138 protein-coding genes, 1 tRNA gene and 1 other RNA gene (1 of these 140 cut by a window edge) are annotated in these 114,895 nt (G+C 39.5%); 17 read left to right on the top strand and 123 right to left on the bottom strand.

Annotation, left to right across the window (positions count from 1 at the left end; genetic code table 11):
• The 3 genes from M3210_RS03305 to M3210_RS03295 form a co-directional block, all read right to left on the bottom strand.
• Positions 1-804: the 5' portion of an LLM class flavin-dependent oxidoreductase gene (locus tag M3210_RS03305; protein WP_251511407.1), read on the bottom strand. 192 nt of this gene lie to the left of the window's left edge; only the first 804 of its 996 coding nucleotides appear in the window; the start codon lies at positions 802-804; its stop codon lies beyond the left edge, outside the window.
• 65 nt (positions 805-869) lie between these two features.
• Entirely contained in the window at positions 870-1,889 is a 1,020-nt protein-coding gene (locus M3210_RS03300) for a M42 family metallopeptidase (RefSeq protein ID WP_379597224.1), read from the bottom strand.
• 89 nt (positions 1,890-1,978) lie between these two features.
• Positions 1,979-2,563: a DUF1836 domain-containing protein gene (locus M3210_RS03295; RefSeq protein ID WP_251511401.1), complete on the bottom strand. Its 585-nt coding sequence runs from the start codon at positions 2,561-2,563 to the stop codon at positions 1,979-1,981.
• 141 nt (positions 2,564-2,704) lie between these two features.
• On the opposite strand from M3210_RS03295, the gene trhA reads away from it, so the two are divergent.
• Complete coding sequence (gene trhA, locus M3210_RS03290; RefSeq protein WP_251511397.1) at positions 2,705-3,352, top strand: PAQR family membrane homeostasis protein TrhA; 648 nt, start codon at positions 2,705-2,707, stop codon at positions 3,350-3,352.
• Between the two features lie 62 nt (positions 3,353-3,414).
• Here the strand turns inward: trhA and M3210_RS03285 are convergent, their stop codons facing one another.
• From M3210_RS03285 to M3210_RS03250, 8 genes are all read right to left on the bottom strand, one after another.
• Positions 3,415-5,649 carry a carboxypeptidase-like regulatory domain-containing protein gene (locus M3210_RS03285; protein WP_251511379.1) on the bottom strand — a complete coding sequence of 745 codons (2,235 nt, stop codon included), beginning with the start codon at positions 5,647-5,649 and terminating at the stop codon, positions 3,415-3,417.
• On the bottom strand, positions 5,633-5,950 hold the full coding sequence (locus tag M3210_RS03280; RefSeq protein WP_251511376.1) for a hypothetical protein: 318 nt from the start codon (positions 5,948-5,950) through the stop codon (positions 5,633-5,635). The genes M3210_RS03285 and M3210_RS03280 overlap by 17 nt, the downstream gene beginning before the upstream one ends.
• The gene (locus M3210_RS03275; protein WP_251511371.1) at positions 5,916-6,410 is read right to left on the bottom strand and encodes a sigma-70 family RNA polymerase sigma factor; all 495 of its coding nucleotides are present in this window, start codon (positions 6,408-6,410) and stop codon (positions 5,916-5,918) included. The genes M3210_RS03280 and M3210_RS03275 overlap by 35 nt, the downstream gene beginning before the upstream one ends.
• A gap of 245 nt (positions 6,411-6,655) precedes the next feature.
• The gene (gene spxA / locus M3210_RS03270) at positions 6,656-7,051 is read right to left on the bottom strand and encodes a transcriptional regulator SpxA (RefSeq protein WP_251511368.1); all 396 of its coding nucleotides are present in this window, start codon (positions 7,049-7,051) and stop codon (positions 6,656-6,658) included.
• Positions 7,052-7,288: 237 nt separating this feature from the next.
• On the bottom strand, positions 7,289-8,566 hold the full coding sequence (gene aceA, locus M3210_RS03265) for an isocitrate lyase (protein WP_251511363.1): 1,278 nt from the start codon (positions 8,564-8,566) through the stop codon (positions 7,289-7,291).
• On the bottom strand, positions 8,566-10,167 hold the full coding sequence (gene aceB / locus M3210_RS03260) for a malate synthase A (protein ID WP_251511358.1): 1,602 nt from the start codon (positions 10,165-10,167) through the stop codon (positions 8,566-8,568). Before aceB ends, aceA begins: the two co-directional genes overlap by 1 nt.
• Positions 10,168-10,521: 354 nt before the next feature.
• Positions 10,522-11,340: an alpha/beta fold hydrolase gene (locus tag M3210_RS03255; RefSeq protein ID WP_251511355.1), complete on the bottom strand. Its 819-nt coding sequence runs from the start codon at positions 11,338-11,340 to the stop codon at positions 10,522-10,524.
• A 125-nt stretch (positions 11,341-11,465) separates the two neighbouring features.
• Positions 11,466-11,948 carry a ribonuclease H-like YkuK family protein gene (locus M3210_RS03250; RefSeq protein ID WP_432806974.1) on the bottom strand — a complete coding sequence of 161 codons (483 nt, stop codon included), beginning with the start codon at positions 11,946-11,948 and terminating at the stop codon, positions 11,466-11,468.
• A 346-nt stretch (positions 11,949-12,294) separates the two neighbouring features.
• On the opposite strand from M3210_RS03250, the gene yidA reads away from it, so the two are divergent.
• Both yidA and M3210_RS03240 read left to right on the top strand, forming a co-directional pair.
• On the top strand, positions 12,295-13,116 hold the full coding sequence (yidA, locus tag M3210_RS03245) for a sugar-phosphatase (RefSeq protein ID WP_251511350.1): 822 nt from the start codon (positions 12,295-12,297) through the stop codon (positions 13,114-13,116).
• A gap of 207 nt (positions 13,117-13,323) precedes the next feature.
• Positions 13,324-13,629, top strand: coding sequence for an iron-sulfur cluster assembly accessory protein (locus M3210_RS03240; protein WP_251511349.1), 306 nt, complete (start codon positions 13,324-13,326; stop codon positions 13,627-13,629).
• A 260-nt stretch (positions 13,630-13,889) separates the two neighbouring features.
• Here the strand turns inward: M3210_RS03240 and M3210_RS03235 are convergent, their stop codons facing one another.
• The 7 genes from M3210_RS03235 to secG all read right to left on the bottom strand — a co-directional run bounded on the left by M3210_RS03235 (position 13,890) and on the right by secG (position 20,203).
• Positions 13,890-14,096: a DUF4177 domain-containing protein gene (locus M3210_RS03235; protein ID WP_251511348.1), complete on the bottom strand. Its 207-nt coding sequence runs from the start codon at positions 14,094-14,096 to the stop codon at positions 13,890-13,892.
• Positions 14,097-14,907: 811 nt separating this feature from the next.
• Positions 14,908-15,268, bottom strand: a transfer-messenger RNA (tmRNA) gene (ssrA, locus tag M3210_RS03230).
• 92 nt (positions 15,269-15,360) lie between these two features.
• Entirely contained in the window at positions 15,361-15,825 is a 465-nt protein-coding gene (smpB, locus tag M3210_RS03225; RefSeq protein ID WP_251511347.1) for an SsrA-binding protein SmpB, read from the bottom strand.
• A 75-nt stretch (positions 15,826-15,900) separates the two neighbouring features.
• Complete coding sequence (gene zupT / locus M3210_RS03220; protein WP_251511346.1) at positions 15,901-16,707, bottom strand: zinc transporter ZupT; 807 nt, start codon at positions 16,705-16,707, stop codon at positions 15,901-15,903.
• A 166-nt stretch (positions 16,708-16,873) separates the two neighbouring features.
• Positions 16,874-19,102: a ribonuclease R gene (gene rnr / locus M3210_RS03215; protein ID WP_251511344.1), complete on the bottom strand. Its 2,229-nt coding sequence runs from the start codon at positions 19,100-19,102 to the stop codon at positions 16,874-16,876.
• A gap of 49 nt (positions 19,103-19,151) precedes the next feature.
• Positions 19,152-19,898 carry an alpha/beta hydrolase gene (locus tag M3210_RS03210; RefSeq protein ID WP_251511343.1) on the bottom strand — a complete coding sequence of 249 codons (747 nt, stop codon included), beginning with the start codon at positions 19,896-19,898 and terminating at the stop codon, positions 19,152-19,154.
• Positions 19,899-19,972: 74 nt separating this feature from the next.
• A complete protein-coding gene (gene secG / locus M3210_RS03205; RefSeq protein WP_251511342.1) occupies positions 19,973-20,203 on the bottom strand; it encodes a preprotein translocase subunit SecG in 231 nt (76 codons plus the stop codon).
• Between the two features lie 256 nt (positions 20,204-20,459).
• Between secG and M3210_RS03200 the strand changes: the two genes are divergently transcribed.
• Positions 20,460-21,380, top strand: coding sequence for an alpha/beta hydrolase (locus M3210_RS03200; RefSeq protein ID WP_251511341.1), 921 nt, complete (start codon positions 20,460-20,462; stop codon positions 21,378-21,380).
• A gap of 5 nt (positions 21,381-21,385) precedes the next feature.
• A complete protein-coding gene (ptsP, locus tag M3210_RS03195; RefSeq protein WP_251511340.1) occupies positions 21,386-23,101 on the top strand; it encodes a phosphoenolpyruvate--protein phosphotransferase in 1,716 nt (571 codons plus the stop codon).
• A gap of 98 nt (positions 23,102-23,199) precedes the next feature.
• Here ptsP and M3210_RS03190 read toward each other — a convergent pair whose 3' ends face one another.
• The 14 genes from M3210_RS03190 to M3210_RS03125 all read right to left on the bottom strand — a co-directional run bounded on the left by M3210_RS03190 (position 23,200) and on the right by M3210_RS03125 (position 39,560).
• Positions 23,200-23,775: a nitroreductase family protein gene (locus M3210_RS03190; RefSeq protein ID WP_251511339.1), complete on the bottom strand. Its 576-nt coding sequence runs from the start codon at positions 23,773-23,775 to the stop codon at positions 23,200-23,202.
• A gap of 1,041 nt (positions 23,776-24,816) precedes the next feature.
• Positions 24,817-26,103: a phosphopyruvate hydratase gene (gene eno / locus M3210_RS03185; protein ID WP_251511338.1), complete on the bottom strand. Its 1,287-nt coding sequence runs from the start codon at positions 26,101-26,103 to the stop codon at positions 24,817-24,819.
• 39 nt (positions 26,104-26,142) lie between these two features.
• Positions 26,143-27,687, bottom strand: coding sequence for a 2,3-bisphosphoglycerate-independent phosphoglycerate mutase (gpmI, locus tag M3210_RS03180; protein WP_251511337.1), 1,545 nt, complete (start codon positions 27,685-27,687; stop codon positions 26,143-26,145).
• The gene (tpiA, locus tag M3210_RS03175; RefSeq protein WP_251511336.1) at positions 27,684-28,442 is read right to left on the bottom strand and encodes a triose-phosphate isomerase; all 759 of its coding nucleotides are present in this window, start codon (positions 28,440-28,442) and stop codon (positions 27,684-27,686) included. The genes gpmI and tpiA overlap by 4 nt, the downstream gene beginning before the upstream one ends.
• An 18-nt stretch (positions 28,443-28,460) precedes the next feature.
• Entirely contained in the window at positions 28,461-29,642 is a 1,182-nt protein-coding gene (locus tag M3210_RS03170) for a phosphoglycerate kinase (RefSeq protein ID WP_251511335.1), read from the bottom strand.
• A gap of 233 nt (positions 29,643-29,875) precedes the next feature.
• On the bottom strand, positions 29,876-30,883 hold the full coding sequence (gap, locus tag M3210_RS03165; protein WP_251511332.1) for a type I glyceraldehyde-3-phosphate dehydrogenase: 1,008 nt from the start codon (positions 30,881-30,883) through the stop codon (positions 29,876-29,878).
• A 58-nt stretch (positions 30,884-30,941) separates the two neighbouring features.
• Complete coding sequence (locus tag M3210_RS03160; protein WP_251511328.1) at positions 30,942-31,961, bottom strand: sugar-binding transcriptional regulator; 1,020 nt, start codon at positions 31,959-31,961, stop codon at positions 30,942-30,944.
• 128 nt (positions 31,962-32,089) lie between these two features.
• On the bottom strand, positions 32,090-32,338 hold the full coding sequence (locus tag M3210_RS03155) for a glutaredoxin family protein (RefSeq protein WP_251511327.1): 249 nt from the start codon (positions 32,336-32,338) through the stop codon (positions 32,090-32,092).
• 8 nt (positions 32,339-32,346) lie between these two features.
• Complete coding sequence (gene rpoN / locus M3210_RS03150) at positions 32,347-33,621, bottom strand: RNA polymerase factor sigma-54 (protein WP_251511326.1); 1,275 nt, start codon at positions 33,619-33,621, stop codon at positions 32,347-32,349.
• Positions 33,622-33,737: 116 nt separating this feature from the next.
• Complete coding sequence (nikC, locus tag M3210_RS03145; protein WP_251511717.1) at positions 33,738-34,601, bottom strand: nickel transporter permease; 864 nt, start codon at positions 34,599-34,601, stop codon at positions 33,738-33,740.
• A 75-nt stretch (positions 34,602-34,676) separates the two neighbouring features.
• On the bottom strand, positions 34,677-35,678 hold the full coding sequence (locus M3210_RS03140) for an ABC transporter permease (protein ID WP_251511325.1): 1,002 nt from the start codon (positions 35,676-35,678) through the stop codon (positions 34,677-34,679).
• Between the two features lie 182 nt (positions 35,679-35,860).
• Positions 35,861-37,555: an ABC transporter substrate-binding protein gene (locus M3210_RS03135; RefSeq protein ID WP_251511324.1), complete on the bottom strand. Its 1,695-nt coding sequence runs from the start codon at positions 37,553-37,555 to the stop codon at positions 35,861-35,863.
• A gap of 36 nt (positions 37,556-37,591) precedes the next feature.
• A complete protein-coding gene (locus M3210_RS03130; RefSeq protein WP_251511323.1) occupies positions 37,592-38,569 on the bottom strand; it encodes an ABC transporter ATP-binding protein in 978 nt (325 codons plus the stop codon).
• Positions 38,550-39,560 (bottom strand): ABC transporter ATP-binding protein, encoded by a 1,011-nt coding sequence (locus M3210_RS03125; RefSeq protein ID WP_251511321.1) that lies wholly within the window; start codon positions 39,558-39,560, stop codon positions 38,550-38,552. The genes M3210_RS03130 and M3210_RS03125 overlap by 20 nt, the downstream gene beginning before the upstream one ends.
• A 248-nt stretch (positions 39,561-39,808) precedes the next feature.
• Here M3210_RS03125 and M3210_RS03120 point away from each other — a divergent pair, with 248 nt between their 5' ends.
• Both M3210_RS03120 and M3210_RS03115 read left to right on the top strand, forming a co-directional pair.
• Positions 39,809-40,201 carry a ribonuclease HI family protein gene (locus M3210_RS03120; RefSeq protein WP_251511320.1) on the top strand — a complete coding sequence of 131 codons (393 nt, stop codon included), beginning with the start codon at positions 39,809-39,811 and terminating at the stop codon, positions 40,199-40,201.
• Positions 40,202-40,209: 8 nt separating this feature from the next.
• Entirely contained in the window at positions 40,210-40,728 is a 519-nt protein-coding gene (locus M3210_RS03115; protein ID WP_251511319.1) for a shikimate kinase, read from the top strand.
• Positions 40,729-40,945: 217 nt separating this feature from the next.
• Here M3210_RS03115 and M3210_RS03110 read toward each other — a convergent pair whose 3' ends face one another.
• From M3210_RS03110 to M3210_RS03060, 11 genes are all read right to left on the bottom strand, one after another.
• On the bottom strand, positions 40,946-41,785 hold the full coding sequence (locus M3210_RS03110) for an N-acetylmuramoyl-L-alanine amidase (protein WP_251511318.1): 840 nt from the start codon (positions 41,783-41,785) through the stop codon (positions 40,946-40,948).
• Between the two features lie 776 nt (positions 41,786-42,561).
• Positions 42,562-42,873 (bottom strand): hypothetical protein, encoded by a 312-nt coding sequence (locus tag M3210_RS03105; protein ID WP_251511310.1) that lies wholly within the window; start codon positions 42,871-42,873, stop codon positions 42,562-42,564.
• A gap of 159 nt (positions 42,874-43,032) precedes the next feature.
• A complete protein-coding gene (locus M3210_RS03100; RefSeq protein ID WP_251511308.1) occupies positions 43,033-43,500 on the bottom strand; it encodes a hypothetical protein in 468 nt (155 codons plus the stop codon).
• Positions 43,501-43,525: 25 nt separating this feature from the next.
• Positions 43,526-44,002, bottom strand: a complete 477-nt coding sequence (locus tag M3210_RS03095) for a Panacea domain-containing protein (RefSeq protein ID WP_251511306.1) — start codon at positions 44,000-44,002, stop codon at positions 43,526-43,528.
• Positions 44,003-44,442: 440 nt separating this feature from the next.
• Positions 44,443-45,279, bottom strand: a complete 837-nt coding sequence (locus tag M3210_RS03090; protein WP_251511304.1) for an N-acetylmuramoyl-L-alanine amidase — start codon at positions 45,277-45,279, stop codon at positions 44,443-44,445.
• Positions 45,279-45,707: a phage holin family protein gene (locus M3210_RS03085; protein ID WP_251511302.1), complete on the bottom strand. Its 429-nt coding sequence runs from the start codon at positions 45,705-45,707 to the stop codon at positions 45,279-45,281. The genes M3210_RS03090 and M3210_RS03085 overlap by 1 nt, the downstream gene beginning before the upstream one ends.
• A gap of 83 nt (positions 45,708-45,790) precedes the next feature.
• Positions 45,791-46,015 carry a hypothetical protein gene (locus M3210_RS03080; RefSeq protein ID WP_251511292.1) on the bottom strand — a complete coding sequence of 75 codons (225 nt, stop codon included), beginning with the start codon at positions 46,013-46,015 and terminating at the stop codon, positions 45,791-45,793.
• A gap of 68 nt (positions 46,016-46,083) precedes the next feature.
• Positions 46,084-46,398, bottom strand: coding sequence for a hypothetical protein (locus M3210_RS03075; protein ID WP_251511291.1), 315 nt, complete (start codon positions 46,396-46,398; stop codon positions 46,084-46,086).
• Positions 46,399-46,463: 65 nt separating this feature from the next.
• Positions 46,464-46,688, bottom strand: a complete 225-nt coding sequence (locus tag M3210_RS03070) for a hypothetical protein (protein WP_251511289.1) — start codon at positions 46,686-46,688, stop codon at positions 46,464-46,466.
• Entirely contained in the window at positions 46,688-47,047 is a 360-nt protein-coding gene (locus M3210_RS03065) for a hypothetical protein (RefSeq protein ID WP_251511287.1), read from the bottom strand. The genes M3210_RS03070 and M3210_RS03065 overlap by 1 nt, the downstream gene beginning before the upstream one ends.
• Positions 47,044-50,715: a phage tail spike protein gene (locus M3210_RS03060; protein ID WP_251511284.1), complete on the bottom strand. Its 3,672-nt coding sequence runs from the start codon at positions 50,713-50,715 to the stop codon at positions 47,044-47,046. The genes M3210_RS03065 and M3210_RS03060 overlap by 4 nt, the downstream gene beginning before the upstream one ends.
• A gap of 69 nt (positions 50,716-50,784) precedes the next feature.
• Here M3210_RS03060 and M3210_RS03055 point away from each other — a divergent pair, with 69 nt between their 5' ends.
• The gene (locus tag M3210_RS03055) at positions 50,785-50,973 is read left to right on the top strand and encodes a serine acetyltransferase domain-containing protein (protein WP_251511282.1); all 189 of its coding nucleotides are present in this window, start codon (positions 50,785-50,787) and stop codon (positions 50,971-50,973) included.
• On the opposite strand, the gene M3210_RS03050 is transcribed toward M3210_RS03055, so the two are convergent.
• The 53 genes from M3210_RS03050 to M3210_RS02790 form a co-directional block, all read right to left on the bottom strand.
• Complete coding sequence (locus tag M3210_RS03050; RefSeq protein ID WP_251511279.1) at positions 50,966-51,178, bottom strand: hypothetical protein; 213 nt, start codon at positions 51,176-51,178, stop codon at positions 50,966-50,968. The two genes, M3210_RS03055 and M3210_RS03050, sit on opposite strands and share 8 nt — an antisense overlap.
• A gap of 13 nt (positions 51,179-51,191) precedes the next feature.
• Entirely contained in the window at positions 51,192-52,685 is a 1,494-nt protein-coding gene (locus M3210_RS03045; protein WP_251511276.1) for a distal tail protein Dit, read from the bottom strand.
• A 14-nt stretch (positions 52,686-52,699) separates the two neighbouring features.
• Positions 52,700-54,919: a phage tail protein gene (locus M3210_RS03040; protein WP_251511274.1), complete on the bottom strand. Its 2,220-nt coding sequence runs from the start codon at positions 54,917-54,919 to the stop codon at positions 52,700-52,702.
• Between the two features lie 41 nt (positions 54,920-54,960).
• Positions 54,961-55,209 (bottom strand): hypothetical protein, encoded by a 249-nt coding sequence (locus M3210_RS03035; RefSeq protein WP_251511272.1) that lies wholly within the window; start codon positions 55,207-55,209, stop codon positions 54,961-54,963.
• A gap of 44 nt (positions 55,210-55,253) precedes the next feature.
• On the bottom strand, positions 55,254-55,592 hold the full coding sequence (locus tag M3210_RS03030) for a hypothetical protein (protein WP_251511270.1): 339 nt from the start codon (positions 55,590-55,592) through the stop codon (positions 55,254-55,256).
• A gap of 43 nt (positions 55,593-55,635) precedes the next feature.
• Entirely contained in the window at positions 55,636-56,283 is a 648-nt protein-coding gene (locus M3210_RS03025; protein WP_251511269.1) for a hypothetical protein, read from the bottom strand.
• 4 nt (positions 56,284-56,287) lie between these two features.
• Positions 56,288-56,659 (bottom strand): tail completion protein gp17, encoded by a 372-nt coding sequence (gene gp17, locus M3210_RS03020; protein ID WP_251511267.1) that lies wholly within the window; start codon positions 56,657-56,659, stop codon positions 56,288-56,290.
• Positions 56,656-56,979, bottom strand: a complete 324-nt coding sequence (locus M3210_RS03015; protein WP_251511265.1) for an HK97-gp10 family putative phage morphogenesis protein — start codon at positions 56,977-56,979, stop codon at positions 56,656-56,658. The genes gp17 and M3210_RS03015 overlap by 4 nt, the downstream gene beginning before the upstream one ends.
• Positions 56,972-57,289, bottom strand: a complete 318-nt coding sequence (locus tag M3210_RS03010) for a phage head closure protein (protein ID WP_251511263.1) — start codon at positions 57,287-57,289, stop codon at positions 56,972-56,974. Before M3210_RS03010 ends, M3210_RS03015 begins: the two co-directional genes overlap by 8 nt.
• Positions 57,283-57,561, bottom strand: a complete 279-nt coding sequence (locus M3210_RS03005) for a phage head-tail connector protein (RefSeq protein WP_251511261.1) — start codon at positions 57,559-57,561, stop codon at positions 57,283-57,285. Before M3210_RS03005 ends, M3210_RS03010 begins: the two co-directional genes overlap by 7 nt.
• 50 nt (positions 57,562-57,611) lie before the next feature.
• Positions 57,612-58,613, bottom strand: coding sequence for a major capsid protein (locus tag M3210_RS03000; RefSeq protein WP_251511259.1), 1,002 nt, complete (start codon positions 58,611-58,613; stop codon positions 57,612-57,614).
• A gap of 23 nt (positions 58,614-58,636) precedes the next feature.
• On the bottom strand, positions 58,637-59,266 hold the full coding sequence (locus tag M3210_RS02995; protein WP_251511256.1) for a phage scaffolding protein: 630 nt from the start codon (positions 59,264-59,266) through the stop codon (positions 58,637-58,639).
• 119 nt (positions 59,267-59,385) lie between these two features.
• On the bottom strand, positions 59,386-59,604 hold the full coding sequence (locus M3210_RS02990) for a hypothetical protein (RefSeq protein WP_251511254.1): 219 nt from the start codon (positions 59,602-59,604) through the stop codon (positions 59,386-59,388).
• A gap of 68 nt (positions 59,605-59,672) precedes the next feature.
• Positions 59,673-59,834 carry a hypothetical protein gene (locus M3210_RS02985; RefSeq protein WP_251511252.1) on the bottom strand — a complete coding sequence of 54 codons (162 nt, stop codon included), beginning with the start codon at positions 59,832-59,834 and terminating at the stop codon, positions 59,673-59,675.
• A 38-nt stretch (positions 59,835-59,872) separates the two neighbouring features.
• Positions 59,873-60,067: a hypothetical protein gene (locus M3210_RS02980; RefSeq protein ID WP_251511250.1), complete on the bottom strand. Its 195-nt coding sequence runs from the start codon at positions 60,065-60,067 to the stop codon at positions 59,873-59,875.
• 59 nt (positions 60,068-60,126) lie between these two features.
• The gene (locus M3210_RS02975) at positions 60,127-61,047 is read right to left on the bottom strand and encodes a phage head morphogenesis protein (RefSeq protein WP_251511248.1); all 921 of its coding nucleotides are present in this window, start codon (positions 61,045-61,047) and stop codon (positions 60,127-60,129) included.
• On the bottom strand, positions 61,031-62,473 hold the full coding sequence (locus M3210_RS02970; RefSeq protein WP_251511245.1) for a phage portal protein: 1,443 nt from the start codon (positions 62,471-62,473) through the stop codon (positions 61,031-61,033). Before M3210_RS02970 ends, M3210_RS02975 begins: the two co-directional genes overlap by 17 nt.
• 17 nt (positions 62,474-62,490) lie before the next feature.
• Entirely contained in the window at positions 62,491-63,891 is a 1,401-nt protein-coding gene (locus tag M3210_RS02965; protein ID WP_251511243.1) for a DEAD/DEAH box helicase family protein, read from the bottom strand.
• A complete protein-coding gene (terS, locus tag M3210_RS02960) occupies positions 63,884-64,663 on the bottom strand; it encodes a phage terminase small subunit (protein ID WP_251511242.1) in 780 nt (259 codons plus the stop codon). The genes M3210_RS02965 and terS overlap by 8 nt, the downstream gene beginning before the upstream one ends.
• A 61-nt stretch (positions 64,664-64,724) precedes the next feature.
• Positions 64,725-65,234, bottom strand: coding sequence for a hypothetical protein (locus M3210_RS02955; RefSeq protein ID WP_251511241.1), 510 nt, complete (start codon positions 65,232-65,234; stop codon positions 64,725-64,727).
• A gap of 235 nt (positions 65,235-65,469) precedes the next feature.
• Positions 65,470-65,973, bottom strand: coding sequence for a sigma-70 family RNA polymerase sigma factor (locus M3210_RS02950; protein ID WP_251511240.1), 504 nt, complete (start codon positions 65,971-65,973; stop codon positions 65,470-65,472).
• A 101-nt stretch (positions 65,974-66,074) separates the two neighbouring features.
• The gene (locus M3210_RS02945) at positions 66,075-66,329 is read right to left on the bottom strand and encodes a Lar family restriction alleviation protein (RefSeq protein WP_251511239.1); all 255 of its coding nucleotides are present in this window, start codon (positions 66,327-66,329) and stop codon (positions 66,075-66,077) included.
• A 206-nt stretch (positions 66,330-66,535) separates the two neighbouring features.
• Positions 66,536-66,985 carry a DUF1064 domain-containing protein gene (locus M3210_RS02940; RefSeq protein WP_251511238.1) on the bottom strand — a complete coding sequence of 150 codons (450 nt, stop codon included), beginning with the start codon at positions 66,983-66,985 and terminating at the stop codon, positions 66,536-66,538.
• The gene (locus tag M3210_RS02935; protein WP_251511237.1) at positions 66,957-67,136 is read right to left on the bottom strand and encodes a hypothetical protein; all 180 of its coding nucleotides are present in this window, start codon (positions 67,134-67,136) and stop codon (positions 66,957-66,959) included. Before M3210_RS02935 ends, M3210_RS02940 begins: the two co-directional genes overlap by 29 nt.
• Before the next feature lie 90 nt (positions 67,137-67,226).
• Positions 67,227-67,385, bottom strand: coding sequence for a hypothetical protein (locus M3210_RS02930; protein WP_251511235.1), 159 nt, complete (start codon positions 67,383-67,385; stop codon positions 67,227-67,229).
• Positions 67,385-68,032 (bottom strand): dUTP diphosphatase, encoded by a 648-nt coding sequence (locus tag M3210_RS02925; protein WP_251511233.1) that lies wholly within the window; start codon positions 68,030-68,032, stop codon positions 67,385-67,387. Before M3210_RS02925 ends, M3210_RS02930 begins: the two co-directional genes overlap by 1 nt.
• Positions 68,019-68,378: an HNH endonuclease gene (locus tag M3210_RS02920; protein WP_251511231.1), complete on the bottom strand. Its 360-nt coding sequence runs from the start codon at positions 68,376-68,378 to the stop codon at positions 68,019-68,021. Before M3210_RS02920 ends, M3210_RS02925 begins: the two co-directional genes overlap by 14 nt.
• A gap of 45 nt (positions 68,379-68,423) precedes the next feature.
• Positions 68,424-68,813 (bottom strand): hypothetical protein, encoded by a 390-nt coding sequence (locus M3210_RS02915; protein ID WP_251511229.1) that lies wholly within the window; start codon positions 68,811-68,813, stop codon positions 68,424-68,426.
• Between the two features lie 28 nt (positions 68,814-68,841).
• Positions 68,842-69,000, bottom strand: coding sequence for a hypothetical protein (locus M3210_RS02910; RefSeq protein WP_251511227.1), 159 nt, complete (start codon positions 68,998-69,000; stop codon positions 68,842-68,844).
• Positions 68,997-69,200, bottom strand: coding sequence for a hypothetical protein (locus M3210_RS02905; RefSeq protein ID WP_251511225.1), 204 nt, complete (start codon positions 69,198-69,200; stop codon positions 68,997-68,999). The genes M3210_RS02910 and M3210_RS02905 overlap by 4 nt, the downstream gene beginning before the upstream one ends.
• A 142-nt stretch (positions 69,201-69,342) precedes the next feature.
• Positions 69,343-69,978 carry a hypothetical protein gene (locus M3210_RS02900; RefSeq protein ID WP_251511223.1) on the bottom strand — a complete coding sequence of 212 codons (636 nt, stop codon included), beginning with the start codon at positions 69,976-69,978 and terminating at the stop codon, positions 69,343-69,345.
• Positions 69,975-70,187, bottom strand: a complete 213-nt coding sequence (locus M3210_RS02895) for a hypothetical protein (RefSeq protein WP_251511221.1) — start codon at positions 70,185-70,187, stop codon at positions 69,975-69,977. The genes M3210_RS02900 and M3210_RS02895 overlap by 4 nt, the downstream gene beginning before the upstream one ends.
• Positions 70,184-70,501 carry a hypothetical protein gene (locus tag M3210_RS02890; protein ID WP_251511220.1) on the bottom strand — a complete coding sequence of 106 codons (318 nt, stop codon included), beginning with the start codon at positions 70,499-70,501 and terminating at the stop codon, positions 70,184-70,186. The genes M3210_RS02895 and M3210_RS02890 overlap by 4 nt, the downstream gene beginning before the upstream one ends.
• A 1-nt stretch (position 70,502) precedes the next feature.
• Positions 70,503-70,781, bottom strand: a complete 279-nt coding sequence (locus M3210_RS02885) for a hypothetical protein (protein WP_251511218.1) — start codon at positions 70,779-70,781, stop codon at positions 70,503-70,505.
• 11 nt (positions 70,782-70,792) lie between these two features.
• Positions 70,793-72,037 carry a DNA cytosine methyltransferase gene (locus M3210_RS02880; protein ID WP_251511216.1) on the bottom strand — a complete coding sequence of 415 codons (1,245 nt, stop codon included), beginning with the start codon at positions 72,035-72,037 and terminating at the stop codon, positions 70,793-70,795.
• Positions 72,028-72,330: a hypothetical protein gene (locus M3210_RS02875; RefSeq protein ID WP_251511213.1), complete on the bottom strand. Its 303-nt coding sequence runs from the start codon at positions 72,328-72,330 to the stop codon at positions 72,028-72,030. The genes M3210_RS02880 and M3210_RS02875 overlap by 10 nt, the downstream gene beginning before the upstream one ends.
• Positions 72,331-72,489: 159 nt before the next feature.
• Complete coding sequence (locus tag M3210_RS02870) at positions 72,490-73,044, bottom strand: hypothetical protein (protein ID WP_251511211.1); 555 nt, start codon at positions 73,042-73,044, stop codon at positions 72,490-72,492.
• Positions 73,016-73,417: a YopX family protein gene (locus M3210_RS02865; protein WP_251511209.1), complete on the bottom strand. Its 402-nt coding sequence runs from the start codon at positions 73,415-73,417 to the stop codon at positions 73,016-73,018. Before M3210_RS02865 ends, M3210_RS02870 begins: the two co-directional genes overlap by 29 nt.
• Positions 73,414-73,578 (bottom strand): DUF6011 domain-containing protein, encoded by a 165-nt coding sequence (locus M3210_RS02860; RefSeq protein ID WP_251511207.1) that lies wholly within the window; start codon positions 73,576-73,578, stop codon positions 73,414-73,416. The genes M3210_RS02865 and M3210_RS02860 overlap by 4 nt, the downstream gene beginning before the upstream one ends.
• Positions 73,579-74,463: an ATP-binding protein gene (locus M3210_RS02855; protein ID WP_251511714.1), complete on the bottom strand. Its 885-nt coding sequence runs from the start codon at positions 74,461-74,463 to the stop codon at positions 73,579-73,581. It abuts the gene before it with no gap.
• Positions 74,411-75,325 carry a replication protein gene (locus M3210_RS02850; protein ID WP_251511206.1) on the bottom strand — a complete coding sequence of 305 codons (915 nt, stop codon included), beginning with the start codon at positions 75,323-75,325 and terminating at the stop codon, positions 74,411-74,413. Before M3210_RS02850 ends, M3210_RS02855 begins: the two co-directional genes overlap by 53 nt.
• A 17-nt stretch (positions 75,326-75,342) precedes the next feature.
• Positions 75,343-75,507, bottom strand: a complete 165-nt coding sequence (locus tag M3210_RS02845) for a hypothetical protein (protein ID WP_251511204.1) — start codon at positions 75,505-75,507, stop codon at positions 75,343-75,345.
• The gene (locus M3210_RS02840) at positions 75,500-76,309 is read right to left on the bottom strand and encodes a PD-(D/E)XK nuclease-like domain-containing protein (protein ID WP_251511202.1); all 810 of its coding nucleotides are present in this window, start codon (positions 76,307-76,309) and stop codon (positions 75,500-75,502) included. The genes M3210_RS02845 and M3210_RS02840 overlap by 8 nt, the downstream gene beginning before the upstream one ends.
• Complete coding sequence (locus M3210_RS02835) at positions 76,248-77,192, bottom strand: hypothetical protein (RefSeq protein ID WP_251511200.1); 945 nt, start codon at positions 77,190-77,192, stop codon at positions 76,248-76,250. Before M3210_RS02835 ends, M3210_RS02840 begins: the two co-directional genes overlap by 62 nt.
• Complete coding sequence (locus tag M3210_RS02830) at positions 77,152-77,364, bottom strand: hypothetical protein (protein ID WP_251511198.1); 213 nt, start codon at positions 77,362-77,364, stop codon at positions 77,152-77,154. The genes M3210_RS02835 and M3210_RS02830 overlap by 41 nt, the downstream gene beginning before the upstream one ends.
• A 101-nt stretch (positions 77,365-77,465) precedes the next feature.
• Positions 77,466-77,684 (bottom strand): YqaI family protein, encoded by a 219-nt coding sequence (locus tag M3210_RS02825; RefSeq protein ID WP_251511196.1) that lies wholly within the window; start codon positions 77,682-77,684, stop codon positions 77,466-77,468.
• A gap of 305 nt (positions 77,685-77,989) precedes the next feature.
• Positions 77,990-78,214, bottom strand: coding sequence for a hypothetical protein (locus tag M3210_RS02820; protein ID WP_251511195.1), 225 nt, complete (start codon positions 78,212-78,214; stop codon positions 77,990-77,992).
• A gap of 197 nt (positions 78,215-78,411) precedes the next feature.
• Positions 78,412-78,663, bottom strand: a complete 252-nt coding sequence (locus M3210_RS02815) for a hypothetical protein (protein ID WP_251511194.1) — start codon at positions 78,661-78,663, stop codon at positions 78,412-78,414.
• A complete protein-coding gene (locus M3210_RS02810) occupies positions 78,660-78,944 on the bottom strand; it encodes a helix-turn-helix domain-containing protein (protein ID WP_251511192.1) in 285 nt (94 codons plus the stop codon). Before M3210_RS02810 ends, M3210_RS02815 begins: the two co-directional genes overlap by 4 nt.
• A gap of 108 nt (positions 78,945-79,052) precedes the next feature.
• Complete coding sequence (locus tag M3210_RS02805; RefSeq protein WP_251511191.1) at positions 79,053-79,337, bottom strand: helix-turn-helix domain-containing protein; 285 nt, start codon at positions 79,335-79,337, stop codon at positions 79,053-79,055.
• Positions 79,338-79,586: a hypothetical protein gene (locus M3210_RS02800; RefSeq protein WP_251511190.1), complete on the bottom strand. Its 249-nt coding sequence runs from the start codon at positions 79,584-79,586 to the stop codon at positions 79,338-79,340.
• Entirely contained in the window at positions 79,587-80,360 is a 774-nt protein-coding gene (locus tag M3210_RS02795; RefSeq protein WP_251511189.1) for a phage antirepressor KilAC domain-containing protein, read from the bottom strand.
• Entirely contained in the window at positions 80,360-80,593 is a 234-nt protein-coding gene (locus M3210_RS02790; RefSeq protein WP_251511183.1) for a helix-turn-helix transcriptional regulator, read from the bottom strand. Before M3210_RS02790 ends, M3210_RS02795 begins: the two co-directional genes overlap by 1 nt.
• A gap of 155 nt (positions 80,594-80,748) precedes the next feature.
• Between M3210_RS02790 and M3210_RS02785 the strand changes: the two genes are divergently transcribed.
• The 5 genes from M3210_RS02785 (at position 80,749) to M3210_RS02765 (ending at position 84,316) form a co-directional block, all read left to right on the top strand.
• On the top strand, positions 80,749-81,198 hold the full coding sequence (locus M3210_RS02785; protein ID WP_251511710.1) for a helix-turn-helix domain-containing protein: 450 nt from the start codon (positions 80,749-80,751) through the stop codon (positions 81,196-81,198).
• Between the two features lie 81 nt (positions 81,199-81,279).
• Positions 81,280-81,966 (top strand): hypothetical protein, encoded by a 687-nt coding sequence (locus M3210_RS02780; protein ID WP_251511181.1) that lies wholly within the window; start codon positions 81,280-81,282, stop codon positions 81,964-81,966.
• A gap of 12 nt (positions 81,967-81,978) precedes the next feature.
• Positions 81,979-82,140, top strand: a complete 162-nt coding sequence (locus M3210_RS02775; RefSeq protein WP_251511179.1) for a hypothetical protein — start codon at positions 81,979-81,981, stop codon at positions 82,138-82,140.
• A 588-nt stretch (positions 82,141-82,728) separates the two neighbouring features.
• On the top strand, positions 82,729-83,172 hold the full coding sequence (locus M3210_RS02770) for an ImmA/IrrE family metallo-endopeptidase (protein ID WP_251511177.1): 444 nt from the start codon (positions 82,729-82,731) through the stop codon (positions 83,170-83,172).
• Entirely contained in the window at positions 83,153-84,316 is a 1,164-nt protein-coding gene (locus M3210_RS02765) for a site-specific integrase (RefSeq protein ID WP_251511174.1), read from the top strand. Before M3210_RS02770 ends, M3210_RS02765 begins: the two co-directional genes overlap by 20 nt.
• Positions 84,317-84,418: 102 nt before the next feature.
• Here the strand turns inward: M3210_RS02765 and M3210_RS02760 are convergent.
• Positions 84,419-84,494: transfer RNA gene (locus M3210_RS02760), tRNA-Arg, on the bottom strand.
• Positions 84,495-84,840: 346 nt separating this feature from the next.
• On the opposite strand from M3210_RS02760, the gene clpP reads away from it, so the two are divergent.
• Positions 84,841-85,437 (top strand): ATP-dependent Clp endopeptidase proteolytic subunit ClpP, encoded by a 597-nt coding sequence (gene clpP, locus M3210_RS02755; protein ID WP_251511172.1) that lies wholly within the window; start codon positions 84,841-84,843, stop codon positions 85,435-85,437.
• 47 nt (positions 85,438-85,484) lie between these two features.
• Here the strand turns inward: clpP and M3210_RS02750 are convergent, their stop codons facing one another.
• The 19 genes from M3210_RS02750 to M3210_RS02660 form a co-directional block, all read right to left on the bottom strand.
• Entirely contained in the window at positions 85,485-85,739 is a 255-nt protein-coding gene (locus M3210_RS02750; RefSeq protein ID WP_251511170.1) for an HPr family phosphocarrier protein, read from the bottom strand.
• A gap of 262 nt (positions 85,740-86,001) precedes the next feature.
• Positions 86,002-86,952 carry a DNA-binding protein WhiA gene (gene whiA / locus M3210_RS02745; RefSeq protein WP_251511167.1) on the bottom strand — a complete coding sequence of 317 codons (951 nt, stop codon included), beginning with the start codon at positions 86,950-86,952 and terminating at the stop codon, positions 86,002-86,004.
• 16 nt (positions 86,953-86,968) lie between these two features.
• Positions 86,969-87,928: a gluconeogenesis factor YvcK family protein gene (locus tag M3210_RS02740; protein ID WP_251511165.1), complete on the bottom strand. Its 960-nt coding sequence runs from the start codon at positions 87,926-87,928 to the stop codon at positions 86,969-86,971.
• Positions 87,929-87,931: 3 nt separating this feature from the next.
• Positions 87,932-88,819, bottom strand: coding sequence for an RNase adapter RapZ (gene rapZ / locus M3210_RS02735; RefSeq protein ID WP_251511707.1), 888 nt, complete (start codon positions 88,817-88,819; stop codon positions 87,932-87,934).
• 408 nt (positions 88,820-89,227) lie between these two features.
• Positions 89,228-90,181, bottom strand: a complete 954-nt coding sequence (gene trxB, locus M3210_RS02730) for a thioredoxin-disulfide reductase (protein ID WP_251511163.1) — start codon at positions 90,179-90,181, stop codon at positions 89,228-89,230.
• Positions 90,182-90,323: 142 nt separating this feature from the next.
• On the bottom strand, positions 90,324-91,319 hold the full coding sequence (locus tag M3210_RS02725; RefSeq protein WP_251511160.1) for a tetratricopeptide repeat protein: 996 nt from the start codon (positions 91,317-91,319) through the stop codon (positions 90,324-90,326).
• Positions 91,320-91,890: 571 nt separating this feature from the next.
• Entirely contained in the window at positions 91,891-92,421 is a 531-nt protein-coding gene (locus tag M3210_RS02720) for an acyltransferase (RefSeq protein ID WP_251511158.1), read from the bottom strand.
• Positions 92,422-92,424: 3 nt separating this feature from the next.
• Positions 92,425-93,060 (bottom strand): pyrophosphatase PpaX, encoded by a 636-nt coding sequence (ppaX, locus tag M3210_RS02715; RefSeq protein ID WP_251511157.1) that lies wholly within the window; start codon positions 93,058-93,060, stop codon positions 92,425-92,427.
• Entirely contained in the window at positions 93,035-93,991 is a 957-nt protein-coding gene (locus M3210_RS02710; RefSeq protein WP_251511156.1) for a nucleoside recognition domain-containing protein, read from the bottom strand. Before M3210_RS02710 ends, ppaX begins: the two co-directional genes overlap by 26 nt.
• 15 nt (positions 93,992-94,006) lie before the next feature.
• The gene (gene lgt / locus M3210_RS02705) at positions 94,007-94,864 is read right to left on the bottom strand and encodes a prolipoprotein diacylglyceryl transferase (RefSeq protein ID WP_251511155.1); all 858 of its coding nucleotides are present in this window, start codon (positions 94,862-94,864) and stop codon (positions 94,007-94,009) included.
• A 10-nt stretch (positions 94,865-94,874) separates the two neighbouring features.
• Complete coding sequence (gene hprK, locus M3210_RS02700) at positions 94,875-95,810, bottom strand: HPr(Ser) kinase/phosphatase (RefSeq protein ID WP_251511154.1); 936 nt, start codon at positions 95,808-95,810, stop codon at positions 94,875-94,877.
• A 176-nt stretch (positions 95,811-95,986) separates the two neighbouring features.
• Positions 95,987-96,331 carry a phage holin family protein gene (locus tag M3210_RS02695; RefSeq protein ID WP_285853536.1) on the bottom strand — a complete coding sequence of 115 codons (345 nt, stop codon included), beginning with the start codon at positions 96,329-96,331 and terminating at the stop codon, positions 95,987-95,989.
• 1 nt (position 96,332) lies between these two features.
• Positions 96,333-96,527, bottom strand: coding sequence for a PspC domain-containing protein (locus M3210_RS02690; RefSeq protein WP_251511153.1), 195 nt, complete (start codon positions 96,525-96,527; stop codon positions 96,333-96,335).
• A 73-nt stretch (positions 96,528-96,600) separates the two neighbouring features.
• Positions 96,601-97,272 carry a bacillithiol biosynthesis deacetylase BshB2 gene (gene bshB2, locus M3210_RS02685; protein WP_251511152.1) on the bottom strand — a complete coding sequence of 224 codons (672 nt, stop codon included), beginning with the start codon at positions 97,270-97,272 and terminating at the stop codon, positions 96,601-96,603.
• A gap of 220 nt (positions 97,273-97,492) precedes the next feature.
• On the bottom strand, positions 97,493-97,846 hold the full coding sequence (locus tag M3210_RS02680; protein WP_251511151.1) for a YojF family protein: 354 nt from the start codon (positions 97,844-97,846) through the stop codon (positions 97,493-97,495).
• Positions 97,847-98,639: 793 nt separating this feature from the next.
• Positions 98,640-101,519: an excinuclease ABC subunit UvrA gene (uvrA, locus tag M3210_RS02675; protein ID WP_251511150.1), complete on the bottom strand. Its 2,880-nt coding sequence runs from the start codon at positions 101,517-101,519 to the stop codon at positions 98,640-98,642.
• 8 nt (positions 101,520-101,527) lie between these two features.
• A complete protein-coding gene (gene uvrB / locus M3210_RS02670; protein ID WP_251511149.1) occupies positions 101,528-103,510 on the bottom strand; it encodes an excinuclease ABC subunit UvrB in 1,983 nt (660 codons plus the stop codon).
• 161 nt (positions 103,511-103,671) lie between these two features.
• On the bottom strand, positions 103,672-105,084 hold the full coding sequence (locus M3210_RS02665) for a YfcC family protein (RefSeq protein WP_251511148.1): 1,413 nt from the start codon (positions 105,082-105,084) through the stop codon (positions 103,672-103,674).
• Between the two features lie 88 nt (positions 105,085-105,172).
• On the bottom strand, positions 105,173-106,324 hold the full coding sequence (locus tag M3210_RS02660; protein WP_251511147.1) for a M20 family metallopeptidase: 1,152 nt from the start codon (positions 106,322-106,324) through the stop codon (positions 105,173-105,175).
• A gap of 309 nt (positions 106,325-106,633) precedes the next feature.
• Between M3210_RS02660 and moaC the strand changes: the two genes are divergently transcribed.
• Positions 106,634-107,119, top strand: a complete 486-nt coding sequence (gene moaC, locus M3210_RS02655; protein ID WP_251511145.1) for a cyclic pyranopterin monophosphate synthase MoaC — start codon at positions 106,634-106,636, stop codon at positions 107,117-107,119.
• A 63-nt stretch (positions 107,120-107,182) separates the two neighbouring features.
• Here the strand turns inward: moaC and M3210_RS02650 are convergent, their stop codons facing one another.
• The 6 genes from M3210_RS02650 to M3210_RS02625 all read right to left on the bottom strand — a co-directional run bounded on the left by M3210_RS02650 (position 107,183) and on the right by M3210_RS02625 (position 112,376).
• Positions 107,183-107,695 (bottom strand): MogA/MoaB family molybdenum cofactor biosynthesis protein, encoded by a 513-nt coding sequence (locus M3210_RS02650; RefSeq protein ID WP_251511144.1) that lies wholly within the window; start codon positions 107,693-107,695, stop codon positions 107,183-107,185.
• Positions 107,696-107,705: 10 nt separating this feature from the next.
• Positions 107,706-108,293: a molybdenum cofactor guanylyltransferase gene (locus tag M3210_RS02645; protein WP_251511143.1), complete on the bottom strand. Its 588-nt coding sequence runs from the start codon at positions 108,291-108,293 to the stop codon at positions 107,706-107,708.
• 22 nt (positions 108,294-108,315) lie between these two features.
• Positions 108,316-108,549, bottom strand: a complete 234-nt coding sequence (moaD, locus tag M3210_RS02640) for a molybdopterin converting factor subunit 1 (RefSeq protein ID WP_251511142.1) — start codon at positions 108,547-108,549, stop codon at positions 108,316-108,318.
• A gap of 58 nt (positions 108,550-108,607) precedes the next feature.
• On the bottom strand, positions 108,608-109,420 hold the full coding sequence (gene fdhD / locus M3210_RS02635) for a formate dehydrogenase accessory sulfurtransferase FdhD (protein WP_251511141.1): 813 nt from the start codon (positions 109,418-109,420) through the stop codon (positions 108,608-108,610).
• Between the two features lie 11 nt (positions 109,421-109,431).
• The gene (locus M3210_RS02630; RefSeq protein WP_251511140.1) at positions 109,432-111,783 is read right to left on the bottom strand and encodes an FdhF/YdeP family oxidoreductase; all 2,352 of its coding nucleotides are present in this window, start codon (positions 111,781-111,783) and stop codon (positions 109,432-109,434) included.
• Positions 111,784-111,902: 119 nt separating this feature from the next.
• Entirely contained in the window at positions 111,903-112,376 is a 474-nt protein-coding gene (locus M3210_RS02625; protein ID WP_251511139.1) for a hypothetical protein, read from the bottom strand.
• A gap of 40 nt (positions 112,377-112,416) precedes the next feature.
• On the opposite strand from M3210_RS02625, the gene M3210_RS02620 reads away from it, so the two are divergent.
• Together M3210_RS02620 and M3210_RS02615 are read left to right on the top strand one after the other, a co-directional pair.
• Positions 112,417-112,803, top strand: coding sequence for a HesB/YadR/YfhF family protein (locus tag M3210_RS02620; protein WP_251511138.1), 387 nt, complete (start codon positions 112,417-112,419; stop codon positions 112,801-112,803).
• A 122-nt stretch (positions 112,804-112,925) separates the two neighbouring features.
• A complete protein-coding gene (locus M3210_RS02615; RefSeq protein WP_251511137.1) occupies positions 112,926-113,132 on the top strand; it encodes a hypothetical protein in 207 nt (68 codons plus the stop codon).
• A gap of 337 nt (positions 113,133-113,469) precedes the next feature.
• Here M3210_RS02615 and M3210_RS02610 read toward each other — a convergent pair whose 3' ends face one another.
• Complete coding sequence (locus tag M3210_RS02610; protein WP_251511134.1) at positions 113,470-114,642, bottom strand: hydroxymethylglutaryl-CoA synthase; 1,173 nt, start codon at positions 114,640-114,642, stop codon at positions 113,470-113,472.
• Positions 114,643-114,895 lie beyond the last annotated feature (253 nt).

Below are 114,895 nucleotides of genomic sequence, written 5' to 3'. Positions count from 1 at the left end.
ATCTTCATCACTAAAATTATATTCCAATACTTCTTTAACGGTGGGCACCTTACCGTTTCCTTCTCCTTTTGACTGCATCAACTTCCATACTTGATTACTCTTTGCCAACTCCATAGCCTCTTCCGTAGTCTCAGCACAAATCACATTAACAGTTACCATTACCTTTGGCTCTGCATTTCGGAAACGATCACGATATTCCTTCACAATGGATGGTCCATCTTCTCCACTCATAAAATCTCCGAACACATAAGGCAACCTTTTTTCTGATGCTAAAACCGCGCTCTTCATACTTGTACCAAGCAACCACGGAACTGGTTTCTCCTTTGGAACAGGTTGTGCCTTTACTTTATGGAAGATGTTGTCTTCAGGAAAATCTCCATTTAGAAAATGCAGCAACTCCTCCAATTTCTGCTCATACATTTTCACTTGCTCAAGAAAATTATCGACCAATGCTATAGAAGCTTCAGCTGAACCACCAGGTGCTCGGCCCAAGCCAAGATCAACCCTTCCAGGATATAATGTTGCCAATAAATGATAACGCTCTGCAATATTATATGGTTTATAGTTTGGCAGTAAAACTGCACCTGAGCCGATTCGAATCCGTTTTGTTTTATGTCCAATAATTCCAAGCAGAATATCGGGAGCTGGGCTCGCTAAACCATCGAAGTCATGATGTTCAGCAATCCAATAGCGATGGTAGCCCAGCTTATCTGCAAGTTCGGCTAACTCAATCGTGGCTTCTAGTGCATCTTGCGCTGATTTACCATTCGGAATGGGGACTTGATCCAAAATACTTAATTTCATGTAGAAACCTGCTTTCCTTTTGGAACATTGCTAATTCCAATCAAGCTATCTGTACAAGTATTTTTTCATAATTCCACTAGGCTTGATTGGATATAGTGATATAGTAATTCTTCCGTGTTTCGCAATGCATCTTCGTGGGTCCGTTCGTAAGCATGGGATGAATCGATTCCTGGTCCTATCAGACCATGGACAATATCATGTCCACTCCGGATTGCTGCTGATGCATCAGAGCCGTAATATGGATAGATATCTAGCTTATAGCCGATTTCATGTTTCTGAGCTAACTCCACCAATTTTTTCCTTAGTCCATAGTGATACGGGCCGCTCGCATCCTTGACACAAATGGAAACTGTATATTCATCTGTAGACTGGCCATCACCCATTGCCCCCATATCGACAGCTAAATACTCTACAGTTTCTGGAGTGATATTCGAATTCCCCCCATAACCTATCTCCTCATTATTTGAAATTAAAAAATGAGTGGTATAAGGAAGCTTGATATTTTCTGCTTTTATTCTTTTTATCAGCTGGATCAACATCGCAACACTTGCCTTATCATCCAAATGACGGGATTTAATAAAACCATTATCGGTAATTTCCACTCGAGGATCGAATGAAACAAAATCACCAACCTCTATACCGAGCTTTCGCACGTCTTCCGCATTTTCTACCCGTGCGTCAATTCTCACTTCCATATTCTCCTGACTGCGCTTTGCACTGCCTGCATCTTTATATACATGGACAGAGGTCTGATGAAGTAAAATTGTCCCAGTAACAATCTGGCCTGTGGAGGTTTCAATCTCACAGTATTCACCTTCGATGGAGTTATATGTGAAACCGCCAATTAAATCTAAACGTAAACGGCCATTACTCTTAATCTCTTTCACCATCGCCCCTAATGTATCAACATGTGCAGTGAGCATGCGGTGATCTTTATCATTCTCGCCTGGAATTGTTGCAATCAGTCCGCCTTTGCGGTTTCTTCTATTGCTTATACCTAGTTTATTTAATTCCGTTTCAATAAAAGAAATTACTTTTGTCGTATTACCCGATGGACTAGGGATGGAAACCAGTTCTTTAATCATATTTAGTGTTTCGTTTATTTTAGGGTATGCCGTCAATGTCATTCTCCCTCTCTAATTTTTTTCCTTTAGTTTATCATATGAAACACATGTTAGTCTTTTTTCAATTCCTTACTTTCCATTTCATCAACGAGAGCCTCTGCAACTCGGCAATAATAATTACTCATGTTTACAAATGAGAGAATAAGGAAAAATTTATTCCAGTAATCATCGTCTTCTTGTAACGCATCACTAGATTTTTTTACTTCATTGATTATCTCATTACTGTCATTGGAAAAGCGTTCCAAATTTTTTTCAGTTAGTTCTAAGAAGAACTCGTAAATTGGATTCAACTCAAATTCTTCCTTCATCATACGGTTATTGAGTGGGTCCAATGTTTGCTTGATATCACGAATAGATAGACTTGTTTTCATTTCATAGATCATATTAATGAGCATGACATGCTCTGGTGAATATTTTTTATTTTTTATCGGGAAGAATAATTTTCCTTTCGAGTAATTGTTGATCATCGTTTTTGTTAATATTTTTTCTTCCTCATTTCGCTTTGCTGCTGCGTACTTGTTCTCGAATAGTTGAATGACTTGGTCCATGTATAAATCAAGATTGGGTATATCATCCATCGTTAACTTTGAATCCAAATGCAAATTCTCCATCATTTCTTTTATATTATCTTCCATTATTCTTCTCCTCTTTACAAATAGCCAAGTATTATGCTATCAATTTTATAGTTGACGACTTATCGCGAACTATGATATAAATCATTATAACACGATGATATAGTTTTTAAAACTACATTATGTAGAGGAAGGGGTATATTAATGAATCAATATGTAAGGGAACCGATTAATAGCTTTACCCACTTAGCCGGAGCCATTTTTGCTCTAATCGGACTTATTGCGCTGATTGTTAAGGCAGTATCTGAGGGGCATTCCATGTTGGGACTTTTGGCAGTGATTATTTTTGGAGTCAGTATGATATTGCTTTACTCTGCTTCAGCAACTTATCATATGGTGATTGCAAAGGATAAAGTGATTTCTTGGTTACGAAGAATTGACCATTCCATGATATTTGTATTAATCGCTGGGACATACACCCCTTTTTGTTTAATTACGTTAAATAACACTTTAGGTTGGATATTATTCTGTGTAATTAATGGTCTTGCATTACTTGGTGTCATATTCAAATTAACTTGGTTTTCATCTCCTAGATGGTTGTCCACATCCATCTACCTGGTGATGGGCTGGCTCGTTATCTTTTTCACCGGTGAATTGGCACCTTCCCTTGGTACGGGCGGGATGGCTTACCTTATCCTCGGTGGGATTGCCTACACGGTTGGTGGAATCATTTATGGATTTAAACCGAAATTCCTCCAAATAAAAAATTGGGGTTTCCATGAGATTTTTCATATCTTTATTCTTTTCGGCAGTTTTTTTCATTTCATTTGTGTGTACTGGTATGTCTTGTAGTATCGCTCATTTTCATATAGTAAAGCAGCGTGTGGATTCATTTGCTTCACGCTGCTTTGTTATTAATTCATAACTTCTAATAAATTTATTAACTTCACGAAATTGTTCTTCGAAGTTTTTTGTTTCCAATTTTCCAGCTCAGCTTGCTCATCCGTAAAGTAGAGTTTCAGCCCTTGCTTCAGCATTTTCAGTGCCTCCTCATCCGCTTCCACGTCTTTCTTCACAGATTGAAGGAGGCTTGCCCAGTGTACGAAACCTTCCGAACCAGCAATGTGCTCATGGTAAGGATAGACATTTGCCAGCTCGATTACCTTTTCAAAATCAGCTCCAAGATAAATCTCTAAAGCTAACAAGTTACCTATATACCGATGGTCACCACCAGCTTCAATTGCTTCTTTGTGGAGTTCCGCTGCTTTTTTATATTCACCTTGAAACATTAAAGCATTTGCATGATAGCTTTTGACAAAAGGATCAATATCCCCTTCAGACGCTGCTTTATACTTTTCAAACCAGATTTGATAGTTTCTCCAATCTCTTTCTGTGTAATAGTGATCCAACACCCAGAATATATAGTTAGGATCACCTGTTAGTTCTATCAATTGTTTATAGTACGGAAGCTGAAGTTCCAATAATTTACTATAATCACCATCTGCTTGTATGCCAATGATTCTCGTAATCATCCGCAAGCTGTGTGTATCTTTTGGATTCACTTCAATATCTTCTTTGTATTGTCGAAGTGCTTCTTCCAGTTTGCCTTCAATAAGCCATTCATCAGCCTTTGTTAATTCTCTCTGCTGCAAATACAATATTGGGAGGTTGCCGATACTGTCTCCAGCTAGGCGGTAACCATCACTGCGAGTAATTAGATTGCCTTTTTCATCAAAAGCTTGAACGCTCCATGAATATACTCCATGAGAGTTTTCGAACCCTAAATAGTAGGCTGGATTAAAATATTCCCATTCTGTATCATCTACACCCATAATAGAACTTGACGCGAGATTATAAATGCTTTCTACAGGAATAGTGATGGTGCTTTCTCTCGCTTCCATGTCAAGTCCTAAACTGTAAGTAAGACCGTCATCAATAATGCTAAACTGGAGGGTATAATATGCAGCTCCAGACACAGGTTCCCAACTGAACTCAATTTCATCATCCTTTAGTACAGTTCCATTTACTGGTTCATAAACTTCCATCAGTGGGGCAAGCGTAATATCATAAGCGATTTCTCCACCATCTGCATAGATCCAATCATTTAAATCAACTGGCCAAGTATATCCATCAATTTGGTCGTAATGGAATCCTACGAATATTTGATAGCTCCCAGCTACAACATTTTGAAATTCAAAGTTGCCCGAGTCATCCGTCGTCACTTGATAAAATTCATCTGGGCCCACTGAACGATTAACCATGGATGACTCACGTAAAAATACACCCGCTTGAGCAATCGGTGTTCCATCTTTCCGGCTGATGTTTCCTGACACGGTGGTTAACTCTCCGGTGGAGCTATCTATTGTGTAGTTTAAACGCTCCAAATCTTCATATACTTTGCTATATTCAATTGAGTCTTCATTTCCTTCCGCGTCCCAAGCCTTTTCAAAATCTGTCATTCCTTCTTTTACTTTAGTGAGAGCTGCGTGATTCTCACCTTTGTGTAACAGAATCAACGCCTCGTATTTTACTTTTTCAGCCTGATAATAGAAATCTCCTCTATGGATATCAATTGTTTCAAGAAAGTTCTCCGCCTTGTCTGGATTGCCCGATTGAATATAAAGTTTGACAAAAGAAAGTTCCAATTCAGATATTAAATATGAATAATCAGGATGGTTCAATCGTTCTTTAGCAAGTTTATATATTCCCTCGGCCCTTGCTTCATCACCGTTCCTTACAGCTTCAGCAGCTAGTTGCACCGCAGCATTTATTAAAGGATAATCGACGGGCCCATTCTCTAAGTAATCATTGAGATATGGCTTCTTCTCTTCCCAACTGAATAACTGGGATTCCTCCTCGATGATACTTGTCGACATGGTCGGTCCGACGTAAATATCGTAATCTCCCAGCCATTCCCCACCTAACAAATGGTTTTGAATTAAGCTGTACTTTTGAGAAGGAAAGATATTACTTTCCAAGAGTTCAATTACTTGTTCCCTTGCTACTGTGATTCCGGTTGAGTGTTTGTATTTCACCAAACCCAGTTCTATTTGGGGAATCAGGAATATCATAGCCAAAGGAAAGATCAAGAATACAGTGAAGGCTATCATTACTAAATGTTTAACTTTCAGCTTAACGCTGCTCTTCATTCTTCATCCTCCCCTCGATATCTTCTTGCCAATATCTGTTGCCTCCTATGTTAATCAACTCATTCTGTTCATATTCCACGTTTATATCTTGAATGACGAAAATCCCATAACTGAAAAGGAGAATGACAAGAACTGAACTTACAGGGAGGATTGGTATCGTGACTTCCTTATTCCAAAGCTGACTCAGTTTTTCTTTCCTGGTTGGTTGTTTTATCTTATTCAGAACGTCAACGTGTTTGGTGAAGTGTAAGTCTTTCAACTCCTGGTCAAGATGTTTCTTGATTTGCGTTTTTTCTTCCATCCGTACCGTCCTCCTTTTCTATTAAACTTGCTTTCAGCATCTCCTTTGCTCGTTTCAAGCGTGATTTCACGGTATTTTCCTTCGTATTTGTCAGAGCTGAGATTTCAGCAATTTTCAATTCATTAAAGTAAAATAAAGTAATTACCTCTCGATACTTATAATCTAGTGCGTGAATAGCAGCTGTCAGATGATGATTCCATTCCAACTCCAGCAGTTCTGCTTCTGGACTTGTCGCAGCATCCTTGTCCCTCAAGCGTTCTACTGCTTCTAAGTTGGGTATGATATGTTTATAGTTCCACGTCCTCAACTGCTGACGGCAGTGATTGATCGTAATGGTAGTCAACCAGCTCTTGATAAGTGCGTCTTTCTCCAGTTGGTTTATTTTTTTGAAAGCTGTAATAAAAGCATCTTGTACGGCTTCTTCTGCCCGTTGATGGTCTTTTACCAACAGATAAGCCATTCAGAGCAAATAGTTCCCATAAAGATTCATCACTTCAACCAATGCTTCCTCTTCTTTTTTTCTTAACCTATCGACTAGGTTCACCACTTGCTCCCTCCCCCCCTACACTTAAGATGCTGGCAAACTATATAAAGTTGCATGTTTTCAAAAAATATTATCAGATTTAATTGTACAACAAAAAACGTGCTATTCTTCGTTTAGCCGAAAAATAGCACGTTAAAATATATATTGAAACCATTACATGATTAGTTGATAGCCTTTTGCATTTCCTGTAAATTGAACTCGCGAACAGAGCGAGGCAAGAAACTGCGGATTTCGTCTGCATTATATCCAACTTGCAGACGCTTGTCGTCCAACATGATGGGACGTTTTAAAATTCCAGGATTTTCTTCGATTAATGAAAGTAATTCCTGTAGGGATAACTTTTCTAAATCAGGTTTTAACTGTTGAAATGCTTTAGAACGAGTAGAAATTATTTCCTCCGTTCCGTTATCAGTCAGACGGAGTATTTCTTTGATTTCGTCTCTTTGTAGAGGTTCTGACATGATATTTCTTTCTCTGTAAGCAATATCATGTTCTTGAAACCACTTCCGAGCCTTTCTGCAGGAAGTACAACTAGGTGTAACATAAAGCGTAACCATTCATCTACCCCCATATATTATTGAAAATAAAAAAGTTAAATTCAAATATATTTAATTACATATATCATAACGCAAATAAGCAGTTTCGTCAAGTCGGATGAGTTAAGAAACCCTACTAATTCTGAGTTTGCTTCAAATCAAGGAATCATAATGAGATGATAATTGAAGGACCTAATATTTTACTCTGTACCAAAAATAAGAGCGAGCTTCCCGAATCGGGTTACTCGCTCTGATACGTTAACTTGTGAACTGCTCTTCTTCTGTTGATCCAGTTAATGCGGTAGTAGAAGATTCTCCTCCAGAAATAACTTGTGCCACTTCATCGAAGTAACCTGTACCAACTTCACGTTGATGTCTTGTAGCTGTGTATCCATGCTGCTCACTCGCAAATTCAGCCTGCTGCAACTCAGAATAAGCTGCCATACCTTCATCTTTATATTTTCTTGCAAGTTCAAACATGCTATGGTTCAATGCATGGAAGCCAGCCAATGTAACGAACTGGAATTTATATCCCATTTTTCCTAGCTCACGTTGAAAATTAGCAATCTCAGCGTCCGACAATTTCCGTTTCCAATTAAAGGATGGTGAACAATTGTATGCCAACAATTTATCTGGATATTTTTCATGGATTGCCTCGGCAAAGCGACGTGCCTCCTCCAGATCCGGTTCTGATGTTTCACACCAGATCAAGTCTGCATATGGTGCATAAGCTAAACCTCGGGCAATCGCCTGATCAAGGCCCGCTTTTGTTCGGAAGAATCCTTCGGAAGTCCTCTCACCAGTGATGAACGGTGAGTCATACGGATCAACATCACTTGTGATCATATCTGCAGCATTCGCATCCGTCCGCGCGATAATTACCGTTGGAGTACCCATCACATCTGCTGCAAAACGAGCGGCAATCAAGTTTTTCACAGCTGTTTGTGTCGGCAGAAGTACTTTCCCGCCTAGATGGCCGCACTTCTTCTCAGAAGATAATTGATCTTCGAAGTGGACCCCAGCCGCACCCGATTCAATCATCCCTTTCATCAGTTCGAATACGTTCAACTGTCCGCCGAAACCCGCTTCTGCATCCGCAACAATAGGTGCAAACCAATCGATATCATTTTCCCCTTCTGAATAATGAATCTGATCTGCCCGCTGTAACGCCTGATTGATGCGTTTTACGACATGAGGAACACTATTAGCAGGATATAAACTTTGATCCGGATACATATGACCTGATAGATTCGCATCCGCAGCAACTTGCCACCCACTCAAGTAAATTGCTTTTAATCCTGCCTTCACTTGCTGAACCGCCTGATTTCCAGTAAGTGCACCTAATGCATTGATAAAATCTTCTTCATTAATAAGCTTCCATAGCTTTTCTGACCCTCGTTTTGCCAACGTGTGCTCAATATCCAGTGAACCCCTTAAGCGAATCACATCTTCCGCGGAATAATCTCGTACAATACCTTCCCAACGTTGATCGTTCTCCCATTCTTTCTGCAATTGCTCTGCTCTTTCTTGATACATTAATTATTTCCCCCTTTGGTTAGTTGTTCATAAGCCGGTAACGTCAGAAACTCAGCAAATGAATCCTTTTTGATTAATTCCAGAAAAATCTCAGCCGCTTTTTCATAGTTTCCTTGTTTAAAAGCCTCTGCCCCAATCCGATCTTTTATCTTCAATAATTCCTCCTGAGTGATCGTTTCCACAAGCGTAAGCGTCACCTTTCTTCCATCCGACAGCACACCCTTTGGATACCTTACCCATTGCCAAACTTGTGCACGTGAAATTTCTGCAGTTGCTGCATCTTCCATCAAATTATTTATTGGTACAGCACCTCTACCTGATAACCAAGCTGCTGTATATTGAATACCGACACTCACATTTGTCCTTAGTCCTTCTTCTGTAATATCGCCTTCTGGCAACTGGATGAGATTATCTTCCGTCACCTCCACATCTTCTCGTTTTCTGTGTACTTGATTCGGTGTCGGCATTGCTTGATTAAATACATCTGTAACAAGCTCAACCATCCCCGGGTGGGCTACCCATGTGCCATCATGCCCGTCATTCGCTTCTCGTTCTTTATCCTTTCTTACTTTTTCAAATGCGATTTTATTTTTTTCATCATCATTTTTCACTGGTATATGTGCTGCCATCCCGCCCATGGCAAATGCATTTCGTTTATGACAAGTCTTAATGGCAAGTAAGGAATAAGCACGCATGAAAGGGACTTCCATCGTAACGGCTGCACGATCAGGCAATATCCTCTCTGGATCTTTGTGGAACTTCTTAATATAACTGAAAATATAATCCCAGCGTCCACAATTCAAACCAGCAGCATGCTCACGAAGTTCAAACAGTATTTCATCCATTTCAAACGCTGCGGTGATTGTTTCAATTAATACCGTTGCCTTAATAGTGCCTTGCGGAATACCGAGCTCATTTTGTGAAAAAACAAAGATATCATTCCAAAGTCTTGCTTCTAAATGGTTTTCTATTTTTGGCAAATAAAAATATGGACCGCTACCTTGAGCCAATAATTCTGAAGCGTTATGGTACAGGTAAAGCCCGAAATCTACTAAACTTCCAGACATTGGTTTTCCATTCACCATTAAATGATTTTCTTCCAAATGCCATCCTCTTGGACGGACGATTAGTACAGCCGGATTTTCGTTCAGCACATATTTTTTACCATTTGGTCCTGTAAAATCAATTGTTCTTCTCACAGCATCTTTTAAATTGATTTGACCATTCATCATATTTTCCCAAGTTGGAGAGGTAGCGTCTTCAAAGTCTGCCATAAATGCTTTTGCACCGGAGTTCAAAGCATTTATAATCATCTTCCTCTCTACGGGTCCAGTAATTTCTACCCTGCGATCTCGCAGGTCTTTTGGTATTTGTCCAACGGTCCATTCACTTTCGCGAATATGCTTCGTCTCTTCCAGAAATTTTAAGTGTTTTCCTTCATTAAGCTTTTTTTGGATCTGTTGCCTAATCTCTAATAAATTTCTTCGTCGTTCATCGAAGTTCGTGTGAAGCTTTTCCAGAAACTCCAACGCTTGAGGCGTCAGAATTTCCGGAAAGGTTTCCCTGTGCTCGATTTCCACGGCAGATTGATTGGTAAGCATCTTGATTCATCACCCCTTGTTGTACTATAGAAACAATAACCCCTCATTGTTATATAACAATAAAATCAAAAAAATTAATCACCCTCTTTTTTCGATAAACAATAATCACACTCCATCGTATAGCTTTTAGCATCCACTTCTTGACCGCACTCAGGACACGACACGTGACCATACTTTATCATGTTGTTTTCCTCCTTTTATATAACAATCTAATTAATTGTTATCTTGTTATAATACAGTCTATTCGAAATCAAATTATATTGCAACCCCTTTTTCTGAAAAAATAGAAGAATAATTATTCTTGTAAATTTCGTTATTTGAAAAGTGCTGATATACGAAGGTTTACCTGGTGATTCAACCGTCCAAAAAGGATAAAATATTTCGAGAAACTTCCTGCGATTTCTCCTCGGTAATTAAATGTCCAGCTTTCTCGTAGGTAAATAAATGACTATTTGGAAGGTCTTCTGATAAACGAACACCAATCTGTACTGGTACAACTCGATCCTCCAATCCCCAAATCAACAATACTGGTTGATGTATCTCCTTTAACTGTTCACTGCTTAGATCACCTTCACGGAAACGCAAAAGACGTATTAAAGTTTTATAGAAGTTCTTTTCTTGTAAAGGCTGACTATATGCTTCAATCAAGTCTCTCGATACAAAGGTTGTATCATATAACACATTCTCCAAATATTGTTGGACAGTCTTCTTATGCACGAACCGCTTGGCCACTTGTGCACTAAATGGAAGATAGGAAGCGTATCTTTGCCAAGCCCTTGCTTTATCCAAATAGCCAGAGCTCGCGATCAATACAAGTTTATCAATCCTTTCCGGCACCAGGATTGTCGAATGGAGAGCAACTTGACCACCCATGGAATGTCCTACAATTGAGGCCTTGTCCAAATTGAAATAATCCATGCAAGCAGTAATCAGCCTTCCATAATTCTCATATGTATACGTGAAAGTAGTGCTCTTCTCACTTTTTCCGAATCCCGGCAAATCAATAGCAATTATCGAATGGCTATCAGACAACTTTGGAATAACCCGTCGAAACGTAGAAACAGAGGATACAAATCCATGGATAAAAATGATCGGGGGTTTATCTTGAAGTAAATGTTCACAATAAATATTCATGTTTGACAAGCGAATGATTTCTTTTGTTAGCGACTTCATGATGATCATCTCTCCAGCTGTGTCATTTTCATTTTATTATATAAATCTCCATCAAAATTAAACATGCAGACAAACCCACATGTTTAATTAGTACTATACCCGTTTTTTATTAAATATATGGAGGATTACTTTGTATATCGATTTGCATAGGAACTGGCTACAAAAGCTTCTGGTTTGATTTTCGGCTCTATACCCAACGCTTCCATTCTTGCAAGCATTTCATTTACAAATATTCTAGTTTTATTTTTATCGCCAGAACCGATGTCAATATGACCTTCTATTGTAAAGGAACCACCGCGATATATATTAGGTAAAACAATCTCAATCAACTCTTCTTTTCTTTCTTCTGTAAACATACTGACAACTTCTTCTGTCAAACTCGTTTCAAAAGAAATTCGTTCATGCAGCTGGTTCATTTTCCTTGGTACGATAACTTTACGAATACATGCCCAGGCTCCTTTTGTTTCACATTGAATAACGATTCCGGTAATAAAACGAGTATACGTGGAATGAACTTGAGAATCTGTTCCGAACATCAATTTATAACTGCCGTACGGATCCTTTTCCATAAACCTTTTTATGTTCTGAAACACCTGTTGAAAAGACATGTTTTTTTCGCTTAAGTTTTCGAACGTGTAGTTGTATAAGTGGAATCTAGCCAAGAACATGACCTCCTCTTATGATTAAGATATGATGGACACCTTTTCATCGTTCAATTATAAGCTACATTCAAACCGAAAATTATAAAGATTATGTAAAATTAATGGTACGAAACTTCATATCCTATCTTTCTCCAGTGGCAGAAGCTTACTATTCATAGATTTCCCATATATTCCATTTTTATTTCAGAAAATCAGAGCCTTCTCGAAAATAGTATGGAAGTCAAACAAATCAATGAATAAAATGAGGAAATATCGTATAATGGACCTATCAGAAATTATAAGGAGCGTATTCATGTTTAAGTTAATTGCGATTGATATGGATGGAACATTATTAAATGATTATCATGAAGTTCCTCAAGAGGTAAAAGATACGTTAGTCGAAGCAAAAAAACTTGGAATCAAGATTGTGCTTTGTTCGGGGCGGCCAATTGTCGGCATGCGGGAATATGTAAAAGAATTGAATTTGAATGAAGCAGAAGACTATGCTATCGCCTTTAATGGTGCCTATATCGAGAATTCAAACACCGGTGAAGTAGTGAATGAGTTCTCTATGGAAAATAAGCATTTACTTCAATTGTATGAGCTGAGCCTTGAGTTGAATACACCGATGCATTTCTTTGATGTAGAACAACTATATACTCCCAATCAAAAGATCAGTAAATATACGATATTAGAATCCTACTTGAACGATATCCCTTTAAACTTCTGTCCGGTCAATGAATTTCCGAAAGAGCGCACTATCCCGAATATCATGTATATCAATGAGCCGAGTAAGATATCTAAAATAATGGAAAAACTACCTGAGGGATTAAGTGAAGAATACGCTATTGTAAAAAGTGCCCCACATTTCCTTGAATTTACTCATCCGGACGCAACGAAAGGTAATGCGGTCAAGTTACTGGCAACGAAGCTTGGAATTAAACAACATGAAATAATGGCCATCGGGGATAATGGAAATGATATCTCCATGATTCAATTTGCAGGTTGTGGAGTAGCGATGAAGAACGCGATTCCAGAAGTTAAAGCGGTCGCTGACTACGAAACCCTTACGAACAATGAAGGTGGAGTAGCTCATGCCATCCAAAAATTCATATTAGATCAAATGAAAGTGTAAAGTTTGGCAATCAAACTTCATACAAAAAATCGAACCAACCAACTGTGGTTCGATTTTTTTATTACTTTTCTTCAAAAATATGTACACAAAAGAGAAATGACCAGTAATATCGTTTTTACACAATGAAAAGTAGAATCTTTAAAAATGACTAATCGGATTATTTCATGAGATAATAAAAATAGAACCTTATAGATTGGAGACTTTAACATGAAATGTAAAATCAATCGTAATGCTGCAAAGGAATTAAAGAAAATGCTGGAAACCGATGAAGCGGAAGGCAAAATGATTCGAGTTTATATCGATCATATCCACGGGGACCATGCACATTACGGCTTAAGTCTGGATACTCCACAAGAACATGACGAAATTGTACAGACGGACAAAGATATCGAAATTTTACTGGATAGCCGCGAAGATTTTCTGGACGGAATCTGGATCCAATATTTCTATGTCGGGGACAATCCTGGATTTATGATTACGAACCCATCTAAAGGTGGACATGTACATCATTAAAAGGTAAATCCCATCTTTAAATTATTTACACCAAATTCGTTATGAAATGGGACATTAGGTCGGTTTGCCCTTCCTCTTGTCCCATTTTTATTGCCAATATCATTACTTTTTTAATCTAAAATTTTCTCGACGGATTGACGGGAATCTAAGATGTTATCCTAACTTATGCCTCCGCCCTAATTTTAAACACGAACGTTGTACTATGATATATGAAATAGAAAAATCCCTAAACATTATATATGCCAGGGATTTTTAAAGCTTTAACCAATATCTTTCTCCATTTTTTCTTTTTTTCTTTTAAATATTACCCTAAATAAAGCGGGAATCCCATATCCACTTATACCTGAATCAATTCGCATTAACTCCCAGCCTTCTTTTTCATGAGAATCAACGACGGATTGGTAGTCTTCTTCTGGCGAAAGTTTGAAAGCTGACAACTTGACCTCTACAACTTTATGTTCATACACCCAAATCCCCCCCCTATCCCCTACAATACATGTAACATACTATGTTAGTATGTATTATTAATATATCATTTTATACTATATTTTCAAAATAATCAGTGCTTATTGGATTTATAACTCTTAAAGAAAATATTAAATAACTGTAAAATACAATGACTATTAAAAGGAGATTTGAATACATAAGATTTACTGGGGAACATAAAGGTATCCTTTTTCTCGATTTTAATACAGCAAATTCACCTGAATTTCCACAGTCTGTTCTTGGTTGGTTTAAAAGTGTTATTGAAGAAAATGTTATAGTACCTCACGTAATGACCTTATCAACTGTCGACCAAATTGGAACTCATAATGCATGAGTATTAATTATATAAGTTTTGATATTTTGCAACATCAGCTACAAGTGGAAAAGGTGAATAATTAGAAAGCAATAAAACCTTTTATTGGCCGGAAGAAGTGAGACAAAGATACGGGGGATAACTTCTAAATTTCCAGCTAAAGTGAGCGTACTTGACTTCTCAGAAAGGTCAATAGGAGCAAAAATATTAACGTTAATCGAAAAGCAATGTAAGAGGTTAACACAGCGGAAAAAAATTAGTATAAACGTTGGATGTACTTAAGAATAAACCTAATACAGTTAGTGCTGATTGGATATTATTATATGCAGTTGATGCAAACGAGCTTTAATTTCTTACAGAGGAAATCCAGAAACAAAGCACATCCGGGTGACATACTTCATAAAGGAGATAGTTGGAATCTTCATTTTTATGGCCGTGATAGATTAGCTAGAAATAAAAAAACCACCAACATTATGTATTGGTGGAGACGGTGGGAATCGAACCCACGTCCAGAGATATTGCCACTCAGGCTTCTACACGTGTAGTTGGTATATTAGTATTTCGCTATCCACTCAGCCTACCAACAGGCTTTGTGAAAGCTAGTCTGGTTAATCTCGACTGACGATCCTCAGACGGTGGAAGTCAGTCCAGCCTGCTAGAGTTTGAGACCCTTCAATCTGCAACACAGGCAATTGCAGGAAGGATCCTTTAGTCAGTGCTTATGCAGCTGCTAAAGAGTAGTTTTCGTTTTTGCCAGTTATAGGCGTTTACGTTTTACGAGCCGTAACCTCGACGCGCAACCTGAGCTCAACCTACCCCTGTCGAATCCGTAACGTCCCCATAAAATGAGAACTGCTAGGGCTGTTTTCAAGCTCTGTGTTCATTATAGCATAAAGTGAACAAAATGAAAAGGGGGAGCGGGCAGTTGCCTCTTATTGGTTGTGCTCCTTCATCGCCCGGTCCGCATCCCGTTTCATTTGTTTCCGTTTCATATCTTCACGCTTATCAAATTTCTTTTTACCTTTACCTAAGCCGAACAGCACTTTTGCATAACCATTTTTAATATAAATTTTCAGTGGTACAAGCGTATATCCTTCTTGTTTCGTCAAACCGATCAATTTATCAATTTGCTTCCGGTGCAGCAACAGTTTCCTGGAGCGGGTCGGGTCATGATTGTATCGGTTGCCTTGTTCATACTCAGCAATATGAAGATTAACCAGATATACCTCTCCGTTTACAATCCGAGCGTGAGCATCTTTGATATTCACCCGACCGAGCCTTAGGGATTTAATTTCTGTTCCTTGAAGGACTATCCCTGCTTCATACGTATCTTCAATAAAATAATCATGTCGTGCTTTTCTGTTTTCTGCGATTGATTTTCCTAATCCTTTAGGCATGATTACACCTCCCACGAAAACCTTGCATAGAATATAATTCTATCAAATTCCAGCGAATATGCCAACAATCAAGGCCTATTGTAAATAAATGAGGCTGATTGCCATAATTGCCATACCTGCTATCACACCGTAGATCGATAAATGTGTTTGGTCGTAACGCTTTGCTGCCGGTAAAAGTTCATCCAACGAGATGAACACCATTATTCCAGCAACCATGGCAAAAATTATCCCAAACAATGCCTCACTTAAGAAAGGCATCAAAACAAGGAATGCAATGACGGCTCCTATCGGTTCAGCTAAGCCCGACAGAAAAGAATACTTAAAAGCTTTCTTCTTGTTCCCTGTAGCATAGTAAATCGGCACAGATACTGCAATCCCTTCAGGAATATTATGAATCGCTACTGCGACCGCGATGGCAAACCCAATCGAGGGATCTTGCAATGTCGAGACGAAAGTGGCAATCCCCTCCGGAAAGTTGTGGATAGCAATAGCCAACGCAGTGAACATTCCCATTTTCATCAATTCCGGATCGTTAATTGCATTTCCTGGTTTCTTCATATCCTCAACTTTTTTAACTTCATGGGGATTAGAGTACGTGGGAATGAATCGATCAATAATCCCAATAACTAACATTCCACCGAAAAATGCAACGACAGTTATCCAATACCCTTCTGTATCTCCAAAGGAAGAAACTAGTGCATCTTTTGCTTTGAAAAATATCTCAATCATTGATACGTAAATCATTACACCTGCAGAAAGACCAAGTGCAAATGAAAGGAATTTCGTATTCGTAGTTTTTGTAAAGAACGCGAGTAAACTTCCAACGCCGGTAGCAAGACCAGCAAAAAGCGTAAAAAGTAATGCTAGACCTACATGTTCCAATTTTTCACCCCCGCCATTACAGCGAATCAAAATGATATAAATTTACTTCTAGAATAAGTATATGTGAAACCCAACTTAGCTGTCAACAAATATTTTTACCATGCGCAACTTTTATTATAATTGAGAGTAAATAAAAACAGCGAGACCTCTCTCCCGCTGTTTATTTCTACTTTCTTCTTTTCCGTTTCTTCTTCATTCCATTCGCTTTTCCTTTGGAATTACTCTGTCGTTTTGCACCGACTTCTTGTTTCACTGGTTTACGACGTTTTTTTGGCTTGGCTTCCACAAGTTCAAAATCAACCACTCGTTCTTCAAGATTGACTTGAACCACCCTTACCTTCACAGCATCACCGACTCGATACATTTTTGCCGTATGCTCACCGATAAGAGCATGAGCCCGATCATTGTAATGATAATAATCATCCACTAAATAACTGACGTGGACAAGCCCTTCCACCGTGTTCTCCAGCTCCACAAAAAGCCCGAAGTTTGTTACAGAACTAATGACACCCTCATATTCTTCACCGACTTTATCAAGCATAAATTCGGCTTTCTTCAAATCATCCGTTTCTCGTTCTGCATCAACTGCACGCCGTTCCATCTCAGACGTATGTCTAGCAATTTCCGGAAGTGATTCTCTCCAGGTGGCAAGTGTTTTTCTATCCATTTCTTTATCAAAAAGATACGTACGGATCAATCGATGGACAATCAAGTCCGGGTACCTACGGATTGGAGAAGTGAAATGGGTATAAAACTCTGTTGCGAGTCCAAAGTGACCGACGCTCTCAGGTGCATATTTCGCTTGTTTCATAGAACGCAGCATCAATCGGGAAACAATCATTTCCTCTGGCTCATCTTTTAATTTTTCCAACACTTTTTGCAAAGCTTGAGGATGAACATCATTCGCCTTCCCCTTCACCGGAACACCTAAACTTGCTAGAAATTCGAAAAAGCTTTCTAATTTTCCTGAGTCTGGTTCTTCATGTATCCGATGGATAAATGGTACATCTAGCCAGTGAAAATGCTCTGCAATCGTTTCATTGGCAGCAAGCATGAATTCTTCGATTAAACGTTCTCCAACAGAACGCTCACGTAAAACTACGTCCGTAGCTTTACCATCATCATCCACGAGAACTTTTGCCTCTTTGAAATCAAAATCAATCGCTCCACGGCCTTTCCGCTTTCCACGTAAAATTTCCGCAAGCTTTTCCATATGTTCAAACATTGGTACCAAATCGGCGTACTTTTCCCGTAGCTCCTCATCAAGATCGACCAGAATTTTATTTACATCTGAATAAGTCATACGTTCCGTCGTATTGATCACACTTGGGAAAATTTCATGTTTCACTACTTCCCCACTGGAATTGAATTCCATTTCACAGCCAATTGTCAGACGGTCTACTTGGGGGTTGAGTGAACAAATACCATTGGATAATCGATGAGGAATCATCGGGATAACTCTATCGACCAAATATACACTCGTCCCTCTCTCAAATGCTTCTTTGTCAATTGGAGAGTCCTTTTCCACATAGTGTGTCACATCTGCAATATAAACACCAAGCAAGTAATTGCCATTATCCAACTTTTTTACTGAAACAGCATCATCCAAGTCTTTCGCATCCGCTCCATCGATCGTGACAATCACTTCATCGCGTCGGTCCTTACGTCCTTCCAACTCTTCCGGGGCTATTACCTCAGGAGTTTCAGCCGCCTGCTTTAACACTTCGTCAGGGAAATCGATGGATATGCCATGTTTATAGATGATGGAAATGATATCAATTCCCGGGTCATTTTTATGCCCAAGAATCTGAGTAATCTCCGCTTCTGCACTACTCCACGCTTCAGGGTATTTCGTAATCCGGGCAATGACTTTGTGACCGTCTACCGCACCGTTCGCTTTACTCTTCGGTATAAAGATATCATTAGGAATCCGCTTATCATCTGGTATGACAAATCCAAAATTCTGGTTATCATCATACGTTCCCACGACTTCTGTAACTGCACGTTCCAGTATACGGAGAACAACTCCTTCTGCCCGTTCGCCAGCATTAGAAGGCTTATCCCGTCGGACTAAGACCTTATCTCCGTTCATCGCAGAGGCTAAGTCCGATGGATTAATATATATATCCTCCTGCCCCTCCTCTTCCGGCAGCAGAAAAGCGAATCCTTTTTTATGCATTTGGATTTTTCCCAATACAAGGTTCATTTTTTCCGGTAGACCATAACGATTTTTTCTAGTACGGACGAGCTCACCAGTTTCCTCCAAGTGATTAAGTGTTTTGATTAATTCTTTAAATTCTTCTGCATCCGTAATCTCCATACTTTCTTCTATTTCATCCACACTTAATGGTCTCGAATCTCTTTCATTAAAAAATGTAAGAATTCTATCTTTCATCATCTCACCTACTTTCATTATATTTATTACCTTTCACAGCTTTTTTTAATCATTCTTTCCAATCGAGCTTATTCAAGAAGTCGAGGATGTCATTATGTAGTTCATCTTTTTGTTTATCTATCGTGATGACATGCCCTGATTCTTCGTACCATTTGATGTCTTTTAAGTCTGCCTCTACATTTTCATAAATGTAATTGGCACTTTCTGTGTTAATCATTTTATCTTGGCGGGCTTGTACTACAAATGTTGGTGTATAGATCGTATCGATATTTTCCCTAACCTCATCAATCTTTTCTTTAATCATTGGAAACAGCTTCGGTGCAGAAGTCATTAATTCCTGGACTTCTTTTTCTATCGTTCCTTTTTCCTTTCCTTCAAGCTGTTTATACTCTTTAGAAAACCACTCAAATCCTTGGGTCAACTGCTTTTCATTATCAAAAAACATTGGTGCGCACATGGAGATGATTCCTTTGATTTCTGTTGTGTAGGCAAGTTTCAATCCAAACACCCCACCCAACGAAAGACCGGCAACAGCAATTTCTTCGTATCCTAGTTCTTTTAAATGCTGGAAAGCTTGCTGAACATCTGCCCACCATTCATCAGCATTTGTTTTGACCAATTCCTCTGGCGGAAGTCCATGGCCTCGGTATATTGGTGCATGCGAAGTGTACCCTTCTTTCTCCAAATATCTCCCGAGCATTCTTACATCTGCTGTATGTCCTGTAAATCCGTGCAATAACAGTACAGCCCGAGGTCCAGCTTCAAAAGTAAATGGCATTGGCTGCTTAATTTTCATCCTAATCTGCTCCTTTACCAGCTATTTCAAAATTTTAAAAACCCTTACCACATGCGTGATAAGGGTAGACTTTACTATAAAACATATGCACTTAAAAATGCTAAGAGGAAAAAGATAACTCCTGTAACAATCGTACCACGATGTAAAATCAAGTCAATTCCTCTTGCTTTTTGCTTACCAAATAATTGTTCAGCACCACCGGAAATCGCTCCAGAAAGTCCTGCACTTTTCCCAGATTGTAATAGTACAAATACGATAAGAATAATTGCATCGATTACAAGTAGAATATTAACTGCCATCACCATGTTATAATGACACCTCCCGTGCGACTATAAGTGAAACTTCACTAAGATCTGAGGAATTCCATTCCCTTTCTCTACAGCAATTAGCTGAACAGATTCGGAGATTTACCCAGTTCAATGTGTATTAACTATTATATACTTTATCACAAGTATATTTTACATAGCAAGACTATTATTACATTTTCATTGATGGACGTTCAAACTTTTCCATTTTCTATTAAAGCACGTTATAATAGATAGTATAGGAGGATGAGGGTACATGAATGAAAGTTTTTGGTTTACTGCAAGCGACGATTGTGAATTATATATTCAAAAATGGGAAATAGGGCTTGCAGAAGCAAAAGCTGTAATTCTCATCTCCCACGGCATGACCGAGCATATCGGCCGCTATGATCATCTTGCATCCCACTTCAATAAACAAGGTTTCATCGTCTATGGTGACGACCACCGAGGCCACGGTAAAACCGGTGAAAAACAAGGCCAACTTGGTTTCATTGCTGAAAGCAATGGTTTTGATCGGATGGTAGAGGATACTCATGATCTAATTCAGTATATTAAAAAAGAACATCCCAGCTTGCCTATTTTCATTTATGGCCACAGCATGGGCTCTTTTATTGCAAGGAATTATATTCAAAAATATTCTCATGAAGTGGCGGGAGTAATACTATCAGGCTCTGGATTCTTCCCTGAAAAGAGCAGTAGATTAGGTCTAGAAATAGCCACACTTCAGGAACCGAGAAAAGAATCGACCTTGATGAACAATCTCGTATTCGGTAATTATAATAATAAGATAGTAGAGCGTTTGACCAGTTTCGACTGGTTGACTAGAGACAGCAAAGTCGTAGAGGAGTATGTTACTGACCCTCTTTCAGGATACGTCCCTTCTGCAGGTTTTTTCGTCGATTTATTGACAGGTATCTTAACGATGCAGGATGAAGAGAAAAATAAAGGAATCAGAAAAGATTTACCGATACTTTTTATTAGTGGTGATGCAGACCCTGTAGGAAATTATAGCAAAGGGGTATTTAAGGCAGCGGAAAGTTATGCAAAAGCCGATATAGAAAATATTCTTGTTGCCGTCTACCCAGAAGCCCGGCATGAATTGCATAACGAATTGAATAAGCAAGAAGTATTTCGATTTATCAACCAATGGATAAGTAAGCAACTTCATAAGGAGTGATTGACTTGAAGAAAATTAATGGTGTAGCTGCAGCAGCAGGTATTGCAATTTCAAAAGTTTACGAATTGGAGACTCCAGATTTATCTTATGAAAAAACGAAAGCAACAGATCCTGAACACGAAATAAATCGTCTGGACAATGCGTTACATGCATCCATCGAAGAATTGGAAAAAATTAAAGAACATACGAGAAATACAATTGGCGAAGATCATGCTGAGATTTTCTCCGCACATTTACTTATACTGAATGACCCGGAACTGATCGATCCGATGAAAGAGAAAATAAAAGAAGAAAGCTTTATAGCTGAAGCGGCCTTAGAAGAAGTTTCAACAAGCTTTATTAATCTATTCGAAAATATGGATAATGAATATATGCGTGAACGGGCTGCAGATATCCGTGATGTAACCCAACGTGTACTTGCTCACCTGCTTGAGGTGCAATTCCCAGATCCAGCACTAATCGACGAAGAGGTTATCGTTATTGCTAATGACCTGACCCCTTCTGATACTGCACAACTAAATCGGGAATTTGTAAAGGGATTCGCAACGGATATCGGAGGTAGAACTTCACACTCAGCTATCATGGCCCGTTCTCTGGAGATCCCAGCAGTTGTTGGGACAAGTGTGATCACCGAAACAGTACAAGCTGGTGATATCGTCATCGTCGACGGCCTAGAGGGTAATGTCATCATAAACCCAGATGAAGCGACATTATCAGAGTATCGTGAAAAACAAGCAAAATACGAACAACAAAAACAGGAATGGGCAAAGTTAAAAAATGAAAAAACTTATTCTGCTGATGGAGTACAAGTTGAACTCGCTGCCAATATTGGTACGCCGGATGATATCGAAGGTGTACTTAACAATGGTGGAGAAGCAGTAGGCTTATATCGGACAGAATTCTTATATATGGGCAAGTCTTCCCTGCCTAGTGAAGAGGAACAATACGAAGCATATAAATCCGTTCTAGAACAAATGGACGGAAAAGCAGTTGTCGTTCGAACGCTTGATATCGGAGGAGATAAAGAACTAAGTTATCTCGATTTGCCTAAAGAAATGAACCCGTTTCTCGGTTTCCGTGCCATTCGTTTCTGTTTAGAAAATGAAGATGTGTTCCGTCCTCAGCTTCGAGCTCTTTTAAGAGCAAGCGTTCATGGAAACTTGAAAATCATGTTCCCAATGATAGCTACGCTTGAAGAGTTCCGAGCAGCTAAGGCGTTGCTCTTGGAGGAAAAAGAGTCACTTAAAAATGAAGGAATAGCTGTATCAGATGATATTGAAGTTGGTATCATGGTGGAAATCCCTTCCACGGCTGTGCTTGCACGCCAGTTTGCCAAAGAAGTTGATTTCTTCAGTATTGGTACGAACGATTTAATTCAATACACGATGGCAGCAGATCGGATGAACGAGCAAGTTTCCTACTTATACCAGCCGTACCATCCTGCAATTCTTAATTTAGTCAATAACGTTATTGAAGCTGCTCATAGCGAAGGTAAGTGGGTTGGCATGTGTGGTGAAATGGCAGGCGATCCAATCGCCATTCCAATATTGCTTGGTCTTGGACTAGATGAATTTAGTATGAGTGCCACATCCATTCTACCAGCAAGAACACAAATCAAAAATCTTTCTAAAGAAGAGATGGCATCCTATAAAGAGCAATTGCTGAATATGGGTACAGACGAAGAAGTGGTCGAGTTTATTAAAGAAAAAACAAATATGTAATATTATGGGTCAATCAAGATAATCCTTGATTGACCCATTTTTATTAAGAAGAATAATATGATTGTTTTGCTTTTACCGTAAATATCCATATTTACTCTTTATTCGATTACCTCAAGAAACTCCTTAACAGGTTTTCTCCCCTTATCCCTCGTCACTTTTTCTGGATAACCAATTTGCAAGACAGCTGAAATTTTATGTTTATCTGGGTCCAGCCCAATTTCTTTGATGAACTGTTCATCATGCATATAAGGCGTTATCGTCCAAAGCATTCCAATATCATATTCCCAAGCTGCAAGCTGACAATTTTGGATAAATGCAGCAATCGATGAGTACTCTTCTTCATTACGGATTCGGTCTTGCGGTTTTTCATAATAAATCAGTGCATGATGTGGAATCGTCAAGAGAAAATTACCGATAGACTCCCTGGAACGAACTGCTTTTGGTGAATCACCTTTGGGGAGCATCCCAACACGCTGATAACTGTTTAAAATGGCTTGGACTAGTATTTGTTTTCCTTTTCCTTGATAAAGCTTAATTCGCCATGCTTCTGACATATAGTGGGTTGGTGCATAGGAACCATATGTAAATATCTCCTTTAAGGTCGCAATATCGATCTCTTCATTTTTAAATGCAAGCGTGGAACGCCTTTCTTTTATCGTTCGTAATATATCCATGTACATCCCCCATTCAAATTGATTATAACGATACTGTAACCTCACTACAATAAGAACAATGAGTAGGAGGGTATTCTTTGCTGTAAGGACAGGAAGTGGACATTTGAGGTATTCCAGTCTTTACGAGGGTTATAAGTACAAGTAACCATGTATTCTCCTGTCCATTCATGTCCTTGTAAAGCTATAAGAACAGGAATTAACTCATCGTCGTTCCTATTCATGTACTTACAAGAGGTCTAAGTACAAGTAATCCTGCATTCTCATGTCCATTCTTGTCCTTATAAAGACTATAAGAACACGAATAAGTCCATCCCCATGCCTATTCATGCACTTACAAAGCATATAAGAACAAGTATCGCTGCATTCTCATGTCCATTCGTGTCCTTATAAAGGCTATAAGAACACGAATAAGTCCATCCCCATCCCTATTCATGCACTTACAAAGCATATAAGAACAAGTATCAATACATTCTTATGTCCATTCGTGTCCTTATAAAGACTATAAGAACACGAATAAGTCCATCCCAATGCCTATCCATGCGCTTACAAAGCATATAAGAACAAGTATTAATGCATTCTCATGTCCATTCGTGTCCTTATAAAGGGTATAAGGACACGAATGAGTCCATCCCCATGCCTATTCATGCACTTACAAAGCATATAGGAACAAGTATCGCTGCATTCTCATGTCCATTCGTGTCCTTATAAAGACTATAAGATCACGAATAAGTCCATCCCCATGCCTATTCATGCACTTACAAAGCATATAAGAACAAGTATCAATGCATTCTTATGTCCATTCGTGTCCTTATAAAGGCTATAAGAACACGAATCAAGCCATCCCCATGCCTATTCATGTACTTACAAGGGTTATAACTACAAGTAACAGGGCATTCCCCTCTCCATTCGCGTCCTTAGAAAGCATCTAAGGACGCATAAGGAGAACTTCCGTTGTTCTAGCAATTTTAGAACATGACAACCTAGAAAGTTAAGCATAAAAATACCCTAGACTAAATTCAGCCTAGGGTATTTTCTATAGATTTATTTTTTTAAGTTGTAAAATGCTGTTTCGCCTGCGTACTCACCTAAGCCAGCGAGTTCATCTTCAATGCGTAACAATTGGTTGTATTTCGCAACACGGTCTGTACGGGATGGTGCACCAGTTTTGATTTGACCTGCGTTCGTTGCTACTGCAATATCTGCAATTGTCGCGTCTTCTGTTTCCCCAGAACGGTGAGAAATTACTGCTGTGTATCCAGCACGTTTCGCCATTTCAATTGCTTCAAACGTTTCAGTAAGTGTACCAATTTGGTTCACTTTGATGAGGATGGAATTTCCTACACCTTTTTCAATTCCTTCAGAAAGCTTAGCAGTATTAGTAACGAACAAGTCATCACCAACTAGTTGAACTCGGTCGCCGATACGGTCCGTCAACAACTTGAAGCCTTCCCAGTCATTTTCATCAAGACCATCTTCAATCGAAACGATAGGGTATTTATTGATCATCTCTTCATACCAGTCAACCATTTCTTCAGAAGTACGAACGACACCTTCACCTTTAAGGTTGTATTTACCATCTTCGTAAATCTCAGAAGCGGCTACGTCCATTGCAAGTTTAATTTCTTCACCTGGTTTGTAACCAGCAGCTTCAATCGCTTCAATGATTGTCTGTAATGCTTCTTCGTTTGAAGAAAGGTTAGGAGCAAATCCACCTTCATCACCAACAGCGGTGTTTAGGCCTTTGTCAGATAGAACTTTCTTCAAGGAATGGAAGATTTCCGTACCGATGCGTAACGCTTCTTTAAATGTTGGAGCAGCAACCGGCATAATCATGAATTCTTGAATATCCACGTTATTATCCGCATGTTCTCCACCGTTCAAGATATTCATCATCGGAGTCGGCAATACTTTTGCGTTAAATCCACCAAGATAATTGTAAAGTGGAAGATCTAGATAGCTGGATGCAGCATGAGCAGCAGCCATAGATACGCCTAAAATAGCGTTGGCACCTAATTTACCCTTGTTTTCTGTGCCATCCAACTCTATCAATAGAGCATCAATCACGTTTTGTCTTGTAACATCAAGACCGATTAATTCTGGAGCGATAATCTCATTAACATTTTTAACTGCTTTTTCAACACCTTTTCCAAGGTAACGGCTTTTATCTCCATCACGAAGTTCAACTGCTTCATATTCACCAGTTGAAGCACCACTTGGAACTAGTGAAGATCCGAAACCACCGGATTCTGTTGAAATTTCAACCTCAACTGTCGGGTTCCCACGGGAGTCTAATACTTCTCTTGCATAAACATCAGTAATGTATGGCATGTTAACATCTCTCCTTTTTTCATCTAGCTTAAGTAAAGCTTAATTTTTATCAATTAGCAAGGAATTACCTGTCATCTCATCTGGTTTCTCTATCCCCAGCACATCAAGTAAAGTAGGTGCCAAGTCAGCCAAGATACCACCATCTCTTAAGGCAACACCTTGTTTTGTTACAATGACCGGTACCGGATTAGTCGTATGAGCCGTCATTGGATTACCATCTAATGTAGTAACTTCATCTGAGTTACCGTGGTCTGCCGTAATAATCGCAGTACCACCAAGTTCGATAATTTTATCGACAATCTTGCCTAAACATTCATCCACTGCTTCAATTGCCTTAATTGTCGGTTCTAACTTTCCAGAATGTCCAACCATATCTGGGTTGGCGAAGTTAAGGATAATTGCATTCTGATTCCCTTCTTCCAATTCCTTCATCAAGGCATCCGTCACTTCATAGGCACTCATTTCCGGTTTTAGATCATACGTCGCAACTTTTGGTGAATCAATTAAAATACGTTTTTCTCCTGGAAATTCTTCATGACGACCACCACTCATAAAGTAAGTGACATGCGGATACTTTTCCGTTTCAGCAATGCGGAGCTGATTCAATCCGTTATCCGAGATCACTTCTCCTACAGTTTTACGTAGATTAGTCGGTCCAAAAGCTACTGAACTATTGATATCATCACTATAATTTGTAAAAGTTACAAAATCGATATCTTGCGGAACATTATCCCCACGTTCAAAATCGCGGAAGTCTGCATCAGTAAAGGTCCTTGAGATTTGAATCGCGCGATCTGGACGGAAGTTATAGAAAATGATGGAATCATTATCTTCAATCTTTCCGATAGGTTCACCGTTATCATCTACAATGACAGATGGAAGGATAAATTCATCGACAACACCTTGCTCATAGGAATCATAAACTACATCAATTGGCTTATGATATTTTGGTCCTTTTCCATGTACCATGGCTTCATAGGCTTTTTTCACACGATCCCAGCGACGGTCGCGGTCCATGGAATAGTAGCGTCCAGAAATCGTCGCAAACTGTCCAACTCCAAGCTCAGCCATTTTTTCTTCCGTTTGACGGATATAATCTCCCGCTGTCTTCGGACCAACGTCACGGCCGTCTAGAAATGCATGGACATATACTTTTTCCAAATCATTCGCTTTAGCAAGTTCAAGCAATGCAAACAAATGATTAATATGACTATGGACACCGCCATCTGATAATAATCCAAATAGATGGAGCGCTTTTTCACTTGTTTTTGCCTTATGGATAGTTTGAAGGAAGGCATCGATTTGGAAAAAATCACCTTCACGAATTGCCAAATTCACTCGAGTCAGGCTCTGATAAACGATTCGGCCAGCGCCGATATTCAGATGCCCCACTTCAGAGTTTCCCATTTGTCCATCTGGTAATCCAACCGCTTCTCCACTTGCCGTTAATCGGTTGTGTGGATAGTTGTTCCAATAGCGATCAAAGTTAGGCGTATGCGCTAGTTTAACAGCATTTCCCTTCGTTTCGTCCCGTAATGCAAATCCATCTAAGATGATTAGTGCTGCTAACTTATCCTGACTCATTTTGTACCTGCCTCCACAAGGGATAGGAAGGAATCCGCCTCGAGACTTGCTCCACCAACTAAAGCTCCGTCTACATCAGACTGACTCAATAGCTCATCGATTGTTGCAGGCTTTACGCTGCCGCCATATTGGATAATTACCTTTTCTGCTGCATCTTCAGAAGTCAATTCTTTTACGACTTGACGAATTTCACGGCATACTTCATTTGCATCTTCACTTGATGCTGTCTTTCCTGTTCCAATTGCCCAAATCGGTTCATATGCAATGATGGTTTGAGATACTTCCTCTTCTGATAAGCCTTTTAATGCTTCTGTCACTTGGTTGCGGACATGCTGTACAGTTTCATCCGCTTCCCGTTGTTCTAAGCTTTCACCAACACAAACGATTGGGACTAAACCGTGATGATGAGCAGCTTTTGTTTTTTGATTTACAGTATTGTCTGTTTCCGCAAAAAACTCTCTTCTTTCGGAATGACCAATAATGACGTGGGTAACACCGATATCTTTCAACATAACCGGGCTTACCTCACCTGTGAAAGCTCCACTATCTTCAAAATGCATATTCTGTGCCGCAACTTTAATGTTTGTGTTCGCAGTATCCTCAACTAGTTTTGCTAAATATGGGAATGGCGCACAGACAATAGCTTCCACTTTTTCAGAAGCTGGAACTTTTTCTCGAATAGATTCAACAAATTCTTTTACTTCATTCGCTGTTTTATTCATTTTCCAATTTCCTGCAATTACTCTCTTACGCATGATTTCATCCTCCCCTTATTATTTATCATTTAAAGCAGCTAAACCTGGCAATACTTTTCCTTCCATGAATTCAAGGGAAGCACCGCCACCAGTTGATACGTGATCCATTTGTTCCGCCAAGCCAAACTTCTCAACCGCAGCAGCCGAATCCCCTCCACCGATGATGGAGAATCCTTCTGTATCTGCTAGTGCTTGGGCAACTTCTCGGGTACCTCCGGCGAATGAGTTCATTTCAAACACACCCATCGGTCCGTTCCATAAAATTAAAGCAGATTCAAGAATTGTTTTACGATAAAGCTCTCTTGTATCAGGACCGATATCCAGTCCTTCCCAATCAGCCGGAATCTCATCTACAGGTACAATTTTCGTATCTGCACTATCTGAAAAATCACTTGCAACTACAGTATCAATCGGCATCAAGAAGTTTACATTCTTTTCTTTTGCTTTTGCGATGAATTCATTCGCTAAATCTAACTTGTCTTCTTCAAGAAGTGACTTTCCAATCTCATGGCCTTGCGCTTTAATAAATGTATAAGCCAGCCCTCCACCGATTATCAAGTTATCCACTTTATCAAGAAGATTATCAATCACGTTTATTTTATCTTTTACTTTTGCTCCGCCTATAATTGCTGTAAACGGGCGCTTCGGATCTGATAAAGCATTACCGAGAGCTTCAATTTCCTTTTCCATTAAAAAGCCTGCCGCTGCCGGTAACTTCTCAGCAACACCAACGGTTGAAGCATGAGCACGGTGAGCAGCTCCAAAAGCATCATTAACGTACAAATCAGCAATCTTCGCGAATTCCTCTGCAAGTGCCGGATCGTTCGCTTCTTCACCCGCTTCAAAGCGGACATTTTCAATCAATAGAATGTCACCGTCATTTAAGTTAGACACAGCTTCACTCACTTCTTCACCGTACACTGTATCTGTTTTTGTCACTTCTTTACCGGTTAAATTGCTCAATCGTTCTGCGACAGGATCCAATCTTAATTCCTCTACCACTTTACCTTTTGGTCGGCCTAAGTGACTTGCTAAAATTACTTTCGCACCATTTTCTGTTAAATATTCAATTGTTGGGATTGCCGCTTTGATTCGAGTATCATCAGTGACTTGCCCATCTTTCATTGGTACGTTGAAATCTACTCGGCAGAACACTCTTTTCCCTTTTACATCAAAGTCTTTCATCGTTTTCTTCTGCATCTTACTAACCTCCCAAATGGTAATAGAAAAAATCTACTAGTGTTTAGGTTTCCCTAGCATACTAACCATTAATCATTATATAACAGGTCCACATGAAACGCTTGTTATTAAGAGGGAATACATGGAATGATTATTAGTTTTTTATTTATGTATTGTAATAGATAAATGAAAAAGCGGAGGAGGATGTTTCTTCCTCCTCCGCTTCCAGAATCTATACAATTCGTCGGGTTAGATTATAGACCTTTATTATTCATGAACACTACAAGATCGATACAACGTGCTGCATATGCATATTCGTTGTCATACCATGAAACAACTTTAACTAAGTTGTCTTCCATTACCATTGTTGAAAGTCCGTCAACAATAGAAGAATGTTTGTTTCCGATAATATCAGAAGAAACAATTGGGTCTTCTGTATATTCCAAGATACCTTTCATAGGACCTTCAGCTGCTTCTCTGAACGCATTGTTTACTTCTTCAGCAGTTACATTTTTCTCTAATTCCACTACAAGATCAGTTAGAGATCCGTCTGCAGTCGGTACACGAACAGCCATACCGTTAAGCTTACCATTAAGTTCAGGTAATACTTTACCAACCGCTTTTGCAGCACCAGTAGTTGTAGGAATAATGTTTTCTGCAGCTGCACGTGCACGGCGATAATCTTTATGCGGTGAATCTAGAGTATGCTGGTCATTTGTATAAGAGTGGATTGTTGTCATCAACCCGCGTTTTACACCAAAGCTGTCATTTAATACTTTTGTGAATGGTGCGATACAGTTTGTTGTACAAGATGCGTTTGAAATAACATGATGTTGTGCAGGATCATATTTATCATCATTTACACCCATTACAATAGTAAGGTCCTCTTCTTGAGCAGGTGCAGAAATAATAACTTTTTTAGCACCAGCATCAATATGTTTTTGAGCTGCATCGCGTTTTGTGAATCGACCTGTAGATTCAATTACAACTTCTACGCCTAGTTCAGTCCAAGGGATATTCGCTGGATCACTTTCAGAATAAACTTTGATTTCCTTCTCTCCAACAAAAATGCTGGATCCTTCTGCTTTAACTTCCTCGTTCATACGACCATGAACAGAGTCATATTTCAAAAGATGTGCAAGCATGTTAGCATCTGTCAAGTCATTGACTGCTACTACATCTACTTCTTTATTCTCAAGTGCGTTACGAAGTGCAAGACGACCAATTCTACCAAACCCATTAATACCAACTTTTACTGCCATGATATTGCCTCCCTAATTTATAAAAATATAGTAATTGATATATTTATTTAAAAGGCTTTTACCCTTTTAAAATCTCTTCTGCACAAGCTTCATCCGTGATAAGAAGCTCACTTTTACCCGTTTTGAAATAGGATGCAAGTGCTTTTCCTTTAGATTTCCCACCAGCAATGGTGATGACATGGGGGATTGTCTTCAAGTCTTCCAAGTGCAATCCGACTGTACGAACTCTATGGACAATATTTCCCGACTGGTCGAAATAATAACCAAATGCTTCACTCACAGCTTGCTTCTCTTTTAACCTGCCAATAATTTCAGCTGAAGTTTTCCGTCGATATGCCATTTTCAGAGCATCTCCGACTCCGTGCAGAACAATATCCGCCTGCTTTATTTTACCTACAATATCTTGGATGGAAGGCTCTTCCATCAAACTTTGATAGGCTGCTTCACTTAAAGGATCTGGCACATAAAGCAAACTGTAATTCCCACGGGATTTTTTCGCCATTTCTTCAGCTATTCTTGTGGACTGGTTTTCCACTTTTTCACCAAGTGCTCCTCTAGCAGGAACGAAAAGATAATCTTCTTCCTTATTTAAAGGGGTCATCACATTGGCTACTGCTGCTATCGAACTTCCACCGGTGACTGCTATTGTATTATTCGTTGAGATGATGGATTTCAAATACGTGACACATGCTTTCCCCATCTCTTGTTTGACCCATTCCTGTTCATCACTATCACCAGGTACAATAATCACATTGGCTATAGATAGCTTTTCCTTAATTCGATTTTCTAAAACATGAAGACCTCTTAATTCACTCATGTAATCTGCGAGGTTTTCTAACAGGAGGGCGCCTTCTTTTGTAACAAACATCCCTTTACTTGTGATGTCCAGAAGACCCTGTGCTTGCAAGAAATCAACCTCACTGCGGACTTGTCGCTCTGTCAGATCCACATTCTCGCTGAGGGCCCGCCTCCCGATTGGCTGGTATAATCGAACAGACTGTAAAATCGTAAACCGTTCAATCATGACTTGCAACAAATCTGGGACGAGCTGCTTTTGAAGGTTGACGATTCCTTTCATGTTCATACCCCTCCTTCTGGACAACTATTGTCCAAGGATAGACGTTTTGTGTCCCTCTTCATGATTTCATTATAACATAGTCATTTTTTTTTACAAAGAAAATGAACATAAAAAAAGAGATTGATTTTTCAATCTCTCTTCTGGTGCTTATGTAACAAGGCTTTTAACGAATCATAATTGATCTGCTCACAATTTAGTTGTTCACCATTTACCTCTACTACTGGAATCAAAAGCTGGTATTCTTCCAACCATTCGTCTTTTGTATAAATATCCCTCTTTTCAATCGTATGTGGATATTCTGATTCCAATGCGGAAAGCAAACCTTCTGCATCATCACATAAAGAACATACTTCTTTGGTGTAAAAAATAATATGCAAGTCCCGTCCTACTCCTTTCTTTTATATGAAGCTGGGATATTCAATTCCTGGCGATATTTCATCACGGTTCGCCGTGCGATTTCCAAAGAATACTGCTCGCTCAATATTTCTTTGATTTTCTCATCCGATAATGGATGATTTTTATCTTCACCATCTATCACATTCTTTATCATATGTTTTATTACAATAGCTGCTATCTTCTCTCCATTTTGTTTAATGCCCGTCTGAAAAAAGAACTTAATAGCAAAAACACCATGAGGCGTCTCCACATATTTATTGCTGATTGTACGACTGATTGTCGATGGATGTAAATCCAATTCATCGGCCACGTCTTTCAAGGTCATCGGCTCAAGATGCAATAAACCTTGTTCAAAAAATTGCAACTGCTTTTCGACTACTTTGCGGATGACTAGCTCTATGGTAGCTGTCCGATACTTTATGGCTCCCTCCAGCCAATTCAATTGCTCACGTTTCCTTTTCAGGAATTCAGCAGCCTGCTTATCTTCGATGTTTTCATAAAGTGGATTAATGACCAGCTTCGGAACACTCCAATTATAGAATGAAATTTTCCATGTATCATCTTCTTTATAAATTTTTGCTTCAGGAACGATGTATTCCACTTCTGATGTATCCAGTAACTTTCCAGGTTTTGGATTACATGCTTGAATCATTTTCATCAGCTCTGTAATCTCATCTGATTCAATATGATATTCTTTTTTGATTGCATCATAATTAAAATCGGCGATCCAATCCAAGTGGTTATGAAGCAAGTCTTCCATATAAGATTGGTAGTCTTCCATATGACGTAATTGTAAATGGATACACTCACCTAGGTTACGAGCACCAACCCCATTCGGTTCAAGTTGTTGGATTACTTGTAATGCTTCTTCAACAACCGTCAGCGGAGTTGAACAGTTTTCTGCCCATTCTTCTAAGGTGATTTCTAAATAACCATTTTCATTTAATGAATATATACCAAATTCAACGATAGGAAGCAAATCCTCGGGAATATGTATCGTAAATAGTTGTTCTTTTAAACGGTCATATAGTGTCTTTTCAGCAGCATTCATTCCTTCCATGGATACGGTTTCAGAGGAACGGAACGAGTGGGACTGCATATCCGAGTCATAAACGACTTCTTCAATCAAAGGATTTTCCTTTACAATTTCTTCGATATATTCATACAGCTCTATGGAAGTGAACTGTAGTAATTGTATCGATTGAATGAGGGACTGATTTAGTTTTCGCTGGATTGTTTGCTGTTGAACTAAATGTTGTTTCATTTTGTTACAGCTCCTTCCCGCACTTTGCTTCATCTCTAATTCTACTATATATACAATCTTTCTTATTATCAAAGTAAAATACACTTGCTAAAAAAGCAAAGTGTATTTTACAACTGTCAATTCTTCATTTTCGGGTCCAACGCATCTCGCAATCCGTCGCCAATCAGGTTGAATCCTAACACAACAAGCATGATTGCCACACCAGGAACAATAACCGTCCAAGGGGCCAACTGAATGAAGTCTCGGGAATCTGCCAACATCTGTCCCCATTCTGGTGTTGGTGGCTGCGCTCCCAGACCTAAAAAACCTAAAGCGGCTGCTTCTAAAATTGCAGTTCCAAATCCTAGCGTTGACTGGACGATGATTGGCGCAATACTGTTCGGCAAAATATGCTGAAAGATAATTCTACCATTCTTCATCCCTTGTGCCTTGGCAGCCATGATATATTCTTCCTCCCGTAAGCTGATGACTCGGGAACGGACAAGTCTACCGAATATCGGTATATTGATAATCGCAATCGCCAAAAGGGCATTTTCCAAAGAAGGTCCCAAAATCGCGACAATGGCAATCGCTAATAGAATACTCGGAAAAGCTAGCAGTATATCAAAAATACGAGAAATGATCATATCAACCCAACGGCCGAAATAACCCGCGGTTACGCCTAGCAGTGTCCCAAACACCAACGCTCCAGTTACGGCTATAAACCCAACCATCAAAGAAACTCTCGCACCATAAACGAGCCTTGTAAAAATATCTCTCCCTAAATGATCCGTACCGAGCCAGAATTCTGCTGATGGTGGCTGCAATCGATTCACCAGGTCTTGTTGGTGATATGTATAGCTCGTAAATAACGGAGCAAAGATTGCTACCAAAATAAAGAAAATAATGATCGTAAAGCCAATAATTGCAAATCGATTTTTCCTTAATTGCCTGAATGTATCCTTCCACGGAGAAATCGCTTCGATTTCGTCAGCTTCCATAGCTTGACCCGGATCAACAGGATTTGGAACGATTTGCTGAGCATTTTTTTCATCCAGCTTCACTTGTCCCACCTCCTAATATTTAATCCTTGGGTCTAATTTTTTGTATAAAATATCAACGAATAAATTAATCATCACAAAGATGAAGGCGATGACGAGGATTCCTGACTGTATGACAGGATAATCACGATAGTTGATCGCCTCATATACATACCTGCCGACCCCCGGCCAGCTGAAAATCGTTTCGGTAAGAATCGCTCCCCCTAACAGCACACCAGTCTGTAAACCAATAACAGTGACTACTGGTATCATCGCGTTTTTAAGTGCGTGCTTGTAAATCACCAGAAATTGGCCAGAGCCTTTTGCACGGACTGTACGGATATAATCAGATTTCATCACTTCAAGCATGCTTGATCTGGTCATCCGCGCTATGATCGCCATTGGAATGGTACCAAGAGCGATACTCGGCAATATTAGATGCTTTAGTATCGTGAATGCACGTGCAAAATCAAGATGAATCAATGAATCAAGTACATAAAGATGCGTGATTGCGGCTATCGGATCTCTACTATCTTGCCTGCCGTACGCCGGTAGCCAACCAAGCTCCTGAGCGAATATCCACTGCTCCATTAATGCTAGCCAGAATACAGGCATAGATACACCAACTAATGCAAAAAGCATCGCCAAAAAGTCAAACCAGGAATTTTGTTTCCAAGCACTAATAATCCCAGCATTGACTCCTACAATAATGGCAAATAGCATTGCAAAAAACGTCAGCTCAAAAGTTGCTGCTATGTACGGTAATATTTCACTAGAAATTTCCGCTTTTGATCGTAATGAAGTTCCTAAATCACCTTGCAATAAATCTAAAAGATAGTTCCAGTATTGAACAAAATATGGTTCATTTAATCCCATCGTTTCTTCTAAATTTGCAATCGCCTCGCCGGTAGCTGTTTCCCCCAAAATCACCTGCGCTGGGTTACCAGGTATGAGATGGACAATGGAAAATGTGATGAGCGTCATCCCAATCAAGACAGGGATAAGCATCAGTAAGCGGCGAATGATATAAGTGACCATCTTTCAGCCTCCCCTACATTAAGTCATTACAGGTTAATTTATAAATGTGTAGTATGTTAAAATTCTTTCCTCTTATTGGAGCGTAAATAGATAAGCATTAGGGATTTACGGGCTGTTTAACCCCTGATAAATATAGGGATAGCAGCAATAGACTACTATCCCTATCATTCCTTACATTAGATTTACTCGACTAATTCTACTTCTGCCAGGGACTCACTTGTTGATGGGTGTGGCACATAGTTCTTCACCTTGCTTGTTGTAGCCATTACAGGTGTAGAGTGCACAAGTGTCACCATTGGCGAGTCTTGGGAGATCAACTCTTGAGCTTTGGCATATAATTCAGCGCGCTCGTCTTGATCGATAGCACGTTTAGCGCCGTCCAACAACTCATCAACCTCTTCGTTTACGTAGAATGTACGGTTACTGCTTCCTACGTTTGAACCATGTAACAGACTGCTTAAGAAGTAATCCGGGTCACCGTTTGTTCCAGACCAACCAAGAATGAAGAGCTGATGCTCACCCTGTAACGTCTTTTCTAAATATGGTGCCCACTCTTCACGGACGATTGTAACGTTTATGCCAACATCCGCTAGATTATTTTGCACAATCTGGGATACCGTTTCAGGGTCTGGCATATACGGTCTTGCTACAGGCATGGTCCATAATTCAATATCCAAACCATCTTCAAACCCTGCTTCTGCTAACAGTTCACGCGCCTTATCTGGGTCATATCCATAAGCTTCTACATCATCGTTGTATCCAAGATATCCTGGTGGCAACGGATTTTTCGCCGTTGTGGCATATCCGGCATACAATGCATCTGCAATAGCTTGTTTATCAATCGCATAGTTGATCGCTTGACGGACCTCCACCTTATCCAGAGGTTCCTTTTGAGTGTTAAAACCTACATACCCAAAGTTATTTTCAGATCTTGTCAGAAGCTCTAAACCATCTTCTGCTTCAACACCTGCCGCATCATCCGGGTTCAATCCATCCATAATATCAATTTCACCAGAACGAAGAGCAATGAGTCGAGCAGCATTATCAGGAATCACTTCAAAAATAACCCGATCCAGTTTCGGTAGACCTTCTACTCGATAGTCCTCGAACTTATCAAGAATAATCGAGTCATCTTTCGTCCAGCTCACAAATTTGAATGGTCCAGTACCCACCGGATTCTCATTGATTTCCGGCCCATACTCTTCCAGTGCTGCTGGAGATGTGATTGCAAAATAGCTCATCCCAAGATTTTGAAGGAAGAACCCTAAAGGTTGGTTCAGGACAAACTCAATCTCATAGTCATTAACAACATTGATTTCTTCAATGACATGTCCCTCTTCTCCTTTATATCCACCAAACATGGTGCCATACATGGAATAAACATAACCTTCATCAGCAAAAGCATACTCATGCTCTGGATCAGCCCAACGTTCAAAATTCACTTTCACGGCTTCAGCATTAAACGGAGTGCCATCATGGAAGGTAACCCCTTCTTCCAGATAGAAAGTGTATTTCAAACCATCTTCTGAAACCTCCCAATCATGGGCAAGCGCAGGTTTCAATTCAAAGGAATCTTTTTCAAACGTTAATAACCCCTCTAATACTTGCTGTGTAACCCGTGAAGATTCCCCATCTGTCGTACTTCCAGGATCAAGGCTTTCAGAATCTCCACCTCTAGCAAATACTAATACTCCATCACCTGATGCACTTGCTTCTTCAGCTTCTCCTTCAGATTCTCCATCTGCTGTTTCATCCGTTTCGGCTGCTGCATCATCAGATGATTCATCCGGATTTGCGCCACCATCCCCGCTACATGCTGCGAGAAATAGCACAAAGGCTAAGAATAAAGCAGCCAGTAAAGATAATCGTAACCTCATAGTTATCCCCCTTTTGTTTTTTTATAAATATATATTTTATTGCCTGCCATCATATAAATGACATGCAACAAAATGCTGATTATCGACAGGTTGAAATTCTGGTCTTATTTGGGAGCAGATATCCATTGCAAATGGACATCTCGTATGAAAAGCACAACCAGCAGGTGGATTCGCTGGACTAGGCACATCACCTTCCAAAATGATCCTCTCTTTAACGATGTCTGGATCTGGTTCAGGCACCGCTGACAATAATGCCTGGGTATACGGATGTTTCGGCTCTTCATACAATTTCTCTTTATCGGTAAGTTCCACCATCCTCCCTAAATACATGACTCCAACCCGGTCACTTATATGTTTAACAACGCTTAAATCATGCGCAATGAATATGTACGTCAAATTAAACTCATCACGTAACTCTTCCATCAAATTCAAAATTTGTGATTGCACGGAGACATCAAGTGCAGAAACTGGTTCATCACAAATAATTAATTTTGGATTATTCGCCAATGCCCTGGCAATTCCAATACGCTGCCTTTGTCCTCCACTGAATTGATGGGGATATCTTGATGCATGATAAGCACTTAAACCAACGACCTCCAATAATTCCTGAACCCGTTTTTTCCTTTCGCTTTTCGATTTCATTCCGTGTACGAGTAAAGGTTCACCTATAATTTTTTCTACCGTATGTCTAGGGTTCAATGACGCGTACGGATCTTGGAAAATGATTTGCATATCCTTTCTAAGTTTACGCATTTCTTCCGAACCAAATGTTGTGATATCTTGTCCTTCAAATTTCACTTCACCTTCACTAGGTTCAATCAGTCGTAGAATAGATTTTCCAGTTGTTGATTTACCACAGCCTGATTCTCCAACTATCCCGAGAATTTCTCCTGGACGAACTTGAAAGGAGACATCATCAACAGCCTTCACTTCCCCAACTTTTTTTCCAAGCACTCCACCATGGATAGGAAAGTATTTCTTCAATCCGTTTACTTCAAGTATTGGTTGTTGCATCCTCTAATCGCTCCCCTTTCTTTTCTGTATGTAAAAAGCAGCGACTTTCCCTACCATCCCCTAATTGGTACAATTCGGGATTTTCTTTAAAGCAACGTTCAAACGCAAACTCGCATCGAGGAGCAAAACGGCAACCAACACGATCTTTCTTCGGTCTAGCAACTGTTCCCGGAATCGAATAGAGTTTTTCTTCCCTTCCGTGCAGCTTCGGCAACGATCGAATCAGCCCCTGAGTATATGGATGTTGTGGGTCCTTTAATATTTCACGCGTCGTCCCTTTTTCGACTACTTGACCAGCGTACATGACAACGACACGGTCACAAATATCCGCTACTACTCCTAAATCATGAGTTATCAGCAGGATACTCGTATGCTCTTCTTTATTGATTTTTTTCATCAAGTCAAGTATTTGCGCCTGAATCGTTACATCAAGTGCAGTTGTCGGCTCATCCGCAATCAGCAGACTAGGATCACTTGACATGGCCATAGCAATCATTACCCGTTGTCGCATACCTCCAGATAATTGATGCGGATATTCATTGACAATATCTTCCGCCCGAGGAATGCCGACAAGCTTTAACATCTGGATTGCTTTTTCAGTAGCCGCCTTTTTACTTATTTTTTGATGGATCCGGATAGCTTCCCGCATTTGATTACCAATAGTAAATACCGGATTCAACGAGGTCATTGGCTCTTGGAATATCATCGAAATTTCATTGCCTCGGATCCGCTTCATCCGTTTTTCTGTTGCTTTAGCCAAGTCCTCTCCTTTATAGCGTATGGAACCGCTAACAATTTTTCCGGGAGGGCTTGGGATAAGTTGTAAGATAGATAAGGAAGTGACACTTTTTCCACTGCCGGATTCTCCAACTACACCGACTACTTCTCCTTTATGTACGCGAAAACTAACTTTATCAACAGCAGGAATTTCTCCTTGGTCGGTAAAAAAATGCGTGCTAAGCCCGCTTAATTCCAAAATTACATCTTCCATTTTTCCCCCTCCATTTTTATATAGGGACATCGCTTTTATATTAATATACTGAAAATTATCTAAAATAGCAAGAACGGTAATATTATTTATTTAGATTATATAAGAAATAATCAACGATAAATCATACAATTGACGGTTAAATACCCGTTAATAACTATAATTTTTCTATTGTGAATTATGTACAAAATAATATTTTTACATCGATAGAAAAATAGCTTATACTACTAATCATAAGGAGAGTGAACTGATTGATAGAAGTCTATACTGACGGTGCTTCCAAAGGAAATCCAGGAAAAAGCGGAATTGGGATTGTATTCAAATCCAGCACGATTTACGAGGAACACTCCTTTCAAATCGGCATCTATTCCAATCATGAAGCAGAGTTTCATGCCGTCATTAAAGCTTTAGAGTTATGCAAGGAAAAATATCCGAATGAGGTACTCTCATTTCGTTCCGATTCAAAAGTAGTAGTAGATACAATTGAGAAAGAATTTACGAAGAACAAAGACTATCTTCCATTGCTTGAGCAGATTCAGCAATTAAGTAGTCATTTCCCATTATTTTTCATTAAGTGGATACCAGAGAAGCAGAACCAACAAGCTGATCGCTTAGCAAGAGAGATCATTCGTGAAGAAAACTAATAAGCAGGGTGAAGAGATTGAGAAAAAGTATAATTTTAATAGGCTTTATGGGGGTTGGCAAAACGACTATCGGACAAGAACTGGCCCGCAAGTTGCAATACGGTTTTATCGATAGCGATGCTGAAATTGAAGAAAGATATAATATGAAAACAGTGGATATCTTTAGCGTCTACGGAGAAAATGATTTCCGGAAAACTGAAAGAGAGATTGTGATGGAGACTTGTCAAATGGAAGGTAAAGTGATTTCTCTTGGTGGTGGTGCTTTCAAGCAGGAAGAAATTCGCCAAGCCTGTTTGGAGCATGGCATTGTTGTGTTTCTAGACATGACATGGGAATTCTGGAAAGAGAGAATTAGTATCCTCAGCCCTACGCGGCCGTTGTTGCAGGAAAAAAGCTTAGATGATATCGAGAAATTATTTAACGATCGTCAAGCAATCTATCAAGACCATCATATTCGTGTCCAAATTGATAACCTCGGAGTCGACCAGGCCGTTGAGGCAATTTATGATGAATTGAAACTGAGATAAAGTAATATACATAATTCAAGAAAAACTAATTTCCTTAACATTCATATTTCGCTTGTGAAAGTATTTTAGTATTTAACTTCAATCGCTGCATCATCTTTAAGAACCAACTGCAGTTTAGGGTTTATACTTCATTGCTTTTCTTTCCATTTTCTCGGTTCTACATTTCTATCAATAAGTAAAAAACTTAAGCTAGGGTTTTCTACACCCTAGCTTTTAGTTATTTTACCCTTAGTCGTTGCCCCGGTTGAATAGTATCACCTGTTAAACCGTTGAAATTCTTAATTGCGTCTACAGTTGTACCATAAAGTTGGGCAATTCCCCATAGTGTTTCACCGGATTGAACGGTATGGTAAACCGCACCAGTAACAATTAGTACTTGCCCGGGATATATTATATCATTAGTTAAATTGTTCAAGCTCTTTAGTTCAGAAACAGTAATATTATGGGCTTGAGCAATGCTCCATAATGTATCTCCTTCTTTAACGATGTACGTGTTTCCACCGCCTCCACCAGTTTTACGTCTTAAACCTAATGCTGACGCAATACCATTCGCATGCCCCAGCGCAATTCTGTTAAGGTAATCATCAGATTTTAATTTAGCTGCATCCCCAGCATTATCAATGAATCCATTTTCGGTTAATATCGCTGGCATTCTGCTTTCGCGAAGCACATGGAAGTTGGCCCGCTTTTTCCCCCTATTGTTAAAGTCCACCTGCTTCATGATCTCGGCATGAACACGATCTCGGTAGGTGATTGTTTGGCTGGATATACTTCCATTATAAATATAATCCTCATAACCAACGCCACCGCCAGCATTGATATGAATAGAAACAAAGTAATTTGCGCCCCAGCTGTTTGCATCATTTGTCCGATAGTTTAGAGAGCGTGTTTGATCACCGGTACGACTTAATCGAACGGAATGCCCTTCATAGTCTCTATAAAGGAAATCACGCGTTTTTAAGGCAATTGCTAATGTAACATTTTTTTCTTGTAGACCATTACCTTGAGCTCCTGAATCTGTTCCACCATGTCCTGGGTCTAGATAAATCTTTGCCATAAAAATCTCCTCCTACTAATATTCTTATTTAAAAAGTAGCTTGCCCGCTTGGACTAGCCACCTATTTAATCCGTTGATTTCGTGGTAAAACATCTCTTTAATGCTCACCGACCATGTTACATAGTTATTTATTATCCATGTCCAAGTACTGTGCTAATTTGGAGACACGTATTCTATATCATCAAAGAAACTTCTGATTTTTGTCATTGAATCATTGATGCCAAAATAAATAGCACCTCGTATGAGATGCTTTTCTTACTACCTATAGCTAAAATATGTAGCTCATCGGTTCCATCTATAGAGTTACAATCAATTGTATACACATCTAGAGAATGACAACAGTGGCCTAACGTAATTACATAAGAATTATAGTTCCCCAGACTTATCGAATGATAATGCAGCAAGAACGTTCCAATATGGAAATTTTTTTAAAGCAGAAGAAGGATTTGCACGAAGAAGGATAGAACTGTAAGAATAGAAGATATTACTTACGTGGTTAGTTGCTAAAAGAAAAAAGACAAGGGATGAAATTAGCTCCATGCCCTTGTCAATATCAATTTTATAAGCGCGCCCAGAGGGATTCGAACCCCCGACAAACCTGGTACCGGAAACCAACGGAGCCTGTTTCACTGGTTTTCAAAACCTATTAAACTATCTATTCGAAGCTGTTTCTTCTATTAAATATGATAGATTGTTTGAACTGTGTTAGATGGTTCGTTAGAGAATAAGTTAGAATTGGATAAACAAAAAGCAGGAGCCTTAATCTCCTGCTTTAATCATTTCTTATTTAAAATTTCCTCAATATACTTTGTAGCTTTTCCAGGTTCCTTTTCATTTCCACTTTTATTGCTGTCTTTATAAATGCCCATTTTGATTTTATCCAATAAATTAATAATCTCAGCAAATCCAAACATCATGATTCCACTGATTAAACCCACCCCGATCCATGTAAACAAAACACTATAATTTTCTTCTGTAATATAAGTGTATCCTGGTAGTGGTTCTTGATAGCTAGAAAAACCTACAATTATTCCTCCAAGTATAGCTAATGCCCCTACAACATTTAACGCAAGCGCCACTTTATTCACTATAGTACCCTCCCCCACTTTTTACCTATATAATATCACTTATGATGAATATGAGCACCCAATATATTATCCAAAGGGATTTCTTTATCTTACAAACGTACATAGTTACGAATATTCGTTCTATTTCAAGGCATAAAAAAGGCCTACAACGAGGCTCAATTAAAACGATAAATCATCTATGTATTCTTCTTCACTAATTTCAACTTTTATCTTTTTTGAGACAACCCTATTTGTTCTACTTAGGACCCACTCATGGTTTTTAAGTATAATTTCATCAAACTTCTCTGGAAAAGTGGACTTTAGGTCACCGATTGGATCTTCTACTCTCATGTGTCTGCAATGATTCCATGTGGTCTTATGCGTTCTTATGTATGACACCTGATGTAAACTAAGTTCTTGAATGTCTTCTTCGTCGAGTAAAACATCAAAATCTTCATCTGGTTCAAAATTATCTATCTTAGAAATTGGTAGTATCTCGTAATCTACGTCAGACGGAGATGTATAATTTTGTTCACAACCGATGATGAGGACAGGTCTAGATTTAACTCGTACACGCCCTGCCCCAGCATCGAAATACTTTTCTAGGGACTTACAGATTTTCCCTATGTTGTTTTGTGGATCTGACACCTCAAACTCTCTCCTCCCCGAACATTCACTGGTAAATTATTTCATTTTGTTCTACTGCTTGTTCTTCTGCGATATCTGATACAATATTTTCTTTAGTTATTATTTCTTCCCCTCTTTCGTTTGGGGACAATCCTCGTCGAGATGCCTTATAGGCTTCGTCTTGATGACTTAGTTCACGTAAATGATATGCGGAATACTTACCGTAATTATGAAGCACTTCTCGAATTGTGTATTCCTCTTCTAAAGTTAATTCGTCAGCTTGTATGGTTGGCAAACACTCGAAAAATCTTCTGACTTCTTTGTTTACAGGACCGTGAACCCATCCCTCGAATTCGTTTTCAAACAACCACTCACCGAAGTTTTGATAATGCTGTTTTTGAGCAAAATACAACAACTTATGCATTTTCATCTCGGTCATATCATTTTCTTCTCGATCGTACGCATAAATTTTTTCATACATGGTATTTATTGCTCCTGCTATTTCAATAATACTTCTTGGCATTATTTCACCCCCAAAAAATGTTTAATAAAAACCACCAAAGAAGCAATAGTTTAAAAAATAAAACATGCAGTCCCGGTGGAGTTTAGTGTGTTTATAATAAGTATTACCTTGTATATACAAATAATAACACTAAACAGAACATTTTTCTATTAATATTTAATAATTGTTACTAATTATTAATAAATCAATTAAACTTTTTTGGAGGTTTGAACGGAAATATCAAGGTGATTATTTGAATCCTAAGCTGACAGTGAGGGGATAATAATGGAGTAAAATAAATAAAAAAAGACCAGGAAGTTTCTCCACACTTCCCGGTCGGCATACGTATATTTGCTTACTATTATATCACAAAGTAGGCCAAAGCTTTCCACACCTTGGCCTAAAACGTGGTACTACATACATAACCAACTACCTACATATTGTTACTTTAATTATAACATTTATCTTACTCTAAGTCTTTGCCCCGGCTGAATGATATCGCCAGTCAAACTATTTAGGTTCTTGATCACATTTACAGTAGTATTATACTGCCGCGCAATTCCCCACAGTGTTTCTCCAGACTTAACTGTATGGTAAACAGCTCCAGAAACGATTAGTACTTGCCCTGGATAAATTGTATCATCAGTTAAATTGTTCAGGCTCTTCAGTTGAGAAACAGTTGTGTTGTAAGCTTTAGCGATGCTCCAAAGTGTATCTCCAGCTTTAACGGTGTATGTGTTACCACCGCCACTGGATTTACGTCTTAATCCTAGAGCTTTTGCGATACCATTCGCATGTCCAAGTGCAATTCGGTTTAAATATGCATCAGACTTAAGCTTAGCAGCATCACTAGCGTTATCAATAAACCCATTTTCAGTTAATACTGCTGGCATACGAGTTTCACGAAGCACATGGAAGTTAGCGCGTTTTTTACCGCGGTTGTTAAAGTCCACTTGCTTCGTAATTTCTGCATGAACTCGATCTCGGTATGTTACAGTTTGACTTGATACGCTACCATTATAAATAAAGTCCTCATAGCCAGTTCCGCCACCAGCATTAATATGAATAGAGACAAAGTAATCAGCGCCCCAGCTGTTCGCATCATTCGTACGTTGTGTAAGGCTTCTCGTTTGATCTCCAGTTCGGCTCATTCGAATGGAATGGCCCTCATAATCACGGTTTAGAATATCGCGTGTTTTTAGTGCAATTGCTAAGTTAACATTTTTCTCCTGTAGTCCATTTCCTTGTGCTCCCGGGTCTGTTCCACCGTGTCCTGGGTCTAGATAGATTTTTGCCATTATTCATCTCCGCCTTTCGTAGTAAATTCCTTTGCAACTTCTTCTGGAAGCGTTTGGCCGCTATTGTCTATTGTCTTCAATCGTTCAGCCAAGCTTGTCGGCACTAATACACCTACTTGTGCTAGATTCTCCAAAATCGATAAACCTTCATTGGCAATATAAAAAAGGACTGTTGCATAAGTAACAGCGCCTTGTAATCCTAAAATCTGATCTATAACATTCGCCAAAATTATTACTACCAACACAAGTATTTTTCTTGCATAACCAAAGAGTGATTTTCGACTCCATAAGTTTTGGTTTTTCCAAGCCTTAAATACACCTGTAACGATATCCAATGCCATTAGTAATAACAATAAGTGTAGAAACTTAACATCACCAAATAAATATAAACGTGCCGCCTCTAAATGTTCCAAATTAACAGCTCCCATCTTGTCATCTCCTTTAAAATTTCAATGACCCCCTTTTTTTGACATGAAAAAAGCACCCCGCTGTTGGGATGCTTTAAAATTAACTATTTAATTTCTGTGGTGACTCCTCTAGAAAAATTATATTTTCTATTACACTCCTGACAATCGCAATAAATATCCTTACTTCTAAAACCTGGTATATTATCTTTCTCGTAAGTGACAGTCCCTTTTCCACAAGGACAAAAATACTCCTCGCGATCTACGGTACCTTCGCCCGCACCCCAACCAGGATGATATTCTGAATGCGAGTCTTTAAATTTTAGATTCATTTTATCCCCTCCCAAGTCATTATTCGACAGAGAAGAAGGAACTCCTGTTTATTTCCTAATTCTTTTAATTATTTATACTGATTGTATGCATCTTTGCTCCATATAAACTTATATTCCCGTTCTTCTTTGACTAGACTTACTCGATATAAGTCTAAAGGTGCCTTTAAATCAACCAAATCAAATGAAACTTCATCACTATTTTCCGATTTAATTCCTTGAGATAGCACTTTGTCTTGAAAAAACCTCTGAAGTGACGAAGTGATATCTTGTACAGAGATGTCGCTCAGTTCTTCCTTTGATTTTGTTGAAAGAAAGTCATAGACTTTTTCGTCTCCATTTTTCGCATAAGCAAATACATATTCCATTGACTTCTCTGGATTCATACTATCCCCTCCTATCTACTTATTCGACAAGAGGGGACAAAGTCCTGCTTTACATATAAAAATGCTTATTCAGCGTTTTCTGGTTCCATTATTTTTGTTGATACCCGTTCCCTTACGATAACTTCCAAAGCTGTCACAGCTTCATTCCCTGCGTATTCCTCTGCTGTTAATGGGATATATCCGCTTACTTTTATTGTCCTTACATCGTCATGTCCACTGAAATGAACCTGTACGTTTTCTAATCCCTCAGCATTGTAGCGCATGTTTACGTTTGTGATATTTACCCTCATTATTCATCCTCCTCAATAATCTTTTCAATCAAGCCTAAAGTACGCGGTTTAATATAATCGCCTAGATCAGAGAGTTTTAAAATATTTAACTCCACTTCAATTTCTTGCCGCATTAACTCATTCAATTCCTTGTTGTATTCGGATTTCTTCTTATCATCCGTAAAGTATCCATCATCGTCAGTGAATTCCTTATATTTCTTCGCTAATTTATTACGGACTTCGTTGGCATTACCGACCTCCTCCCCAATCTTTTTAAAGTTACGCTGAATAGAAAAAGCCACCGATGTTGGCAGCTCTTTATCTAACAGTCCTTTTAATCCTTGGGTAATGTCGTATGCGTCTTGTATTGTCAATTTCATGCTACTTCCTCCTCTTCGGTATCTAGCCAGAATGTACCTTCATATCCGGTACGTTCGCCGTAAATCATAAAATCTACTGTTAAATCCTTGTCCGCCGTGACAGTAAATCTTCCACTGCCTTTCTTGATTTTTACAGGTTGACTTGGAAAAACTGCCAAATTCGCGATTGCCTTTGCGAATTTTTCATTCAATTGTATTTCAGTCGTTTTTCCTGCCTTCACATCCACATTCGGCAATAACACAGACAGCAATATTTGAGGGCTATCAATCGGGGACATTCCCAGCCTTTCGCCATCAATGTCAATGGTACCACCGATTTTTGTTCCGTCGGTACGAAATGCGTGAGTTACATTCCCATCTACTAGAATCGCAACATAACCAGAACCGTTGGTAAATCTAATAGAATGGTCGTTGTTGCCTGCTGGTCGGAGATAGGTGTATAGTCCGGTTTCTCCGTAACTTGCTCCGCCTGTCGTCCTTAATACATCCGCTGTTAAATCTCCATCGACAATCAATTCATCTGCGAGCATTTGGACATAACCTTCTGTGAATAATCGCATATTCATTCGAGCGCCCGAATATATCGATAGGATACCTGTATTGACGGTACTCCCTATTCCGTTAAAACTAATGAGCTTACCGGCTGTGCTTCTACTCTGTCCGAGATAGATATTATCTCCAACTTTTAGATCCGTGGTAACATCTATAGACGTGTTAGACAGGATTCTCCCAGCTGTCATATCTCCAGTGAAAGTCCCGTTGACCCCATCAAGCTGTCCGGTGAAACGACCACCAACCCCATTTAAGGTACCTGTAATATTCGCATTTTGAATAGTGGCATCCACGATTGTAGCTGAATTAAATCTGCCACTTTGGAAAGTGGCATTGTTTGCGTTAAGGTTTCCGGTTACGGTACTGTCTCGGATTGTTGCTCTAATAGCTGTCATATCTTCGGTTGTTAGACTTAGGAAAGTAGCATTTGGGGCACTGATTCTTCCGTAAATAGCTGTGTCTCCGGTAATTTCAACGTTGGCGCCGTTAATTGGATTCGGGTCGCCGATTCGGACCCCTGCAATAAGCTCGTTATTTTTTGCATAGGTTAAGTCAATTTCATCTGCAAGCTGTCGAATTTGCGTATAAGTGAACTCTTGATGGTCCTCTGGTGCAGGGGTCCAGTCGGTAGCTTTATTTCCCCTTTCTAACTTCTTATGACTTATTCCAGCCGTTCCACTAGCATTAGTAACACCTCTTACAGCCACATTCATCCTACTCAAATTATTCAAATCAGCCTGAACAACTTTAATAGTTAAAGTAGACCAACCGCTTTGCCCAGCCTTAATAGTATTTCCATAGTTTTGACGGTAAGCTGGCGCCGTAGATGTAAACTGAATAAAGGCACGTGCATCCATTGTAGGCTTATCAATGTAAACTCTTAATGTTAATTCGGTACCTACTCCTATACCGAACTGCTCTAATTGTGCAGGTGTTAGATTCTGATTGTTCCAGTCCCAACTGCTTTTCGTATAAGTCTTTAAAACTTCACTGGTATTGACTAAAAGGTTCCTTCCCCCAATCTCCAAATTATCAAAATCAGTCTGCAATCTACTTACGGACTGATTAAATCCATCCGCAGTGCGTTCCCATTCTGTCAAACGCTCTTCTAATCTCCCTTGGTCGGCGTTATAATCTATCTGCTTGACCATTCCACCTATAGCTTGCTCATTTTGATAGATTCGAGATTCTGCGCTTTCAAAACGCTCTACAATCCCTTGTTGGTCTGTTTGATATGCAGTAATAGATACTACGTTATCAAACATTCCATCTATCTCGGATTTTATATATACACTCTCCACATCAGCCTTCGCCCTTAACCTACCATCCACCCACTCACCATCAACTTTAGAAGCAATATCGTTCGTAATTTCACCGATTTTCTGGTTATAGTCAACGACGTTTACTTTATCAGCAAGACTATTATTAACATCTCTCAACGCTCTATCTAAATCTTCGAGTTGGACTAGTGCATTGTCAATCTTCCCGCTTGCAGTTTGTAAATCCAATTCTGCAGTTTCTAACCTATCTTTGGCATCACCAATCTCGATTTTTGCATCATCTATTTCCCTGTTAGCTCGGTCAATTTCCTGTTGCGCCCGTTCTAGTTCCTCATTGATGTTCACTAAACTGTTATCAGTGTACCGATTCGCGCCCTCTTCTGCATCATTCGCTTTCTTTTGGGCGATATCATCTGTAGCAAGTTCCATATTTTGCTTTAATGCAGATAGATCGATTTCGTAATTCTGATATAAATTATGGACTTCTTCCAAATCTATCTCGGATAACGATTCTGCACTTTCTTTAGTATTTATCGTACTTATTATCGCATTATACGAAGCATCATAATTTAATTTCGCTGCGTTCAGATTCCCACGGACGGTAGGGTTTAAGTCGGAATTGTTATAAAGCGCATTGAATTCACTATCATAACCGGACTTCTCCGCCTTTAACGGCTCCCGATAGGAGACAATAGTGAAACGAATATCACCAATGCCGCCTTTTATATCCAACCACCTTATTTTCTTCTCCAGCTCTTCTCGGATAGATTCCCAGTTTTCCCGGATTTGTTCGACGGTGTATTCGGTGAAATCTCCGAGTTCAACACGTTTAGAAGATGGATTGAATATGTCCCTGTTTTGCTTGTAGATACGGGCATCCACAAATAACGGCGGGTTGAAGGTTTCGTCCTTTGTTCGGATGGTATCGCCAAACCGGATTTTCTTGTTCTCCATTCCAGGGACATGCTCTAGGTCTACAATGTTGGCTTCGAAGGAGATAACTGCATTGATGCGTTTATCTAGCTCGGTACGGCCAAGAGTACGTAACCTTTCCTCTGTGATATCCTCATTTTCGGTCTGCGGTTCGTAAACAGCGACAATATGCTGCCCTCGTCTCCCCCAGCGATTCCGGGCATCCTCATCCTCAACAAAGACTTCCATACGTGTACCATCTTCTCTTTCTGGACCGATTACCAAAAGGGCAGTGACCGGGTCTGTTTCTTCTTTCCGGCGGATGCTTTGCAGGTCTTTTCCAAAAGTTACATATCGGCCGTTCCAATTTCCTACACGTTTAACCAAATCAGCATAACGAGTGATATTATTACCGTCGATTTCAACGCGGAAGTCTAGCTCTAAGTCGAATTCATTTGCCAGTGACTTTAATGCACTGAATGGATCTGTATGATTTTCTCGGGTGATTGTACGTAATCCAGTGTGCGCTACTTCTCCGACTTGGACCTCTGTTCCTGCTAAGATTTCTCTGGCATGCGCTTCAGCCGATTGTGATGCAGTTCTGCCGGAACGGATAATTTTGGAGCCTACTAATTCTTGATAGGATCCATACGCAATAACGTCAATCAAAACTGTTTCATCATCCCGATATTTGTCTGTAAACCGAATAACAAACTCTCGCCATTCACCATCTTCACCAGGAATAATAATTCGATTTTTATCGGTCAAGTATTGGGCATATCGCTTGTTTCCGAGTGCCGTGAAAGTAAAGGTTTCGAGATATGCAGACAAATCCCGTTCATGATCATTTTCGATAACATCTTTTCTGCCGATGCGTTCAAGTATTTCGTCTGTTTGTCCATCTGTAATGATTATTTTTGACAATGGATTTCCTCCTTTCTAAAGGATAAAACCTCCCAAATGTCGAATATTGACAACGAGGGAGGTGAGTGTATGAATAATTATGATGAATTAGTAAAAAGCGCTTTTGAAAAGCACGGGGTTAATCACCCGGAATTAGAAAAGGCGATTGCCGAGATTATTTCCCAATCGCTTAATTCTAGAAATCTATCCAAGAAAATATGGAAAGATGTCTACGAACGCATAGAAAGAGATAAAAAGATTAGAAACAGTTTCAAATAAGTTGATTCAGTTTGTCTAATTCTTCACTGAAAAAACTTACAGCTTCGTTAAATTCTTTTTTAGATGCTACTCGTTTTTCCTCATCGAGTGCATCTATTTTTTTCTCTAACCTCTCTACTCTATTAGATAGCATGATGATTAAACCTTTGACATGCTCCATTTCTGGAGCATTGATATCTACAGCCTTTACTGTAAAATTATCCATTATTAACCTCTCCTTATCTAAATTTCTCCCGATACTTAACAACCCGCCTACTAAAACTGCTCGGATGAAAAATCAATCGATTATCCCCTTTTACTAGATTTATAAAATCAGTTCCAAAGTCTAATAGATCATTTCTAGGCTCACCATTGATGAACACATCTTCTGTTTTGGAATCAAACGTAATAATATCCCCTGCGTGGGCAATATACGGCACTCCCTCGGGTTCTTTTACAATTTCTTGGAGAATTATACTAGATACTCCTGAATTAGCGTGCACCGGCGTATGATTGCCGACTGTACCGATATGAACAACGATTTGAGCAACTGTACGGCTGTATTTACCGCCGTCTCTCCATTCACTGACCATCCTTCTTCCATGGTGTCTTCCTGTGGAAGTATCGACCAAAGCGACATAGGCACTCCAAGCATTCTCCTTCATGCGTTCGTCCCATTCTCGGGAGATTCTTAGTTGACCACTAAAGTTATTCCAGCCAGTCTCTCGATTCGGAAAACCGGAGAGGATCATATCATTACTATTTCGGTCGCCTGCCCGCATCTCCGCAAAAACTGCAGCACGATTTGCAGACGTGTCTTTTAACGCCATCTTAGCGACTGCGTTGCCGTTTATGTCCAATAGGTATATTTCCAACCGACCGACCATATTGCCCTGGGATTCGTTTAAAAATCCGACAAATGCGGATAAACGGAAATCACGGATAGGTCTTGGAACGCTTGTCTTAATTGCCGGTCCGTGCCAGTTAGAGCCTTCGCCGTAAGAATCTGCCACGAATCTGTTATTCCGAGAAACAATATTACCCGCAACGACTCCGCCATCGATGTCACTATTAGCTGCAGTAGTCCATCCTACCAAGTCATTCGCGTTCGTATAGTAAACTCGTTGGTACTTTTCAAATGGTGTTTGTTCGACATCATGCGGCCGTCCCACCATCATAAATTTCGGATAGGTTTCTTCGCCTAATTGAATAAGGTCGTCTTGATTTTGGACCATAGCATAGGTGATTGATTCGTTTACTTCAAGTTCAATAATTGGTTCGGTTTCGGCTGTTCCTTCGTTTTTGATGGTTGCTGTGTCAGTGATTGGCATGCGGGTGCGTTCGGGACCGTACCCATACCCATCCAAAACCAAAAATTGAATGGTTCCTTGTCTAAATTCTGCAAACTTATCAAAGTCTTCGAGCGTGTTTTGTACTACAGCAAAGTAAGTTCTCCCTGGCTCATCATCGAATTCCAGTTCTGCGGGTCTGTCTGTGAATAGCCATGTTGCTAATTCGTCCTTCAACCGCAAAGCGTGCTCATCGTCATACACGATGAAACCCACCGGCTGATTAATCAGCAAAGGTTGTACATTAGTAGATTGTAAATACGCACCATCCATGCCTGATGTCGTTAATAAATTTCTTCTAACAGAAGCGAAAGGAGGCTTGCTTCTGCCTTTTAACAGAAAAAGCCAATCTTTTTTAATTCCGTTAAATGTTAATGATTTCATAGCACTCCTCCTTTCTATGCAAATGCATCTCTAGTTTGTTTTTTTCTGTTTTGTCTTTCGGTAACATGTGGTTCAACGATTCGGCCTACTTCTCGATCATTCATTATAATGTTTTTCCCTTCTCTTACTGCTTGGATTAGCTCTTGCAATAGGGTAGCAACCACACCAGTTTCGCTTGCTTGTGACCCAGCCGCGCTTTGTGTAGTCCTTCCGGTTATTACACGTCCACCAACATTTACATTTGCAGACGGATGGATAGAACCGAGCATATCTGCCATTTTCTTTTTAATTGTGTTTTCACCTTTTTGGATGGAGTCACCAATCGGCCCTTCAAAGTCCAGTTTGTCTAAATCTTCGAGTGGTCCCTCTTTTGCAGGTGAGAACGGAAGGAAGTCACGTACTTTTGAAGCTACCCCGCTTATGGCATCTGTAACAAACCTTGTCGCTTCTTTGATTCCGTCTGCGATTGATGTGACGATGTTTTTCCCTGCATTGAAGAAGTCTTTAACTTTATTCTTAACCACGTTATAAGCGTTGTTTATACCAGTTCTGACAGCGCTTGTTACTCGACTGAAAGCACTAGATACAATACCTCTTAGGGAATTGAAAATATTAGAAACCGTGTTCCTGATGCTGTTTAGGATATTAGTGATAATCTGGCGAATAAAATTAAATCCGGTATTCACTACATTGCTAGCTGTGTTTACTCCGCTAGTAAAAATTGATTTTACTGCATTCCAGAGATTTGTAATGATACCTCTCAGACCAGTAAATAACGCTTTACCTGCCTTTAATATTCGACCTACAAACCATAATTGAATGAAGTTCCAAACGAATTGAACAGCTCCACTCACGATTTGCTTAATAGCATTCCACATTTCAGACCAGTTTCCAGTGAATAAGGCTGCGAAAAACTGAATAATGCCCGTTATTACTGCAATTGCTCCTTGGATAGCACCCTTAATTGCATTCCAGGTGTCTATAACCAAGAACTGAATGACTGGCCATATCGCCTGCATAATGTTCCAAACAACATTCATGAAATTTTGGGTGGCTTCCATGATCATCTGACCATGCTGTTGCCAAAATGTTGTTAACGTGGACCATATTGATATAACAAAGTTAACTACTTCCTGAATGACAGTGCTGACTACTGAAACGACGGTATTCCATATTGTTTGTGCTGTTGTGAGTATTTGAGTGTTGTTTTCCTGCCACCAGGAAACCAGCATTCCCCAGAAGGTCATAACATAACTCACTATGTTTTGCACAGTGATGACTATAAAATCATGCACCGCTTGAAAGGCTGGATTAAATCGCTCTATGAATGAAATAGCAACTGGAATGGCAGTCATAAGCCAAGCAAAAAAGACTTGAATACCGCCTTTCATGCTGTCAAAAACACCGGATATTCCGCCGAAACTATCAAGTGATTCATCAACCACCCCGATTACATCAGCAACACCTTTAACAATTGCAGTCTGCATATTTTGCCATGAAGTACGAATACCGCTACTGCCTTCCCTAGCCATCTCAGCAAAGCCACCAGTAGCATTACTCAACTCAACCAATTTGTCGTTGAATTGGTCAAATGTGATGTTTCCATCTTTTAACGCATCATAAAGGTCGTTTTGAGCCGATGCACCTGTAAACCCAAACGCTTCGGCTGTCTTATTTAATCCAATAGGCATCGTTTCTTGTAATGAACGCCATGATTGTAAGTCAACTTCTCCTTTAGAGAGCATTTGGACATATTGCTCTAAACCTCTCGATGCATCTGCAGTAGAAGCTCCACTGGCTAAGAATGCATTATTTAGTGCTATGGTTGTGTCCACGGCGCCATCCAAGTCGCCAGTCATAGTTGCTATTCGCTGTGTAGTACTTGCCACACTATCTAGCGTGGTTGGTAGTCCGTCTATTCCATCAGATAGCTTATCGATGGCTTTTTCCGATTGTTCTGCATCAAATCCCATTAATTGAAGCACTCTCGGAAAACTGTTTAATGTATCATAACGTGAGATAGCTCCGTCAATAGAATTTCTAACCATATCAACCGCTGCACTGAATACTTTAAAAACACCGATACCAGCCGCGACTTTGCCAACGCCAGCAACGAAGTTCTTTATTCCCTTTGTGGCTCTTCTTGCTCCACCATCGATGTTATCTATGCTTCGGTTGGCTTCATCTCCACCTTGCAAGTCAATCTTTCCGTAAATGCGGAATAACTCTAACATTTATTCACCCGCCTTTCTATCAAGGCCTTAAAAAACAAGCCTTATTTTGGCTTGTTCATCATTTTCAATATTTCTTCTGCATCTTTAAGTATTTCGTCATCATCTTTTTCGGCTTCTTGAGGTTGGAAGTGTTCTTCCTTGTACTTTTCAAATGGAACAAATGTCTCCTCGCTCATGTTTGGCAGTTCTGCCAGCCATTTATCCCAGATTTTTTCCTCTACATCCATTTCAATCGCCTTAAAAACCAAATCGATGAACATGTCTGTATCTAGCTGCATTAAAAAAGACATGTCGCTATACCTTTTTAGCAACACGTCATATATATCAACCTCAGTTAATTCGCCGATTTGAAGGCTTGTTCTAAAAAAGCTACTAACTTTTCCTGACCTTTCAAGTGTTCAATTACTTGTAATAGTAGGTCAAACTCATCTTCCTTCATTTTCTTGGCAGAAACACCAGCAATATCTCCTAGGAATTTGAAAATCTCTTCTTCTGCCTCTGGCGCACCTTCGATGACTTCCATCAAAAGCACGATATAATATTCCATATCCGATAACAATACATTTCCTTTTTCGTCTTTCGGGAGATCTAAGTTTTTAATTTTATTTTTGAATCCTGTCTTGCGAATAATTTTCATGACTCTAAATAAATCCGAATTATTTAAGTTTCTCATTGTTTTACCTCCAAATTAAAAAGAGGACCGAGTAGGCCCTCTCTTAGTTTCCTGTTTCTGTTACGTCTTCCGTTTGAATGGATTGAGTACCTGCATCCTGACCTTCAACCGTTCCCTCTTTTGGCCAGTAAATGGTGTAAGCAGTCTTCCCTGCTTGAGCATCTTCAAAGTCAGCATGAGCATTAAATGTAATAGGAATAACAGCCTCGTTGCTGTCCTCGCTGGTCATTGTAAAACCTTCTGCAGATATTACGTTCTTCAACACGATAATTACAGGCTTTTGAGTACCACTCAAGCGTCCTACATATGCGATGTTTTCAAGATAATCCTCATCTTTAATGCTTGTTCGACCAGTGATAATGTCAAAATTTGTATCCGATGTATCTATATCAGCTGGACCAATTGCATTTTTAATATTTTGGGCAGTCAATTCTTTCAAGTTGACGACCAAATGAGCCTCGTGAGTATCGACAAAACTTAATCCCTTAATACGAGATTTCACGCCATCGATTTCCGGTTGTCTTTGTTCGATTTCAACCACAAACTCATTACCACCAGATGTAGCCCCTAAAGCTTCACCAGTCCATTCACCGGACGTTTCATCCCTTGTTAAATTCTTATAAATTGCACCTGCATCTAAAAGCATTCTTTCTGCTGTTTGTTTGGTAACACCTACTGTTGATACAGCCATTTTATTACCTCCTGTACGTTTTAATTAAAGCCGTCACGTCATATCGCTTAATCTGTTCATCTGGATCAGGTATTTCTCCAACGCTTGGACGACTAACAATAATCAAATTGTTTTCGTCTAAATGTCTAAAATCGATTAAAGCGCTTCTTACTTCTTCTGCCAATCTAACGGCGGTAGCATGCGAAGGCGATTCTCTTTTATCCCAGCAACTAACCGTAAGCGAGTAATCGTCACGGTCTTTTTCAGTGTTTGCTATTGGATTGAGTTTAATCACGACATATGGGTAAGGTGCGTTGTCTTCTGCTTGTCCGTTATAGACATCGTGATTTGTGAATGCTCGTACCCGATTAATTAACGTTAGATAAACATTGTTCATGGCTTGTAATTCCTTTCAGCTACCGTCCGTAAGTTTCCTGCATTCAGTTTGATTCCAGGCTCTATATATGGTTGTGCTGCCATTTTACTTGTCCCTTTTTCCACATAAACAGGATAATCTTCTGATGTTAGAGTAGAGCCAACATAAACGCTCTTATCATCGTTTTTATGCTCTATAGAACCTTGTAAAGTACCAATATCAACAGGTGTAACTAATTTAACGTGAGCAACTGCTGCCTTACCAACTGCATCAAGCATGTTTCTGTTGGCTCTTTCCATGCGCTGTTTAACTTCTCTTTTATTCGATTTGAAATTAACCATAGCGTTCACCTGTATATTTCAACTTGATTTCCAAGTGTCTATCCATGTTGTTGGGATTGTCGACGTTTGTGACGTTGTAGATATCCTTATTATCTCCAACAAGGAAGCGATCGCCTCGCTTCACATCTACAATCTCAAAAATAATGAAAATGTGGCTCGATAATTCACCAAGTTTATCGGATGCGAGAACCTCGTCACCGCTTAACTGATCAAGAGTACCTTCGATTTCAAGATGATTATCCCAATCGTAATCTTTGCCACCCATGCCATCATCTATTTCCATGTAACGTTGAATAATTACATTTACCATCGCAAGCGCCTCCTGAGCCCTTTTAATAAGTCTGGAGGGTAATCGTTCGAATAAGTGACAGAATGCCTGGAGAGTGACTCAGATTGGACTCCTGAGCGCTTATTTAATTGATATTCAATCATTCGGATAGCGTTTATAGCGTATTCGTCTGGAACTTCTTGAATGTTGCAGTAACCCTTTATATGTTCCTCTACAATAGGAATTAAGGCTGTTATTTGTTCATCTTTGTTTTTGATTCCTGTAGAGTCTTTAAATTCGCTTAATGTGATCATTAACGGACCACTCCTTCATAAAAAGAAGTAGGGGCAATAATGCCCCTACATTATACTCCCACTTCAGTTGGTGTTTGTTCGATTGTATTGAAACGGAACTTAACAATACGGACAGCTTTTGGCTCGTACACTCGAGTCCAGCGTGCCGCTGTATCAAGTTCACTGTTTGTAGGGAATTCGTTAGTCACTCCACCTTCATTCCACTTAACTCCACGAGGATGTAGAATGAAAATCTTACGGTTGACTAGTGCTTCTTCACCAGAATAAGCTAATGCGTTTCGGCTCACTTCTGTTTGAATAATACGCGGATGAGACCCATTTCCAAGACCAATTGCGCCTTGCCCGAAAATGTACATTTCAGCTTGTCCAGTTTCTGTATTGTAGAACATAGAGTCATCCACAATTACACGCTTACCGTTAAAGTAAGAGATTGGTTTACCTTGCTCAGACTGTGGTACATCTTCAATTAAATCTTGCTTACGTAATGCAGTTTCGACGGCAGAATGCATCATAACTCCCGTCAATGCTTCTTTCGCATCTCCCATCAACTGAGTAGCATCAAGGAACGTGTTTAAGTTGACAGTTCCAGCATCTGCATCACGATTAGTAATATCATAGACTTTTTGAGACATCGTAGAACTTTTGAAAACTCCGCTAAGTGTAGCAAGTAAAGTGCGCTGTAAGTCACGAGCCCAGTAAGAGGAAACTAATTGACCAATTGCAGCCATTGGGTCATCGCCAGCTAGCAACGCAGAAAGACCGTTCGCTCCCCAAGCATTTACACGAGCGTGTTTTCGCGCAACGTCTTCACTAGATGTGATTTTATTGACATTCATATCGCCTGAATCGCGCATTACTTGGGATTCATCATTACCTAAATCATTCCAGAAAGGCATGTGAATGAGCTTACTTGGTCCGCCTGCTAAAGTATCGAATTCCGAATTATTAGCAATAATTCCGCTTTGTACTAATTCCGATAGTTCCATTGTTCGTTGAATTGTATATGGAGTGAAAATCTCCGGTTGAATAACATCTGCTAAACGTGTAGTCATTTAAACATCATCCTTTTCTTTTATTATTGTCCGGCTTGCGCCTTTAATTGTTTGTAAAGCTCTGGGTCGTCTCGTAATAAGCGACCCTGTTCCGTTAAATTGAAATGTTCTTTACTGAATGGGTTTTTAATACCTGGGTCAGCACCACCAGCTCCGTCTCTTGGTTTTCTTCCTTTCAATCCAGCCGGCTCATCTTCACCAAACAAATAAGCATCTGATTCCTTTAATTGCTTGAGTTGGTCATCCAGGCCTAGAAGCGTTTCACCATCTAATTTAATGTTTTCGGTATTTAGCAATGCTTTAACCGCCTTAGGGTTCTTTGCTCCGGCATTGGATAGTGACTTTTCAAGCGCAAAGTCAAATGCTTGTTGATCTAGCTTGTTTTGAAGTTCTTCTGTTGCCGTCTTGTTCTCTTCTTTCAATCGGTCAATCTCAGCTGTCAATTCCTCGTTATCCTTCACTTGCTTGGACAGATCATCAAGCTGTTTGTCTCGGTCTTTGATTTGTTGTTTATAATCTGCAATTTGACCTTCTAGACCTTCGACTTTATCAGCTTTTTCCTTGATGGAATTGATTGACTTGCCGTATTCCGCCATTACCTTGTCAATCGCTTCTTTTTCAAGCCCTAATCCTTCTAAAAACTCTCTATTCATCTTTCATTTCTCCCTTACGTTTATTTACGTGTTTACGAACACGACAGGTTGTACATTTACGTTGTACGAACGAATGATTGCATAATAAAAGCACTCAACGCTTGTCTGCCGAGTGCAACCTATAAATCTTGTAATTCATTTAATAACTGTTGTTTACCTATTTCCAATAATCCAAGATGAGCTGCTGAATCAGCTGCAGTCGCTCCCAAGGCGACAATATTGTCTTTCTTTCTATAAACACATATTAAGGTTTCTAATCCGTCAGATTCGTGTAGCTCCTTAATTTCATTTATGAGCCAGTCGATTTCTTTATCTTTATTCAATTCAATAACCTTCATTATGCACCACCTTTGCGATTTACAAACGGCTACCGCACCTGGTAGCTAGGAGATATGGACCACCTCCGTTATTTGATTGTCACTCTATCGCCCGCAGAAGGCTCCAATGCTTCAACAACCTTATGACCATCGATGTGCATCTCTTGTGGTTCCGGTTGTTTGTTCATTTTCTGCAATTCAATCCGAATCAAACGCAATTCCTTGGCGATTTCTTTTAGGTGTTTCTCCATATTCTCACCCCAAACAAAAAAGCCGCCTAAGCGACTTGTTATAGTGGTTCATCATCTTTCAGGAAACCGACAATATCAGTATCCCTTCCAAATATCTTTTGCAGTTCAAACCTAATTAAATGTTTTGTATGCTCATTTGTTTTTTCATGATTGTAAATGCTTCGGACCATTTCCATCAGCTGTTTCGGAAAATGAGCGTTAATGATGTCTATTTTCACACTACCATCATCCATTTCTATCACTCCTTTTTTAATAGAATGATAGATTAGTAGAGTTAATGCAAGTGATTGTTCTAATTATGCACTTTTTGATACTTTAACCCTGTCCTTTTGAATTCCTCATAGGTAGAGTACCTTACAATTCCAACACCTTTAACACGTCGGTACCTTGGCTCAAACCCATCGACTACTTCTAAAACATCGCAACGACATTGGATATCCATTTCAGCAACACCAAAAAGTCCGGGGCCTTCTGCTTTAAAACCATCGATTTCAAATTGCTCATCAAGATCTACTTGAACTCCGTCAAGTTTACCGTGTCTATCCCTTGTCCTATTGTCAATCGTTGCTAACCAATGCTTTTTTAGAAGAATTCCTCTTTCAGCACCTTCTTTCATACCTTCTAATTTGGAGCGTTGCCTTGTTTGGTGCATTTCAGTACGTGTAATTCTTAATATGTTAGTTGCGCCAACATCCATTCGATTTTTAATACGCTTAGCTGCAGTTCTATATGCTTCACCTTGAATAAGAGACTGCGTTAATTGCTCCCGTAATTGCCGGGTTAATCTCGCTTGGTTGTCACGGTTCCGTTGTAAGAAGCCTACACGATCTAAAGGGTTTTCTATGGCTTTTCTAACTAATTCCCTATCCAGTAGCACAAAACCTAAATCAGAGTTAACCGCATTGGTTAGTACATATGCAGTTCTATAATAAGACTCTTCGAAAAGGTCCATCATGCCCCTAATCAACGTTTGTGCATTCTTTCCGGTTAGTTTCCTTATTTCCTCAGCTATTTCCTTCTCAAGCTTTGTTAAGCGGTTATAGCGATTCATTTCAATCCAATTACCGTCGTATTTTTCATAAGAGAAGGCTATTCTTGCACGGATTTCTTTCAATGCGACCTGGTAATTGTGGATTAACTCTTTTTCGAATTGCTTTTCCAGTTTATCAAGTGCAGCTGCGCGCTCTTTTTGTTCTTTATTCGGCTTGGTCATTGCCGTCACCCTCTATTTCGTCGTCCGATTCATCGTCAAGGTCAACAAGTGAATCACGTTCTTGCTTCTCTTTTTTCAAGCGTTCCATTTCCCTCTCGACATTATCCACCCAAGGGTGATGGTTAACAATGGTCTCATCACTGATGATTCCTTTACTCTTTTGAGCGATATCAGCGTTTTCAAGGTCATTGGTTATCATGGAGCGCTTAAATGTGTAGTCAACTGACTTATAATCATGCTCTCCAAGGTTGGACATTGACAGATATTCACATAGGAACCATATCAACTCTTGAATTCCGACCCTAAACTTTCTTTCTAGCGTATCACTCTTTAAATCTAGTAAAGAATAAAGAAATTTTAGCGCGATTCCCGATGGAGCATTCCCAAACTTATCAGTTTGAACGTCTACTCCTTGTCCAAACGTATAAATAGACTCTCTTAATCGGTCTAGATGGCTGTCAATGCTTGTCATAGGGATTTCCCCTTGAATGGTATCAACTCCACCATCACCATCTACATTTACCGCTTTATAATACTTAAGATTCTGCATGAATTCGGAAAGAGACTGACCTTCATATCCTTTCAACACATAAATCAATTCTTGAATCTCTTCAAATGAGTTTTGGTTGTCAGATACCTTTAAATCAAACGCATCAATAAGTTGTTTATAATAATGGAGATCACTTTTCTCTTGCTCGTTATTCCTGAATGGGATAAACGGAACCTTTCCCCAGCCGTAACCAGTTTCTTGTTGGTTTTTCACAAAATAGAAGTGCGATGCCGGATTGACAAGTTCTGATGTATCAAATAAGAGTGTGCTATCTTCCAGGATAAAATAAGTTACATCTTCTTTACTCCATAGTTCAACCTGGATAACCTCTTTTTCTCCCAGAACAACTGGATAATAACGAATCATGTATTCTAGTTTCGTTTGTCTTTTATCCTCATAAATTGGGATACATTGTTCAGCCGGCGTTATGGTGTAATCAAATTCTCCATTTTCGTCAATATACGGATGGAGCCATTCTTTTCCTTTGTTTGATGCATTCTTAACTAATTCATTTGCTATATCGTCGAATTTTTCGCCTAGATATTGGTTGATATATTTAAGTAAATCCTCATCATCAGTCGAAAAGTTTATCGGCTGTCCTACCAAATAAGCAACCTTTTGGTCTACCAACAATTTATGCCATCCATGAGGGATTCTGTTGTTTGGTTTTTCGTGGTCAATCATTTTAACACCATCGATAACAGCATATTGATTACGCTGGAGAACATCATTTTCATTCTCATAGTAACGGATGCCTTCTCGCATTTTTGTTGTATCGTGGCGTTCAATTAATTTCTCAATCATCTTAATGTCCGGCTTTTGTGCCTGCAGCTGTTTTCCTATTCTTTCTGTTTCGGTTTCTGTCATTGGGTACATGAATAGACCTCCCTCCTTTACATAAGAATGCTTATTTTATCTTTTGGTCTATAAAACGCCAAAACGACCGCATCTGCCCTATCCGGGGATTGCAGTCCACGCTTTTTCATTTCTTCTTTCCGTTCTAGTGCTATTTTTCCACGGCTTGTTATTCGGTATTTCCTTGTGGTCAACTGTGATATTAGTTTTTCGTCTTGCGGAAGATATATTTCAACTGGATCTCCTTGCATGTGCTTTGAGAAGTTATCGTTTAACACATCTCTAAGCACTCCCCATTGTTCCGTGCCGACGTTTTCGTAGTGTTCATGATCATCAGCCTTACCGTTGTTTATGACTGGATAAACCTTATAAGGTAAACGTTGCTCTCTGATTTTTTCTTTTAATTGGTCCGTAACACCGCCACCAACACCGCTGTCGTCCACTTTGATATATATTTGCTTCAAATGTTTGTTGGCTTTCATCATTTCCCTTGCAGCCTTTAATACATATCCCGTAGTTACTGTAGTGTCTTGCTTACGATATGTCCTGATAGGATAAACATAATTATCGATTCGTTTAACAATAGCTGTTTCATCATCTCCGAACCGTGCCACGTCAACACCCAAATCACCGATAGTTGTTTCTTGACTATGCTTATAATCCAATTTTGTTGCTAACTCTACGATTTCTAGCGGGATAAATGTGTCAGCTTCCGCTCTCGGGAAATCACCATAAATACGAATCCTGGCAACATCACTATCTTTTCCATACTTTTCAAGTAGCATATCAATGTTCTTTTTGCTTGTCCTGGAACTGTCCATGCTAGAAACTTTATGCGTTCGATAATGGTGCCTGTCTCGGTTATGAGAATCATAAAAAACCCCACTTGTTTTCGTAGGGTTTCCACACATTAATAGTTTGTTATTTTCACCGGATAATGTACCAAGAATCGCTTCCATGATATTATCAGCAACCCCGGAAGCTTCATCCACGATAAAAAGCATGTTGTCCTCGTGAAACCCTTGCATATTTTCCGGTTTGGTAGCTGTTCTGGCTGTAGCGAACCATCTTTCTTCGTGTTTTCGCATATATATCTTTGTTTTAGTCCACTTTAAGAGACTTTCAAGCAATGGTGACTGCGATTGCCACTTTGCTATTTCAGCCCATAATATATCATGCAGCTGTTGTCTTGTTGGCGCAGTTGCTATTACTTTCGGAAATGGATAAACGGTCAAGAACCATAAAGCGACCACTGCCTCAAGCCCTGTTTTACCGACTCCTTGACCTGATCTAACGGAAACGTGAGTATGGTTTACTAAATCCTTCAATACATCTAGTTGCCATTCATCCGGGTCAAAATTCAATACTTCTCTGGCAAACGTCCAAGGCTCTTTGCGATAAACGGGTATCTTCTTTTTAAATAATGCTATTCTATTCATCTACTTCACCCATTGCAGCCACCCAATCATCAACGGCATTCGATTCACCTGAGCCCGTTAGGCTTTCGATTTCTGCTTTAGTCTTATCGATGTTACCTTGCATTTGTTCCAGCTTTAATTTACGTTCATCTTCATCAGATGCCATTTCAATGAATTGCTTTATAGAAGAACGTAATTCTGCTATAGCTCTAGACTGAGCATTTAAGAAAGTTGCTTGCCTATCCCAAGCGAATTGGAATTCGAACTCTTCTTCGATTAAGTTCTTCTCAAGCTTAATACCACCGTCACCATCCGGCATCTCGTGGTATTCATACTTTGCTTTTTTCAATTCCTTAATCATTTCATTCTTATCAGTAACAAACATGATTTCCTGCGCTCGAATAATAGCAGCATACTGTATTTGTATTTGGTCCCAGATTAAATCAGCCGGATCATCCTTATCTAGCATTCCCATAATCTCTAGAGTTTCCTGTGGAATGTATCTACTGAACAGCCCATGTTTCAATGCTTTTGTGTTCCGTTCTGTAAACTGATTCTCTGGGTTAGGATTACCCTTATTTCCCTTAGCGTTTTTGTTGCCTTTCGGAGCTCCCCTTTTTGGTTGCATCCTTTCTGTTTGGGTTGCATCCTTTTTAGTTGCATCCCTTGACCATTTTTCACGGCTCTTTCTGCTTTTTAAAGTTCCTAACTTTACGTCATGTTTTTCAGCCAAAGCCTTTAATGTAGTCTTGCTCGTTTCCCATTCTTTCTGTATTTCTTCCCAGTTTGGCATTTACATCAACTCCACCTCCGATTTTGGGCATGAAAAAAAGCACCCGGTTAGGAGTGCCTCGCTAATCTTTTAAATCACTCAATGTTAATGTCATCTTTTCTTCAATATCCTTAGGCTTCTTAACAGTATAATTAAAAACCTTACTATACGCAGCGCCCTCGGTATCTCTAAATACATAGATTAGTTTTATCTTTTTTTCATTTGGAATTTCATACTCTTCAAGTTTTTTATCCACCGTGTACGAATCAATGTATATAGTTCTACTTTTTGACTGCTCTAGCATCATGGGTTTCTCGTCAGAGAAATGAATTACCCTTTCATCTTTTTTACTCCACCACGGTTCGTGTATAGAAAGCCTTGAAGTAGAAACCTCAATTGGTATTATACCGGTATTCACAATTCTAAAAAGGAGTTTATCACTTAAAACTGTTTTTCGATTACTTATGATAACTTTCGCCTTTTTTCTAGATCTATTATAAGAGAAATATAATGAAACAATAACCGCCCCGATTGTTCCGAAAGCTGTTAACCAATCAGCAATATTCCCAAGATTATATACCACTGTATACAAAAGCATTCCCTCCTTACCAATATCATAGCCGATATATACGAATGATTGTAGTAAGGAAGTGTGAATATGTTGATAACTTTAAAACATAGACTGTAAAGGAGGTTTTCACCTCCGTTATTTTGTAGTTATCTTTTTAAAAGACCGTAAGGTCTAGAAAGAGAACCTTCTACCCTTAATTAGTGCTCTATCCCCTTCAACAGTTAGAACTTCGTAAGACAAAACGTAAGACATAAAACTAAGAAGCGACAGATTCCACTTTTTCCCTAGCTCGTTTTATATACATCTGAACTGTACCCTTACTTATTCCTAATCTGTCAGCAATCTGCTGCATACTTAACCCCTCTGCTTCATACATGATATAACATTGCCTTTCCCTGTCTGAAAAACTATGGATAACACGCATTAAAGCTACTCGTTGTTCCTGGGTCATATACAACGGCTCTCGCTCTTTCCTCAATTCCTTAGTTATATCTGGAATAATATCCATATCGTCATAGAATTTAACACGATACTTATCTCGTTTATCAACACCACGGAAACTATCCGGTTGCCTTCCTGTTTTCATCCAATCGATGGAGTAAGTCATGCTGTCAATCATGCTGTTTATTTGCGTTTTATCCTGTTGATCTGGAAGGTAATCATCGCTGAGATTGCTTTTCATTCTTCCTAAGTCTTTTCTTCCCTCTTCATATTCGGCTAGTAATCTATCTGCCCAACTCTCTAATTGTTTGCTATTCATGCTACCAACCCCTCAGTATGGTATAATAATATAGGTTAGGATTGGTATTGGTTGCCGGGGAGATGCGCCCCGGCTATTTTTATGTCTATTTTGCTACATTGCTAGATACGTGTATTCCATGCTTTAATAGCTTCTTCTCTACTATCGTAAAGGTAGACACCCATCATGCCGCCATCTTCTTCATACTTCGCAATCGGGCAACCTTCATTATTTTCGTGAGCGTGTCCAATCTTGAATGATAATCCTGACCACGGGTCACTCTCATATTCTTCGTTTCGGTCATTCCCTTCATCATCACTGACTAAAATAGTTGCTTCTCCATTGCAAAATGGGCATCTTTTAAGAGTTGCGCTCATTCAGCTACCTCCCCATATATATCAATCTCCTGGAGCCTGATTTCAACCCTTGGATTATCTACAGCAGTTAATAACACCTTCAGTATTTGAATGTTTGAACCCGCATTTTTTGCACGTATATTCTTGTTGAATTATTTCCAAAGCGCGTTTCAGTCCGTATTTATGATAATTGATTTGGTCTTGTATCAATTTATTTTGGAAGAGCATTATTTCACTTCCCACCCATTCTTCGTTTTCTTAGCAATAATTAACTCTTTACCGGCAGCAATCTCAAATAACTTTCTCCGTAATGGGAAATCCTTCGATACGGGCCCGCCTTTTACATCAATAATTTCCTCAAGACCATCAACGTAAGTGACTTTAAAGTCTGCTGTATACTTTGCTCCGGCCTTCTCTCTAGTCCCATATCCACGGCATAGAGTGCATTTGTTGAAGTTACCAGTCCTTTTATTGAATGTCCTACCTCTACCATCACAGCGCCCGCATTCGACCTTGTACGGCTCGATTATGGTGTATTCTGGATGCAATTCTATATCCTTAACCAGCTTGTCATTCTTGAGTAGCATGTAAAATTCCCATTCTGCCTTAGAATCAAATTCCATCCCCTGAAACTCTACTTTTCTAGCGTTATATTTGTTTCTTCTCCGTCTCTTCATCCTCTGCACTAAACCACCTCATCCATTCTCTTCCTGTAAATCGCTTCCCAAAACTCACTTTCACTAGCCCCTGTGTATTCTGCGTAACCACCATTAATCCTGAAATTCTTGTGATAGTGAGATACGTGCTCAATCCCTCTAATGCATTCAAATCCTTGGCGTTCCTTCTCGATGCATAACAACACACACTGATACTTGTCCGTATGCCTTACCCTGCTTATTGCCTGCATGATTTCTCCCCCTATTGTTCATTCAATACTTCGATATGCAGCCATTCCAATTCGTAAAGCGATAAATAGTCTATATTTCTGTTATCCTTTGAGAGATGGACTCCCATTCCTCTAAGCCTTGTTTTAAGGTAACTCTTGCGCTGATCAACAGCAGTAAGTGTAGCTAGCATCAATACCCCTCCGTTTGCCTTTCGTGGTTAATCTTGTTTTTATCAAGATAGGCTTGTTCGATTTGTTCCCAGGTGAAGCCAAGCTTCTTCCCTAGTCCTAAAAAGTGGTCAACACCATTTGCGTAAATATCTCTCACTTCTTGCGGTTCAGCCTCCATCAGATTTATTTCCATCCCCATGTGCAAAAACACATACTTAACTTCCAAGAAATAATTTGTTATTGTTGCAGCTTTATTGATTGCCGTTCTCTCAAAATATCTTGAAAGCCATGTTTCAGCTCCTAACTCCAACCCAACACTCAAAATAAAATGCAGGCAATCAACGTATTCTTCTAGGAGTGGGTTTCTATTCTCTTGAATTCCAGTTCCTTCACAGTATCCGCATTCTTCTGTAAAATGCTCATTACTAAACGGTGTAGAAAAGTCAAAGAATCCCTTTCCTTCACAAGCATGGCATTGAGTTTCTGTCCTTGCCTTCTGGTCCTTACTCCAAAACTTAAACCCTCGCCAATTTTGCGCTAACTCACCTAATTCAACCTGTAGAGCAAGTATCTTTTTATCGATTAGATCCTCGCCTTGCAATCCGTGTTCTTCCACAATCCTTTCATCCAGTTTTGCTTGTATGCTGAATAATTCATTTAGATTCATCGTTAGTCTCCTTTTCGAACCAAAATTCTACTTCTTTTCCCGTTTCCTTTATCAATCCGTAACGCTTTGCATGTCTATATATCGTCACGTCTCGATTCAACCTTGTTACAAAGTTTCCGATTAGCCAACGAAATGTTTCGATACCCATATTGGATTTCATAATATTGCAACTCGGACAAGAAGGTACTAAATTATCAAATTCATCTCGTTCGGGATTCATTACATCACCCGCTACCCGATTTACAGGCAGGAAATGATCTACATGCCAACCGTTCTTTAAAACTTCTCCACAGTACCAGCAATGACCGTTTGATTTATCCCAGATGGCTTTTCTCTTAGGGTTCATTGGTTATCCCCCTTTAATTAGTCAGTATTTTGTTCGGACTACTGATTACTTTGGATAAGAGGAATAGGTGATTTCAATATTCCTTATATAAACAAAATCCTCTCCACAAGTGCCACAATACGTTTCATTTTCTTCTCCATCACTGCCGTCTAATTCCCAACTATCACTCTGTTCTGAGCCGCAATAAGGACACACAACTTCCCTTTCGAACTCAAACTCTGTGCCCTTCTCTAAAATCTTTATTTCCTGAGCAAAAGATAATTTTTTACTATCGTTTATCATGCTCACGACATATGTTTTTCCGTTAAAACTCACTTTCTCATAAATGTCAGGACGATTATTTACTTCACCTAAATAAGTCGCATTCGCAACTTTTCCACTTTTCATAAAGTCGTGTAAATCTCTAACTTTATAATTCGTATAAATTGAATACATTTCATCACTCCCTAGTCCACAATTTGTTTCAACTCTCAACAAACAACAACTCCCTCTCATACGTCCACTGCTTATTCTCTTCTCTCACCAGCTCCTTGTTTTCACCTGGAGCATAAATTTCAATGACCATTAAATCTTCCCGTTCAAAGTTTGTTGCTTTCCGTTCGATCATCCAGCGTGGAGTCAATCAATCACACCCCACTCCCTTTGTATAGTTTCTACTTGCTTATCGTAAAACTCTTTATCGTAGGAGATAACGCTACATTCCTTTATTTCTATATTCTGAAAGCCATTCGCTTCAAATAGGTTCTTTTCCCATGCAGCAGTCTGTTCATCTTTGCAAACCGATAAGATTCCATCTACTTCTGTCTGAACTATATAAACCATTTGTTTCCCCTCCATATCCCCACAAGAGAGCGTCTCCCCCCCTGTATGTATAAATCTATTAATCTGTCACGAAACGCTCTCCAATGATTTCATCATCATTCAAAACCAACTGTTATGCAGTTCCTCAATCACATTTTGCCTTTCAAGAGATTCTCTCATTTGAATTTACCTCCCCGTTTATGATCATTAGATATTTTAGAAGTGCATCATGCTTTTGTTTCTCGCGCTCAAATTCCTGTTTATAAATATCAGTGACTGCTTTAGGTTCTTTCATCTCTTTCAACTTAGCGTTTGCTTCCAATTCAAGATTTCTTGCTTCTGCATCTTCCAGTGCTCTTATGTGCTCCTTGATTCTAGATTGCAATTCTTGCTCTCTAGTTTTATGTCTTGATCGTTCCTCTTCCAACTGTTTATGCAAGTCTTCAATTTCCTTTTGATAATCCATCCCCCTAGCCTCCTGGTTAACTTTAGAATTGATTTCAACCATTTCCTTTACCCGCCTTTTTCCACTTATCCCTAACTGAGAGCGATATGTGTAAACCGTTTGTGGAGTTACTTTAAGTTCTTTTGCAATTTCTTTCGGTTTTAATCCTTTGTTGGATAATTCTAGAATTCTATCTTTTAATTCCACCCATCTTTCATCTCCTTTTACCTTCATGCTCAAGTATTTAAAGTAAGCATCATGGCAACCTTTACATAGAAAGCTTCCAGTCCGTGTGACCTCTGAATCACTACGTTTTATCCCACAGTGCCAGCAAATATCGGTGGGCTGTCTCACTTCAACCCCTCCCTCGCTTTATCTCCACAGTCTTTGAGTATGGCCATGCCGTGACGGGAATCGTAGATAGTTGGGTCTGCGTAGAATTGACGTATTTTTTCTAGTTCACTAATCCGATTGATAAGTGAATCAATTGCCACAATCATTTCAGGAGTTAAATTACATTCTTCAAATTCATAAACTAATTTAGCATCCTTGACGCTATTCATTTTTCTTGCTCCAATGCTTCAGATGCCTTAGTAACTATTCGGTCTATATAATCTTGGGGATCTTCGAATTCATCTGTAATCAAGACTTCTTCCAATGCTTGTTTGTAGCGTTCATTTTCCTCTAAAACACTTTCCATCTTGTCAACGTTATCTTGTACTTCTTTCAACCAATCTTTTGCTTCTTTATAAGCCTTTACCGCTTCTTCCAATTCCTCCACACGATCTTTCATGAGGTAATAGTCATTAATGAACTCAGCTAACTCTAATTTGTTACTGGATAAATCTTGAACCAATTCTTCCAACCGTTCACTCATCCTAACCCCTCCGTTTATTTCCGTTTATATAATCACCATGCACTAGAGCATAAACATTGCCGTCATACTTAATTTTCGTTGGAACACCCTTCTTCTCTCGGAGCACTTTCAATTGATTTAGCTTTTTAATTTCTGCCCGCAGATACTTCACTTCTTTACTCTTGTTATCCTCAAAGCTAAAATTCATCGATTGCAGGATTTCTTGTAGCTTAGGAATACTAATCGTTTTCTGATTTCTTAGAGCGTATCTGAGCTGACTCTTGGCTTGATCAAGTTTCATGTAATCACTCCTTAAACCACTTCTTTATACTTGGACTTTTCAGAACATAATTCAGGCAGGTTTGCTCTTACAAGCGCTTCTGCAAATGGTGGTGGAACTGAATTCCCTACCCTTGCCACTTGCTGAGTTTTCGGGTATCGCTTGCCTTCATAGTCACGATCAATGATGTATTCTTCCGGAAATCCTTGGGCCGCAAATAATTCATGCGGTTGCAACATTCTCATTCCAATATCTGTTATTCTGTAGTTCTTGCTTCCAACCGTTACGAGTCCGAATCTATCTTTTGTCGGTATGGTGTGAATTGGTTCGTTTAGCGACTGTCCAACACCCTGACCGTAATATTTTGTAAGGAAAGCACTGACTAATCCGAATCGGTTTGCAGTAGGTATAGTTGCCAGTGGTTCGTCCAGTCCACTACCCCTAACCTCATCACCTTGGTGCGTATAGTAATGCTGAATAAAGTGCGCTTTATCATTCACAATGTAAGGTTCTTGCTCGATAATGAATTTCTGTATTCCTCGCTTGATGCGTATCATGGTGTTTTCAACTAATGGCTTCTTACGAGTAAAAATACTCGGCGCTGGAATGGACCAATCAATGATTTCTCCGGCTGTTCGGTATGGCTTCTTTAACCCCAGCTGCACATTTACTTCATCCGGTGCGCCGTGTGTAGGTTCAGGCCATTCAATCTGTTTTCCGTCATTCCTTGCAATCATGAACAATCGCTGTCTTGTAGTTGGTGCGCCATAATCACAAGCTTTTAGCACTTTCCATTCGATTTCATAACCTTGGTCTTTCAGTTGCTTATTAAACGATTTGAATGTGTAACCTATTCGGTTTGGGTCCGGTCTACCGTCCTTCAATGGTCCCCATGTCTTAAATTCTTCGACGTTTTCCAGTATGATCACTCTGGGGCGCACAGTTGCCGCCCACCTTAATGCCACCCAAGCAAGTCCCCGTACTTCTTTCTTGACTGGTTTACCGCCCTTGGCTTTAGAAAAGTGTGTACAGTCAGGAGAAAACCATGCAAGCCCTACTCTCCGGTTTCTGACGACTTCCACGGGGTCAATATCCCAAACCGATTCAAGGTAGTGCTCTGTATCAGGATGGTTAGCCTTATGCATTGCAATTGCATCTGGGTCATGGTTAATTGCAATATCGACATTTAAACCCGTCGCCATTTCAATCCCAGTAGATGCACCACCGCCGCCTGCAAAGTTGTCTACTATGATTTCTCTGAATAAATCTAGTTGCACTTTTTCCGCCTCTCCCTCTCCAACTGCACTTTCCCAGGCACAAGCAACGTCGATTTTCGGTATGTCCTCCGTTTGACTTTGCCTCCTCTTGCTTGGTGGAAAAGCGCCAGAAACACTTCATCTTGATGCCTTTTATGCAGCTTGGCGATTTCTTCAACCTCCAAGCCTTCGTTGAATGCGTTAGTGATTGCTTCCAGCTGTTCCTTTGGAAATACAAACTCTAAATCGTCTAGGATAATAACGTTGTCTCGTGCTCTTGTTTTCTTCAGTAATGTTGGATAAGTGGTTATCATGCAGACTCACGCCCCCTTAATTCCGTTAACATCTGCTGTACGTAAGCGATCGATTCTTCTCTTAATCTGTCATTCACGTTGCAATTGGTGCTGGGGCAAGGTTGAATCTGTAAGCCCCAGCTGTGTTCTGTATGGATGCCGCCTGTTCCGTTGCAGGTTTTACACATTGGATTCACCTTCTAACAGCTCTGGATTTTCGTTAATCCTATTTTTTATAGTTGACCAGTCTACGCTATAGTGTTTTGCTATCCAGTTGATGCTTTTTCCGCTTTGTAAGTGTGTTCTTAATTCTTCAACAGGAATATTGTGTTGTTTTTTCATTTTCAATCCTTTTCGCTTTTTGTTCGCTATTCCTATCTTTTTCCTGTGTTCATCTGTAAATTTTCTGCCTTTATTATGAAGCGACTGATGTTCACCCTCGTAAATGACTTCTAAATTTTCTCGGAGAGCGTTCAGTTTGTTTTCGTCTTTATGATGCACTTGCTCTTCCCTTGGTAAAATTCTGTTTTCCCAGTACATCATGAGCAATCGGTGTACGTGTAATTTTTCTTCATGTATCGAAACAGCAGGGTATCTTCCATGCATATAAATTGTTTTTAACCTTGTTACCGGCTTCTCTGAATACCATAAAATCGCTTTTTCTAATTCATCATAGTCAACTATGCAACCGCACTTATTCACAAATTCAATCGGCTTTTGATAGGACACAATCATTTAGCAACTCACCGTCCTCAAATATATTTCCTATAATTTCGAATTGTTCATAGCTTATTTGAAGTGTTGTATAACGAGTTACACCGAAAGGATCAAACTTATCGACGAATACAAATGCTGCATGTTCATTTGAATATTCAACATACAGAGGACCTTCTTCTCCGTGGTCAGTCAAGATATCCCCCTCATAAATACCTGTTCCATTTTTATCTGTTAGGCCTGTCCACTGCATGAGTTCAATAGGTTCGTAGTCACTCATTGGCATAGGAGACAAATAGAAATATGATGTATTTCCAGGGTAAACATTGTGCATTGCTACAAATTTCATTTGTTTTTTATCAGTGAACCACGCTCTAAACTTAATCTCCCTCACACCGCATCCCCCTCAATCACTTCATCAATCACCATTTGATTATCTGGAGTACCGATTTCTTCCAGTTCTTTTTTATATTTTTCATAGCACTTCGGCCCGAATTTACGCTCGATGCTTTTCTTGTCTTTGAGTTCACGGCCGCATCTGATGCAGGTTTTCATTTAATGGCTCCCCTTCCGTAATCTGTAATCTTCACCTTCAACCCGATACAATCTATCTCCACACATCCCTAGCAATCTACTGGATGCTGCATAACCGATTTTGTCACTCAACGTTCCAGCATCTTCATTGGAGCTAAAGAGAATCGGACGTTTATGCAAGTACCGCTCATTGATGATTTGGTAATATAGACCTTCTTTTGATTCGGACCATTTGGCTTTTCCTAGATCATCCCAAACGAGCACATCTGCATTTATTGCACTATCAAGAAGGTTTCTAAGTGTTTCACCGCCATCGCCAGCCATTCGAGCATTAGTTAAATCGTCCATGAAAGTGATATCCGATACACAAAGCACTCTGGCTCCTCTATCAAATCTTGAAAATTGTCCTGGAGCAATTTCATCACGTACCCGAATCCGGTTTAATATCCATTTTGCAGCCGCCATTTGCAGGTGAGTCTTTCCAAGACCAAAGTTGTTATGCTCTGATTTCGCTTTGTATTTCGCCTCACCGGATAGCAAGCGAATACGACTTTCTCCGAATACTGCGATAAATCCCAAACTGTTGTGTTCTGGCTTGTCCTTGATGATGGATGGAAATCCTTTCAAATACTCTTGTATGGCTTTATACAGAGTTTTTTGTGCTTCACTGTTTTGTTCGTAGTTATCGAATCTTGCTTCTTTGAATTCATCAGGAATTAAAGCGTTTTTAAATCTGTTTTTTAAGCTTTTTGTTTTTTGGCAATGGCACGGTCTGTAAATATCCACTTCTCGTCCGTAATCCTCATCGTAGACTTTATCAATAATGCCTCCGGTATCATTACAAGCTTCACACTCAACGTCCGAAGGCTTGGTTTGCGAGTTCGAGTTCTCGTATTTGTTGCTCATAGCTTGAGCTCTTGCCAGAATTTCTTGAATATCCCTGCTTTTCATAACCTCTGCTATACTTTGAAACCCCTTCGCCATTTATTTCACTCTCCTTGCTATCGTGATAGCGATCTAATATATAACCAACGCAGTAGCTTAAAGCGTTTATCTTATCCCTGCTATGACGTTTGTTTTTCTCATAATCTTGGAATTTTTCCTCAAGGTACTGAATAGCATCTTTAGCAGGAATGCCAGAGAGAGCAATTTCTTTAGCAGCCATTTCGTCTTTTGGACTAAACACATATTGTCCTCTTAGTTCCATGTACCGATTTAAAATATTTTCAGAAACAACTTCCGGCGATTTCTTAGTAGTAATATCTTTAATATTATCTTTAGAAGTATCTTTAATAATATCTATCTTAGGGGGGCAAACCGCCCCCTGTAGAGGGGGCGAATCCCCACCCTGTAGAGTAGGGGTTTCCACCCCCTGTGAGGGTGTGTTTTGCCCCCCTGTATGAGGGTGAGGTTTATCCCCCTCTGTACTTTTGACACCCTGTGTGGTTCTCTGTATTTTCCATTCAGGATAATTCTTGTTAAATGCTAACTTTCTAGGTTTATTAAATGAAGCTTCTTCAACTACTTGGAGAACTTTGTCATCGATCAAGTTAGTTAATTGTTTTTTTATAGTAGACTTGTCTGCGCCTGTAGCATCCGTGAGGAAGGAGAGAGAAAAATCATGGCTTTTCCTGTGAAACCCATAAGTGTATCTCCAAACAACCATAATAATTTTAAATTGAGTTCCGTTGAATTTGTACTTAGGAATCTCCTCTAGTAGCTCGTGTGCTATAGGCGTATATCCGTTTTCCTTCTGAACATCAGCCATGATTTTTACCTCCTGAATTATCTATTAATCTCACAAACCGCAATCCTATTTCTAACCTTCAAAACCGTATAACCTGGATACCGTACATTGATGTAAGCTCTGATTAATTCTTTTAAGTGCGCTGTATCTTTGGCGGTCTCCCACATCCATTCGGGAAGTCTGACGTTCGATGTGTTATTCATAAATCAACGCTCCTACTTCAATTGTTCCACTCAACTTCTTCACTCCTCGGCAGTAATCACACTTGCCGCAAGATACTGGATCCATTTCTCCGTGCTTCACTTCCAAAATGCGCTGCATCTTCATTTCCGTATACTCATATTCAAATTCGAACCTTGATTCATCAAAATGAACAACTGCTTTATTTGGTGGGTTTTCCTTGCTGACCGCAATAATATAAGGTGTGTACAACTGACCTGTATTTGCTTCAATTATTTTGCGGTAAATCGCCATCTGGAGAACGTAATCCCACTTCTCGATGAAAGATACCCAGCCATCATATTTCTCGCTCCAGTACCGCTTATGAATGTCCTGCGTTGTCTTTATATCCGTGAATATATTCCTTTCGTAATTGATGGAGTCCACTTTCATTTTCCAAGGCATTCCGAACAATTCAGCCGTCATGATCTGTTCCTTTTCACCTTCCATAGCGAACATGGCAAAATCGTCACTTTTCAACGCTTCAATCATCCGGTCAGCTGTTTCGTAATCTGCATATTTACCGCCACGAGCTTTGAATATTGCGCTGTTATTCTCTTCAATGAATTGGTTAAATGCTTCATCACTTTCAAACGCTGCGTGAACATAAGAGCCGACTAGCATGGCGCTAGTGGTTGGCTCTTCATATTCACCTTTCAATGTTGCTAAAGTTCTCGCTTCACATTCATTCCAGTTCTTAAATTGACTTACAGACATGTATTCATTATTTGATTTCGTCGAATAATAGTTCTTGTGTGTTAGGGTCATCAAGGCTTGGTCCGTCATCTGCTTTCACATCCTCTTTCTTAGGCTTGTCCGCTTGTTTTGAAGGCTTTTCTTGCTTCTTGGTGTCTTTCTCTTTATCTTGTTCAAAAGCTTCTGTGAGCTTTGATTCTTGCTTAGGTTTGACTTCTTTCGAGAACCAGTCATCAACTTTACTCATTCCGTCTTTAAGTGAGTTGAAAATCTTGATTAAATCGAGTAGATCTCTTTCCGTGAAAGCATCAACGTTATAACCGAATCTTTCTTCTATCTGTTCTTGAGTAACTCGATGTTGCTCCTTGAATGCAACAAGAGCATTGCTTATTCTGTCCTTGAGTGGTCCTTGGCCATTTCCGCTTAATGTGCGGTTACATTCTTCTACAGCTTTATCAACCACGTCTCCAGGAATGATTCCAAGGATGCAAGCTCTTAACCTACGAGCTCCGTTATTAGCAACCATTTCATATATATCTCTTGGATCAGTCAGTTTTTTTACCCCGTTTTTGGTGTATCTAATGTGAGGAACATAAAAAACTTTTTCTTGTCTAACGTTGGTTTCCAAATCCCACGCATAAGCCATAGCTACCGATTCACCGTTCTTTTGCTCCAATTCCTTAATACCGAATGAAACGTTACCCCAGTTTTGAGCGAGTACTTCAGCTAATCGAATGGATGGACCTTCAACCTTCGTCCCTCCTCTTGGATAGCTGTATACTGCAGATTGAGCTAAGGAAGGTCGTTTGCAGTTATCTAAGATACGTTGCTCCGACTGGAATACATTCCTTGGAAACTGACGAGCCATGAAAATTTGACCTTTGACTTCTTCCATTTCACGGCTGGACTGTGCTTGAGCAATTGCACCGCCGTTAGATTGCTGTTGCTGATATTGATTTTGTAGTTGATTCATTATTTAATCCCTCCGATTTGTATAAGTCTTTTTGAAAATGCCTGTCCAATTCTTGTAAGTCCTCTAATGTTCCACCGATTGCAATACCAGAAGCGATGATTCCAAACGCTTCTAACTTGCTAAAACCTTCTTTCTTTTCACGTTCATAACGACGGATATATTGAGAAGCCACTCCGATTCCTCCTATACGCTTTCATTAAATTTGTGGTATAATAAAAGCACCGTAAGATTATTAAACTGTTTGCGAGGATTCTCTGGAAAAGGGTCCTCGTTTTATTTTGCAATCTTATAGATCGCTCCATGCTGTTCCAAAATCTCCCTAGCATCAGACGACAACTCTTCAACTACATAAACTTCTTCCATGAATTCTAGAATTTCATCACCGGACAAGATTTCATTTCCTAATCCATCCGTGCCCCAATCTTCACGTTTGGCGCTGTATGGATAACCTGTACGTTCAATCTGCGTAATTGCTGGATGTTCTAATCCCATGTTTACACCTCCTAAAAACAAATAAATGTAATTGATACAACTGAAACTGAAATGATAATAGCTCCCAAGGCACTGCCTGGAACTAAATCAGTATCCAACAAGTTAATCCTCCTTTCCTATGTAGTGGATTAATCATCCCTTTTGCGAGCAAGAGCCGGGGGAATGGAGAGTGAGAGAGGTATGAAACTCCTGCCCGCAAAAGGAAGGACTAAGCCTTCCAAATGATATTTAGTTGTGGTAAAATAGAATCAAACGTAATTGTTTTAATCCAATAATTTTTTGTGACTCACGTGGCCAAACGTGGGTCATTTTTCTTTCCAAAAGATACATTTGTCTAAATCTGCGTATGTTAAATCATTTTTATAACGTTCTTCAAAACTCGTTTCCTCTTTACGTGAATCCACTGGAAATACTGTGAATAATATTCGTTCCTCATCCCTAAAAGAAACGTTTGATAAACCTCCATCTTCATACCAACTAATCATCAGTAAGGGATACTCCCTGCCCCACAACTTGATATAAGCTCTCATCGTTTAACCTCCCTTCCACACACAATGCATCTATTCGTATAAAAGCTATAACGATGTTTCTTCCTAAACCTACAATCAAACCAATGCTTGAATCTCTTCATTACTGACCTCCTAACCGTTATTAATCACTAGAAAATTTAAAACGATCACTGTAACGATAAACAATCCAATGAAAAACCAATCCTCAAATTTTTCACTCACATCGGATACCACCCTTGCGGCTTAGTTAATAAATGGTGTAAATACAATTCTGTTGTTTCATCCTTGCGTACAGCTAGAGCGTTTATATCAGTTAGTGCATTCAATAGATTGTTGCTTATTCGTTTAACGTTAGCCTTGTCGCCTTTCCTTTCATACGACTCAATCAGTTTCAAACTCGTAACGATGTTATAGAACGCTAGCTTTGCAGCTGGTATATCCCCTGGTAAAAAGTGCTCTTCGAAATTCATAGAATCCCTCCTAAAAATGCGATTGTTCCTGTTATTAGTGCTGTTGCACCAGATGTGACTAGTGTGGCTGTAACATCAATCCCTGCATAAAGCGCCATCAAGACGTCTGGATTGTTGGTAGCTCGACACCACTTGATTAGATCTACTGCTTTTAATTCCATTCTGTTATTTTCTAGGCGGGACACGTTGCTTCTCGACATATGTAATTTCTCTGCCATTTCTTCTTGACTTATGTCCGCAACGACCCGCATTTTCCGTAAGACTGACCCGAATTCCACCATTTCACCCCCCTTATGTGCAGATTCTGCACGTGTGTTCCAAGGGTTGGGCAGTAAGTTCATGCTGTCCGTCATATAATGTAAGTACCAACCCCTCAGTTGGTTGTTTTGCTAGATTGCTTGATTGGTTTGTTGCTCTATCCAGTTCATCAGAGCATTGTATGGTATTCGGATTTTCTGACCATCTTTTATTGCAGGAAATCCGTTATGCTCTGACTGGCGACATAGTTCATATGCGGATGTTCTACCAATTCTCAGGATTTCCGCAGCTTCCGGTACAGTTAAGAATCTTGGAGTTTCTTTATATCCGTGAGACTCGAGTAAGCGCTCAATATCCCTCAAATGCTTCTCGTTCTCTTCTCGGATGATTTGGCGGAGTGCTTCTTCCATGGACATTTATTCCACCTCCGGCTGCACTCTGATGTATTCTAGTGCTTCCATTAATGAATCAATTTCGTTGCCACTTAAATAAATTTCAGTGACACTAGACGGTTTTAACTTAGTTTCATGTTCAGTAGATTTCTCTTGATCAATCTCGTATTCTGTTACAGCAAGTGCGTACATTTCAGTGTCGTGGTGATATTCAATGTCAACAGATGAATGACAATCCCAAAATAATAGTTCCAATTTTTTATGAGTGTTCATTTAAACAACCTCCTGTTGATTTAAGAATTTATTAATAAAATATATTTGGCCCTTTCCAGTAACTTTAGGTGTACGAGTTTTTTTCATTTCGCCATTGGATCCTGTTCTTAATCCATGTTTGGTAACCATCACACCTAAATCGAGACTTCTTTGAGTTGGAGTGTTCCATAATTCACCTTTCTGTTTACACAAATAACCGTTATTTCGTAGCCATTCGAAAAGTCTGTTCGTTCCGATATCAACACCTTTTTGTTTTAAAACTGTAGCTAAATCTTTTACCAGTACGGTATCTTCTGAAACAGCAACCGCATCAGCGTAAACAACTTTCGGTTTTTGTAATTGAATTGTTTTTTCAGCTTCAATACGTTTTTGTTGTTCTTCTTTAAGGTTGGTTGCTAGTTGAATTATTGTGTCGGGATTCAATAGAGCTTGTTCGATTGTTTCCGGTGTCATGTATGCGCCGTGTTTTCGGATCGACGGAATGACTTCGATTGCTAGCCAATCTTGAAATTTTTCAGCTAACTCGTTTGAGGCTTTGAAAGCTAGCTTGTAAACAAGTGGTTCTGGGATAAAATCGCCTTTCCCAACTTGTTGGGAAATGTATTTTTCTAAATACCGATTGACAGTTTCCCACCTGATGTATTCTTTGTTGTTTTTAACTTGAGTGAATCCTAAGCTTTTTGCTACATGATCAATTTCAAATAACACCTGGCCATCTTTTAATTTTGCTGAAACTTTAAATAAATCATTTTGAAAAACCTGCAATTGGTTCATTAGATTGCCTCCTTCGTGTCATTGCTTGACACAGATTTATTAAAAAAAATATCACCTATAGACAAATCGAAGAACTCGCATACTTTTAACATTGTTTTGGCACTCGGGTTATACTCCATATTCTCTATCTTCGAAAGAGAAGTACGCTCAATGCCAAGGAAATCTGCAAGCTCTTGTTGATTTATTTTTCTTTCTTTTCTAAGTTGTTTTATCTTGTTGTGAAGTACTGTCATATCACTACCTCCTTCTACCATATACTTAGAACAATGTGTTGTGTTGTGTCTTAACACTATAATACCATCTTTGTGTCACTTGTCAACACTTATCTTAAATTAATTTATTTTTGTGTCGTTATGCGCTACAATGGGAGGTGAATAGAGTGGTGATAATGATGGAAGAAAAGAAAACCTCAAATAAATTCGGGGAATTTTTAAAAGCGTACAGAACAGAAGAAAAGAACATGAGTCTTCGTGACTTTGCAGACTTGATAGGAATTAGTTTCTCTCACCTCAGTAAAATCGAACGTGGAGAACATGTTCCTTCAAAAACTACAGTATCAATGATTGCAAATGCTCTAGGACTAGAAAAAGACAAATTGTTTTTATTAGCTGGTTATGTGAGTGAAAATTATTCTTCTGGATTAGATGCCTTCTTTCCTTACATTGAAGATGAAGACGAAGACGCTAAAAGAAAAGCAGCAATTATAGATAAAATAAAAAAAGAGTTCCCGGATGCTGACCTTATGTTTAACGATCTAGCAAGCTTTACTGCGGATGACATGCAAGATGTTTATGATTATATTAAGTTTAAAAAGAGTCAAAAGGAAATTGATAAGTAATGAAGGGAGTGATGCTTGGGGGTAGCATCAAAAATACATAGGAGCAACGTCAATCTAGCCAAATTTAAGGGGGAAGTTGTAATGAAAAAACTATTACTTATATTTGTTTTGTTTCTTTCTTTGGTTATAGCCGCTTGTGGAGATAGCGAGGATAATGCAGATTCAAACGATGCATCTGGTGCATCAGATGAAACGACAGAGGAAGTTGAAGAGACAGCTGATAAAAGTGAAGATGCAACAGAAGAAGAGAATGAAGAGGAAGATACAAACGAAAATAAAACTGCAGAAGGTCACAAAATTGGCGATGTTATTACTAACGAAGCCGGGGAGTCTACTCTAGTGAGCCTCACTAATGATGTTGGAACATTTGAGTCAGGCCCAATTGTATTAACGATTGAAAAAGCTAACGGCGTTTCGATGAATGTGAGTGATGAATTTGTTGATATGTTCGGCGGTGAGGAATTAGAATATATCCAAGTTGATATGACGGTAGAAAACACATCCGAAGATCATATTACTTTTTATGCATCACAAGCAGTAATGACAACTAGCACCGGAGAACAAATAGAACCAGACATGCTAATGAGCGACCATATTGATGGTGAATATCTAGGGTCTGTAACAAAATCCGGAACATCGTTTTATATCCTAGAGAACTCAAAAGCAGAAGATGTAGAATCAATCAAACTGTTTTATGATGCAGCAATTGATGAAGAGTGGGAAAATGTTGGCGAAAAAATAGAAGTCGAAATACCTTTAAATAAGTGAGGAATTAGCTAAGTGAAAATAATATCAATCATCTTACTTATAGTTGGTGTTGTAGGACTTTTTCTTTCAATGTTAATGTATGGCGATATCGGTATAGCAGCAGGAATCGGTTCCGTTACTGCTATTTTAAGTGGAATAGGATTCATATTAATAAATAAACAAATCAACAACTAATTATTAGGGTGTGCAAATAAATGTACGCCTAATACATAAGAAAGAGACTGCCCCACTATAAAGTAATTTATAGTCGCAAACCGGATGAATTCATGGAAAACCTAAGTCGTAAGATACGGCAACCATGAGCCAAGCCAGATGAAATCCCTTGTTGTAGTCTGGAAGGTGCAACGCATAGGTGGTGAGGATGGATAACCGATAATCTGCCCACGAGCGTCCGGCATCCTAATAGGATGATGAGATATGCTGGACTTTATGGAAACATAAAGAGGCCCCGGATAAAAAGCCAGGGCGATAACAAGTCGAACTTCGATAAACTCGTAAATACGGACTTAACCGATAGAATTGCACCACTCACAACGATTGCAGAGCAAGTTTCAACAATCGTTGAACCGCTGAGCAGCTTACCAAAACTAAACATCGATCTAGGAGTTGATGCAGAAATCGGAAAAGCAATGAGTAATCTGGGTAAATTCTCTTTCTTTTATTATACCACTTTAACTATTAATTATGACAGGTGTGCATTTATTTGTACGCCTTATCTTTTACACTTGAACAGAACATACATTCTACAAATAGGAGGTTGTCATGTACACGCACCTAGAGGATTATATCAGAGAACTTTTAAGCACCATTAAAGTCCACAGTCCTCCTGACCTTACAATTGAAAATGTGGCTTCAAAACTCAAATTAGAAGTCGTGTATAGGAGAAAGTCTTATCGTTTTGGTAATGAAATTATTCTGCAACCGGGGACTGAACAGCAGGAATGGCAATTGTTTGGCCATGAGTTGTGTCACTATCTCAGACATGCAGGAACGCAATTATTGATGCATCCCCTATTCATCGACTTACAGGAGTATCAAGCAAATTATTTCGCTTACCATTTCTGCGTACCGACATTCATGCTAGAACAATTTAAGGAGGTGAATCACTATGAAATAATGGAAAATTTTAATGTAGAAGAAGGATTTGCACTACGAAGGCTAGAAATGTATGAAAGGAAGATGTTACTTGCGTGGTCACGTTGCTAAAAAAGGTGACAGGTATTATGTAGTTGTGGATTTAGGGAGGGATCACCGGAATAAACGTAAACAAAAATGGTTTTCTGGTTACTCCAGAAAGAAAGATGCAGAAAAAGATTTACCTCGAATTTTAAATGAATTAGAAAAAGGCTATAAAGAGCCAGAGAATATAACTTTAGAGGAATACTTCAACCAATGGCTCTCTCGTAAGAAAAGAAACGTCCAGCCGGGGACATATGAGCATTATGAATCGTATATGCGTACTCACATCATTCCGGGACTAGGACACCTAAAAATAAGTAAATTGGAGCCATATCACGTGGAATCCTTTATGGATGAAGTACATGATAAAGATTTATCTCAGCGTAGCAAAAAACATATATTCCGAATATTGTCATCTGCCTTAAAAAGTGGTAAAAGATACGGCATCAAAGAAGTAATTATGGAAGATATCGAAGCCCCTAAAGTAAACAGAAAGCAAATTGAATATTGGACCCATGAAGAAGTTAATAAATTTATGGGCAGTCTAAAAAGTAAGAATCATGCGATGCCTATTATTTTAGCTTTAGCTACTGGAATGCGACGTGGGGAAATTCTTGGTTTGAAATGGTCTCATGTTGATCTAGAAAATAAAAAAATATCCGTCTTTAATCAGTTGAAAAAAGATGATGATGGTAAGTGGACCATATCCCCTCAATTAAAGACAAGTACAAGCTACAGGACAATTGATATTGATGATGATACCATAGAGCTTCTGAAAGCACATCAACGCCAACAGACGAAAGATAAAATGAAAATCGGGTCAGATTACATTGATTTAGATTTAGTCTGTGCAACATCGACTGGCGACACTATCAAACCAACTTATCTAAGGACCGTTTTTAATCGGACAATCAAAAAGAGTGGAGTTAGAAAAATAAGCTTTCACGGATTAAGACATACTCACGCTACTCTATTATTACAAAATGGTGTGCATCCGAAAGTTGTTCAGGAAAGATTAGGGCACCGATCTATTCAAACAACATTAGATACGTACTCACATATTATTCCTGGCATCCAAGAAATAGCTGCAACAAGTATTCAACAATCACTATACGGAAAGAAAAATACGGAGCCGGAAAACGTTGTTCCGATAGCCAAAAATAATGACTAAAAAAGTATTTCGGAACCCGAAGGTTAGAAGATTGTTAGAAGAAAAGAAAAAAGACAAGGGATGAAAGTGACTTCAAACCCTTGTCAATACTGACTTTATAAGCGCGCCCAGAGGGATTCGAACCCCCGACAAACCTGGTACCGGAAACCAGTGCTCTATCCAGCTGAGCTATGGGCACATGTATAAATTTCGAACGCAAATTATATTATAACGTTTATTTTGTAGACTTTCAAGCTTTTTTCCAAGTATACTAATATTAAAGGGAAACTTTTCATTAAATATGGATCGTTCCCTGTGAATTCCCGAACTACAGAATAAGGGTTTTGCTGATTGATTATCTCTCCCCTATTCAGTGGTGTGGGCGTTAACATAAGATACATTCCTTGTTTATAAAATTTAAAAACGGGAATGCTAGCATTTAGTCTGTTTTTTTTGGAACGCTTTCGTTTGACCTTTTTTGACCAATGTTATATGATGAATTTAGAAAGCGAACGATAACTATCTAAAACAAGGAGGATATGTTTATGAATTTAGTACCTACAGTAATTGAACAAACAAACCGTGGTGAACGCGCATATGATATTTATTCCAGATTATTAAAGGACCGTATCATTTTACTCGGAAGCGCTATCGACGATAACGTAGCAAACTCTATTGTTGCCCAGCTTCTATTCTTGGAGGCGGAGGATCCAGGTAAGGATATCTCCCTATACATCAACTCTCCTGGTGGATCCATCACTGCTGGAATGGCAATCTATGATACAATGAACTTCATTAAATCAGATGTATCCACTATTTGTATCGGTATGGCTGCTTCAATGGGTGCATTCCTGCTTGCAGCTGGAGAAAAAGGCAAACGCTTTGCACTTCCAAACAGTGAAATCATGATTCATCAACCGTTAGGTGGAGCTCAAGGTCAAGCAACTGATATTGAGATTCATGCAAAACGTATTATTGAAATCAAGAGACGCATGAATGAAATCTTAGCGGACAAAACAGGTCAACCACTTGAAGTAATTGAACGTGATACCGAGCGTGATAACTTCATGACAGCAGAACGCTCTGTAGAATATGGTTTGATTGATAAAATTCTTGAACGTAAAGCAGATGAAAGTAAATAATTTAGCAAATGAAAATCCCTTTCAATAGAAAGGGATTTTTTTATCTTTTATTTTTTTGTGACGAAGGATACTAAATGATTTAATGCAACCTCTTCATCTGGCCCATCAGCAATTATTTTGATTTCTTCTCCGTTCGCGATGGCTAGACTCATAAGTCCCATAATACTTTTCGCATTTACCTTCTTCCCATCTTTTTCTAAAAATAAATGCGAAGAATAACGGTTTGCCTCCTGTACAAATTGTGCAGCAGGTCTGGCCTGTAGACCTGAATCTAAGCCCACCTTCACTGAATTCTCTACCAACTCGACTCATCCTCCCTGAAGTTTAGAAAACGCTACCAATTTCTCTCTTTCCGTAAAAAAGTTAAGATTCATATAAGCCAATAGCTACATTTGTGGTTTGGATTCAACGGGAATCCAAACCACAGTTGCCTTAACGACTTACATGGCTGTAGCTTTTCATATTTATCTTTTATTGCTTAATATTATAATACAACGACTGATGTCATTTAAATTTTTTAATTATCTGTATTATATCATGAAATTCCGAGAAAGAGAATAGGATTTATTTATTTACAATAACTTCACCTTGGCGAATCTTATCCGCGAATTCATCGATTTTCTTTAATCGGTGATTCACACCGGATTTTGATATCTTTCCGCTTTTGACAAGTTCACCTAGTTCTTTTAACGAAACATCCTCATTCTCCAACCGTAATACCGCGATTTCTTGCAGTTTTTCTGGTAATTGATCCAGTCCAACCGTCCTTTCAATCAATTTGATATTCTCAATCTGTCTAAAAGCCGCACCAATTGTTTTGTTTAGATTGGCAGTTTCGCAATTGACCAAGCGGTTCACAGAATTGCGCATATCCCGGACAATACGGACATCTTCAAACTTAAATAACGCATTATGGGCACCAATAACACCGAGAAACTCAGTTATCTTTTCCGCTTCTTTAATATATACGATATGCCCATGCTTTCTTTCCAATGTTTTTGATTTCAACCCAAATGTATTTAATAGTTCGCAGAGCGAAGTATTATGCTCCTCATGAAAGTTATAAATCTCAAGATGGTAAGAGGAGGTTTCTGGATTATTGACTGATCCACCAGCTAAAAACGCTCCTCGTAAATAAGCACGTTTCAATTGCTCATCTTCAAAGATTGCCGGCGAAATGGTTCGATTTATCTCCAGGTGCTCCTTCATGATCCCTAAATCCTTCAGTGTATTCCGCACCTGTTCTTTCAGTCTGACGATATAGATATTATTCTTTTTCAGTTTCATTTTCTTCCGTACAAGTACTTCAATTGGAACCTGATAATTATTTTTGACCAGCGTGTAAATTCTTCTCGCAATCGCTGCATTTTCTGTTTGTACATCAAGGGAATAGCGTTGTCTCGAAATGGAAATTACACCATTCATACGGATTAATGCGGCAAGCTCCGCCTTCTGGATTGGTTCATCTGTTTCAATTGTCGTCAGTTCTTTTTTTATTTGTGCAGCAAAGGACATCGCGTTTCCCCCTCCTTTACTTTGTTAATAAGGAATAAAGCAGCTTTGCTATTTTATCCGTATCGTGGCGGACAGTCGGATACTGTTTATCAACAATATCTTCCTCCACGACATCCAGACCTAGTGAAACTAGTTTTTCAATGTCATAAATTACTGGCTCTGCATTTTCTTCCGCATATTTTTCCAGAACATTTCCTTTAATCGGTTCATTATGTACGATTATTGTCTGAACAATGCCTCGACCTATATGCCGAATGATTGCTTCAACATGATCGCTAGCTGTAAAACCAGTCGTCTCACCGGGTTGAGTCATCAGATTACAGACGTACACAATTTTTGCACTGGTCATCTCCAAGGCTTCTTGGACGCTTGGTACAATCAGATTTGGCATGATACTAGTATAAAGGCTTCCTGGTCCAATAACGACCAAATCCGCATCTATGATCGCCTGCACAGCATGGCTGAATGGCTTAGCTGGTTCTGGACTTAAAAATACGCGATCAATTTTCTTACGTGAAAGGGGAATATTGGATTCTCCGGAAATGATTGTGCCATCTTCCATTTTAGCATGAAGAGAAAGATTTTCAGTGGAAATAGGATAAATCGTACCTTTTACGTTTAAAACACGGGAAATCTCTTTTACACCATCATAAAAGTCCCCTGTTACGGATGTCATTGCAGCAAGCAACAGATTTCCAAGGGAGTGCCCCGACAATCCATTCCCTACTTCAAATCGGTGTTGAAACAGTTCAATCAGCATTGGTTCGGCATCAGACAACGCGGCGATTACATTACGGATATCTCCAGGCGCAGGTATGGCCATTTCATTCCGTAATCTACCGGTGCTCCCTCCGTCATCTGCCACAGTCACAACTGCAATTAAATCGATTGGTAAGTTTTTAAGGCCACGGAGAAGGACAGGCATTCCTGTCCCCCCTCCAATGGCGACCACTTTAGGTAGCTTCTTTTTACTCATCCATTAACTTCCCTTTCTCTTATCAATATCGCGATGGCTGATATGGGTAATATAATTTGTAGATAATTCCTTGGCAAAGTGTTCAGCTAGAGCAACGGAGCGATGTTGTCCCCCAGTACATCCAATCGCAATAACGAGTTGAGATTTTCCTTCTTTCTTATATTGAGGAAGCATGAATTCTAATAAATCCATCACCTTATCTATGAATTTTTGTGTGTCCGACCATTTAAATACATAAGAAGAGACTTCTTGATTCAGTCCTGTCAATGGTTGAAGATGACCAACATAATGAGGGTTAGGCAGGAAACGCACATCAAAAACCAAATCCGCATCAATTGGTATTCCATATTTAAATCCGAAAGAAACCATATTAACCGAAAATATTTCTTGATCGTCTTCTGAATATATTTTTAAGATTTTATCTCGGAGTTCCCTTGGTTTGAGGTCTGTAGTATCAATAATCCGTTGCGCTCTTCCTCTTAACTCATCCAAAATTTCCCGTTCTTGTTTGATGCCGGTAAGGGGAAGTCCACCAACAGCTAATGGATGTGAACGTCTGGTTTCTTTGTAACGGCTGACAAGTGAGGTATCTTTGGCATCCAAAAACAGAATGTGTTCTTTGATCCAGTCTTCTTCACCTAATTTATCCAACGCTTCGAACAACGTATCAAAGAATTCTCGTCCGCGTAGATCCATCACTAAAGCAACTTTTGTAATGTTATTAGTGGAGTCCTTCATCAATTCGAGAAATTTAGGAAGCAGAGTCGGCGGCAGGTTATCTACACAATAAAACCCTAGATCCTCAAAGCTCTGAACGGCTACTGTTTTACCTGCTCCAGACATTCCCGTAATAATGACCAAACTCGTCTCCTTATTCAGTTCTTGTTCCATCTCTGTCATTTGTATCGCTCTCCTTTAGAGGAACTGTATTGTATCTATTCTACTCCTTATCATTACTATGCAGCATGAAAAGAGTTTTAACTATATTTATTAAATTTTACTGGAGATATAACAATATTATATGCAGTAAAATTGTTGCAGCGAAAAAGTTATCTTTGCTTTACTCTATTATACAACGAATCTCCATGATTCAACAATATTTCTTGATTTTCTCGATGATTACCCAAGATATGATGAGGAGGGGTCGAAAACGAAAAAAATGCACAGGTATCACAACCTGTGCACAAAAACTAATTTATTTATTAAAAGGGGGTCAATTAGTTATTTATAGTGTACCCAATTAATGTTGCGAACTCATTACAACAGCGTTAAGAAGTAATGACTTTTCGTAAATAATTATCAGGATTTAGTCGTATCGATTGTTTCAGGCAAACTTTCAACATAACTTATTGCCTCTTCTGCTGCGATACTGCCGTCTCCTGTAGCTGTCACTATTTGTCGTAATTTCTTATCACGAATATCCCCAGCCGCGAAAACTCCCGGAACTTTTGTTGCCATATTCTCATCTGTAAGGATATATCCCTCGTCGTTTGTGATGCCAAGTGATTGGAAAGGCTCGCTTAATGGTACAGTTCCGATGTAAATGAACACACCATCTGCCGAAAAGTCAGACTCTTCACCCGTTTTGCGATTTTCCAATGTAACACTCGACACTTTTCCGTCTGTCCCGTTGATTTCTTTTACAACCGTATCCCAAATAAAGTCGATCTTATCATTTTTGAATGCTCGATCCTGAAGAATCTTTTGTGCTCTTAATTCATCACGACGGTGAATGATTGTCACTTTGCTCGCAAACTTCGTAAGGTACATTCCTTCTTCAACCGCTGAATCCCCACCACCGACTACGACAAGATGTCTTTCTTTAAAGAAAGCTCCGTCACATACAGCACAGTAAGAAACTCCACGTCCAGATAATTCTTCCTCACCTGGGATGCCGATTTTTTTATATTCCGCACCCGTTGCAATGATCAATGCTTTTGTTTTGTATTCTTTGTTACTCGTTACAATCGTTTTGTAGTCACCATTGTCGATGACTTCTTTAATATCGCCATAAGCATATTCTGCTCCGAACTTTTTTGCATGTTCAAACATTTTATTGGATAAATCCGGACCTAGAACATGATCAAATCCCGGATAGTTTTCCACGTCTTCTGTGTTTGCCATCTGCCCACCGGGTATTCCCCGTTCAATCATCAATGTATTCAGGTTTGCACGTGATGCATATACAGCTGCGGTCATTCCAGCCGGTCCAGCTCCAGCTATAATCACATCATACAGTTGTTCTTCAGACATATTTATCGCCTCTTTTTAATATTATTGTTCTCATTTTCATGATATCTATCAATAAAATACCACGTTCAGCAATATGCTCCAACGCGGCATCATACTCATATTCAGCTTATAATAATTTAATATTCGTCGTCTATTTATCTGCTCACGATTCCTGCCAAGGGGCTGAATGATTGTTGAGAGCACGATGCTTCATACACCCTTCCTCCCACGTATTCTTAGCAAGCTCTATTTTTTCTAGCTTGTAGGCAGAAATGCTGAACCATTTGAAGTAAGATAAATGACCCCGAGCCATACTTCGATTTATCCTTCTGAAGCGCTGATAAGCTGCTTGGTAATTTCCTGTTTTTGCGAAAAGTACTGCAAGCCTAATCTGCTGATCCGTATGCAATGGATAAACATTTAATAGCTCGTTGATCTTCGCTTGACAAGCTTCGTGTTCATCCATCTCAAAATAAAATAGCGCCAAGTTAATTGTACTATGCAAGGTCTGATCTGTTTCTTCCAATGTTTTCTGTTCTAATGCAATCGCCTTTTGTTTGTTGCCTGTATAAAATAAAGCTTGGGCATAATCATGTTTGACAAGGAGATGGTCTGGAAATAGGACTAGCATTTCTTCAATTAACGGCATAGCCTTTTCCCATTCTTCATTTTCAATCAGATAGAAGAGTGTTTCTTGGTATTTTAATAAATCGTCTTCTTCCTCAAATAACCAATCGTCCTCATCATCTTCTTCCATCTCGAAACTGACCATTTCCAGAAGCATATATGCCTCTTCACTAAAATCTCCATCTGGTTCTTTATCCAAATAAAGTTCTGCATACTTCAAGGAATCGTTTAAAAGACCGAGATGAGCATAGTTGTTCGCCAATAAATAATAACAATCATTATAATCATCAGTCTGCAGTACATTATTCAACAATTGGTTTGCAGCATGATATTTGCCGATCTCCGTATACACAATAGAAAGTTGGCAATTATATAAAGGATTTTTCGGATCTGATTCGATTGCTTTTTTCAACCATCTTAAAGAGAGTTCAAATTTTTGCTTTTGAAACGCCTCTACACCTTTTGTGAAATAAAATTCGCCATCCGGGATGAATGGAAGCAGATTATTCACATTCTTTCTCTGTTTATTCATAAGTTTACTCCTAAAATTGACATATGTTCCTAGTATAACATATTTCCCGGTATAGGCGAATGCAGCATATTAAATTGCTGGAAAAAGGGTTGAAGAATCAATTTGCTTGTTTAAATCTTGGCAAATGTATTTTTCATGCTTCAGACATATTCAATTTCTCTGCCATAAAATCGACCACGGCATCTTTCTCTGCTTTGACCTTATCGATTTCGAAAAACCACATACCTGTCCTGCGTTATTCCTCCACCAATTATAACGAGATCGAATTCATTTGTTTCCATTTCAGTTCGAATATGCTCTCTTGAAAAGCTGGATAATTGTTTCAATCCCCCTACTACCCCTTCTATAAGTTCATTATTATAAAACTGTACCCGTATAAAGCAAGATTTAGACTAGAGAATACGGTGTCGTTATAATAAGGAATAGAATGCAAAAAAAGCAGGGCATGACGCTGCCCTGCTTTGATGTTGTTCCCATATTAATGTTTTTGACCGTTGCCCTACCATCTTCATACTAATAAAGTTGTCTGTATACCGGAATTTGCATAGTCTAGTCTTGGTAAACATCGATTTTAATCTTTTTCGAAATCTATATGATTCTCTTTCCGCTTCTCTATTTCCTCTTTCGTATAAATGATTCGCATCGGATTTCCGCCTACAAATGCACCGGCGGGAACGTTCTTGTGTACAAGAGTTCCGGCGGATACGGTTGCGCCATCGCCGATTGTGACTCCAGGTAAAATGGTAGAATTCGCACCAATCAGCACTTCATCGCCAATAATCACTTCTCCAAGCCGATACTCTTTAATTAAGTATTCATGGGCAAGAATGGTTGTATTGTATCCGATAATGCTATTCGCACCTACTTTTATTCTTTCCGGAAACATCACATCCGGCATGACCATCAGTGCAAAAGCGGCTTCTTTCCCGACTTCCATCCGCAGAAATGTGCGATACATCCAATTTTTCATGGAAAGAAAAGGGGTATAACGCGCCAACTGAATGACAATAAAATTTTTGACAACCTTTAGGAATGGAACTGTTTTATATATTTGCCAAAGTGAATTGGAATTTTCAACAAAGTATCGCTTTGTTTTCCGCATGTATTATTCACCTACAATACGTAAAAGGTCTGTCATTTCTTCCAGCATATAAGTTGGTTTATAAGCGAGTAATCTTTCTTTCCCCTTTTGTGACCAGCTAACTGCAGCCGTTCTTACTCCAGCATGGTTACCTGCTTCAATATCATGGGAATTGTCGCCAACCATAATTGTCGAAGAACCTTCAGCTCCAAGCAGCTCCATTGCTTTTAATACCGGTTCTGGATGTGGTTTCGGATGTGTAACATCATCTAGTGATATGATGGCATCAAAGTAATCCACAAGGCCTGTTTTTTCCAGACCCTTTCGAACACCTGAAGCCATTTTCGTTGAAACGATACCAAGCTTTATATCCATATCTTTCAATGCCTCAAGTGTTTCAGCCACTTTCGGAAAGGCTGTTACATATTGATCATGCACTTCAAAATTATGAGTTCTGTATGTAGCAACCATCTCTTCTACCCGTGCTGGGTCAATCTTTCTGAATGTCTCAATGAGAGGCGGCCCATTGAATTCAATAATTTCTTCATCGGTAAAATCCAATTGAAATCGTTCGAAGGTATGTTTGAATGATGCGACGATCAATGCATTCGTATCAATTAACGTTCCATCTAAATCAAAGAGTATGGTATGAGTGTTCATGTTGTTTTCTTTCCTTTCTAAGCTCTAGTTGATTCCATATAAAAGCAATCACCATCGTTAATATTATTGCTGTAACCAATCGGATGACCAAGAGTGGCAATACTGATATACCGAGCGGAATAAATACTAAAGTATCTTCGACTACCGCGTGACAGGCAACAAGAAAAATCAATGCTAGATGCATGTCTTTATTTGAAACCCCATCATCTTTTTTCGCCTGGATCATCAATCCTGCTCCAAAAGCAAGCCCGATCGTCAGACCAGCAGTCATCGTCATGGAAGTGTTGCGATGCATTCCAAGCAACTTCAAAAATGGTGCAAGCCAGCCCGAGAACACTTCAAGCCAACCTTTTTCCCGCAAATATTGCATAACGATCATTAGCGGAATGACAATGAGTGCAAGCTGAATAATGGCAACCACAGCTGTCTGCATGGCCAACATTGCTATTTCCAACATCCCGTTCGGTTCGACTGATTGTGCCGTTGCAAGGCCATATTGCGCCATCTCACCACCGCCTTGCCATACAAGATTAATGACGATTGCACTTAAGATAGCAAGGCCGATCCGTACAGCTACAATTAGAAACCAATTCACTCCAACTCGAGATGCAACAGCTGATTCGATGAATATATTATGCGAGAAAGAAAGCATCATCGCCATGATGAATACTTCTTTAACTGTAAAATCAAAAGATAAAATTGCGCCAATACCTGCATATAGATTCAATGTATTTCCCAACACAAGTGGCACCGCAGCTTCACCTGGAAGACCGAGTAAATACATTACAGGCTCAACAACTTCAATTAGCCATGGCAATACAGGAGTATATTGCAGAATCGTCACGATTAAAGTAATAGGAAAAATTACTTTACCTAAGATCCAAACTGTACTTAACCCCTGCTTGAAACCCCGTTTAAAAATCCCCGACATTGCTGTCCCTCCAAGTTACTTCCTTTTCTTCTTTTTCTTTTGTTTATTTTTATTTTCCGGCTGATCCAAATACTTTACTGTCACAGTTTTTCTTCTGTAAATGATTAAAATGATCGCAATGATAATCAATGATATAGATACTACTTGTGCTGTTCGTAAACCTTCTATTATGTAGAGACTATCTGTGCGCAGCCCTTCAATAAAGAACCGGCCGATCGAATAAAATATGAGATAGCTTAAAAACACTTCTCCCCGAATTGGATTGTATTTCCTTATCAAGATGAGCAAAGCAAATACTACGATGTTCCAAAGCGACTCATAGAGGAATGTCGGATGATACATGACACCACCGATTGTCATTTGGTTCATAATGAAATCAGGCAAATATTGAAGGTAGTTCTCATAAGCCGCTTCAGATACTGGACCACCATGGGCCTCTTGATTCATAAAGTTGCCCCAACGTCCAATTGCCTGCCCAAGAATCAAACTCGGAGCGACGATATCTGCAAGTTTCCAAAATGAAATGTCTTTGACTTTGGCAAACACAATTGCAGTCAATACTCCTCCAAAGACTGCTCCATGGATTGCAATTCCACCTTCCCATATGGCAAATACTTTCCAAAAAGGTCCGCCTGCATAGCGTTCCCATTCAAACGTAACATAAAAAATCCGAGCAGATAAAATAGCGATTGGAATAGCAAACACAACAAAATCAATAATAATATCCTTATTCCAGCCAAGACGTTCTGCTTCTCTCATCGCTAAATAAATCCCCAGTAAAGCTCCTGTCGCAATAATTACACCATACCAGTAAATAGTGAATGGGCCCAATTCAATCATAACCCTGTTCAATGGCTGTACTGCATTAATCAAAACAACACCCCTAATCTAACATGGATTTTTCATTTTCAATAATATTTGATAACCTTGCTGAAAATTGCTCGGCTGTATTGACACCCATTAACTTCAATCGAAAATTCATTGCCGCCACTTCAATGATGACTGCAAGATTTCGTCCTGGCCGAACCGGAACCGTAGCTTTCGGCAGTTTCACATCCATGATTTGCATCGTATCTTCATCGAGACCAAGACGATCATATTGTTTTGAATCATCCCAGTTTTCAAGATGGATGACAACCGAAATCCGTTTTTTCGTCCGGACTGCTCCTGCACCGAATAAGGTCATAACATCAATAATGCCTAATCCACGGATCTCCAACATATTCTCTAGAATTTTTGGTGAGCTTCCAACAAGCGTATCATAGTCTTCTTGGAGAATCTCAACGTTATCATCCGCCACAAGCCGATGACCACGTTTCACCAATTCCAAAGCTGTTTCACTTTTCCCGACCCCGCTTTGACCAGTAATCAATACTCCGACGCCATAAATATCGACAAGGACGCCGTGAACCGAAGTCGTCGGTGCAAACTTTTCCTCTAAGTAATTCGTTAAGCGGCTGATTACCCGGGTCGTTTTCATCGAAGTCCGCAAAATCGGTACACCCGTTTCTTCCGCAACTTCTATTAATTGCTGTGGAATATTCATGCCACGGGAAATTACAATACCTGGAGTAATATCCGTGCAAAGACGTACGGCACGGTCGTATTTTTCTTCGTCTGATAAATCCATGTAATACGCCATTTCCGTACGCCCGATCAATTGCAGTCTTTCGTTAGGATAAAAATTGAAATACCCTGTCATCTCAATCCCCGGACGGGAAATGTCACTTGTAATAATTTTACGTTCAATCCCTTGTGCGCCGGCTACAAGTGTTAAATTAAAATGTTCAAGCAGATCTTTCGTCCTGACCCTTACCATTACCTTTCCCCTCCATTTGAAGACCTAAGTAGTTGGTTTTTATAAATAATTACACTAAATATAAATGTTTCTGTTAGTGTCATTTGCTTATTTTATAAGTTAAAATAAAGAAGTTTCACTTTATTGTAGCATACAAGAATAAAAAATCGTAGGCTGCTGACCTACGACTTTTCAAGTTATTTATCTTTTACGAGACTACCAAGCACTAATGTAATAAGCGAGATTAGAACGGATGCAATAATTGCCGTTCCAAAACCATCAATTACAAACGATGAGCCGATCAACGCCTGTGTAACCATTAATGTAATTGCATTAATGACAATGAGAAACAAACCGAATGTCAAGATAGTAATTGGCAGGGTTAAAATGATTAAGAGTGGTTTCAACAAAACATTAAGAATTGCTAAGATAATGCTTGCAAGAATTGCTGTCCCAATCCCGTCAATATGGAATGAGGTAAACAGTTGATCGACAATCAACAACGCGACCGTGTTCAACGCTAAGGATATAAGGAACCGCATCTTAATAAATCTCCATATCTTTAGGGATAATGAGTGCTGCAACGGCATAAATCAATGCAAAGGTGAAAAAACTTGGAATAAGACAAATGACAAAAATCAATCTTAGAATGGTCGCATCGATATTGAAGTAATCAGACAGACCACCGAACACTCCGGCAATAAAACGATTATCTGAAGAACGGTAAAGTTTTTTCATATAATCCCTCCTATAAAAACAACTCTATAGTTTAATTACGAATGTAGGGCTTAAGAAGTTTCATATTAAGATTTTATTCATCAAATTTCCAGATATAAAACTGTTCCAAAGAGAATCGTTTCGCTACTTCTTGCTTTAATACGTCCTGCTCCATGCCAGGTTGCATGAATTGTGATAAAAGACCTTGCACTTGAGATTTATGGCAAAGTATCGCTTCTAATTTCTTATCCATCTCAGCACTTACATCGTTGATGATATCCGGCTTTCCAAGAACCTCGTGAAAATCATGGGTAATTGCTTGGGCCCATAATACAGGCCTTTTCTCTATATCCATCATTCCTACAGCTTCAATTGCAGCTGCTCCAAGTGCATTATGATCCGGATGAACAGCGTAATCTGGATAAAAGGTTATGACCAAAGAAGGCTCGATTTTATCCAAATACTCTTTTATATGGAGAGCAACCGTATTACGGTCCTCAAACTCTAATGTCTTATCATGATAACCGAGCATTTCCACTTCCATATCAAGAACATTGCAGGCTGCGAGCAATTCTTGTTTTCTAATTTTAGGTAACGTTTCTCGATTGGCGATAGTGGGGTTTCCCATGTTTCTCCCCATCTCTCCAAGTGTTCCGCATAAATAGGTCACAGGTATGCCTTTGTTACGGAACTGGGTAACACTTCCTGCTGCACCAAACGATTCATCATCGGGATGCGGATAAATCACAACTACATGTTTTTCCATTAATATCACCTTTGTTTCCTCTTCTTATTTAGATTTGATAGCTTATTAAATCGCAACTTATGCCTCTGTATAGTTGTGGTTCTGCATCAAAAACCTCTTGCGACACTCCTTTTTGTATATTCCCTCAATAGGCAACCCGAAAACTTAGGATGGCCTATTTTTGCCACGAGGTAACAAGAATTTTCTATTTCATAAAACCAAACTATACAATGCATCATCATTAATAACGAAATGGGTGATTGCTCACTTGCAAGGCAACCATCAATCTGCCTTCACGATCATGTCCAGCGAGCAATAATTGATCATCGTCGGTAATGGTCCAATCCGTAATTCCTTCTGCATAAATCCAACCCATTTCCAATTTCAATCCGACCCTATAAGTCCCATTGGAACCTACAATTTTTGCATTTGTAAATTTCACTTCTGCGTTACGGATAAATGCACCGACATTATAAGCGTTTTGATTCACATGACTGGCGTACGCACCATTTGTAGTCTCCAAGTGGACGTATACAGTCTTATTCATATATTGTTCTAAGACAGTTTGAACTTCAGTTATATTAACAGGCTTCATTTTCTTGCCCCTCCTATTTACTCTATTTTAAATGTACATAAGATGCGTAATGACGTCAAAACTTATCGTTGTCTTCCTATGAAATAAATGATATCACTCTCCAAAACTACAAAGAAGAGACTGGGATAAAACTATTTTTATTTCTTTAAATCTAAACAAACAATAATAATGATATAATTTTATGACTTTCTCTTTAAATTCCGCAACCCCGCCCCACCTTCGCTTTCCGCGGGCGTGCAATGAGCCTCCTCGAGCGACCAGCGCTCTGCGGGGTCTCATCAGCATCGCATATCCCGCAGGAGTCTTCGGTGGGGCGGGGTTGCTCCATGCTTATATTGATGGTTAACGCATTGAATTTTATATAGTTCTTCAGAAGTCTAATACTAAATATTATAAGTTGTCTTTTCTTTTATAACAAAAAGTTAATTTGTAGAATAGTTATGTAATATAACAAAAGGCTCTCTGGTCAATTTTAAAAAGAACAGAGAGCCTAATTTGATTTCTCCAGGGAGCAGTCCCGGTCCACCGTAGACTCCTGCGGGAAGAAGAAGCCGAAGTGAGACCCCACAGAGCGTTAGCTCGAGGCAGACTAAGATCGCCACGTCCTGTGGCAACGTCTGCACTAGCACGTCCTTTGCGTCGGAGGCTCACGGGCTTCCCGCGGAAAGCGAAGGTGGAACGGGACTGCGGACATCAGAAGAACATCCGTATAAATCTTCTCTCAAGAGGCGTTTTGTTTGTGTTTTAGTATAGTAATAGTAATGTTGTCCCAACCTCTTTCAAAGAATCAATATTATTTATTTAACACTTCTTTTTCTTTCACTTTCGCTTCCATCCGCTTATTATCCCGTTCGAGAATACGTTTCAAGTATTTTCCTGTGTAAGAGATATCAGCTTTTTCAGCCAGTTCTTCTGGTGTGCCGGTGGCGATGATTTGTCCGCCTCCTGCACCTCCCTCAGGTCCGAGATCGATGAGATGATCAGCAGTTTTGATGACATCAAGATTGTGTTCGATAATCAAAACGGTATCCCCATTTTCTACAAGACGATGGAGTACTGTTAATAGTCGCTTGATATCATGAGTGTGTAAACCAGTCGTCGGCTCATCCAAAATATACAGCGATTTACCGTTCGAACGTTTATGAAGCTCACTGGCAAGTTTGACCCGTTGCGCTTCTCCTCCAGATAACGTTGTGGCTGGCTGTCCCAGTTTAATATAGCCTAGTCCTACATCAGCTATCGTTTGGATTTTACGCTTGATCTTTGGTATTGCACTAAAGAAGTCAAGGGCCTCTTCGACACGCATTTCGAGAATATCTGCAATGCTCTTACCTTTGTATTTCACTTCCAAAGTTTCTCGGTTGTATCGTTTTCCATGACAGACTTCACATGGAACATAAACGTCCGGCAGGAAATGCATCTCAATTTTAATGATCCCGTCGCCCCTGCACGCTTCACAACGTCCACCCTTGACATTGAAGCTGAAACGACCCTTCTGATAGCCGCGTACTTTTGCTTCATTCGTTTGGGCGAACACATCACGGACATCGTCAAATACTCCAGTATACGTTGCTGGGTTGGAACGTGGAGTTCTTCCTATCGGCGACTGGTCAATTTCGATAATTTTGTCCAGATATTCGATTCCCTTAATTTCTTTATGTTTACCAGGCTTTCGTAATGTCGCTCGATTCAGCTTAGTGGATAGGGCTTTATAAATAATTTCATTTACAAGTGTACTCTTTCCTGAACCGGAAACTCCTGTAACCACGTTAAATAAACCAATAGGGATTTTGACGTTAACTTTTTTCAAGTTATTCTCTGCAGCACCGATCACCTCAATGTACCGTCCATCTGCTTCTCTCCGCTTGGTTGGCAGAGGGATGAATTCCTTTCCAGATAAGTAACGGCCTGTCAAGGAGTTCTCATTTTTCATCACTTTATCAGGTGTGTCACTAGCAATAATTTGTCCGCCACGCTCACCGGCACCCGGCCCAATATCAATGAGCCAATCTGCTTCAAGCATCGTGTCTTCATCATGCTCTACAACAATCAATGTGTTATCAAGATCACGCATCTTTTTCAAGGATTCAATTAACTTATCATTATCCCTTTGATGCAGACCGATGGATGGCTCATCCAGAACGTACAGCACACCCGTCAATGCAGAACCAATTTGGGTTGCTAGACGGATCCGTTGGGCCTCTCCTCCCGATAATGTCCCAGCAGAACGGGCTAAAGTCAGATAATCAAGTCCAACATTATATAAGAAAGTTAGTCGGTTCTCAATTTCTCTTAAAATAAGATTTGCGATCTGCTTTTCTTTTTTTGTAAGCTCTACATGCTGGAGGTTTTTAATTGCTTCTCCTACTGAGAATTCCGTCATTTCACTGATGTTTTTCCCATCAATCAAGACAGCGAGGGCTTCCTTTTTCAAGCGATGACCCTTACAAGTTCGGCAATTTTTGATCGCCATATATTTTTCCAATGTTTCTCTAGTAAAGTCAGAGGATGTTTCATGATAACGGCGATCGATATTATTAACGACACCTTCAAATTCTATTTCAACATCACGGACTTTACCAAAATCATTTTTGAAGTAGAAGCGAATTTTCTCTTTGCCGCTTCCATATAAAATGATATCCATCTGTTTTTTCGGTATATTCTTCACTGGAACATCCATAGGAATACCATAATGCTCACATACGCTCTTTAAAAGCTGTGGGTAATACTGGGAGCTGATTGGCTTCCATGGGACGATGGCATGTTCATTCAATGATAAATCCCAATCCGGGATGATTAAATCGAGGTCGACTTCGAGTTTTGTACCTAGTCCATCACAAGTTGGACAAGCACCAAATGGGCTGTTGAATGAGAATAGTCTAGGTTCAATTTCACCGATAGAAAATCCACAAATTGGACAGGAGTGGTTTTCGCTGAAGATAAGTTCCTCTTCCCCAATGACATCAACGATTATTTTGCCCTCTCCAAGAAGAAGACCAGATTCTATGGAATCAGCGAGTCTTCCTTCAATTCCAGGTTTTATAACGACCCGATCGATGACTACATCGATGGAATGCTTTTTATTTTTTTCTAGATTAATATCTTCATGAATTTCCCGCATTTCTCCATCGATTCGGAGGCGAACATAACCTTCTTGACGGAGCTTCTCCAATACCTTCACATGCTCTCCGCGACGGCCAGATACAACAGGTGCTAAAATTTGCATTTTTGTTCTTTCTGGATATTCCATCATGCGGTCGACCATTTGTTGGACTGTTTGTGAAGTGATTTCAATACCGTGTTCCGGACAAATCGGATGACCAATTCTGGCATACAGCAAACGTAAGTAATCATAAATCTCCGTGACCGTAGCTACGGTTGATCGGGGATTGTTACTTGTCGTCTTTTGATCAATCGAAATAGCCGGTGACAAACCTTCGATGACATCCACATCCGGCTTATTTGTTTGTCCTAAAAACATTCTTGCATAAGCGGACAATGATTCGACGTAACGTCGCTGTCCCTCTGCATAAATGGTGTCAAAGGCTAAAGAGGACTTTCCAGACCCAGAAAGTCCTGTAACTACTACAAGTTTATTTTTAGGAATCGTTACACTAACGTCCTTTAAGTTGTGTTCCCTAGCGCCTTGTACAACTATTTGTTTCTCTCGCATCTACATGCTCATCCTTCCGCTTTGAGTTCAAACACAATGTCACGAAGCTCGGCAGCTTTCTCAAAGTCGAGCGCCTTGGCAGCTTCCCGCATTTCCTTCTCTAATTGGGCAATAACTTGCGGACGATTTTTCTTCGTCACCTGTGACAGGCTGGTGACTTTCTTATCATATGAAGCATCATCTTCTGCCACAAGGGTTGCTTTTATGACATCGCGAACATCTTTTTTAATCGTTTTCGGTGTAATATTATGTTTCTTATTATAGGCAATCTGAATTTCTCTTCTACGATTCGTTTCATCGATTGCCTTCTGCATGGAATCCGTAATCCGGTCTGCATACATGATGACTTCCCCATTTTCGTTACGGGCAGCACGTCCCATTGTCTGGATCAGTGACCTTTCCGAACGCAGGAAGCCTTCTTTATCGGCATCTAAAATAGTGACTAGCGAAACTTCAGGAATATCAAGTCCTTCTCTCAGAAGGTTAATTCCTATGAGCACATCATATTTCCCGACCCGCAAATCACGAATAACCTCAATTCTTTCCAAGGTTTTGATTTCAGAGTGCAGGTAGGCGACTTTCATCCCTAATTCTTTCAAGTAATCCGTCAGGTCCTCGGACATTTTCTTCGTTAAGGTTGTAACTAGGACACGTTCATCTCTATCGATCCTTTGATTGATTTCAGCAATTAGATCATCAATTTGACCTTCAATTGGCCGCACTTCAATTTTCGGATCCAATAATCCCGTAGGACGGATAATTTGTTCTGTCATTTCAGGTGTATGTTCGAGTTCATACGGACCTGGAGTAGCTGAAACATAAATCAATTGATTCGTCTTTTTCTCAAACTCATCAAATTTCAATGGACGGTTGTCCAGTGCAGACGGTAAACGGAATCCATGATCGACAAGCACTTGTTTCCTCGCTTGGTCACCATTATACATCCCACGGATTTGTGGTAATGTAACATGGGACTCATCAATGACGACTAAGAAATCATCCGGAAAGAAGTCGAGTAATGTATAAGGAGTTGCTCCAGCTTCCCTCAACGTAAGATGGCGGGAATAGTTTTCAATTCCTGAGCAGAACCCCATCTCCCGCATCATTTCCAAATCGTAATTGGTGCGCTGTTCCAATCGCTGGGCTTCTAATAATTTATTCTCTTCCCGCAACTCTTTTAAACGTTCCTCTAATTCTTTCTCAATATTTTTGATCGCTTTCTTCATTTTTTCTTCACCTGTTACGAAGTGGGAAGCAGGGAAAATTGCTACATGTTCCCGGTCCCCGATAATCTCACCGGTAAGGGCGTCCACTTCACGGATTCGATCAATTTCATCTCCAAAGAATTCAATTCGAATACAATGCTCTTCCCGGGACGCCGGTATGATTTCGACCGAATCGCCTCGAACACGGAAAGTACCGCGTTGAAAATCAATATCATTCCTTGCATATTGGATATCCACCAAATCACGTAACAGTTGGTCCCGATCTTTCTCCATTCCCATTCTCAAAGATAGAACTTGATTACGATATTCTTCCGGATTACCTAACCCATATATACAGGATACACTCGCGACAATTAGGACATCCTCGCGTTCGAATAGTGCCGAGGTTGCGGAATGTCGCAATTTATCAATTTCATCATTGATGCTTGCATCCTTTTCAATAAACGTATCTGTGGAAGGAACATATGCCTCCGGCTGATAATAATCATAGTAACTTACAAAGTACTCTACAGCGTTATTTGGAAAAAACTCTTTGAACTCACTGTAAAGCTGACCTGCTAATGTTTTATTATGAGCAATCACTAACGTTGGACGATTGATTTCCTTCACGACATTAGAGATTGTGAATGTTTTACCTGTGCCAGTTGCTCCAAGTAATGTTTGGTGTCTTTGACCAGCCAATACTTTCTCAACTAAATCCTTTATTGCTGCCGGCTGATCGCCAGCTGGTTCATATTTAGATACGAGTTCAAATTTATTTTTCACTTGCTTTGCCTCCGATCTAATATCTCTTAACCATTTTAACACATCTGTTCAAAAAACATAACAAAAAACGAACGCATATTCGATTTATTTTTTTAAGTATATAAAAATAACTCCCCCATTCTACGCATTGTAAAACAATTGGGGGAGTTACTATTTAATGATTAAGCCGTCCAGACAAACAAATGGACGATGGTTATTACAATTGCTCCAAATAAGTATGAACCGACGAGTAATGGCCATATCCATCTCATCCATTTCGTCCATGGTATTCTAGCCATCGCCAAAGATGCCATAAGAACACCGGATGTTGGTGCATAGATATTACCAATTCCGTCAGCAAGTTGGAAAATCAGCACGGCAGTCTGTCTATTTACTTCAGCCAGGTCTGCAAGAGGGATCATGATCGGCATCGTCAATGCGGCCTGACCACTACCCGAGGGTACGCCAAGATTGATGAGCGCTTGGGTAATGAACATCCCGATTGCAGTGAATGCTGATGGAATAACGCTTAGAATGGAAGATAAATGGAATAGAATCGTATCAATTATATTGCTCTCCTCCAAAATTACTAACACCCCATAAGCGATACCGACTATGAGTGCCCCTGCAACCATCTCCCGACAACCATCAACGAAGGATTCTGCAATTTTATTCACCCGAAACTTAGCGATGATTCCAGCAAGGATACCAACTAGTAAGAATAAAGAAGAGATTTCCATAATGTACCATCCATACGATAACACACCTACTGCAAGTCCGATAATCGCCAATACTAATAGAACGAGAACGAGTGATTGTCTCCCAGTCAACTTAACATTGGTATATTGAGCAGAGTCTTCCAAATTCCACTTTTGGTCTAGTTCATACATGATACTTGTCTCAGGGTTTTTCTTAACTTTATTGGCATAAATCATGACAAATGCAATATTAAGTCCGACAAAAATTACCCATAACAATAAACGCAGTTCAATTCCAGAAAAAAGCGGAAGCTCAGCGATTCCTTGTGCAACACCAATAGTGAATGGATTCAAGAACGATGCCGTAAATCCTGCACAAGAACCAATAACGATTACCCCTAGACCAGTAAGGGAATCAAATCCCATCCGCATCAATAGGGGAACTAATATAAGAATAAATGGCAAGGTTTCTTCTGACATTCCAAATGTCCCGCCACCGAGGGCAAATAACACCATAACTACCGGAATGATGATGATTTCCCTTCCAGCAAGTTTTGTAGAAACATTTGCGAGACCTACTTCAATTGCTTTTGTTGCATTGATGATTCCAAATGCACCACCGACAATAAAAATAAAGAATATGATTTCTCCACCATTAACCATCCCTTTATAAACGGCATCGATGATTCCAATTGGACTAGTTGGGTTTGATTCCATCTCTTTAAAAGTTCCGTCGACTACAACATTGTAGCCTTCCTCATTGACGACGCGTTCATATTCTCCTGCAGGAACGAAATAGGTGAGTATGGCCGCAATAATAATCAATCCAAATAACAATGCAAAAACATGCGGAAATTCAAATTTCCTTTTTTTCCTATGTACGATTTCATCATTCATTTTAAGTCCTCACTTCTGTCATTCTTGTTGTATGTATTTTTTTCTAGTTACGATGCGTACAACTGCGGATCGTAACTAGAAAATGAATTTATCGATTCGAAAATTCTTCTTTTATAGCATTAAGTAATGGTGGAGTTGTAATAATCTCATGTCCCGTCTGTGATAAAGCTAATACGGCGTCTTTAATCGCCGTCTCTCCATCCGGTGTAATGGTTTGATCAGCAAACTCCTTAGTATGGAAAACAAGTCCTGGTTTGTTCATCCCAACATAAGGGTGTATGGAAGGAACAACATGACTGACGTTCCCCATATCTGCCGATCCCGTCGCAGGAACAGCTGGATAAACTTCATGGGGGCTAACAGCTTTTAAATGTTTTGTGAAGACGTTCGACAATGTCTGGTTCGTAACCATATCATCATAACTTAATTCGAAATTGAATATATCAACTGTTGCGCCTGTCATTAAAGCGGCACCTTCTGCAATATTTTTCACCTTACTTACTACTTGGTTGACCATTTCACGTTCATCGGCTCGGATGTAAAATTGAGCAACTGCTTTTTCAGGGACAATATTTGCAGCTTCTCCACCATTCGTAATGATGCCATGCATCCTGACATCAGGGGTGACATGTTCCCTTAGAGCATTGACTCCATTAAAAAGTTGGATGACAGCATCAAGCGCATTGATTCCCTCTTGAGGTGAGGCTGCCGCATGTGCCGCTTTTCCAGTGAATTCAAATTGCAAGGCATCCATCGCCAACATTGGTCCACTTTCCGAAGAAACATCTGCAGGATGAACCATCATCGCTACGTCAATATCATCAAACACACCTTGCTCAGCCATTGGAACTTTAGCTCCACTCGTTTCTTCAGCTGGTGTCCCAAGCACAACGACTTTGCCGCCGATTTCCTCCACATGCTTGCTCAAAACAACACCAGCACCTACTGCCATAACTGCAATTAAATTATGACCACAACCATGCCCAATTCCCGGAAGCGCATCATACTCTGCCAAAAAAGCGACAGTCGGACCTGGCTTGCTTCCCGAAAACTCAGCCCGGAAAGATGTAGGACGATCTACAATTCCGGTTTCAACTTTGAACTGGTGTGACTCTAAGTACTCTACTAGCATCTTGGATGATTCAAATTCTTCATCCCCTAGTTCAGGGTTGTTATATAAATGGTTGCTGATTTTAATCAAATCATTTTCTATCATGTTAAAATCTTTTTCTAACGACATAATTTACCCTCCCAACTAATTATATTTTTCGATTATAACATAAATTTGTAATTAATGATTTTCCTTTATCTATGGAAAAAATAAACAAATCTTTATCCATGAAAAAGCGTGTTAATTTTGTTAAATCAGAATAAAGTCCAAGACTTTCTGCACGGTATTAACAGCGGTCATTCCGCAAGCCAATTACACGCAATTTATTCAAATGTCTTACTTGTTTTATAAAAGAAATTGTTATTTGTAAATGCTTACTTGTTTTATTAAACTGAGAGTAATCATGGAGGCAACTTCTAAATAAGGGGGAGGATAAACATGTCGGAGTTTACACATTTTGATGAGCAAGGACGCGCTAGAATGGTAGATATTACAGATAAGAAAGCAACTAGCCGAGTGGCTGTTGCACGTTCTAGTGTAATAGTCTCAGAGAATATCTATAAAAATATAGTAGAGCAGAAAAACAAAAAAGGAGATGTTCTTGGAGTTGCTGAAATAGCAGGAATAATGGGTACGAAACAAACATCCACATTGATTCCAATGTGCCATCCCATTCCTATAAGTGGAGTATCCATCCAGTTTGAATGGAACACTATAAATACTGGTGAGTATGAATTGATCATACAAGCTGAAGTAAAAACTGTAGGCAGTACCGGCGTGGAAATGGAGGCTTTGACAGCTGTTACTACAGCTGCACTCACCGTTTATGATATGTGCAAAGCAATCGATAAAGGAATCATTATCGGGGAAACGTACTTGCTTGAAAAAAGCGGCGGAAAGAGCGGAGACTATAAAAGAATATAGAAACATATTATTCACTATAAAAATCTCAAGGCTCGGAGAAAGTTTTCTTCGAGCCTTGATACATTACTCCAAATCTTTCTTCAGTTCGTGAACTCCATGGGCAATTTCAGGAAGGATAAGTTTATCCATCGCTAACCGGACAGCCCCTGTTGAACCAGGAATAATAAATACTAGACGGTGATTAATTACCCCGCATGTGGCCCGAGATAGCATACTTGCACTTCCAATATCTTCTTGATAGCTGATCATCCGGAATAATTCTCCGAAACCCGGTACTTCTTTTGAGAAAAAAGGGCTGACGGCTTCAATTGTAACATCACGTGCCGCAATTCCGGTGCCGCCGCTTAAAATAATCGCATCCACCTCATTATTCTTCACGAGGAGTTTCACTGTAGCTTTTATAATTTCAGCTTCATCAGGTACAACTTCATAACAAGAAACCTGATGACCTTGTTCTTTTAGTAAATCGATAATCAATTTACCACTTTTATCATTTTCTTTATGTCGCGTGTCACTTACAGTCAGCACCGCACAGTTCACTTGTGACGGAGCAAGCTCTTTGTGTTCATGATGCATACTTAACCCCTCAATCCGTACTAAAATAACGTTCGTAGTCTTCCAATCTATTAATATTGATAAATGGTGTTTCATCTTCAAACTGAACATAGGTTACCTGAGCTTCATCCAATAATGCCACCATGTTCAGTCGATCCGCTTCCAGCAGTTTCTCAATGATGGGTTTTAACGAAACATGATAATAGCCGATTAAAGGCTGCAATCTGCCATTAACAATCGGGATGATTGCTTGTTTGCCTGTCTCCCTGTCATTCCCTAACCGCTCAAACACCTTTTTATCCATAAAAGGGACATCCGTTGGTATTACTGCATACCAAGTTGCAGGCTTTTTCGTCATCGCAGTATATATTCCGGCAAGTGGACCTTTACCAGAATGTTGCTCTATATCTGTATATACTGCCACCTTTCCTCTGTCTATAAATTTCTTTTCAAGTTCACGATTGGTTATTAATACAATGGAATTCACAACAGGAACCAATGTATCAATAGACCATTGATAAAAAGATTTACCATCCTTTTCGGCAAAAGACTTTGGGCTGCCGAATCTGCGCGACTGTCCACCGGCCAAAACTATTCCTACGGTTTGGTTTTCGTTCATTTTCCTCTTCCTTCAAGCTTTTTTACCCACCGCTGACAGGAGGTATAAACGCGACCGTATCACCCGCTTTAATGTCGTCCGCTTCTTTGGCATATTCTTCATTTACTGCGGTCATGACTCCACCAAGTTTAAGTTGAGGGTATTCCTGCTGCAGTTTCTCCTTTAATTGCTGCACACTGAGATTTTGTAACGGAACTTCGATGCTCGGTCTACCGACAACTTCTTGTAGTTCAGCAAATAATAATACTTTAATCAATGACCTTCCTCCTTTAAAACAATTGGCGTCATTATCTATAAAAATAGTAGCATAGCGGTCAATCCGTCTGCAAATCCGGATGTAAATCAACAACGCGATGTGAGTGGGTGTAAATATTCATCCTGTCACCTCTGGTAAAACCAATGACAGTTATTCCGAGGTCGTTGGCCAATTGTACCGCAAGATCGGTAACAGCCGATTTAGATAGAATTAAACCAATTCCCATTTTAGAGATTTTGAGCAGAACTTCTGATGAAATCCGGCCGCTGAACACGACAAGCTTTTCTTTAGCCGATATCCTCCCACGGAGCATGGAGCCGAAAACTTTATCCAGAGCATTATGTCGGCCTATATCGGACCGGGTATATAGAAGCCCATCCGATGTTGCCAGAGCCGCACTGTGGACGCCTCCTGTCTTTTGGAATTCTAGCGAGCTGTCCAGTAAATCTTCCATCAGCATGATACATTCGGATACCTTTATCTCCAGCTTACTTGTCACCGTTTTTGCAACTCGGACATCACTTTTAAAATAAAACTGGCGGCTCTTTCCGCAACACGATCCGATAAACCGACTGGAATGATCAAATTGCTGTGGCTGTACCGGCTGATGGAGTGAAATATGAGCAAAACCAGTATACATGTCGACTTGAAGTTCCTTTATTTCATCCGCTTTCCGAATAATTCCTTCTGAAGCAAGAAAGCCAATGGTCAAATCCTCTAACTCACTTGGAGAACAAACAATCGTTGCAAATTCATGACCATCAAGCATAAGGGTTAACGGAAACTCGGTAGTAATGGCCTCCGGGACACTCTCTTGATGCAAGCCTTTGATTTTAATCGTTTTCCAACCGGCCTTCTCTAATTTATCCATACGCTCCCTCCCTAGCTCGGTTCTAATTCCAACTCCTCCACACGTTTCTCGACATACTTTGTATCCTTATGGGCATAGAAACTATCGGCTTTCTCAACAATTACCTGTGTTGTATATTCTGGTATACCTGCATACTCTTCATAGACGCCTTGAGGTATAACGACATTCCCTTCTGGCCAATGTAGCTCTACGTTGCCTGGCTTTATATTTACGAATTTTGCCTGACCCTTATACATTCCGTACTGGTTATAGACTACAACAGGATTCCCTTCAGCAATACCAAGCTCGCGAGCATCCTCTTCATTCATTAAAACATCATCACGATCAGCAGCATTGAAAGGATCGATGTCATCATAGATCATCGAGTTGAATTGCTTGCCTCTCCTCGTTGTCACATGAAAATGTCCTTCAGGCTTTCTGTATTCAGGAATTTCTACAGGTATTAAATTCCCTTTACCATCCGGTGTTGGACAGATTCCACCTTCACATAACCATGCTTCCCCCCACTGGAAGACATCACCTCTATTTTTCAAATGCTGGATTCCATCATAATTTGGTGCCGCAATTGCAATTTCCTCTCGTATTTCAGCTGCAGAGGTGAAGTTGATCAAATCACTTTCTTCTGGCTTTACACGTTTTGCAAGGTCAACATAAATTTCCCACTCGCATCTGGCCTCTTCTATCCGCGGACCTTTAATTTCAGGAGAAAAATAAACCATCCGCTCCGTCGAAGTGGAGGTACCCCCTCCTTTTTGTTCATATCTGGTCATCGCCGGCAGAACAATCACAGCTTCCTTTGCATCAACTAACGTGGACGTGTTGAAAATAATATCTTGATGTACACGAACATCAATATTTTCTAAACAACGTTTCACAAAATCAGGATTCGGCATCGTTTCAATAAAATTACCGCCCGATAGATAGTAGAGTGATAGTTTACGTTCATGCGTCTTTGGAAGTAATGCATTTTCTAAAGATACACCAACGATGTCACCTTGCCATTTCGGAATAGGAAAGCCCCATATCTTCTCTACGCGTTCTCGGTTTTCTTTGTCCATCCCGCCTCCTGGCAGAACAAATGGATCCGCTCCCATTTCACCAGAACCTTGTACACCAGAATGACCGCGAATCGGCATTAACCCACAATGTTCCCTACCGAGGAAGCCACGTAAAAGGGCGAGGTTGGCAACCTGTGACACATTATCAGTACCGAATCGATGCTGCGTCAGCCCCATCGACCAGACGAATACAGCAGATTTTGATTTTGCAAGTAACTGTGCCAGTTCAAACATTCTTTCTTTAGAAATTCCAGAAGATTTTTCCAGTACGTTCCAGTCATATGTCATCACTTTTTCACGTAATTCCTCTAGACCATTTACATGCTCATTAATAAATTGATGATCAAGCGCCGAACCAGGATTGACTTCTTCCATTTCAAACCAATGTTTCATGATGCCATGCATGAAAGCAATATCTCCACCAATATTCACTTGATACACATCATCAGCTATTTTCGTTCCAAATAATGCGGATTCCGGAATGGATGGTATCCAATATTCGTCCATCGCCGGTTCATGGTAAGGATTGATGATGATGATTTTTGTTCCTTTTCTCTTAGCGGCATACATATATTTTGTAGAAACCGGCTGATTATTTGCCGCGACAGATCCCCAAAACAACAAGACATCGGTCCCAATCCAATCTTTATAGTTACAAGTGGAGGCTCCAACACCTACAGACCGAGTTAATGCAGTCTTGGATGGTGAGTGGCAAATGCGAGATGCATTATCAATATTATTAGTACCTAAGAAACGGGATACCTTCGCTAATGTATAATAGACTTCATTCGTAATTCCCCGTGAAGTCGTATAAAACCCAAATTGTTTTGGATCAAGAGAGCGCATCTTATCCGCAATCCGATCCAATGCATCATCCCATGTAATTCTTCTGAAGCGGGACTCCCCCGGTTCGCGAATAAGTGGATAAGGAATCCGTCCCAGCTGTCTAAGCTCCGTACTACTCAACTTACGTAACTCCTCGATATCTTGATGAATGACTTCTTCTTTCATTGCAGGCATCGTGTTTAAACGCAATACGTTCAGCCTTGTCGTACATACATGCGGTCCTTTCAACGTCTGATCCTGCAATCCGGAAACGCCCAAAGCACATCCATCACAAACCCCTTGCGTTAAAATCCTTGTAGCATACGGGAGATTATCCTTATTCTCCCAAACAACTTTCATTGTATCTCTTATATGATGTGGTTTCACCTTCCCTAATCCAAAAGGTACTTTACTTACCCAAAGACTTGGGTCCGGTTTTTTTGGAAGCTTCATTGGTCCAGTATGCTGAGTTTTTCCCAAATCAATCCCTCCTATTGGTTATAAGACTTTATGGCACGTTCCATATATAATTATGAGTTTTCTATATTTTATAACAATAACTCTTTAATGTAAACGGATTCACCTCAGTCCAATACTACTTAAAAAATGCTCGTGTGAATTGCGACCATAAAAAATAATAGGAGTCCTAAATAGATATGGACTCGTCTTTTCTTAACACTTGGGTAGTACAATCTTAGCCAACCGGAGAGCACCATTAGAAGTAATACGATACCTGCTAGTATTCCACTCCATAATTTTAAATTAGCCGAATGGTATCCATAGCGATGAAAGATAATCCCTGCATGAAATATAATAAGTACGAGTGCAGTACTCCCCACCCAGCGATGAAACGGATATACTCTTTTTGAAATATTGGCTAACCGAATTTTCTTCTTACGGTCAGTCGCATTCCGAATCGTCGAAAAAACAGCATGTCTACTCCAATTGAAAAGGATAAGAAACAATCCCGACAATCCAAGAACAATATGTATAGGCAGCTGTGTTAGTGGATAGCTCAAATCAAAAATCACAATAACAAACAACAGAATATTGGTATATAACCAAAGACTCATCGTATCACCTCGAAATTTATGTTAAATATGAAAAGATCTTATGGGTTCGATATTTTTATCAATCATTCGGGAATATGTTAAACTGAACATACAATCCTTGAGAGGAGGTTACAGAGGCAACTCTGTAAATGCTATGAAAATTACTGTATCAGATAAAGCACATAATTGGTATATCGACGAAATGGGACTAGAAAAAGGGGATGGCGTACGCTTCTTTGGAAAAGTTTATGGTAAGACGGAAGTGCATGATAATTTTTCTGTAGGAATTAATGTTGGAACCCCTACAGATCCATTAGCAACCGAAACAATCGATGGTATAACTTATTTCATCGAAAAATCCGATGAATGGTTTTTTAAAGGTTATGATTTCCAAATAGAATATAATGATGAAATGAAAGAAGTTAGTTATCATTTTAAGAAACAATAGAAGAGTCTGAGACAAGACTATTCTTATTTCTTAAAATCCAAACAATAATAAAGATCTAGGTTTATGGACTTTCTCTTTAAATTCCGCAATTCCGCCCCACCTTCGCTTTCCGCGGGTGTGCAATGAGCCTCCGACGCACAGGACGTGCTAGTGCAGACGTTGCCACAGGACGTGGCGATCTTAGTCTGCCTCGAGCTAACGCTCTGCGGGGTCTCATCAGCACTGCATATCCCGCTGGAGTCTTCGGTGGGGCGGAATTGCTCCATGCTGATATTTATGTTAACGTATTGAATTTATTGTTCTACAGTAGTCTCATACTAAGTTTTTGAAGCTCCCTTTTCTTTTATCATAGAAAATGAATTTATAGAATGAATATATAATAGATAAAACAAAGGCTCTCTGTTCAATTATTAAATAAACAGAGAGCCTAATTTGATTTCTCCAGGGAGCAGTCCCGGTCCACCGTAGACTCCTGCGGGAAGAAGAAGCCGAAGTGAGACCCCACAGAGCGTTAGCTCGAGGAGGCTCACGGGCTTCCCGCGGAAAGCGAAGGTGGACCGGGACTGCGGACATCAGAAGAATATCTGTATCTGTATAAATCTTCCCTTAACCGGTGTTTTGTTTGTGTTTTAGTATAGTAATATTAGAATTGTCCTAACCTCGTTGTTATCTTATACGGTTTACGTAGATTCGTTTATGATCTTGGATTCCTGATAAATAGATTGGAGATGGGTCATTGTCACTTTCTAATTCAATCGAAGCTCCGTCACTAGGCAGCGTGTTTTGGAAGATTTCTTCATATTTTTCCACGCTGACTTCTTCTCGGGAACGAAATAGCTCTTCGTGTCGATTGATATGTAAGTACTTTTTATAGTCAGGTTGCAGGATTCCAGTGAAGAATTCACCAACAGCTCCCGAACCGTAGCTATATAAACCAATCTTCTCTCCAGCTTGAATTGTATCATTTTCCTCTAATAATGAAAGCAAGCTCAAATATAGCGATCCTGTATAAATATTGCCGACTCTCCGGTTATAACGGATACTAGTTTGATAGTTTGCCTTTAACTTCTCTTGTACTTCTTCCGTACCTTCTTCAAGGATTGTACGTAAAGCTTTCCATCCCATTTTTGTATACGGAGTGTGGAAACATAGAGCAGCAAAATCAGCTAATGTACGACCTGTTCGCTCTTTATATTTTTCCCAAACTTTATTGAAAAATAGTATATATTGTTCGTTTGAAAACTTTCCATCCACATAAGCGTTCTCCGAGTATAACGGGCGCCAGAAATCCATAATATCATTTGTGAAATACGTACTATCGTTTTCAAGCAACAGCAGCTTCGGATCTTTACTGATTACCATAGCAACCGCGCCAGCACCTTGGGTTGCTTCACCCGGGGTTCCAAGTCCATATCTAGCAATATCTGCACCAATCACCAACACTTTGCTGTCTGGATTTAATGCGATATGTCCTTTAGCCATCTGAATTCCTGCCGTTGCACTATAGCAAGCCTGTTTCAATTCAACGGAACGAGCGTATGGATTCAATCCTAATAAATTATGAACATAAACAGCAGCCGATTTAGAATGATCAATCCCTGACTCTGTCCCGAATAAGACAAGATCGATTTTTTCCTTATCTTCCTCATCAATAATCTGTAGTGCCGCATTAGCCGCTAAAGTTACTGCATCCTGTGTGACAGGAGCTAACGCCATTTCATCTTGTCCAATTCCAATGGTAAACTTGTCCGGGTCTACCCCTCTTGCTTCCGCCAATTTAGTCATATCCACATAATACGGTGGTGCAAAGAAACCAATTTTATCTATTCCTATATTCAATTGATGACGCCTCTTTTCTCTAATATTTCACATCAAACAAGTGATTTTCCTCACATAAGTAAATTTTCCTACAATATTTAAATTTTAATATAGATTACATTTAGAAGCAAATATAGTCCCGTTTACGATTGAGTCAAGTACTTGTGGGAGTTTTTTAAGTCCCTTATTTTATACTGTTTTCGTCCAGTGTTTTGTTAGCGTTATCAACCCTATATTGCTCTAAAATGTTTGGGTTCTTCTATTTTTTAAATTC

The sequence above is a fragment of the Oceanobacillus luteolus genome, from assembly GCF_023715655.1.
GTDB classification, from domain to species: Bacteria; Bacillota; Bacilli; order Bacillales; family Amphibacillaceae; genus Oceanobacillus; species Oceanobacillus luteolus.
This window is presented reverse-complemented; position numbering and strand designations above follow the sequence as displayed.

Bases quoted from the DNA above. Each gene is read 5' to 3' on its own strand.
- rnr (WP_251511344.1), bottom strand. From the start codon at position 19,102: ATGAAAGATAGAATTCTTACATTTTTTAATGAAAGAGATTCGAGACCA.
- M3210_RS02780 (WP_251511181.1), top strand. From the start codon at position 81,280: ATGAAAAAACTATTACTTATATTTGTTTTGTTTCTTTCTTTGGTTATA.
- spxA (WP_251511368.1), bottom strand. From the start codon at position 7,051: ATGGTTACGCTTTATGTTACACCTAGTTGTACTTCCTGCAGAAAGGCT.
- M3210_RS03040 (WP_251511274.1), bottom strand. From the start codon at position 54,919: ATGTTAGAGTTATTCCGCATTTACGGAAAGATTGACTTGCAAGGTGGA.
- M3210_RS03075 (WP_251511291.1), bottom strand. From the start codon at position 46,398: ATGAATCCAGAGAAGTCAATGGAATATGTATTTGCTTATGCGAAAAAT.
- M3210_RS02840 (WP_251511202.1), bottom strand. From the start codon at position 76,309: ATGACGGACCAAGCCTTGATGACCCTAACACACAAGAACTATTATTCG.
- M3210_RS03050 (WP_251511279.1), bottom strand. From the start codon at position 51,178: ATGGATAATTTTACAGTAAAGGCTGTAGATATCAATGCTCCAGAAATG.
- M3210_RS02665 (WP_251511148.1), bottom strand. From the start codon at position 105,084: ATGAATGATGAAATCGTACATAGGAAAAAAAGGAAATTTGAATTTCCG.
- M3210_RS02620 (WP_251511138.1), top strand. From the start codon at position 112,417: ATGGGTTCGATATTTTTATCAATCATTCGGGAATATGTTAAACTGAAC.
- M3210_RS02995 (WP_251511256.1), bottom strand. From the start codon at position 59,266: ATGAATAGAGAGTTTTTAGAAGGATTAGGGCTTGAAAAAGAAGCGATT.
- M3210_RS02920 (WP_251511231.1), bottom strand. From the start codon at position 68,378: ATGAACCCTAAGAGAAAAGCCATCTGGGATAAATCAAACGGTCATTGC.
- M3210_RS03015 (WP_251511265.1), bottom strand. From the start codon at position 56,979: ATGGTTAATTTCAAATCGAATAAAAGAGAAGTTAAACAGCGCATGGAA.
- M3210_RS02710 (WP_251511156.1), bottom strand. From the start codon at position 93,991: ATGTCGGGGATTTTTAAACGGGGTTTCAAGCAGGGGTTAAGTACAGTT.
- M3210_RS02990 (WP_251511254.1), bottom strand. From the start codon at position 59,604: ATGAAGGTTATTGAATTGAATAAAGATAAAGAAATCGACTGGCTCATA.
- M3210_RS03170 (WP_251511335.1), bottom strand. From the start codon at position 29,642: ATGCAGAAGAAAACGATGAAAGACTTTGATGTAAAAGGGAAAAGAGTG.
- M3210_RS02925 (WP_251511233.1), bottom strand. From the start codon at position 68,032: ATGAATCTAAATGAATTATTCAGCATACAAGCAAAACTGGATGAAAGG.
- M3210_RS02850 (WP_251511206.1), bottom strand. From the start codon at position 75,325: ATGGCTGATGTTCAGAAGGAAAACGGATATACGCCTATAGCACACGAG.
- M3210_RS02985 (WP_251511252.1), bottom strand. From the start codon at position 59,834: ATGGAGAAACACCTAAAAGAAATCGCCAAGGAATTGCGTTTGATTCGG.
- M3210_RS03295 (WP_251511401.1), bottom strand. From the start codon at position 2,563: ATGGAAGATAATATAAAAGAAATGATGGAGAATTTGCATTTGGATTCA.
- M3210_RS03080 (WP_251511292.1), bottom strand. From the start codon at position 46,015: ATGAATCTAAAATTTAAAGACTCGCATTCAGAATATCATCCTGGTTGG.
- M3210_RS03210 (WP_251511343.1), bottom strand. From the start codon at position 19,898: ATGAAAATTAAGCAGCCAATGCCATTTACTTTTGAAGCTGGACCTCGG.
- aceA (WP_251511363.1), bottom strand. From the start codon at position 8,566: ATGTATCAAGAAAGAGCAGAGCAATTGCAGAAAGAATGGGAGAACGAT.
- M3210_RS03240 (WP_251511349.1), top strand. From the start codon at position 13,324: ATGAAATGTAAAATCAATCGTAATGCTGCAAAGGAATTAAAGAAAATG.
- terS (WP_251511242.1), bottom strand. From the start codon at position 64,663: ATGCCAAACTGGGAAGAAATACAGAAAGAATGGGAAACGAGCAAGACT.
- M3210_RS02820 (WP_251511195.1), bottom strand. From the start codon at position 78,214: ATGAGAGCTTATATCAAGTTGTGGGGCAGGGAGTATCCCTTACTGATG.
- M3210_RS02950 (WP_251511240.1), bottom strand. From the start codon at position 65,973: ATGAATAGCAAACAATTAGAGAGTTGGGCAGATAGATTACTAGCCGAA.
- M3210_RS03005 (WP_251511261.1), bottom strand. From the start codon at position 57,561: ATGATCACATTAAGCGAATTTAAAGACTCTACAGGAATCAAAAACAAA.
- M3210_RS02875 (WP_251511213.1), bottom strand. From the start codon at position 72,330: ATGATAACCACTTATCCAACATTACTGAAGAAAACAAGAGCACGAGAC.
- nikC (WP_251511717.1), bottom strand. From the start codon at position 34,601: ATGGAAGCTGACGAAATCGAAGCGATTTCTCCGTGGAAGGATACATTC.
- M3210_RS02890 (WP_251511220.1), bottom strand. From the start codon at position 70,501: ATGAGTGAACGGTTGGAAGAATTGGTTCAAGATTTATCCAGTAACAAA.
- M3210_RS03130 (WP_251511323.1), bottom strand. From the start codon at position 38,569: ATGCAACAACCAATACTTGAAGTAAACGGATTGAAGAAATACTTTCCT.
- aceB (WP_251511358.1), bottom strand. From the start codon at position 10,167: ATGCTTACCAATCAATCTGCCGTGGAAATCGAGCACAGGGAAACCTTT.
- whiA (WP_251511167.1), bottom strand. From the start codon at position 86,952: ATGTCCTTTGCTGCACAAATAAAAAAAGAACTGACGACAATTGAAACA.
- M3210_RS02790 (WP_251511183.1), bottom strand. From the start codon at position 80,593: ATGACAGTACTTCACAACAAGATAAAACAACTTAGAAAAGAAAGAAAA.
- trxB (WP_251511163.1), bottom strand. From the start codon at position 90,181: ATGTCTGAAGAACAACTGTATGATGTGATTATAGCTGGAGCTGGACCG.
- M3210_RS03035 (WP_251511272.1), bottom strand. From the start codon at position 55,209: ATGTCTTTTTTAATGCAGCTAGATACAGACATGTTCATCGATTTGGTT.
- M3210_RS02975 (WP_251511248.1), bottom strand. From the start codon at position 61,047: ATGACCAAGCCGAATAAAGAACAAAAAGAGCGCGCAGCTGCACTTGAT.
- gpmI (WP_251511337.1), bottom strand. From the start codon at position 27,687: ATGAGTCAGGATAAGTTAGCAGCACTAATCATCTTAGATGGATTTGCA.
- gp17 (WP_251511267.1), bottom strand. From the start codon at position 56,659: ATGAACAATGTTTATCTAACGTTAATTAATCGGGTACGAGCATTCACA.
- M3210_RS02695 (WP_285853536.1), bottom strand. From the start codon at position 96,331: ATGCGGTTCCTTATATCCTTAGCGTTGAACACGGTCGCGTTGTTGATT.
- M3210_RS03125 (WP_251511321.1), bottom strand. From the start codon at position 39,560: ATGGAAGATGTAATTTTGGAATTAAGCGGGCTTAGCACGCATTTTTTT.
- M3210_RS02835 (WP_251511200.1), bottom strand. From the start codon at position 77,192: ATGAATCAACTACAAAATCAATATCAGCAACAGCAATCTAACGGCGGT.
- M3210_RS02885 (WP_251511218.1), bottom strand. From the start codon at position 70,781: ATGAAACTTGATCAAGCCAAGAGTCAGCTCAGATACGCTCTAAGAAAT.
- M3210_RS03070 (WP_251511289.1), bottom strand. From the start codon at position 46,688: ATGAGGGTAAATATCACAAACGTAAACATGCGCTACAATGCTGAGGGA.
- M3210_RS03275 (WP_251511371.1), bottom strand. From the start codon at position 6,410: ATGGCTTATCTGTTGGTAAAAGACCATCAACGGGCAGAAGAAGCCGTA.
- gap (WP_251511332.1), bottom strand. From the start codon at position 30,883: ATGGCAGTAAAAGTTGGTATTAATGGGTTTGGTAGAATTGGTCGTCTT.
- M3210_RS03110 (WP_251511318.1), bottom strand. From the start codon at position 41,785: ATGGCAAAGATTTATCTAGACCCAGGACATGGTGGAACAGATTCAGGA.
- M3210_RS02825 (WP_251511196.1), bottom strand. From the start codon at position 77,684: ATGGGATTAGAACATCCAGCAATTACGCAGATTGAACGTACAGGTTAT.
- M3210_RS02815 (WP_251511194.1), bottom strand. From the start codon at position 78,663: ATGAATTTCGAAGAGCACTTTTTACCAGGGGATATACCAGCTGCAAAG.
- M3210_RS03065 (WP_251511287.1), bottom strand. From the start codon at position 47,047: ATGAAATTGACAATACAAGACGCATACGACATTACCCAAGGATTAAAA.
- M3210_RS03025 (WP_251511269.1), bottom strand. From the start codon at position 56,283: ATGGCTGTATCAACAGTAGGTGTTACCAAACAAACAGCAGAAAGAATG.
- M3210_RS03285 (WP_251511379.1), bottom strand. From the start codon at position 5,649: ATGAAGAGCAGCGTTAAGCTGAAAGTTAAACATTTAGTAATGATAGCC.
- M3210_RS03200 (WP_251511341.1), top strand. From the start codon at position 20,460: ATGAATGAAAGTTTTTGGTTTACTGCAAGCGACGATTGTGAATTATAT.
- M3210_RS02860 (WP_251511207.1), bottom strand. From the start codon at position 73,578: ATGAAAACCTGCATCAGATGCGGCCGTGAACTCAAAGACAAGAAAAGC.
- rpoN (WP_251511326.1), bottom strand. From the start codon at position 33,621: ATGAAACAACATTTAGTTCAACAGCAAACAATCCAGCGAAAACTAAAT.
- M3210_RS02940 (WP_251511238.1), bottom strand. From the start codon at position 66,985: ATGAAGAGACGGAGAAGAAACAAATATAACGCTAGAAAAGTAGAGTTT.
- M3210_RS02725 (WP_251511160.1), bottom strand. From the start codon at position 91,319: ATGAATAAACAGAGAAAGAATGTGAATAATCTGCTTCCATTCATCCCG.
- M3210_RS02930 (WP_251511235.1), bottom strand. From the start codon at position 67,385: ATGCTAGCTACACTTACTGCTGTTGATCAGCGCAAGAGTTACCTTAAA.
- M3210_RS02720 (WP_251511158.1), bottom strand. From the start codon at position 92,421: ATGCGGAAAACAAAGCGATACTTTGTTGAAAATTCCAATTCACTTTGG.
- M3210_RS02800 (WP_251511190.1), bottom strand. From the start codon at position 79,586: ATGAACACTCATAAAAAATTGGAACTATTATTTTGGGATTGTCATTCA.
- M3210_RS03300 (WP_379597224.1), bottom strand. From the start codon at position 1,889: ATGATTAAAGAACTGGTTTCCATCCCTAGTCCATCGGGTAATACGACA.
- M3210_RS03030 (WP_251511270.1), bottom strand. From the start codon at position 55,592: ATGAGAAACTTAAATAATTCGGATTTATTTAGAGTCATGAAAATTATT.
- M3210_RS02740 (WP_251511165.1), bottom strand. From the start codon at position 87,928: ATGAGTAAAAAGAAGCTACCTAAAGTGGTCGCCATTGGAGGGGGGACA.
- M3210_RS03135 (WP_251511324.1), bottom strand. From the start codon at position 37,555: ATGAGGTTACGATTATCTTTACTGGCTGCTTTATTCTTAGCCTTTGTG.
- tpiA (WP_251511336.1), bottom strand. From the start codon at position 28,442: ATGCGTAAGAGAGTAATTGCAGGAAATTGGAAAATGAATAAAACAGCG.
- M3210_RS03000 (WP_251511259.1), bottom strand. From the start codon at position 58,613: ATGACTACACGTTTAGCAGATGTTATTCAACCGGAGATTTTCACTCCA.
- M3210_RS03010 (WP_251511263.1), bottom strand. From the start codon at position 57,289: ATGGTAAATGTAATTATTCAACGTTACATGGAAATAGATGATGGCATG.
- M3210_RS02795 (WP_251511189.1), bottom strand. From the start codon at position 80,360: ATGAACCAATTGCAGGTTTTTCAAAATGATTTATTTAAAGTTTCAGCA.
- M3210_RS02965 (WP_251511243.1), bottom strand. From the start codon at position 63,891: ATGAATAGAATAGCATTATTTAAAAAGAAGATACCCGTTTATCGCAAA.
- bshB2 (WP_251511152.1), bottom strand. From the start codon at position 97,272: ATGGAAAAACATGTAGTTGTGATTTATCCGCATCCCGATGATGAATCG.
- M3210_RS03190 (WP_251511339.1), bottom strand. From the start codon at position 23,775: ATGGATATATTACGAACGATAAAAGAAAGGCGTTCCACGCTTGCATTT.
- trhA (WP_251511397.1), top strand. From the start codon at position 2,705: ATGAATCAATATGTAAGGGAACCGATTAATAGCTTTACCCACTTAGCC.
- M3210_RS02645 (WP_251511143.1), bottom strand. From the start codon at position 108,293: ATGAACGAAAACCAAACCGTAGGAATAGTTTTGGCCGGTGGACAGTCG.
- M3210_RS03095 (WP_251511306.1), bottom strand. From the start codon at position 44,002: ATGCCAAGAAGTATTATTGAAATAGCAGGAGCAATAAATACCATGTAT.
- M3210_RS02615 (WP_251511137.1), top strand. From the start codon at position 112,926: ATGAGCCTCCGACGCACAGGACGTGCTAGTGCAGACGTTGCCACAGGA.
- M3210_RS02680 (WP_251511151.1), bottom strand. From the start codon at position 97,846: ATGAAGCCTGTTAATATAACTGAAGTTCAAACTGTCTTAGAACAATAT.
- uvrA (WP_251511150.1), bottom strand. From the start codon at position 101,519: ATGCGAGAGAAACAAATAGTTGTACAAGGCGCTAGGGAACACAACTTA.
- M3210_RS02905 (WP_251511225.1), bottom strand. From the start codon at position 69,200: ATGGTTTATATAGTTCAGACAGAAGTAGATGGAATCTTATCGGTTTGC.
- M3210_RS02980 (WP_251511250.1), bottom strand. From the start codon at position 60,067: ATGGATGATGGTAGTGTGAAAATAGACATCATTAACGCTCATTTTCCG.
- M3210_RS02810 (WP_251511192.1), bottom strand. From the start codon at position 78,944: ATGGTGGAATTCGGGTCAGTCTTACGGAAAATGCGGGTCGTTGCGGAC.
- M3210_RS02625 (WP_251511139.1), bottom strand. From the start codon at position 112,376: ATGAGTCTTTGGTTATATACCAATATTCTGTTGTTTGTTATTGTGATT.
- smpB (WP_251511347.1), bottom strand. From the start codon at position 15,825: ATGCCTAAAGGATTAGGAAAATCAATCGCAGAAAACAGAAAAGCACGA.
- M3210_RS03090 (WP_251511304.1), bottom strand. From the start codon at position 45,279: ATGGCAAAAATCTATCTAGACCCAGGACACGGTGGAACAGACCCGGGA.
- M3210_RS02805 (WP_251511191.1), bottom strand. From the start codon at position 79,337: ATGTCCATGGAAGAAGCACTCCGCCAAATCATCCGAGAAGAGAACGAG.
- M3210_RS02770 (WP_251511177.1), top strand. From the start codon at position 82,729: ATGTACACGCACCTAGAGGATTATATCAGAGAACTTTTAAGCACCATT.
- M3210_RS03255 (WP_251511355.1), bottom strand. From the start codon at position 11,340: ATGAAGTCGCTAACAAAAGAAATCATTCGCTTGTCAAACATGAATATT.
- yidA (WP_251511350.1), top strand. From the start codon at position 12,295: ATGTTTAAGTTAATTGCGATTGATATGGATGGAACATTATTAAATGAT.
- M3210_RS02690 (WP_251511153.1), bottom strand. From the start codon at position 96,527: ATGAAAAAACTTTACCGTTCTTCAGATAATCGTTTTATTGCCGGAGTG.
- M3210_RS02970 (WP_251511245.1), bottom strand. From the start codon at position 62,473: ATGTACCCAATGACAGAAACCGAAACAGAAAGAATAGGAAAACAGCTG.
- M3210_RS03055 (WP_251511282.1), top strand. From the start codon at position 50,785: ATGAATAATTATGATGAATTAGTAAAAAGCGCTTTTGAAAAGCACGGG.
- M3210_RS03160 (WP_251511328.1), bottom strand. From the start codon at position 31,961: ATGAAAGGAATCGTCAACCTTCAAAAGCAGCTCGTCCCAGATTTGTTG.
- secG (WP_251511342.1), bottom strand. From the start codon at position 20,203: ATGGTGATGGCAGTTAATATTCTACTTGTAATCGATGCAATTATTCTT.
- M3210_RS03250 (WP_432806974.1), bottom strand. From the start codon at position 11,948: ATGTCTTTTCAACAGGTGTTTCAGAACATAAAAAGGTTTATGGAAAAG.
- rapZ (WP_251511707.1), bottom strand. From the start codon at position 88,819: ATGGAACAAGAACTGAATAAGGAGACGAGTTTGGTCATTATTACGGGA.
- M3210_RS02785 (WP_251511710.1), top strand. From the start codon at position 80,749: ATGATGGAAGAAAAGAAAACCTCAAATAAATTCGGGGAATTTTTAAAA.
- ppaX (WP_251511157.1), bottom strand. From the start codon at position 93,060: ATGAACACTCATACCATACTCTTTGATTTAGATGGAACGTTAATTGAT.
- M3210_RS03140 (WP_251511325.1), bottom strand. From the start codon at position 35,678: ATGGTCACTTATATCATTCGCCGCTTACTGATGCTTATCCCTGTCTTG.
- M3210_RS02855 (WP_251511714.1), bottom strand. From the start codon at position 74,463: ATGAGCAACAAATACGAGAACTCGAACTCGCAAACCAAGCCTTCGGAC.
- hprK (WP_251511154.1), bottom strand. From the start codon at position 95,810: ATGGTAAGGGTCAGGACGAAAGATCTGCTTGAACATTTTAATTTAACA.
- M3210_RS02895 (WP_251511221.1), bottom strand. From the start codon at position 70,187: ATGAATAGCGTCAAGGATGCTAAATTAGTTTATGAATTTGAAGAATGT.
- clpP (WP_251511172.1), top strand. From the start codon at position 84,841: ATGAATTTAGTACCTACAGTAATTGAACAAACAAACCGTGGTGAACGC.
- fdhD (WP_251511141.1), bottom strand. From the start codon at position 109,420: ATGGATAAATTAGAGAAGGCCGGTTGGAAAACGATTAAAATCAAAGGC.
- M3210_RS02945 (WP_251511239.1), bottom strand. From the start codon at position 66,329: ATGAGCGCAACTCTTAAAAGATGCCCATTTTGCAATGGAGAAGCAACT.
- M3210_RS03045 (WP_251511276.1), bottom strand. From the start codon at position 52,685: ATGAAATCATTAACATTTAACGGAATTAAAAAAGATTGGCTTTTTCTG.
- moaC (WP_251511145.1), top strand. From the start codon at position 106,634: ATGTCGGAGTTTACACATTTTGATGAGCAAGGACGCGCTAGAATGGTA.
- M3210_RS02650 (WP_251511144.1), bottom strand. From the start codon at position 107,695: ATGCATCATGAACACAAAGAGCTTGCTCCGTCACAAGTGAACTGTGCG.
- M3210_RS03280 (WP_251511376.1), bottom strand. From the start codon at position 5,950: ATGGAAGAAAAAACGCAAATCAAGAAACATCTTGACCAGGAGTTGAAA.
- M3210_RS02870 (WP_251511211.1), bottom strand. From the start codon at position 73,044: ATGATTGTGTCCTATCAAAAGCCGATTGAATTTGTGAATAAGTGCGGT.
- eno (WP_251511338.1), bottom strand. From the start codon at position 26,103: ATGCCATACATTACTGATGTTTATGCAAGAGAAGTATTAGACTCCCGT.
- M3210_RS02845 (WP_251511204.1), bottom strand. From the start codon at position 75,507: ATGAATAACACATCGAACGTCAGACTTCCCGAATGGATGTGGGAGACC.
- M3210_RS03085 (WP_251511302.1), bottom strand. From the start codon at position 45,707: ATGGGAGCTGTTAATTTGGAACATTTAGAGGCGGCACGTTTATATTTA.
- M3210_RS02660 (WP_251511147.1), bottom strand. From the start codon at position 106,324: ATGTCGTTAGAAAAAGATTTTAACATGATAGAAAATGATTTGATTAAA.
- M3210_RS02915 (WP_251511229.1), bottom strand. From the start codon at position 68,813: ATGTATTCAATTTATACGAATTATAAAGTTAGAGATTTACACGACTTT.